Raw genomic sequence first — 91,439 nt, 5'->3', positions numbered from 1 at the left:
TCGGGCTGAAGGGACTGTCCTTATTTCGCTGCTACAGAAGTTTGGCGAAAAGTGCCGGAATATTGCGTTTGCCTACCAGAAAGAGGCAGCCAGAAGCATTTCACTGATGGGGAACGCATTAAAGAAGAGCTGTAGGGAAAGCATTGATGAGTTTGGTCTGTTCTTTTTTTCAGAGGCCGGATGCCAGTGATGTGGGCTGGCTATGGTTGGAAAGGCTCGTTTATGAGAGTTCCCATCGTGGCTATTGGAACGGTCTAGAGCTGAATCCTTTAGGTCAATTGGTTGAACTTTTGGCTTCGAAGTTATCTCTCATGGTCGATCCTCTCGTCTGGATTGATCGTGCACGTGGGCCTTTGTGGCGTGTTGATAGGTTAGGTGCAGTTCTCGCAGTACTTTCGAAAGATGAAACAATCACAGCTGACAACAAAGCTGGTACTCTTAGTAGCTTACTTATCGAAGTGCAGCCTCAATTCGCTGGAGCAGATAGCAAACTTGCAAATTCCGGAGGTGTCTTGGGACTAGCTGGTGCAGCATGCTTGTTTCATGCAACTGATCCAGTTGAGGTAGTCAAACGTCTTTGGGATGAGCTACGCCCATTGCGGGAGCAGGGGTGGGGTTTTCCGAAAGCTAATGATGCCAATCAAGCAGCTGAGCTCATGATTGTTTGGGCAATCGTCACGATGCAACACCTAGAGGGTCAACGAAAAACTGATTTATGGATATGTTTATGCGAGCTCTTGGAAACGGCCATGAAGCAAGATTATCGATGTACAAACAATCCTTTTTGGCCAGAAGCCCTTAAAAGCCTAACTCTTTCTATAAGTGAAATCATGGGCGGTGAGAGAATAAATGATGTCAGTGTTCTTGAGGGTTTCTTGAGGCCATATCTGTACAAAGGGTCGCTATTCTTTGAACTGCACCATGCTCTAGTTAGTGCAGGTATAGCACCAGATATCCTCGAAGGGGCACTTAATAGTCTTAATGTTTCGACAATAGAATTGGCTGACCGATTTTTAGTAGCCAATAAATTGAGAATTGAGAAAGGATATGAAGACTTTCATTTGGTTTCTTATGTTCGAAATATTTTCCACTCAGTATAGCGATTAATAGACGTCCATCTTTAAGTTCAATTCAACCGCGGCGAAAGACATAGCAGTTCAATGAACGGCAGAAAAGATGCATTCAGAATAATATGCTGGTGCACTGCCGCAAGTCCGGTTCCCGCCCGTTTTGCCAGACGGGAACCCTTAGGCAAAGAATTTCGCGCGTCACTAGAACGGCAGCAATGAGAAACAATGGTAACTAGGAGCACTTTTGCTATGGCACTGGCGTTACATTGCTTGAAGCTGTCATCTGCTTTTGGGCTTTCAGATGCATACTTTCTTCCTTTTGTGCCGTCTTCGTTGAGTTCCTGCGTCGCATTATCTCGAAGCCCCATTCCCTATCGATCGCCTCAAACGGTCTCTTCATCTGGCCTGATCTGGACGAAGATCGGCTGTCGCCTCGATTGCCTAGGCCGCAATGGTTCGGAGTGGCTTTCTTCCCCTGTCGGCGAGCCGACATTCCTCGCGAAACAACAAAGCCACTCCTTTCCATCCTCCGCTGTGCTTCGGTCGCAAGGATGCGGCGGCAATCGTCTTCGGCCTTTTGATCGCCATCGAGACCGCATGGTGCGGGATCGGAAACAAAATGGAGATTTAAAATGGCTACCATCGGCACCTTCAAGAAGAACGGCACCAACGAATATACCGGCGAAATCGTCACTCTCAGCGTCCAGGCAAAAGGCGTCCGCATCATCCCCGACATTCGCGCAACTGGCGAAAACGCTCCCAGCCACCGTGTCCTTGTCGGCCGTGCAGAAATCGGTGCTGCCTGGTCCAAACGATCCAGCGAAGGTCGTGACTATCTTGGCCTCAAACTGGATGATCCCAGCTTCACAGCTCCGATCTACGCCAACCTCTTCGATGACGAAGACGGCGAAAGCTACATCCTGATCTGGTCTCGTCCCAATGGGCACCGTGGCGAATGACATCGCAAAGGCTCCGGCAATCGCCGGAGCCATCGTCATGCCTTCTCGAGTTGGTCTCTCACGAGATTAACGCGCGTGCCAATGATTGTCCTGATGGTCTTCAGGATCGGGTGAAACAGGTTTTCGGCTTGCAAGTCATCGAGCAGAGCATCGGCTTCTTCTTCGATCCTGCTGGCCATTGTGGCCAGCTCGGAGCGGAGTACTCTTTGGGCGGCCTTGGTTGGAGCAGCAAGCGCGTACCATTGTTCAAGTGTGATCGTGTCAGCAAGACCCCGGCCGCCGATCTGCATGGCCAGCTTCTTGGTGAGACGCGGATAGGCCGCAGTGCAGACCACGTCATAGAGGGGGGCCAGATCCGGTGTGCTGGCGTGATAGAGCAAAGAGAAATTCTTGGCATGGGCATCTGCGTTGCCGACCATATAATGAAACATCACCATACGCTGGAAGGCGAGCCTGTCAGCTGCAGGACGACGCGTGTGTTTCTGGATTAAACCAGCCGACTTTGCGATCCCCGGTCCACCTTCTTCTTCATATTTGAGTTCGGGTGGCACGCTGAGAGCTTGACAGAAGTCTTCCTGATGCAGTTTGGCGATGGAGCCATCGGCTTCCTGAACGCGGTCATAGCGTTCCACCAGAATGAAGTCGGTGTTTCCTGCTGAGGACTTGAAGACATGCGGTGCCTGAAGCCCGATGCGGTTTGCGAGGCGCATGCAGAAGAGTTCATTCTCAACCGTGCCATCCAGCCCTTCAATGAAGGGCTTGAGGATATGGGTTGTCGGCTTGCCAGCTCTGGGGAGCGAGATTTGACCGTCCATCACGCATACTGCCAGCTTGTCCTGAGCTCCGGCAAGAGACAGGCGCACACCTTCCTCTCCTCCGAGCAAAGGGCGATCCCGCAACAGATCAAGGATCTGGCTCAGGCGCTTCTCGTCCAGCGGTTCAATATCCTGAGAGCTGAAGTCGGGAGGATCTGATCCTTGTGGCAACAGCGAGAGGGCACCTGCGCATTCACCACCGATGATTTCCAGTAGCCCAAAGGCATTTTGCTGCGAGACACCAAGGGCAGATGCCAGCCTCTTGCGCGCACGCTCATCTGGTAGCAGTCCGGAAAAGAAAGGCCGGGCTACCGCATCAGGGTAGGGGGCCTCTTGTAGAGGCAGTGAGACTGAAAGAGCGGCTCCTTTGGAAGACAGGTAGTCAGGATCATAGAAGAAGCAGAGTTGCCCATCATCCATCTGGATTAGGGAGCCTGCCAAACTCTCCCTCAAATAGACATCAAGAGTGCGGCTCATGCGTCATCCTCCCGGTTGTTGACCGTGAAGGTAAGGCCAAGGGTCTGCATGACTGTGAGAGCCAGTCCCACTTGGCAACTCTCCTTGCCATGTTCCAGCTCACGCATAAAGCGTACGCCGACCCCCGATAGGGCTGCCAGTTGTTCTTGTGTCAGCGCCTGCCGTTTGCGCTCGTCTCTAATGAGCGCTCCAAGATCTTGAGAATTATCTATGTTGGCCATGATCATCCCTTTCGGGACGAATTTAGCACAACTCAGTTAAAAATGCACGAAAAAGACCCGAACGGGATGAACGGTGCCATAGGAGTGATGATATGGTTGAAAACATCCCGAACGGGATGATCGATGGGGAGCGTCTCTGTTCGAGCTGTCTCGCAAATATATCAGGAGACGTCTGGCCTGAGCATGCTCTTCAAGGGCACGCCAATCTAGACGTCAATCTGAGGTCATCATTTGATAGATCCTAGCTGCAACTTTGTCAGCAGCAGCAATCAGGACTGCATCCAAGTGATGGATATATCGGCTTGTGACAGTCGCGGCAGAATGGCCAAGCATTGCTGCGATGGTCAATTCAGAATAGCCAAGATCTCCGGCCGTTGAGGCGAAAGAGTGCCTCAAAGTGTGTGGGCTCACGTCTGTGAAACCTGCACGTTTCTTTATACGCATCCAACCACCGGGCAATCCTCCGAAAATCTGACCTGTTCGGGCGGGTGTCAGGACATAAGGCCAGTCTTCTTCGCGTTCAATAGCTTCTATGTGGTCTAGCAAAGCCCGGCCCGCAGGCCGAACGGATGACCCTTCCTTACTGTCTAGTAGCCTTAGGCAGCCTTCATTTGATTGTACTTCATCCCACTTCAGGTTCGTAATCTCACCAGAACGGCAACCACTCAATGCCAGGAGCCAGATGCAGTCGATTAGTTGATGGAGCTCGCCTTCGGCCTTTGCTTCTTCGAGGGCTTTTCCGAGTGATCTATATTCCGACGGTGACAGGCGGCGAGTTCTAATCTTGTCTGCTGGACGCTTGACGCCAATTGATGGGCTGACATCGATTATGCCTTCCGAAACTGCGAAAGCCAGGATGCCTCCGAGCAAGCCGGCTGACCGAGAGGCAGCACCGGGGCCTCCTTTGACAATTGACTTGCCTCGAGGTTTTTGTGTTCTGGCTGTTCGAACTGTTCTCCCTGCTACCACTTCTCGAACGAAGCGATTGATGTCCGGCTTGGTGAGATCGGACACTCTCTTTGAACCGAGTAGGGGAATGATATGGTTGGTTATATGCCCTCGGTCTGTGCTGAGAGTGCTTTCTTTCTTGGGACGATTGCTTTTACCCATGATCAGCCCTTTATCGGCGGCTTCAAGATATGCCTCGCAAAGCTCCTTGACCGTCATGGTTTTTCTTCTTTGAACTGCTCGATCCTCTACAGGGTCCTCTCCTGTTGTCACTTTACCGAGTATCACTATAGCGAGCTTGCGTGCTTCTTCGGCTGTGATGGTTCCGTGGCGCCCTATTGTCATACGCCTGCGACGGTTGTGCGTATTGCGATAGTCGACAAAATAGGTGCGCGTGCCGCTGGGCATGATGAAGACTCCAAATCCTTTGAGATCGCTGCACCAGACGGTGTACTGAGAGGCTTTCGGTTTTGCCGCGTCGACTACGGACTTGGTCAGTCTAGGCATGGGTTCTAACCTCCAAAAAAACTCACCAAAAACTCACCACGAAATGGAAAGCTGTAGCGAAGGCTAGGATATCTTCGGGCTAGTTGAAGTCAATAAAGGTAAAGTCATTTCAGATGGTTAGGCGGCAATTTCGCATTCTTAGGACACTGTGGCGAAGCGTCGAAAACACCCCTTGGGGTTCTTCGGGAGGCAGGGGCCGGAGGTTCGAATCCTCTCACTCCGACCAACCTTTTCAAGGATCGGTCGTTTTATGGGTTCGGTTTTTTATGGGGCCGGTACCTGATCCGGATCGCTAAAACCTCACCAGAAATATTCAAAGCAAAATGACTGCATCTGCGTGCGGCAGGCGCTGCGGGGGACTGTTTTACGCGTAAAACTACAAGCTCGCGAAACGCGCGGGGAGAGGCTTGCGGTTCCTGATGAGTGCGCCAGCATTTCCTTGGCGATTTCATTTTCTGTCAGGGAAGCAGGGTAGCGGGCTGGCCTGTTGGTCCCTTCCTTCAGCAATTTTGCCCGACCCTTGTCCCCTCAGAGGATCGTGATCGAAATCGCGGGATCAGCTCTGCTCGCTCGCAGTCTTTGGTCCTTGTCAAAGGCAGGAGCAATCCAGATTGCCAGGTCCGGCAACCAAACTGGGGGCCAGTCAAACAGGGGGCAGTCAAACAGGGGGCAGTCAAACAGGGGCAGTCAAACAGGGGCAGTCAAACAGGGGGGGGGCGTCAAACGGGCCTGCGTGCAGATACAGCTCTCTGGACAAAGAAGGAAGGAAGCGAGGGGCACCTGTTCGGCAGATAATCACAAAATGACTTTGAGTGGACGCTATTGCCGATAGAAAGGGGCCTGAAAGCATGATTTCAAGGAAAACCTGATCTGACACATCACCGCATCGAACGGCAACTGTCAGATCAAGTCTCAATTTTTCAGATATCTGTTTGCGTCAATCACTACATGCCGCTCAAAAGCCCACCGTCGACATACAGAATCTGGCCATTCACAAAACTTGATGCTTCCGAAGCCAAAAAGACCGCTACGCCTTTGAGTTCATCCATATTACCCCAACGCTTCGCGGGGGTTCGGCTGCAAACCCAATCGTTGAATTCCTTATTCTCGAACAGATCAGTATTCAGCTCAGTTTTGAAGTATCCCGGACCGATACCGTTCACCTGAATTCCATGCCCGGCCAGTTCGCAGCACATACCTTTGGTAAGCATGCGCACAGCGCCTTTGGCAGTGGTGTAGGGAACAATTGTCGGGCGGCCAACCTCGCTGGCAAGTGAACAGATATTGACGATCTTGCCTGATTGGCGTTTGACCATGTTGCGCGAAACGGCTTGAGCTACGAAAAAGACGGCGTTGAGATTGGTTTCCATAACAGCACGCCAGGCTTCTTCGGGAATGTCCACAAATGGGGCGCGACGTTGAATGCCAGCGTTATTGATCAATATGTCGATCGGGCCGATGTCTTTTTCGATTTTCGCAATGCCCTCGGTCACGGCCTTGCCGTCGGTCACGTCAAACGCGACGACATGAGCTTTATATCCCTTTGAAAGGAGGTCCTTTTGCACCTCGGCGAGCTTGTCTGGATTGCGAGAATTCAAAACGACTTCTGCGCCTGCGTCAGCCAAAGCCTCAGCTATGCCCAATCCAATGCCACGGCTTGAGCCTGTAATAAACGCAATCTGACCGGTAAGATCAAACATTTCTGCAATCATGGGATTTTCCTGTTATCTTTCGCTTCTCGAAGAAAGGCGCACCCACCGATTTACCGATGGATGCGCTGTTTTCAGGTCGAAAAAGCAGTTTTGGTTTTTAGGGGCTATTTGGATGCTTTTTCAATTGCGTTGAGCAGACCATCAACGAGTTCGTCGCCAACCGACGCGCGGATTTCATCAACCATCGGAGCCGTGCGGGTACGGAACTCTTCAAGTTCTTCAGGTGTCAACGTAATAACGTCCATGTTTTTGGCCAACTCGGCCTTCTGTTCAGACAAGGCCTTGCCCTGTTCTTCCCATTGCCGGCTCATGGCATCTTTGAGAACACCATCAACAACCGCTTTCAAGTCATCTGGGAGGCTGTTGTACCAGCTGTTATCCATGAGGATCAGGCTGGCAAGCAGAATATGGCTCGTTTCTGTCAGATGACCCTGAACTTCATAGAATTTACTCGAGAGGATATTGATGTATGGGTTTTCCTGCCCATCAACCACACCCTGCTGCAAGGCACCGTAAAGCTCGGTGTAGGCAATCGGAGTGGGCGCTGCACCCAGCAATTTCCAAAGCTTGATGTGAAAAGGGTTCTCCATGACGCGAATGCGCAAGTTTGCCTTTTCAATGTCGGCCACGCTGTGAACGGCCGTATCAGCAGTTGTCAATTGACGGAAACCCGAGTTGAAAACACCTGCAAAACGGAACCCTTTTGGTTCCATGTAGTTTTCAAGTGAGCTGGAGAACTCGCTGTTCAGCAATACGTCTTTCAGCACTCCCTGATCATGCGGGAAAATGTATGGCAAGTCGAACACTGCGAGTTCCGGAACGAAAGGCACGAGCGCAGAAGAACTCATTGTGGTCAGTTGCACGTCGCCAAGGGAAACACTCTCGGCCACTTCACGGTCACCACCAAGTACGCCTCCGCCGAACAGTTTGGCATCAATACGCCCATTACTGCGAGAATCGATCTCGGATTCGATATACTGGAATGCCTTGTAAATTGGGTTCTGAGCATCCGTCAGCTGCATCGCCAACACCATCTGATAGTCAGCAGCCATTGCTGTGGTGCTAGCCAACAAGCCTCCAAACAGGCCCCCTACAATTGTCTTGACAATAGTTCTCATAATTTCCTCCTTTGTGAACTATCTGAATTTTATCCAACCTGTCCTTGTCTCTTAGAAATGCGCAGGCAACCAGGTTGAAATCGCCGGAATATATGTGATGAGTGCGAGAGCGATAAGCAGGAAACACACGGGCTGAACGATGTGGCGCGCAACCTTCATGACAGGGATTCCTGAAATCTCGCTGCCGATATAGAGATTCACACCAACCGGTGGCGTGATGAAACCGATCGCCAGATTGACCACCATAATGAGACCGAAATGGATCGGATCGATGCCATATGGCACCACAAGCGGCAGCAAAATGGGTGTCATGACGATGATTGACGCCAGCTTCTCCATAAACATGCCAATGAAAATGAGCAGTATGTTGATGAGAAGAAGCAGTGCGATGGGGCCAGCCACGACGTTATTGACATAATGGCCGATGAAATCGGCAGCTTGCATAAGCGTCAGGACGCGGCCAAATGCGGTTCCCGCAGCGGCAATAATCAGAATTGGGGCAATTGTCGTTACGGCCGATGAAACAACGCTCGGAATCTCGCTGAACTTGATCTCACCATAGATAACAACCGCTACAAAAAGCCCATAAGCAACGGCAATCGCGGCAGCTTCTGTCGGTGTGAAGACACCCGAATAAATGCCACCAAGAACAATCACTGGCGTGAACAAGGCCCAGACAGAATTCTTGAGGGTCTGCCAAGCGGAAACGTCGCTTCCGGATGTCGTAATATGGTGTTTATGCATCCTCCCGTAGATGTAGGCATAAACAAGCAGGCTGAAGCCGACCACAAAACCGGGGAAGATACCTGCGATAAACAGCTTGCCGACAGAAACGTTTGCAGCTGCGCCGTAAATGATGAGCGGAATGCTCGGCGGAATGATCACACCCAGTGTCCCGGCACAAATAACAAGCGCTGTGGCGAAGGGTTTTTCATAGCCGCGTGAAACCAGAATGGGGATCGACATGGAGCCGATGGCTGCCACAGTGGCAGGAGCGGACCCGGAGATTGCTCCAAAGAAAAGGCAAGCCAGAACGGTTGCCATGGCCAACCCGCCAGTAAAGCGCCCGACCATGACATCAGCCAGATAGAACAACCGCTGCGCCAACCCGCCGCGCGTCATGATTTCGCCAGCGAGAATAAACAGGGGGACCGCCAACAATGGAAAAGAATCCATTGCGGTCAACATGGTCCGGATGATGCTTGATGAGTTTATCGGCTCCCCAAGAACAGGAGCGAGAAAGGCTGCAAGTCCCAATGCCGACACAACGGGCAGCGACAGAAGCAATAGAAACAGCAGCAGACCAAGGGAGAGAGCAATTGACATCAGCTTTTATCCTCGAAATGTCCAGCCTTGAGGTCGGCGCCAGTGATGAGGGTTTCAATGGTGCGCAAGGTGGCAAGCGTCAAACCGATGGGAGCTGCGCTATAGACAATCCACATAGGGATACCCATTGCAGGAGAAACCTGCCCACTGTTTGCGACACGGTGAATGAAATCGATGGAGAAGTAGGTCGAAACCATACAGAAGGCCATGAAGCCGATATGCATGGTCCATCTCAACGCATGCGTGAACCAACCGCGGCTCATGGTCGGAAGGATATCGATGTTGATAAAGCGCGATTCCTTCACCGCCAGACTCGAGCCGACAAATGCCGTCCAAATGAGAAGATAGCGACTGAATTCCTCCGGCCATGGCAAAGGCATGCGCAGAACAAAGCGCATGAATACCTGCAAAATCAGCACGATGGAAAAGAGTGAAAGAAAACTCGCAACCAGTATTCGCTCAAAATTGTTGAACAACCACACAATGGCCGTTCGGGCTTTGGACGATGGATGTGGATCCGTTTCCAAATTAACCTCCCTTTCGATAGCTATCGCGACGTTAACCGGCGGCTTCACCCAGATGATTTGGTTCGAAGCCAATGTGTTACAAAACAGCGACTACATAACTTTAGCTAACAAGTAATTCCATTTAAGATCAGCGAGTTAGCTAGGTATTAAAACGATTTCAGACCATCAGGTAGTCTGGAATTCCAATTCTCAAGTCGACAGCAAAAGCCTATCGGTGGCGTCCCGGCTCGGAACCGCTTCGCTGGCCCCTTTCCTCGTGGTGGCCAGTGCACCTGCTGCCGAGGCAAAGCGCAGAGCGGCTTCCAGTTCCATACCCTCGGCCAGCGCAGCAGCCAGACCGCCATTGAAGCTGTCACCGGCGGCCACCGTATCGATGGCATTCACCCTGAAGGGCTCCAACTGGCCGCTTCGACCGTCCTTGCAGGCATAAACCAGACCCTTGGAGCCCAGCTTGACAATCACGGTCTGCGGTCCGCGCTGACACAGAGCACGCGCCACCTCCAGTGCCTCGTTGAAACTGGTCGGCTTGGTGCCAGAAAGGCCCGCAGCTTCGGTTTCATTGGGCGTGATGATGTCCGCCTCAGCCAACAGCGCATCCATTCCGGTTGATGCGATCGGAGCGGGGTCGAGAATGACCGTGGCACCAGCTGCCCTGGCCTTGCGCATGGCGGCAATGGTGGCATCCTTCGGGGTTTCAAGCTGGAACAGAGCGACCTTGCAGCCATCAAAACACGCGGCGTCCGGTCCGTCTGAGGGCCAGGCCATATTGGCCCCGCCAACAACGGTAATCGTGTTCTGGGACGTGCTGTCGACATGGATAAGGGCGATGCCGGAATCATGCTCCGCCATCGTAACCAGATCGTCGGTATCCACTCCCAACGCGACAAGACTCGCCTTGAGGCTGTCGCCAAAGGCATCTGCCCCGACAGCCGCAACAAAACGCACCTTGCTTTTTGCCAGCCGGGTCGCCGCCACCGCCTGATTGGCCCCTTTTCCTCCAAGGCCTTTCAGGAAACCGGTTGCATGGCTGGTAACGCCCGGCTCGGGCATCTGTTCAACGGATACCGTCAGATCCAGATTGATCGAGCCGAATACCGTGATCGACATGCCTCTATTCTCCCAGAGCTGCGATTTTCTGGCGATAAAGAGCCGTACCCTGTTCGATCCGATCAATAATGGCTCCCAGAGCCCAGAACTTTTCTTCGATGTCGAAAGGAATGACGCGGCTGTGCGTGCTGGAGAAGGTCCCCATGCGCTTATGGTAAAGCTTGGCCATTTTCGGGTAGCCCATCGGCTCGACCGTAGCGGCCAGAACGAGGAAGACCGACAGCTCTTCACACAGCTCGGGATGGTCTGCACCATGATCCATGATCCAGCGATAGAGATCGGGGTGGATATTGGTGAAGACACCGCAGAAGCCAGCAGATCCAGCCTGCATGGCCGGGGTTGCAATGGCTGCGTTGGCGTTACAGATCTTCATCGGAGTGCCCTTGACCAACTGAACACGGCGCTTGACCGTTTCCAGATCGCAGGAGACGTCCTTGACGATCACAAAGCGGCCGGAGTTGGCGCAATAGGTAATCTCGTCGTCGCTCATCAGGCGGCGATAGGGAGCTGGGCATTCATAGAGACCGAGCGGCATGTCAGCTGGCAGAAAGTCCAGCAGCGCATCCAGATTGGCGCGGAAGGCATCGCGGCCTTTCTGATCCGGATCAAGACGGTTGGTCACCAGAACGATGGCGTCAACACCGGTTTCCACCATGGCACCGAGTTCGGTTTTCTGGTCTTCCAGAGAGTCCGAGATGTGACCTGATGCCATGACAGGCACACGGCCGGCAACTTTCTCGACGGTGAAGCGGGCCAGATCTGCGCGTTCTTCGACGCTCAAAAACAGCATTTCAGAAGACTGGCAAACCGCGAAAAGAGCCGTTGCCCCATTCGCCAGATACCATTCGATCAGACGTTCGTAACCGGCCCAGTCGATTTTGTTGTCGTCGGTGAACGGCGTTAGAACAACGGGGATGATGCCAGCGATTTCTTGGGTCATTTTCTTATTCCTTTTTTTGGACTATCACTTGCCGTTCAGATGTTCAGTGTTTCGGGATTGACGACATAGGGGAGAAGCTCTTTGGGATCTCCGTGCAACCAGGCAAGAATGTTGTTGACGCACCGCAAGGTCACGCGCTTTTCAGCCATCTTGTCCATGCCGGATACATGCGGGCTGAGAATGACATTGTCACAGGTGCGCAAGGGGCTGTCGGCTGGCAGAGGTTCGGTTTCGAACACATCAAGACCTGCACCATAGACCTTGCCCGAATTAAGGGCGTCGACGAGTGCGGCTTCATCGATCAGTGGCCCACGGGACGTATTCACCACGATGACGCCATCCTTCATTTTTGCAAAGGTTTCGGCATTCAGCGTATGGCGGGTTTCCGGCGTGGACGGTGCGTGAACCGAAATCAGGTCACTCTCTGCAAGCAGGATGTCGAGGTCGCATTTCTCGACGCCAGCCGCCTCGGCCTGTTCTGCGGTCACATAGGGATCATAAACCAGCACGCGCATGGACTGGCCCTTGAGGCGACGTGCCATGGCACCACCAATCCGACCCAGGCCGATGAGACCGGCTGTCCGTTCCCAGAGACCCGCATGGAAGCCGTCGAACTTCCAGGTACCACCGTGCACCATGGCGTCACGCCGACCAATGCCACAGGCAAGAGACAGGGCCATGGCATGGGCATATTCGGCCACACTCTCGTGATTCTGTCCAAAGGCCATGGCAAGGGGGACACCATGTTCGGTCGCTGCGGGGACGTTGACCTTGTCATAGCCCACACCCCACCGTGCGATCATCTTGAGATCTTTTGCCGCGGCGATCACGTCCGGGGTGTAGGGCTCTCCGCCAGCGATGGTGGCTACGACACCGCTGGAGAGCATTTCCTTGAGGGTCGCTTCGTCCGGAAGACGGCCCGTTTCATTCACGATCACCTCGTAGCCCTTTTCTCTCAAGGGGTCGAACAAGGGGCATTCATTGGTGAACTGTTCGGTCAGAACGAGGATTTTTTGCTTTGTCATGTTACTTGATCATGTTGGGGAAGTGTGGCTTCGAAAATCAAAACTAGGCTGTGGTTCCACCTTCGACGGCTACTTTGGTACTAAGTGTTAATTGATATGTCATTGAACTTTGGCTTATCAACTGATAACATCTATCTAACATGTTATCAATGAATTTTGTCAAGAAACATGTTAGTAGTGACAAAAATAAATGTTAGGAATAAAATTCAAGCGCGCTCAAAAATTTCGTAGGTAAGAGATGGCAGTAACCAAAACGATCAAGTCACCCGATGGTGCAAGACATTCAAAAGTACAAGTTTCCGAGCCCATGCTTAAGCAGGCCGCTTATGACAATATTGTAAAACTGCTCAATGATGGAGCTTTGCGGCCTGGTCAGTTGATATCACAGCGTGAGCTGGTGGAGCTGACAGGGTCAACGCTGGGGTCTGTGCGAGAAGCGATTTCTCGACTGGAGGCTGAAGGCCTCATTCAGTCTCTTCCCAAAAGAGGGCTCATGGTTCCGAGTCTTGATATCGCATTTGTGCGGGATGCCTACCAATTGCGAAGGATACTTGAAGTCAGTGCCATGGAGCAGGCAATCAAAAACATACCCAAAGAAACAATTGAGGGTTGGATAGACTATCACCTGCAATTTCGAGATCAGATTAGCAGCAAGACACCGCAAGAATTGCTCGACTTTATGCAGCAGCTGGATTGGGACATTCATTCCGCTTTCATTCAGGCAATGGGAAACAAGCTCATCGAAAATGTTTACCGGGTTACGTCAACCAAAATCCATATGGTGGTTCAGAGCCGATTGAAGGTAACCATAAGCAACGCCGAACGCATCGTGGGTGAGCATCTTGCAATGCTGAATCCAATGAATGATGGCAATGCCGAAGAAGCAAAAGCTGCTCTTGAAAGGCATATCGATAACTCTCTGACGCTCGCTTTGGGCGGACAGCTTGAGTTGTAGGCATGTAGGAACCTGCGAGACATCCTTGTTATTCTGTTCCAATTTCAAGGATGGACGCCATGATGAAGTCCGGGCGGGACGCTTTTCACGCGCTGCGTAACCTCAAATAGGCAGATGAATTGGGTGGTGCCGTCAAGGCCGGTCCGTCTTTCGGAGCTGGCAGGGCCTGCTTTATCGTTGGAAAAGCGCATATCACCGTTTTGGATAAGCTGGCCATCGTTGATGGCCTTGCGCACCCCAGGTCCCGCCGACCGGCAGCCATGGGAAACGAGCGACAAGGTCCGGTATTGGCGCCAAAGGCATAGCCGTGGACCGATTCGGGTTGCTTGGTGTCTTGAACGCTATCACGGCATCAGGGCATCAAAAATGTCCGCTTCTTGCCGTCGATCCTAACCTCAAGAGAAATGATCTCGATCGCTTGGCGCGTGGGTCGCGATTTTTGCAAATTCATATCAGCGTCTCTGCCGTCGACTATGCCGCGCCGCGCCGCGCTGCGCTGCGCCTGAGCGACCGGTATGGCGAAGCCGACTTTTTCCGCCTGGGTTCTCTGGCGACCGGACGGAATTGGTTGGCAGATCCGGTTGGTAGTCAGAATTGCCGTTTTGAGTTGGTGTGCAGCAACGCCAGATCTCACAGCAAAGACACGTCTCGAAATCGACGCGGCGATTCTGCCTTGTTTGTCTTTCGCAGGTATAACGTTGTATTTCCCCGAATGGCTGCTGCTTTCCTGCGAATTTTTACGACGAAGACAATTCAAGTGGATCTATCTGATTTCGTGGAAAATTGATGAAAATATGCGGATTTTTCATCTGAATGCGCTGTGTCTTGTGATTGTCCACAATGAGAAGAGACGGAATTTTTCAAATAATAACGATGTATCTATATGAAATGGCTGAATATTAAAAATTATACCATATAAGGTTTAACGATAAACCTTGACATTCTGCACATCTCGGGGTCATCTTCCTGACGTCAATCAATCTTGGGAGGTAGCTATGAAGAATAGCGTCAAGGTGACGGTTTCAGCCGCTGTGGTTGCTCTTTTTAGCATGGGGCAGCCGGGTCAAACAGCACAAGCTGTTGATGGGAAAATTACATTCTACACCCATTTCACCCATTTCTTTGAAAGTGGGCATTGGGACAAATGGACCAGCGAATTCGAGGAAAAGTTCCCTGGAACCGAAGTTGAGGTCATTGGTATCACCAATTACCGAAAAGAAATGCCAACGCGCATTTCGTCTGGAGACTACGGGGATGTTCTGAATATTCTGGACAGCATTCCGCCGAATGAATATGTAAATTTCTACGAGTCTCTGAACGATATGGATCTGAATGCGACCCATCAGTTCGTTGAACGATACATCTACGATGGCATTATGTACGGCTTCGTTTACGGCGTGAATGCCGAAGCGGTGGTCTATAACAAGGAAGCTTTCAAGAAAGCGGGCATTTCAGAGATCCCCAAAACGAAAAGTGATTTTCTTGAAGCTTGTGAGAAGTTGAAGGCTGTCGACATCACGCCGCTTGAAATCAATATGGGCGCAGGCTGGCCGATGCAGCAGTGGGACAAAGCCGCTCTGATGTTTGCCAACGATGGCGACTATTACGAGAAAATGCTGACCGATGAGGCGCCGTTTTCCAAAGACAAACCCTATGGCAAAGCCATCGGATTTGTAAAAGAGTTGTTTGACAAAGGGTGCACAGAGCGCGACTACACGTCAAACAACTGGAACCCGTCCAAGGCGATGCTCGGTACCGGCCAGGCTGCGATGTGGTTCCTGGCAAACTGGTCCGTCCCTCAGGCGGTTGAAGCCGGTGAAGCCATGGGCCTTGAAAATGTCTCGAATGACCTGGGAATGTTCCCGCTTCCAATTGATGACAGTGGCAAAGCGCCCATTCTGCTTAATCCGGACTGGGCTTTGGGGGTTTCTGTCAACTCCAAGAACAAGGCAACGGCCAAGGCCTGGATCGATTTCCTGCTGACCCAGACTGATGTTGCAAACATCGCAGGCTTCATTCCCGGCGACACCCGCATCAAGCCGACCATGCCGCAGCTTGTTGAGCTCTATTCCTATGATCCTGTTGAAATCAGGGCGGGGACCCCAAGTTCCAAGTTCAAGCAGGCAATGAGTGACGCCCGGCTTGACTTCATGACAGGCACCTACATTCGGGACGTTATCCTCGCTCCCGATTACGAAAAGGCCATCGCCGATATTAACCGGCGCTGGGCTGAGGCTATCAAGCACTAATACCGCAGGCAGCACCCGTTCTCTGCATTCTATCGCCCCCTTGGGAACGGGTGCTTGTCGGTAAGCTCTCCACATGAACAAAATACGGAGCCGAGGATGCTGATCGCTTCAGCAAAGAACCAACGACGTCTTGTGATTATTGGATTCCTGATCCTGCCCCTCACTTTGCTGACGTTATTTTCCATTTATCCATTCTTTCAGTTGATCTGGTTTTCACTGACGGACTGGAACGGGCTGTCTCCTGACAAGGCCTTTGTCGGCTTGCAGAATTACAGTCGAATTCTGTTCGATGATCAGGAGCTTCTGACGCCACTTATAAATTCGGTCTACTATTTTATCGGCTCGATCATACAGTTGGCTCTTGCAACCTATTTCGCTGTCATTCTGAACCGGGGGATGCCTGGCTCCAACCTGTTTCGCATGCTGCTCTTCATGCCATTTGTGTTGAACTCAGTCGCGGTTTCCATGGTCTTTCGCTATTTTCTGCAAATCGATGGAGGGCTGGATTCCCTGCTGCATCTTGTCGGGCTCGATATGCTCAAGCAGGAGTGGGTCCAGAATCCTGCAATCGTGAAATGGTCACTGGTGTTTGCATCTGTCTGGCGATATCTCGGCTTTCAGCTTCTGATCACCTATGGCGCCTTGCAGTCGGTTCCTACCGATCAATATGAGGCCGCCCAGATCGAAGGGGCAGGCGAGTGGCACCAGTTCCTCTATATCACTCTGCCGTCGATCGCTCCGGTTCTCGGTCTTCAGCTTATTCTCTCGACTGTCGGCTCTCTGGAGGTTTTCGAAGTTCCCTTCCTTATCACGCAAGGGGCGAACGGGACCAAAACCTTCGTTATGGCAACAATCGAAGAAGCCTTTGAATTCCGGCGGGTTGGTGTGGCCTCGGCAATGGCCGTCATTCTGCTTTGCTTCGTGATGATCTCCATTATTGCCCAGAGAACCTTGTTTGATCGCGAGGGAGAAAAATGACCATGACTACGCCTATCCCGTCTCTGGGCTCTCGTCCGAAAAGACGCCGCCTGTCACCACAGAAACAATTCTGGAATGGCTTCCACTATACCATTCTCATCCTCGCTTCCTTGTCTGTTGTCGCGCCATTGCTGCTGGCCTTTAACAGCTCTTTCAAGACGCCTCTGGAACTGCTGCGAGGCAGTAGAACCGATCTGCCAAACAGCATGGCGAATCTGAAAAACTATCTGGATTTCTTTGAAAAGCAGCCCGTCGGTCTATCCTTCTACAACACGTTGTTCGTGATCCTGTTGTCGCTCATCATCATCACGCTGGTTGGCACCATGGCGGCCTATGTCATTAGCCGCTTCCGCTTTCCCGGGCGTAATCTGATCATGATTGCCTATGTCACGGTGATGGCTGTGCCTCCCATTACGACACAGGTGTCGCTCTATCAGGTGATGCTGACATTGGGGCTGGTCAATACCAAATGGGCGCTTATCTTGCTCTATTCGGGGGCGGACATCGTTTCCCTTTACATCTTCATCGTCTATCTGAACTCAATCAGTGTCGAGATCGATGAAAGTGCCCGGATTGAAGGGGCAAGCTATTTCCAGATCTACTGGAAAGTGATCCTCCCGCTTATGACACCGGCCATTTCGACGGTGGTCATATTGCGCACGATCTATATCTACAATGATTTCGTGATGCCGTATCTCTACACGCCTCGTCCAGGGCAATCCACGGTCTCGATGTTGCTGTTCAAGGCGTCCGATGCCCTTGCATCCAGCACCGAGCCTGTATTGATGGCCGGCATCGTCATAGTGATCGCCCCGGCGATCGTTGCTTTCCTCTTCCTCCAGCGCCAGATCGTCTCCGGGGTAACCCGAGGGGCCGTAAAGGGGTGACGTCATGCAGTCATTTGTCGTTTTCTCGGTCAATATGATCTGGCGCCTTTTTCTGATCAATCTGACCTTCTTTTCTCTCTCGATTTTGGGATTGGGTCTGTTGGGGATCTTTCCAGCTTTCGTTGCATCATTGTGGGCGAGCGCGAGAATCCGCCAATTGGAGTTGAAAGATCTTCTGCTGGGGATGGCGGGCCAATACCGTTCCGAATTCATCCGATCTAATCTGCTAGGACTGCTGTGTGGGGGCATGGTCCTGTTCTGCGGCTATTTTGGATTGAATTCGGACGGTATTGTAGCGGTCTTTGCCCTGTTGGCTACGATCCTTGCCGTCTCTGTTTTGCTTGCCGGTCTCAACGGGATCGCCATCATGTCGGGCAGCTTTTCCGATGCACTCTATAATTGTCGGCATTTTTTCTTGCGGTATTCATCACGCTTTGTGCTGATCGCGACAGCAATTCTACCCTTGCTGTGGGTGTGCCATCAACAGCCCCTGCTGGGCGCATATTTCGGAGTGTCTGGCTTCGCCCTGATTAATAATTGGCTGGTTCAGTCGGTGATCATAAGAAATCTGCCAAATCCTTCTCTCCTTTCCATGCATTCCCAAGAGGTCCGGTTATGAATAACGGTCTGCAAATTCAAAATGTCAGCAAGTCTTTCGGGGCTCATCAAGTGCTGAAAAATATCGATCTGGAAATCAAGGCCGGCGAATTTCTGGTTTTGCTTGGTGAATCTGGATGTGGGAAGTCAACATTGTTGCGGTTGATTTCCGGACTGGAAATTGACCACGACGGTTCAATCCTCATTGAAGGCAAGGATGTGACTGCACTTGATCCCAAGGACCGCAACATCGCAATGGTGTTTCAATCCTATGCGCTTTATCCGCATATGAGCGTATTCGATAATATCGCATTTGGCATGCGTATCAGAAAGGCAGACAAGGACAGGATCAAAAGGGAAGTCAATCGCGTCGCGGAAGTGCTTAAACTGACCGACTATCTCAAGCGCAAACCGGGGCAATTGTCGGGTGGTCAAAGACAGAGAGTCGCCATCGGGCGCGCCATGGTGCGGCATCCACAATTGTTTTTGTTTGACGAACCACTATCCAATCTGGACGCCAAGCTGAGAGGCGAAATGCGCACCGAATTGAAACGTATTCACAAAACACTCAATGCGACCATAGCCTATGTCACCCATGATCAGGTCGAAGCCATGACACTGGCCGACAAGATTGTCCTTCTCAATGGTGGCAAGGTGGAACAGTTTGGTACCCCTGAAGAGCTGTATATGCATCCAGATACACTGTTTGCCGCCCGTTTTATCGGTTCTCAGGACATCAACATGATCCACGTGGAGATAGCGGCCGGTGACAATGGATTGTGGGGCAGGCTTGGTGATGTGTCCCTGCCTCTCCCCCCGTCTTCAGTCCGACACTTCGTTTCGCATGGCGAGCCTGCAATTCTGGCTGTTCGCCCCGAGGCATTGCGCCTTGGTGACCATGCTGATGGTTATGTTACCCGCGGTCACACCGTAGAGCTTTGCGAGCCGATGGGGGCCGAAACACACATTGTTCTGGACTTCCATGGAACCCCGGTCCGGCTCAGGGCAAATGGTCTGGTCAAGCTACAACCCGGCGAGCTGCAATCCATAACCTGGGACCTTTCATGCGCGCATTTGTTTTCAATTGACGATGGGCGGCACCTCTAGCCGGTGCCGTTGAGGTCATCGGCCAGCGCTTTGCCTATCAAAGCCTGTGCCGAAAGCTGACAATGGCTCATTTCTGGACTTACAACTTCTCGCGACACGAGAAGGGGCGAACACTTTCGCCCGTGAACGGGTGGATATTTTCACCGGCAATGAAGAGACACGAGCGATCAAGGAAATGTCATGATGGATTTTACAAAAGAGCAAAATAATGATTGCCAACGTCTCAGTGGCGAGTGGACTGCGAGATGCTTGAAGAATGGCGCGGAATTTCCCTTTCCGGTTCCGGGAGATGTCCATTCCGCTCTATTGGCATCAGATCAGATTTCCGATCCCTATTGGCGCGAAACGGAAACCAGTCTTGACTGGATTCACGAAAATGAGTGGCAGATAAAACGCCGTTTTGAGACGCAAAGGAAAAAGGGAAAGCGTGCATACCTGACACTGGAAAGCGTCGACTGTTTTGCAATTGTCAGACTGAATGGGATCGAAGTCGGGATGTGCCAAAGTCAGTTTGTCCGGTATGATTTCGATGTAACGGAAGCTCTTCTTGATGGCGAAAACGAGCTCGAAGTGCATTTCTTGTCAAATTCGAAAATTGCCAAGGAAAAGCACGACTCCTTTGAGTTCGAAGTGCCCTATTTGGCGTTCAATAATCGTTTGCCTCACTATAATTTTCTTCGTAAAACCCAGTGCCATGCCGGGTGGGACTGGAATATCGCACTATCGCCTGTTGGGCTTTATGGCGATGTCATTTTGCGTCAGTGCCAGGCAAGCCGCCTTGATGACATCTCCATGCGCCAACGGCACGAAGATGGTGTTGTCCATATAGACATAACAGCTTTCTGCGAGATACTGGAGCCGGGAAGCGTCAGGATTGTTGCGCGGACCGGTGAGCATGCCGTGTCCGACGAAAGACAGCTTTGGCCCGGCGAGCAGAGGTTGACCCTGACCCTGACAATACCAAACCCGAGGCTTTGGTGGCCTGCCGGACACGGCGAACAGGCGCTTTATGATCTCACTGTCGAAGTCGGTGAGGACGTCAGGCATTTCCGCATTGGGCTCAAGAAAGTCGAGTTGATCAGGGATCGCGATGACATTGGACGCCGTTTTGCCTTTCGGGTGAATGATCGCGAAATCTTCATGCGTGGTGCCAACTGGATTCCCGCAGATGCATTGCCGAGCAGGGCAACGCCGGACGTGGTTCGTGACCGCCTGACTTCCGCAGTCGAAGCCAATATGAACATGTTACGGATCTGGGGTGGCGGGCAGTATGAGCCTGACTGGTTTTACGAGTTATGCTCCGAATTGGGGCTGCTCGTTTGGCAGGATTTCATGTTTGCCTGCAATCTCTACCCTTCGTCAGATCGCCAATGGCTTGGTCTGGTGAGACAGGAAGCAAGGCAACAGGTCCGCAGGCTTTCGTCACATGCTTGCATGGCACTCTGGTGTGGTGACAACGAACTGGTCGGCGCACTTGGCTGGTATCCGGAGAGCAAGCAGAATAGGGATCGCTATCTTGCCATGTATGAGCGCATGAATTTTGCCCTTCAGGAGATTGTCGAAGAGGAAAATCTGGATATTGCATTTTGGCCATCCTCTCCATCAATCGGGCCGCTGAATTTTGGGGACAGCTGGCACGATGACACGTCCGGGGACATGCATTTCTGGGATGTTTGGCATTCGGCCAAGGATTTCGAACATTACAGAACGGTCCGGCCTCGCTTCTGTTCTGAATTCGGATTTCAGTCATTCCCCTCCATGCGGGTGATTGAGAGCTTTACCGAGCCACGCGACAGAAATGTCTCATCGCGGGTCATGGATGTGCATCAGCGCAATGACGGCGGGAATAGCCGGATTGTTGAAACAATCTCCCGATATTTCCGGTTTCCGGACAGCTTTGAGGATCTGGTCTATCTTAGCCAGATCAGTCAGGCGATGGCGATGAAAACGGCAATCGAATTCTGGCGCTCAAACAAGCCACGTTGCATGGGGACACTCTATTGGCAGCTTAACGACACATGGCCGGTTGCCAGCTGGTCCGGGCTCGAATATGGCGGCGGCTGGAAGCTCATGCATTATATGGCAAGGCAATTCTATTCCCCCGTCCTTCTGACGGCCCAACCGGATATGAAGACGGGCGACGTTATTGTTTATGCCGTGAATGATACGGAAAACCCGGTTCTGGTATCGGCGGAATTTCGCTACGTCTCTGTTTCAGGAGAGGTCAGAACGCCATTTTCCCTGTCTCTTGAAGTGCCAACGGATCGCGCCATCGAAGCGGTGCGGTTTCCTCTGGCTGATTTCGGCGAGTCTGTCTTTCTTGCGTTCAATTGGACCTGTGCGAGGCAGGATTTCTCCGGAGAGAATTTCTTTTTGCCAAAGGCGCCTCGTGATTATGACTGGCAAGATCCCGAAATCGAAGTGGAGCATTTGCGTTCAGAAGAGGACGGCGAGATTGTCAGATTGACCTGTAAAAAGCCTGCGCTATACACTAGCTACGATCTTGGCAGCGATGATATCTATTCCGACAACTGCTTCACCATGATTCCGGGGCAGACAAAGGACTTGTGTATTCGACGAAAGCGATTGTCTCATCTGGGACCGCAGACGCCGGAATTGCAATATTTAAAAGGCTGAACATGGCGCGTCGAAAGACTGAAGGAAAGTCCACGGTAACACTCAAGACCATTGCTGATGCGGTTGGCGTTTCGGTAACGACCGTTGCAAGGGCGCTTAAGGATGGGGACAAGATCAGTCCGGAGATGATCGACAAGGTGCGCCAGACCGCAGACGCCTTGGGCTATGTGCGGAATATGGACGGGGTCAAGCTCCGCACCGGAAAAACTTTCGTGGTGATGGCCTTTTTGTCGGCCTCTCCCGAAGAGGAAATAGGGGATTCCGGCTCAGTCGGAATCCTGAATGGCATTCACAAAAGATTTGCAGATACCGATTATGCCGTGAGAGCCGTTCCTGTCACGATTGGCGAGAGCTGCCTTGATCTCATCCAGAATGTTGTTCAGGGCAGAAACGCCGATGGCATCATCTTCGATCATACAGAGCCGCAAGATGACAGAATAAAATACTTGCTGGAACAAGATACGCCGTTCGTGGCTTTTGGCCGGGCGGAGCTATTCTCTCAATTCCCCTATTTTGATATCGACAATGAATTCGCTGCCTATCAGGGCACCAAGGCATTGCTTGATCACGGATATCGGAAAATTGCGCTGATCGACGGGGATGAGCGTTTCATGTTCATTCAGCAGAGGCGGCGTGGATATCAAAAGGCCCTTCAGGAAGCAGGGATAAGCTACAACCGGGATCTTGTTAGAAACATACCGGCTCTGGCTGATGTCGCTCGACGGGAAGCGAAAGTGTTGGCAAAGAGCGGCGCGGATGCTTTCGTTTGTGTCAATGAACTGGTTTTCCTCGGAGCAAGAGCCGGTGTACGGGATGCTCTGGGCCTCGAGGCCTTGAAAACAGGCTATGCCATACGCTCCGGAACCAATCTTGGCGACTATCTCGATGATCAGCTTTTCTCGTCCTATTACTCAAGACAGCAAGCTGGGTGGAACCTGGCCGACACCTTAATTCGACGTATGGACGGTGCCCCGATTTCAGACTGTCAAATCGTCGAGCAAACAGAGCTGAGACTCCCCACAAGCCTCCTGGATAAATCGCAGAAAACCCGGCTTTGAAGCCAGCTGATGAGTTTTCCGTTTAGCGAACTGCCGAATTGATGACCTTTCCGGTCAGTACAGGAGTTGCGGCTGTTGCAGTGTTTGCTGCACTTGGTCACCGTCTCCATCCATAAGCTGAAGCAGATTCTTGCCCATCATATAGCCTTCTTCTTCAATGTCTTCACCGATACGGTCTATAGAAGGGTCAATCAGCTTGAGAGCCGGTGAGTTTGATTTCACGACGACCTGATAGTCTCGTCCAAGCAGCTTGCCATAGTCGTTCATCCCGCTGCGAAATGCCAGAAATGACAATTCTCCGGGGCAGATAATGCCGTCAGGCATGTCTTTCATTTTGGCAATCTGGTTGCCCCATTTAGTCAAATCATCAATCGGTGAATCCAGCGTCACGGTGTTTGGCAGACTGTAGGAGACGCCATTTTCGCGAACGGCTCTGGCAAACCCATAATGCATGTGCTGGTAGAATGTGAATTCACTGGCTGGAAGAAGAATCGTCAAATGCTTGCAGCCCTTGTCAATCAGGCGCCTGGCGGCCTGATAGGCAAAAAACTCGTTGTCGTAATCCACGAAGCTGTGCTTGAAGGCAAATTCGGTTCGGCCATGGGTTACAAAGGGGAATTTCTGTTCGAAGAGAAATTTCACCCGCTCGTCGAACAAGCGGGTGCGACTGAACAAGAGACCGTCAGCCAAACCATTCCGGACAATCTGGAAAACCGAGTCTTCGGATTGAGGATCAGAACTGAAATGAGGCGTCATCGTCAGATTGTATCCAGACCCATTCAGGGCTTTCACGATGCCGGAAATCATTGAGTTTCCAAACCCCAGTATTTCATCATGCGGATCGAGGATGAGACTGACGATCTTTGTTTTGCCCGTTCTAAGCCGTTGCGCGGCTCGGTCAGGTATATAACCAATTTCCGCAGCGACTTGAGCCACACGCTTGCGCGTAACTTCTGCAATCTTGGGATCATCCCTTAGCGCTTTGGATACGGTCGTTATTGCAAAGCCAGTTAACTGCGCAATTGTTTGCTGTGTGGGTCTGCTTTTCGGTGTCATGGGTGCTCTTCAGATTGTCCCGGCAATGGTTGCCGAACAATCTAGAGCTGTTTGCAAATCGAGTGAAGTGATGAATTGCTTCAAAATAGATGGAAGATGACCTTTGGGCAGCCAAACAGCCAAAATAAAAAGCTCACGCGCCTTGCCAGAGACGCATGAGCCGACGCATGAGCTGACATGCGGGCTGAAAACCGCATGTTTGAATAGCTAAAATCTATAGATACTGATCATAGTCCGATACCAGCAAATGAAGTGGAGCCTCATCCTCTTCAATCGTAGAGAAGCGGCCAATATCCATTTCAAACCAGTTATCTATGCGATCGTCATTCACGGTTGACACTTCGCCGATGAGAACATCGTCCTCTTCTCCCCAGAAGGCATGCCATATGCCCGGCATCAAGGTGATGCTTTCGCCCGGTTCAAGGCGAACATGGCTTCCAGCAGAAAGGGTTACCATGCGCCCATCAATGGGCACCACGACATCCGCTTCCCGGTCGATTTTGCCCTCATGATCAGGCGCAAAAAGCTCCAGCACCATTTTGCTGCCACCGCGATTGATTATGTCTTCTGCTTTCAGGAAATGGCGATGCATTGGCGCGATCTGATTTTTGCGGCTAATCATGATTTTCTCTGCATACAGCATGCCTTTGCCTTTGATCAGATCTCCGGCGATGCCATTGCGCACGGTGAAGAGAAACAATCCAAGCTCATCAAACCGGTTTTCACCATAGTCGGTGATGTCCCAACCCATGTTCCTCTCGTGGTAAAGGCTGTTCTGTGTTGCCTTCAATTCCTCGGGAGTGAGGTAGGCAAAGGGCGGCAAGACATATCCGAAAGAGCGAATAAAGGCGTCGCCCTCTTTCAGAATTTCATTTACGTAGGATCGCTTCATGGTTTCATCTTCCAGACATGGGGGTTGAAAAAGCCGTTCCGTGACTTGCTCCGTCAGCGACATGGCTTGATTGATGTTCTTGTGGCTGAAAATTACAACGATGTAATTTTCTTGAAAATTATCACATAATATGTAATTTGTACAATTATTTCGTTGTATATTTTGCGGCGAGCCATTCTCTGTCGGCTGTGATGATGTGCCGGGCCTTCTGGTCGCATCCTGCAATGGTGATGACCGGTTCGTTAAGGGGAGGTTGGCGATGACAAAAGGCGAGGGAAAATGAAACCAAAGGCGAAAATTCTGTGTTGTGGCGAAGCTTTGATCGATATGATTCCAATAAGAAATGACCAACATGGTCTGGCTTATCTGCCGTGCAGTGGTGGGGCCGTTTTCAATACGGCTATTGGATTGGGGCGACTGGGGTGTGACACCGCATTTCTTTCCGGCCTGTCAGACGATTTGTTCGGAAACCAGTTGGTGAAGAGCCTTGAGGAAAGTGGTGTTTCGTCAGACCTGTCACCGCGCTGTCATCGACCGACCACATTGGCATTCGTGGAACTCTCGAATGGTCAGGCGCGCTATGCATTCTATGATGAGAACACCGCAGGGCGGATGTTCGGCCCCGATGACGTTCCTGCAATTCCATCTGATATCGATGTGCTGTTCTTCGGCGGAATCAGCCTGTGTGTGGAGCCCTGTGCTTGCACCTATGAAATGCTCGCTCAGCGAGAGGCTTCTACCCGCGTCGTGATGCTCGATCCGAATATACGCCCACAGTTCGTCAAAAACGAGGGTGAGTATCGTCAGCGCATCGAAACCATGCTCGAACTGAGCGACATCGTGAAAGTGTCTGACGAGGATTTGGCCTGGTTATGTGGAGCACAGAACGGCATTGGCGACGGCTTGGAAGAGCAAGCGAATTTTCTGCTTGAAAAGGGCCCTTCGATTATCTGGGTGACCCTTGGTTCAAAAGGGGCCGCGGCTTTCACTCGGGCAGGCCTTTCACTTCAGGTCACAGCTCCGAAAACGTGTGTGGTGGACACGGTTGGCGCGGGTGACAGCTTCAATGCAGCCATTTTGGCCAAACTTGCAGAATTGGATTGGCTGGAAAAACGCAAACTCCGCAGCATAGGGGAGAGCGCACTGCGAGAGGTTTCCTCATTCGCAACGCAGGTGGCGGCGATAACGGTGTCCCGTCAGGGTGCCAACCCTCCATGGAGAGACGAATTGTCTGTGTGATGCGCCGCAAATTTGCACGTTCTCGCCAATGTCACGCGCGCCGAAAAGGGATATGCGGGAGCGCCCTCCGGATAGGGAGGACGCTCCCTTTTCACACCCTTGACGCTGGTCGCTTTGACGCAAGGAAAATGGTGTGTTCGTCAATTTGAATCGGATCCGGCATGGGCACACCCTATCTGATTCAGGATGAACCGGATCCCCTATCATCTGTCAGCGCGCCGTCATCCCTTGACAATCAACAAAACCACTCCTTTCCATCTCCCGCAGCCTTTCGGTCGCACGGAGGCTGTGGCAATCGTTTTTGGCTCTTTGATCGCCACCGGAACGAAAATGGAGATCTGAAAAGGCGTCAGTCCTGTTTCATCGCGTTGCGCTGATCATGCATCTTGCGGATCTCATCTGGCCATTCGCTCTTGATGTAGGAGAGCGTGGCAATGATTTCCTCATCACTGAGAATATCCTTGTAGACCGGCATGTCGGTCTTGTAGTCCGGCATGTTGGCGAACGCAGCAAGACCATATTTGGTGATCCCGAACAACACCGCATCAGGATGGTGCCATGTGTGGCCGGTCTCATTATGCGGTGGCGCGGGCAGGCGACCATCTTCGTTTCTATTTTGCCAATCTGGCTGCCCCTCGAGAGTGTCGCCGTGGCAGGCTGCGCACTGCTCCGCATAGATCTGCTGGCCCAGAGTAACGACCGTTATGTCATCGGGGTACAGGAGCCCTGCCGCTTTCCGGTCTCTTGCATAGAGCATCCCGCCAAGACCGAGCGCGAGCAAGCCTGCCAGCACTGTCGAAACCACAATGCCCCTTGTGGGCAAGCGGTTCGGAAGAATTGTCTTTCGTTTCATCACACCACCTCGAACCATGTGGTCATGCCTGCTGCGGCATGTTCGAGCATGTGGCAATGCAAAAGCCACTTGCCGGGATTGTCGGCAACAAAGGCAATTCTGGTTGTCTGGCCGGGATCGATGAGGAAGGTATCTCTCCATGGCTGACTTTCATCGAGCCCGCTCGCCTCTTTCTCCACAATCCGGAAGTGATGACCGTGGACATGCATGGCATGAGGCCAGGCCGTGTCATTGACCATGTCGATGAAGACGGTTTCTCCGCGTTTGGCCGTGAAGAACTGCTGCTCGGGAAGATTGGCAACGCCGTTGAAGGCCCAGAACTGCCTGCTCTGCATCATGCTTTCCCGGCCAAGGGGCTTGCCCTGATAGGTGATGCCGTCAAAGCGCCCCATGGCTCCGCCAGTGATGATGAGCGGATGAACGGTTGCGCTGGCCAGTTCCGGTTCCGCAAGTGCATTGGGCTTGAGCGTCGGTATGCCAGACGAAGGCGACGCAGCACCGGTCCCGCTCACACGAAAATTGAGGAACGGGAACGGCCTGTTGCCGGAAAGCTCCTCAAGAGCGAAATCCTGCCCCGCTTTCGGGATGACCAGCAGATCGACTCGTTGTGCCGAAGCGAGAAGATAGGGCGCATGAGACAGGGCAACGGGCTCGGGTAGGGGCTGACCGTCAAGGGCGAGAATCCTTGCACCGAACCGGCTCGGGTCAAGTTGGAGCGTGCGGGCGTTGCAGACATTGATTAGCCGCAGGCGATAGGCTTCACCGGCCTTCAGTTCAAGCTCCGGCTGGCTCTCTCCATTGACGGTGATCCAGTTGCCGAGCCGGCCGGCATGGCTCCAGTCCATCATGTTGCCCATCGAGCCTTCATCGAACTGGCCGGTGTCTAGCAGGCGCCAGTCGTCGATGACCAGCGTGATGTCATGCTCTGCATCAAAGGTGGGGTAGGGCTCTTCAATGATCAGGGGACCATAAAGCCCGCGTCCGACCTGATTCCAGCTTTTGTTGTGGGCGTGATACCAGTAGGTTCCGGCATCAGGAACGACAAAATCATAGTCGAAGCTTTCGCCGGGTTGAACTGCCTTCTGCGTCAGGCCGGGCACCCCGTCCATGGCGTTGGCGATACGCACGCCGTGCCAATGGATCGAGGATGGCTCGTCCAGCTCATTGATGAAGCGAACCTTCAGGCGCTCGCCCTGTCGGACCCGGATTTCCGGGCCCGGAGCGGTTCCGTTATAGGTCCAGAGCGTCGAGGCCGGGCTGTCCGGATAGAGCGATTGTTCCGCCTTGCCTGCCCGGATTTCCAGATATCCGTCCTTTGCAAGGGCAAATCGATAAGGAGCAAGGACGGTCGCAGCCGCGGCGCCAACGCCAAGTCTGCAAAAATGTCGTCTGTTGAGTTTCATGGCAATTTCCATTGTCTGTCGTTGGCCGGGGGCTGGTTTGGGCACGCGCGTCGGCGGTCGACATATTGTTTGAAAGGGGAGATCAGGCGTCAGGGTTTTCTGGCGCGGAACGAGCGATGGCAGGCCGAGCAGGTCTCGATCATCATTGTGACCAGCCCATCGGCTGGCATCTGGCCAAGCGCATCGGGGCTCGGGCTGCCGTTGCTCATCATGTCTTCCATGTGGCTCTGACCTTCCAGCATCAGGCCATTGTCTGCCGCCAGCTCCAGACCGCTTGCGAGGTCTTTGAGCCGGTGTGCCAACTGAAAAAAGCGGTCCCAGTCAGACCAGATCTCTGCCTTTGCGTGGGTCGGGTCCTGAAGCGATCCTTCCGGGAATTGCTGCGTCATCTTTTTGCCCGCATGGAGCCGGATGATTTTTGCCTGTTCCCGGACAGAGTCGGCATTATAGTCGTCTTCATCTGCCATCATGACCTTCAGATGCCGGACGGCCTCTCCGATTGTCTTCATCGCATGCATGCGTGTCTCAACGATCCCTGTCGCCCCTTGATGGGCGGAAACAGGGAGGGAACCGACGATGGGGGGGACAACCGCCAATGCGGCCGCCACCACAAGATAAGTCTTCATATGCACTCGCCTTTGATTGAAATTGAACTGAAAATGCAAATTCAATCAGGCGAGACGGGGAGGGGGTGGATCCGGAGTAAAGATTTGGGCGATCAGATCGCGGGCCTTGTGCGCGGGGACGCTGTAACCGAGTATGGGGCTGAGAACATCAAAAACGCTGCTCAGAGCCAGCAATTTGGCTCCACAATGCACCTGATGTTCGTCGAGCGTGGCTTGGCAGTTGGGACATGTATGGGGCTCTTGGTGAGAGGCCTGGTCCGAATGATGGTGACCGGACATTGCCTCGGTCACGACTTGCAATTCGGCGGCATGCGTAAATCTCCCGCCCGAATAGACGAGCAGAAGCACACTCAGTGATATGAGCAAGTTTCCTATCCATCCAATTCGAGCGTCCTGACGCTTCATCCCAATGGTCCTGTTCTTGGCGTGTTTCGCATCATGCCACAAAATCATGCCACAAAATCATGCATGACAGAGTCACAAAATCGCGAGCAATCTAAAGCTTCCATCAAGTGGAAGGTCAAGCCATAACATAAACAGCCATTTCTTTCCGCGTCTTGGTATGGACCAAAAGGGCGAGCGCGTTTTTCCAGAGGTCATGGAACAAACTAAACCGGCATCGATACTCATTCGTTGCAACAACGGATTGGAACAGCGAGAGAGGTCGATTTCAAAAAGCAAGGATAGCAGTCTTGCTCGTTCCGAATTGATGCCATTTCAAACAGAAAAACCAGCATAATTAAACGGACCTCACGTCATACCAATACGATCTTTTCGCGGGCAAGGTGTTGTCACGGGCAGAATTTTACCGTCTCAATTTTGATCACTCAAAATCGCTTCTTTTTTGCGCAAACCGGCCAAGTGATTGAAAATTTGACCAAACGAGAATTTTAGCAATGCTAAAAAAATAGTCAGTAACGCGCAAATTTTTAGCAATACTAAAAAAACAATTGACAGATTTTAGCAATAATGCGTCCAATTATAGTATTACTAAAAAAGGACGCAGCCTTGCAAAACAGTGATCGAAGCTCTCAGCAATCCTCAGTCATGCCGTCTCTTGGAGACCGGCTGCGCACGCGCCGCAAGGAATTGAGGCTCACTTTGAAAGATGTTGCCAAGTCGGCAAGCTTCTCTACTGGTTTCATCTCTCAGATTGAGAGAGGCATCACGGTTCCGTCTCTGACGTCGCTGGTTGCGGTCTGTCGTGTTCTCCAGCTTGATGTCGGAGAGTTTTTCCAATCTCCCGATGAAAAGGTCGCCACGGTGACCCGCCACAATGAGCGCACGCGCTATACACTTGATGGATCGCCGGGGCACTCTGTCAGCTATGAGCGCCTGTCAGCTCCGGTGCCGGGCAACATTTTGCGCAGCACCCTTATTCACGAACCTCCCGGTTTCAGAAGCGAGCCGATGTCCCACGAAGGCGAGGAGATCTTCTACATCGTCGAGGGAGAGCTTACGCTGGAAATTGAAGGCGAAACGAACATCCTTGAACAAGGTGATACCGCTCACTTCCTCTCAAATCGCGTTCATTCTACCTGGAACCACACCACAGAACCCACAATCGTTTTCCATACTTGCACCATGGATGTTTTCGGCGATGAAGAAAAGTCGATCACCGAAAATGCCAGTGTGGCGATAGCCAGAGCCAGAAACAGAAAAAGAAAAAAAGACCGCCTCGAACCAACTGAAAAGTAACAAAAAAAGCCAATCCACCGCCAAAAGGGAACCCGTCATGAAAACCTATTTGAAATATTTTGCAGCAGGCCTGATCGCCACCTCGGCATTGGTGTCCAGTCAGGCCATCGCAGGCGCTGTCCTGCGATTGGATGTTTCACCTGTCGGTGAAATCGACCCGGCAAAAGCATCGGACTATGCCGACTCCATGCTGATGTACAACCTGTATGATGCTCTTGTCATTCCAAAGCAGGGTCAGCCCGGCTATGATCCGTTTCTTGCCGAAAGCTGGACGGTTGATGGGGCTGAATACACCTTCAAACTGCGCAAGGATGTCAAATTCCTCTCCGGCAACACCATGAGCGCGGAGGATGTCGTTTTCTCGTTCGACCGCATGATGGCCCTGGGGCAGGGGATGTCTCACCTTTACACCCTGGTTGACAAGGTTGAAGCTGTTGACGCGTCTACTGTGAAATTCTCTCTCAAGGAACCCTATTCGCCCTTCGTCGCTGCGCTGACCCGCCTGCCAATCGTCGACAAGGCAGACGTCATGGCCCATCTTGAAGAGGGTGACGGGGAAATGAAAGACTGGGGTCAGGCCTATCTGTCGGGCCACACCGCAGGCACAGGCGCCTACAAGATCGTTTCTCACAATCCGCAGGAAGAAACGGTCATGGAAAAGAACGCCGACTATTTCCTCGGCATTCCTGAAGTCGCACCGGACACCGTGCGCATGCGTTATGGTCTGGAAGCGGCCACCGTCCGCACCCTGATGGCGCAGGGCGAACACGAAATTTCTTCCCAGTGGTTGCCGCCCGAAGTGCTCAAATCTCTGGCTCAAAGTGGCATGCAACTGCTTACGGAAAAGGCCACGTCAGAATTCTACATCAAGCTGAATACAGCCAAGGCTCCATTTGATGACGTGGAATGCCGTCGCGCCGTTTCATATGCGTTTGACTATGACACGGCCGTCAAGATGGTTTCCATCACCGACGATGTGGCTCAGGGCAGCCCATCCACCGGCGCACTGCCGGTTGGCATGATGGGATCTCTGCCAGCGAGCGAGGAAATCCATCAGGATCTGGCAAAAGCCAAGGAACATCTCGCTCTTTGCAAATACGATCTCAAGAATATGGACATCGAATTGTCCTGGATCGGCGAAGTGCCACTCGAAGAACGGTTCGCTCTGCTGATGCAGGCAAACTTCTCCCAACTGGGTATCAAGGCTACGGTGAAGAAAGTGCCATGGGCCTTGTTTGTTGATCGTGTTTCCAAACCTGAAAATACGCCAAACATCTCGCAGGTCTTCGTGAACACCACCACCGGCGATCCCGACTCGCTGATCTATGCGATGTATGACTCCAAGCATTCCGGCACCTGGATGGCTCCTGAATATCTCAAGGACGAGAAGGTTGACGCGCTTCTTGCAAAAGGCCGTGCGGTTAGTGACGAAGCGGAACGCATCGCGGTTTACGAGGAGCTGAACAACTATCTCAAGGATATCGCTCCAACCATCTATGGCATGGACCAGATCGCGGTCTTCGCGGCAACCAACAAGGTTTCTGTGCCAGCCCTGTCTGATCCAAGCAAAGCCTTTGCCTTGGCGGGCTTCGGCTTCAATTTCCGCCTGATGGAAATGAAAGACTAAGCCCAACCTCCCTCCCGAGCCGCGATTGCGCGGCTCGGGCCCTCTCGCCACAGGAAATAGAGTCATGTCTCCCATCGCCCGGCTTCTTGCGAAGCGGCTCGGTATCTCTTTGATTGTTCTGTTTGGTGTTTCGCTGCTGATTTTCGCCATCGCACGGATTATTCCGGGCGATCCGGCCCGTATCGCGCTAGGCCCCAACGCAACTATTGAAGCGGTCGCAGCCCTGCGCGAAAAACTTCATCTCAATGACGATTTCCTCACTCAATATGGCTATTTTCTGAAAGAGTTGGCTCGTGGCAATCTGGGCATCTCCTTGTATACCAACCGGCCAGTGATGCAGGATATTGCCCAGTTTCTGCCCGCCACTCTCGAACTGGTCATCATCGCCGGGGTCATGATGGTCGGCATTGCGTTGCCACTTGGTATCCTGTCGGCGCGCTATCGCGACAGCTGGATTGACCACACCATCCGCACCGTCACCCTTCTGGGGGTCTCGGCTCCGGGCTTTGTCTGGGCTGTGGCATTGATGCTGGTTTTCGCCTATTTTCTTCCGATCTTCCCGATTGCCGGGCGCATCTCCGAGAGCATGAGCGTCCCTGCGGTCACCGGCTTTCTGCTTATCGACACACTGCTTGCGGGCAAGATGGCAGCCTTTGCGGATGCCTTCTGGCATCTGATCTTGCCCGCCTTTGCGCTTTCTCTGGCCGGGATAGGGCAGGCCGCTCGTCTCATTCGTTCCAATATGGTCGAAACCTACAAGGCGCCCTATATCGAGATGGCGCAGGCCTTCGGGTTTCCCGGCAAGCGCATTGCCAACCGGTTTGCCTTCCGCCCTTCGCTTATCCCTTCCCTGACGATCATTGGTCTGGACTTTGCGGCCATGCTCGGCAACGCCTTCCTGATCGAGACCGTATATGCCTGGCCGGGACTGTCCCGCTATGGTGTTGCCGTCATCCTGCGCAAGGATCTCAATGCCATCATTGGCACGGTATTGGTCATCTCGGCGATGTTCCTGATCGTCAATCTTGTTGTTGATTTGCTCGTCTCGATCGTCAATCCCCGCATTCGCCTCTCCGAGAGGTCCTCATGAAAAAGATATTTGTAACCCTGACGCGCAATCCGCTGTCCCTGACGGGCCTCATTCTGGTCGGGCTGGTCGTTTTTGCGGCCATTTTCGCTGATTTCATCACCCCTTTTCCAGACCATCGCGGTGCTGTGGTTGACTTTCTCAACTTCAACCAGCCGCCATCATGGACCCATCTGTTCGGCACCGATCTCGTGGGGCGCGATCTCTTCACCCGCGTCATTTATGCCTATCGCATCTCGCTCATTCTGGGCATCGTGGTGTTGGTCATTGCAGTTCCGATCGGTGTCTCCATCGGTTTGTTGGCCGGATATCTTGGCGGCAAAACCGAGTTCGTGCTGATGCGGATGACGGACGTTTTCCTCTCAATCCCGCCGCTGGTGCTTGCCATGTCCGTGATGGGACTGCTTGAGCCAACCCTTGCCAACGGCATGATTGCGGTCACCGTCATGTGGTGGCCATGGTATACGCGTCTTGTCTTCAACATCACGCGTGCCGAGAAAGAAGAAGGCTATGTGCTGGCGGCAGAGGTCATCGGTGCATCCAAATTGCACATCATGTTCCGTGAAATCCTGCCCAACTGCGTGCCGTCCATTCTCACCAAGATGACGCTGGATTTCGGCTTTGTCATCCTCATTGCCTCTTCACTGTCCTTCCTCGGTCTTGGTGTTCAGCCGCCAACCCCGGACCTTGGCTCCATGGTTGCCGAAGGAGCCCGCTATCTGCCCGACAGCTGGTGGCTCACGGTCTTCCCCGGCCTTGCCATCCTGATCGCGGTCTTTGGCTTCAACCTGATTGGCGACGCCTTGCGCGAAATTCTGGGAGTGGACCAATGAGCGAACCGATCCTGAAAATTGAAGACCTCAAACTCGGTTTCAAGAGCTGGTCTGGCATGAATGACGTCCTGCATGGAATTTCCCTCCATATTCGTCAGGGTGAACGGGTCGCTCTGGTTGGTGAAAGCGGCTCGGGCAAGTCGGTCACGGCCCGTCTGGTGCTGGGTATGCTACAGGAGCTTAAAAACACGCACGTCTCTGGCCGCATCCTGTTTGAAGGGCAGGACATAAACACCATGCCCGCCAGAACCTGTCACGCCATGCGCGGCACCAAGATGTCGATGATCTTCCAGGATCCGACCTCTTCGCTCAATCCGACCTATCCGATCTCGGTGCAGTTCACCGAGGTCCTGCGCCGCAAGGATCCGGAGATCACCAGGCAAAGGGCAAGAGAGATCGCCATAGCCGCCTTGACGGATGTACATATCAACAATCCCGAGCGGGTTTACGACTCCTATGCCTTCCAGCTTTCCGGCGGCATGAACCAGCGCGTCATGATCGCCATGGCGCTGGTCAACAATCCGACCCTGCTGCTTGCAGATGAACCGGGCACGGCACTGGACGTGACCGTTCAGGCCCAGACATTGAACCTCATGTCCAATCTGGTCGAGAAGCACAACACCGCCGTGTTGTTCATCTCTCACAATCTGGGTGTCGTGCGTGAATTCGCCGACCGGGTGTATGTGATCTACAAAGGCAATCTGGTGGAGCAGGGGCCAACCGAGGCCCTGTTTGAAGACCCTCGCCACCCATACACCCAGGCTCTGTTGTCTGCGGTTCCGCGCATAACCGGCGGCGGCATTCCCGATATTGCCGAAACATCCGAGAGTTTTGGCTTGCCGCTCGTAGCCCATGCGGGCTTTAGCGAGAAGGAGCTTCTGTCATGAGCCTTCTGTCCGTCTACAAGGTTTCCAAACAATTCACGGTCGGAGATAGTGTTGTCCAGGCGCTTGACGACGTCTCTTTTGATGTTCAAGAGGGCGAATGTCTGGCCATCGTTGGCGAAAGCGGCTCCGGCAAGAGCACCATCGCCAACATCATTCTGGGCATCTATTCCGCAACAGAGGGCAGCGTCCTCTACAAAGACAAGGAACTGCCGGACAAGCGCGGCAAGGCGCTGCGTCGCGCCATCCAGCTTGTCCAGCAAAATCCGCTTTCTTCGCTCAATCCTCGCCGCACCATCGGCGCGTCCCTGCGCCTTGCGCTCGATGTTCACGGCATCGGCGAGAAGAAAGATCGCAACGGCATGGTTGAGACATTGCTTGAGGAAGTGGGGTTGCCCTCGGAATTTCGCCATCGCTCGCCCGCCGCTCTTTCGGGTGGTCAGAGACAGCGCGTTGCCATTGCCCGCGCACTGGCCTGCCAGTCACGGCTGGTCGTCCTGGATGAGCCTACCTCGGCGCTTGATGTTCTGGTGCAGGCGCGCGTTCTCAAGTTGCTTGAAGACCTCAAGCAGCGGCGCAACCTGACCTACATCTTCATCACCCACGATCTTTCCGTCGTCCGCAACATAGCCGACCGGGTGGCCGTCTTCGAGAAAGGACAGCTGGTCGAAATCGGTTCGACAACAGATGTGTTCGAAGATCCAAAAAATCCATATACCCGCCGCCTTATGGCTGCCGTGCCCATTGTCGGACGCGACGAACAAGCCCTGCGCGACAAACTTTCGGAGACAATGAAGTAATGACCCTTCTGGAAAATGCAGCTTTCGCCAAGGCAATCGAAAGCGCAGAAAACCAACCTGACACGGCCTACGCGGCGCTGGAAGGCCTGACAAAGGAAACCATCGGTGTGAAGCTGTTCACCGTCATGTTATGCGATACCGTGACCGGCGTGGCGTCCCGCGTTTATTCCAACATGCCGGATGAATATCCCGTGTCGGGCACCAAGCCATACAATCCGACCCATTGGAGCGAAATCACGCTCAATCAGCGCAAATCCTTCGTCGCCAACACGATCGAGGAAATTGCCGACGTCTTTGACGATCATGAACAAATCAAACGCCTGGGCTGTGAGTCCGTGATCAATATTCCCATCATCGTCATGGATCAGGTTGTCGCTACGATCAACTGTCTGCATGACGCAGGCTTCTATACCGAAGAACGCGTGAAGGCTGCCGACGCTCTGAAACTGCCGGGTGCCCTATGTGTTCTGTTGCAGGAAAAATTCGAGAGGATGCAAGCCAATGGATAAGTCCACAATTCGCGTTGCAACCGATGTTGGTGGCACATTCACCGACCTTGTTTGCTTTGAAACCAATTCCGAGACCGGTGATGTCAAGATCGTGACGGCCAAGTCGGACACCACTCCTCCCAATTTCGAGGAAGGTGTCCTCAACGTTCTGAAAAAGGGCAATGTTGATCCTGCCGGTATCGATTTTATGGCCCACGGGACGACCGTGGTGATCAACGCGCTCACGGAACGCAAGGGCGTGAAGGTTGGCCTCATTACCACCAAAGGGTTCCGGGATACGCTGGAACTGGCTCGTGGCAACCGTCCCGACTTCTTCAACCTTCATTACGGCAAGCCCAAACCGTTTGTCGAGCGTCGTTTGCGGCAGGAAATTCCCGGCCGCATGACCTATCAGGGCGAAGAAATGGTCCCTCTGGATCTGTCCGCCCTGCCTTCAATCCTGGATCTGTTCCGCAAGGAAGGTGTCGAAGCGGTTGCCATCAGCTTCTTGCATTCCTACGCCAACCCGAGCCACGAACAGGCGACCATGGCCGAAGTCAAGAAATTGTGGCCGGAAGTCGCTGTCGTCTCCTCCCATCAGATCACTCGCGAATGGCGCGAATATGAACGCACCAACACCGCTGTTCTGTCCGCCTATGTGCAGCCAGCAGCCGAGCGCTATCTTTCTCATCTCAAGGATGGCCTGATCAAACAGGACTTTGATGGCAGCATCTATATCATGCAGTCCAACTGCGGTGTCGATACAATCGAATCTGTCTCCGCAATCCCCATCACCATGGTCGAATCCGGCCCGGCGTCCGGTTTCTGGGGCGCGGCTGAACTTGGCCGTCTGATCGGCGAAAAGGATGTTCTGGCACTCGACATTGGTGGCACCACAGCGAAATGCGCCCTGATTGAAGGCGGTGAAGTCCGAATCATGACCGATTACTGGATCGAGCGTGACAAGTCCTCTGCCGGTTACCCGATCATGGTTCCGGTCGTCGATCTGGTTGAGATCGGCAACGGTGGCGGCTCCATCGCCTGGGTGGATGATTTCGGCAAGCTCCATGTCGGTCCGCAATCCGCTGGCGCCATGCCGGGACCGGCCGCCTATGGCCGTGGTGGCGTTGAAGCCACCACCACCGACGCCAATCTCTGGCTTGGCCGTATCAACAAGGACTATTTCTGTGGCGGCTCGCTCGACGCAGACATGGGCGCGGTCGAAACGGCTCTCGCCAAGGTCGGCGACAAGCTTGGCGTCGACAAGGACGAGGCCGCCCGCGGCATCATCCGCATTGCCAACAACAACATGGTCAATGCGCTCAAGCTGGTCTCTCTGAACCGTGGCCATGATCCCCGTGACTTCACGCTGGTCGCCTTCGGCGGCGGCGGTGCCATGCATGCGGTTGCTCTGGGCAAGGAGCTGGGCGTCAAGAAGGTTGTCATCCCGGCGGGTGCATCGGTCTTTTCGGCCTGGGGCATGATGATGTCCGACCTCAGACGCGACTATTTCGTCACCCATCTGGTGGATCTGGCCAAGAATGCAGCAAATGAAATCGAGCAACTCTTTACGCAAAGCGAAGCGGTTGCCTTGAAGCAGTTCGCTACCGAAGACATCGCGGCGGACCGGGTCAAGTTCCTCCGATACGGAAAATTCCGTTATCAGAATCAGGAGCATACCACCGAAGTTCTGATCGAGGGCGCAATCACAGATGCCTCGATTGCCCAGATCACCGAGAATTTCCACGCCGCTTACGAGCATGAATATACCTACCGCCTGGATGCCCCGGTCGAGCTGGTCGGCATTCATCTGGTCGCGGCCGCAGAGGTTGGCAAGTTGGAAATGGTTGAAAAACCGGTCACCGGTACACCGGCATCAGAAGCCGTCAAGTCCGAGCGTAAGGTGGACTATGCCACGCAAGGGATCTTTGACGCAAAAATCTATGATGGAGACAAGCTCGAACCCGGCATGAGCTTTGTTGGCCCTGCCATCATCGAGGATTCCGGTACCACCGTTGTCGTCGATCCTGAATGCAAGGTCGAGGTCGATGGCTACAGCAACATTCACATTCATCTGCAAGCTTGAGGAGGTTTATCATGTCCCACGATTATGATCCCATTACCCTCGAAATCATCCAGAATTCGCTTCAGGCCACGGCAGATGAAATGTTTGCCGCCATGCGCAAAACCGCGATGAGTTCGATCATCTATGAAGTGCTCGATATGGGCACCGGTATTCTTGATACCAAAGGCCAACTCGCCAGCTCCGGTGCGGGCATTCCCGGTTTCATCGGTGTGCTGGACAAGTCGGTCAAGGTGTTCGTCGAGAAGTTCAACAAGCCCGGCGATGTCAATCCCGGCGATGTCTTCATTACCAACGACCCCTATTATGGCGGTGTGACCCACCTCAACGACCTGATCGTTGCCATGCCGGTATTCGCTGGCGACAAGCTGATTGCATGGACAGCCAACATTGCCCACAATTCCGACGTCGGAGGCATGGCCCCCGGATCGATGTCGGCCGATGCGACGGAAATTTTTCAGGAAGGTCTGCGCCTGCCTGCCGTCAAGCTCATCGACAAGGGTGTGCCTATTCAGTCGGTGTTTGACATCATTACCGTCAACTCGCGCATGCCGGACTTCCTCAAGGGCGATCTCTGGGCGGCGATCGCCTCGGTGCGCATCGGTGCCAAGCGCTTGATTGAACTGGCTGAGAAATATGGCGTTGATACCTTTCAGACCGCCATGGACAATTACATGGAGTTCGGGGAAAAGGTCTCTCTTGCTGCCATGGCAGATCTTCCCAAAGGCACCTTCGAGTTGACGGAAGAGCAGGATGACGGCCGTTTCTTCAACGTCAAGGTCACCATCTCCGACACCGAATTCATCGTCGATCTCAGAGACAACCCGGAACAGACGGCCATGCCCTACAATGCCAGCTTCGATGACACGCTGGTCAGCGCACAGGTCGCCTTCAAATCCCTGACGTCCTCGGAACTGCAAGCCAACGAAGGCACCTTCCGTCCGCTCAAGCTGCTGACGAAAAAGGGCACGATCTTCGACTGCGAAGAACCCGCAGCGGTTGCCTTCTATTACGAAGTCGGCATCCGTGTCTATGATCTCATCTGGCGCTGTCTGGCCCCGCATATTCCGGATCGTCTGCCCGCGGGGCACTTTGCCTCCATCGCAGGAACGTTCGTGGGGGGCATCCATCCCGATACGGGGCGCCAATATACCATCATTGAACCGCAGATCGGCGGTTGGGGCGCTAGCAACGGGCGAGACGGCAACAATGCCATCTTCTCCGGCGTTCATGGAGAAACCTATAACTGTCCGGCAGAGATCTCGGAAGCCCGCAACGGTCTGTTCATCGACCAGATGGCTCTCAATCTCGAGCCGGGTGGCGAAGGGCAGTGGTCTGGCGGTCATGGCATTTGTCTTGACTATCGCATCCGCAAGGACAATTCGTTCCTGACGCTGGGTTATACCCGCTCTCGCATTGGTCCCTGGGCGCTGGAAGGCGGCAATGACGGCTCGACAAACTATGCCATTGTCATCCGCAAGGATGGCAGCTCCGAACGCTTCACCTTCGGTTCGGGCATCCGGGTCGATGAGGATGACGTCATCCGCATCATCACGGCGAGTGGCGGTGGCTATGGCGATCCGAAAAAGCGGGATCCGGAACTGGTTCGAGCCGATGTCCGCAATGGATTGATCACCCCGGAACGTGCCTTGCAAGTGCATGGTGTCGAAGTCGCCGAGGCCTGATCAATGGCAAATGGTGCTCCCAAAATCATGTATCTCAATCCGGTCTCGGAAGACCGGATTGTAGACGAGATTTTTGCCGACATGGTTCGCGAGCACAAGCTCGCGAACACGGAAGTGCATGTGACCGCCTTGCCAAAGGAACAATATGCCTTCTCCCACATTGAATATCGCACCTATGAGGCCCTTGTGCTGCGGGGCATCATTCGTGCGGTTCGGGTGGCCGCCGAGGAAGGCTTCGATGCGCTGGCGATCGGCTGCTTCTATGATACCGGCCTTCTGGATGCGCGCGAAATATCCGGCGACATGATCGTTACCGCGCCATGCATTGCCTCTTGCGAAATTGCAGCTAGTCTAGCCAATCGCTTTGGTGTCATCGTCGGGCGGCAAAAGTGGGTCCATCAGATGCGCTCGACCATTGAAGGCTACGGCTATGGAGCCCGGCTATCCGGTTTCCATGCTGTCGGGCTAGGCGTCAACGATTTCCAGAAGGATCACAAAGAGACGGCCAAACGCCTCAAGGCCGCTGGCAGGGAAGCGGTGGAGGTTGGTCACGCCGAAGCCCTGCTTCTTGGCTGCACCATGGAAGTCGGCTTCTATAAAGAACTCGAAAAAGAGCTTGGTGTCCCCGTCATCGATCCATCTATCGCTGCGCTCAAGCGGGCTGAGTATGCGGCCTTGCTCAAGCATCAATGCGGTTGGAAACCCAGCCGCAAATGGTCCTGTGAGGCCCCAAGCGAGAAAGAACTCAAAAGCTTCAATGCATTTGACTATGACGGCCCCGTTTTTGGCAGCCGCATAGTCGTCCCACCAAGCACCGCCTAGCGAATGGTTGAGCCGGTCAGGAAATCCAATAGATTGTCGGAGCCAGAATATGACAGATCAGACGTCAATGCGCCTCAAAGCCCTGCGCGAAGAAATGAGCAGGGAAAATATTGAACTCATCGCCCTTGCACCCGGCTCTCACATGGATTGGGTCGCTGGCTTTCATCCCCATCCGGACGAGCGCGCCTGCCTGCTTCTCATCGGGCCGGAAAAGGAAGCTTTCCTGATGCCCGGACTGAATGCGGAAGGGTCCAGAGCCTTTACCGGCATTGCCTTCCATTGCTGGTCTGATGAAGATGGCCCGCAAGCGGCCCTGCTGCAAACTCTGGAAGCCATCGGCGTCACCGCGCCCAAGGCCGTGGCACTAGATGAAACCATGCGGGTCGATTTCGCTCTGTTGTTGCTCGACAGTTTACCGGCAGGCACACCGCGCCAGTTCCTCGAGACCACATTGGGCAAGTTGCGCATGCGCAAGGACGCCACCGAATATCAGAAGCTGAAAATGAACGCGCTCATTGCCGATCGCGCCATGCAGAAGGCTTTTGACGTCATCACACCGGGCATGACGGAAAATCAGGTCGCCACCGAGATCAAGAACCACTTTGCTTCAGAGCAGGCAGACCCGCAATTCTGGATCGTCGGAGCCGCAGGCAATGGGGCATTTCCACATCATTCTGCAAGCGAGTCAGTCATTAAGGCGGGCGATGCCATCGTGATTGATATTGGTGGCCGCCGGGACGGCTATCCATCCGATATCACGCGCATGGCCATTGTCGGAGAGGCTCCGGACGGCTATGACGAGGTTCATGCAATCGTTGAGAAGGCGGTGCAAGCCGCCTTGGCAGCGGCCAGACCCGGCGTCATGGCAAAAGACGTCGATGCCGCAGCCCGCAATGTCATAGCGGACGCTGGCTACGGCGATTATTTTGTCCACAGGACCGGGCACGGCCTCGGCATTGATGGCCACGAACCCCCATTCATTACCGCAACCTCTGAAGCGATTCTTGACGAAGGAATGGTTTTCTCAATCGAACCCGGTATCTATCTGCCCGGTCGTTTTGGCATCCGTCTGGAAGAGATCGTGATTCTGCGCGCCGATGGTCCGGAAATCCTGTCCGAACTTCCCCGCGACGTGAAAGCGCTTTGAAACAAACCTGTGAATCCGCATGGCCGAAGGGTGTGACGCCTAAAAAGTCACACCTTCATGCCGGGTAGGGGCAGGGATGGGGCAGGGGATTTGTCTCCTCCTGCTCAGACCAGTCACTCTGCAATCTGGTCTCGGCTCTTTTTCTGAGAGGCCCGTGAAATGCTCGATTGCCGCGGCATAAGGGACGGCATGGCAACCCGAATTCTCTCATCAGGTTGTATTTCTTCTGCCTCCAGCAGCTCCAATGCAGATGATGCAATCTGATCAAACGGCACATGAACCGAGGTCATTGGCGTATAGAGGTGGGAGACGATCGGGATGTCATTGTATCCGACAAGGGAAACATCGCCGGGAACTGACAGTCCGAGCGAATGAATGGCGGCAAAGGCCCCGATTGCGATATTGTCGTTTACTGCGAAAATGGCGGTGGGCGGTTCCGATCTCGACATCAATTCCGTTGCTGCGTCGCGACCGGACTCAATCCCGAATGTTGAAGGAACAATCAGACTTTCATCAACCGTCAGACCGGCTTCTGCCATTGCTTTTCGAAACCCTTTCGTGCGCTCGCATGCAGTCGAGGCAAATGAGGGCCCTGCTATGACGCCGATCCGGCGATGGTTAAGATCGATCAGATGCCGGGTGGCAAGATAGCCTCCCAATTCATCATTGCCAATCGATGACAGGCTCGCCCCGTCTGTTCGCAGGGCGAGGACATATTTGACACCGCGCTCTGCCAGTTCCTTGATAAAGGGATCGTCATTGCGTGCTGTTGCCAGCACCAGAGCTTCCACACCACGCCCTATAAGTCCATCGGCGGCGCGCCGCTCGGCCTCCGGTGTTTCATCCGTCGTGGCCACGATGACGACCTTGCCGGACTTTGCGGCTGCCCGTTGCAGGGCTTCATAAAGCATCGCCATCACCGTGTCTGTCAGCCGGGGAACGATGAGCCCGATCATGCTCGTACTGCCCCGGCGCAAATTGGCCGCCGAGATATCCCTGACATAACCAAGCTCCTTGGCGATTCTCCGAACCCGCTGAGCCACTTCGCTATTGGAGCGTGGCAGGCGTTCATCAAGAAGCCTGGAAACACTGGATTTGGACACACCCGCAGCGCGGGCTACATCCAGAATTGTGACGCGAGAAGACCGATTGCTAGGGGTGGGATTCTTCACCACGGGAGACCTCTGACTGAATGACCTGAAAATCTGTTATGCAAATTCTTATCACTATGGTCTTGACAATTGCAAGCAGAAATGGGAACGTTCCCGATATCGTTCCCAAATTTACGAAAAGTGATACATGAGGAGACAGAAATGCAGCCGATGGATCTAAGAGGCCTGAACCCGGCCCCGGTTACCGCATTCAACAAGGATGGTTCGCTGGATATTGAGGCCAACCGTCGTGTGGCCAAATGGTTGGCTTCCATCGAAGGCGTAAAAAGCCTTGTTATTCTGGGGCATGCCGGTGAGGGTACGTTCCTGAGTGAAGAAGAGCGCCTCGAAATGATTCGCCTTTACGCAGATGCTGTCGATGGTGCCATTCCGATCATCACGGGCATCATTGGCGAAGGCACCAAAGTGGCAGCCGAAGAAGCGAAAAAATGCAAGGACGCAGGTGCCACCGGCGCGCTTGTCTATCCAAACCATGGCTGGCTTCGCTTCGGTTTTCAGAAAGGGGCTCCGCAGGATCGCTACAAGGCGATTTGGGAGAATTCGGGACTTCAGTGTATTCTGTTCCAATATCCCGATGTCACTCATGCCAACTATGATCTTGATACCCAATTGGATATCGCCGCTCAGGAAGGTGTGGTCGCGACCAAGAATGGCGTGCGCAACATGAAACGTTGGTATGTTGAAATTCCTGCTCTCAAGGAAGCCAACCCGGACCTTCAGGTTCTCAGCTGCCATGATGAATGGCTGTTGCCAACCATGTTTGACGTCGATGGCCTGCTTGTGGGCTATGGCAACGTCGCCCCAGAGTTGCTTGTCAAACTGATCAAAGCGGGTAAGGCTCAGGACTATCCTGCTGCGCGCAAGGTCTTCGAACAGCTGATGCCGATCACCCGCACCGTTTATCACCGTGGTTCACATATGGAAGGAACTGTCGCGCTGAAAATCGCACTGATGGGACGCGGTGTTCTTGATCATGCAACCGTGCGTGAACCGCTCAAACCTCTTGGCAAGCAAGCTGAAGAGGAAATCTTTGCAGCGCTCAAAGCGTCTGGAATCGATCCCGTCGATTCAAAACTGCTTTCAACACTTTAGAACACATCGCCCCCATGCCGGTCATGGGGGCAGTTTGTTAGGGAGGAATTCTAAATGTTCGGAAAATTCTCAAGGATTACGACGTCCGCAATCGCAGCCGCAGCGCTATTTGGGGTTGGATGCACATCAGTCTCGGCAGAAGAGCTTCGGATTGGCGCCATGCGGGAAGGCTCCGCGTGGTATGTGTTTGCCGCCACTCTGGAACAGATGATCGAGTCCCTGGATGGCACAGAGATCGAAGTGATCGCCCGTGGCGGAGGGGTAGCCAATCCCATGGTTGTCCAGGCTGGCAAGGCTGACATCGCCCTGTCCAATGTGGCAAGCGCAATCTGGGCCTATGAAGGCTCCGATGTCTATGGTGGCAAAAAGGCAACGGACATCCGGGCTCTCGTGGGTGGCCTCAACGACGTCTATGTCGGAGCAATCGCCCGCAAGGCTTTTCTCGACAAGGTCGGCACTTCAGACATGAAAGAGATTTTCACTTCCGGCAAGCCGGTCCGTGTCCTGATGAAGCCGGTTGGGTCGAGCGCGGTGCCCGTCGCACACATGGTTTTCGAGTCCCTTGGCACCAGTGTCGAGAAAATCAAGGATGACGGGGGAGATGTCATTCAGGTCGGAGCCGGGCAGATTGCCGATGAAATGCGTAACGGCAAGGCAGACATCTATTTCGACACGATATTGAAGGGGCACCCGACAATCACCGAGGTTTCCTTGACGGCAGATGTCAAATTCCTCGATTTGCCGCCGGAGTCTCAGAAATTCATCGAAAGCCACGGATTGAAAGCCGGTGGTTTCGGACCATGGTTCGATGGTCAGGATGGCAAGACCATTGGGGCCAATATCGGCACGGTTCTGATCGCCAATGCATCGTTGAGCGATGACATGGCATACAAGATCACCAAGACCCTCATCGAGAATGCCGATTTGCTCAAACAGTCACATGGGGCTTGGAAGAATTTTGACCCCTCCAAAGCGTGGCTGCCCGAGAATACGGGTATTCCGCTTCATCCCGGTGCTGAGCGCTATTATCGCGAAACTGGCCTGATGAAATAGGTCTCACCAACTGCGTTCAGGTGTCGGCCGAAGCCAGAACCGAGGCTGACCCTGAACATGACGTGTATATTTCCGGAGGAAACCATGTCCGCTATGACTGCTGACCGCAGTGGGGGCATCACGCGAAAAGTGGCGTTTGTGATTGGTCTGCTTTTCGTGGCCTTTCAGGTCTGGGTTCTTTATGACCCGCAACAACCGCTTTTCTCGCGCCCATTCCACCTGTCTTTCGCCTTGATGCTTCTGTTTCTGTACAAGCCGCTGGAAGCGGACTGGCTTCCCCGCTGGGTGAGGCTGGCAATAGACGGGTTTGCCCTGCTCGCCATATTGGGGGTGAGCGCCTATTATATCTTTGAGTATGACAGGCTGACGACCAGAATGGAGAATGTTTCTCCCATATTCACGCTCGATATTGTCGCTGGCTCGGCTCTTGTCCTGCTGTTGCTGGAAGGTGCGCGACGTGCTGTCGGCATGATCCTGGTCTATGTGCTGATCGCCTTCATCCTCTATGCCCTGTTCGGCGGCTATCTGCCGGGATGGATCGGTTTCAGGGGCTTCATGATGGATGAAGCCATCGAAATTGTCTCCATGACCACCGCAGGCGTGCTCGGGATCACCACATCCACATCGGTCAGCTTCATTTTCTATTTCATCCTGTTTGGAGCGTTCTATAGCGCGGTGGGCGGTGGTCAGCTGTTCATTGATCTTGCCATTCGCGTTGCAGGACGCGCCACCGGAGGCACGGCCAAGGCCGCCATTCTCGGCTCGAGTCTGATGGGATCGATCTCGGGAAGCGCTGTGGCAAACGTGGTGTCGACTGGCGTCTTCACCATTCCATTGATGAAGCGGACCGGCTTTGCCGACTATCGCGCCGCTGGCGTGGAAGCGATCGCCTCGACCGGTGGTCAATTGATGCCCCCGGTGATGGGTGTCGCAGCCTTCGTCATGGCCGAAATGCTCGGGATGCCATATCCCAGCCTTGCACTTGCAGGCCTTATTCCTGCCCTCGCTTTCTATTTCTCGCTGCTTCTGGTGGTCGATCTGACCGCACGCCGCGAAGGCATTCGGGCCCTGACGGAGGAAGAAGTCAGCGCAACTGCACCGATCATGCCCCGTTTGCACCTGATCCTGCCCCCCATTCTTCTGGTGGCCATGCTGGTCGCTGGCTATTCGGCAGCCTATGCAGCCGTGGCGGCCTCTCTGGCCTCTCTGGTTGTTCCCTTTCTCCGGCGGTCAACCTGGATCGGTCGATCTGAATTTGCAGATGCCTTGCGCAACGCCCCCAAACAGGCCGCTGACGTTGCCGTTCCGATTGCTGCCATTGGCATTGTCATCGCCGTTGCCGTTCAATCGAATCTGGCCTTGAAATTTGCCGGCTCGCTGGTCAGCCTTTCGGAAGGCTCAATCTATGCCTCGCTTGCTCTTGCCATGGTCGGATGCATCATCATGGGCATGGGCTTGCCGACAGTTGCCGCCTATATCATCGGTGCGGTGCTGTTCGTGCCAGCAATCCAGAAGCTGGGTATTGAGCCGCTGGCTGCCCACTTTTTCATCTTCTACTATTGTGTGCTGTCCATGGTGACCCCACCGGTTGCGCTTGCGTCCTTTGCGGCTGCGGCCGTCGGCAAGGCGCCTGCGGTGAAAACGGGATTTGCTGCCTTCGGATTGTCTCTGGTCGCCTTTTTCGTACCCTTTGGCTTTGTGTTCGACATGGGCGTCCTTGCACAGGGCAGCTATGGCACAATTGCCGTCAGTGCATTGAGCCTCCTGGCGGGAACGGCATTGTGGGCCGTGGCGTTCGGTGGCTGGTGCGTTCGCCCGCTGGCCATACCCTCTCGCCTGATGATTGGGCTGGCAGGCCTGACTGCGGTCATCGCACCGGCAGAATCTCTCTACTGGTACATCGCCATGACTATCGGCTGGGGGATCATCCTTCTGCTGATCCTCATTGCAAAACTGGCCCCCGCAAAGTCCTCAAGGAGCCTCTTTGCCAATCCTCCCAAAGGCGCAGATGGCTTAGCCCCATGAGCCAGAGCGCTTGGCCCGGCGACCTTCGCCGGGCCTTTTTACTCAAACAGGAAAGGGTTTTCCATGTCTGCACTGTGGATTGCAAACATATCCGTGTCTGATCCGGTTCAGTTTGCCGAATATTCAAAGCGCGCCGGACCTGCCATCGCCAAACATGGCGGTGTTTTTCTGGCAAGGGGAGGGGCGCATGTGCAACTGGAAGGCCGGGAATGGCCTCGCAATGTTGTTGTCCGCTTTGAAAGCCTTGAGGCGGCACAAGCCTGCTACCACTCAAGCGACTATCAGGAAGCCATTTCCTATGCCCGCGATGCGTCTCAAAGGCAGCTCGTGATTGTCGAGGAATGCGCCTGACAGGCCGTCTCTCACAAGTCGGTGTCCGATCAGGAAAGGCAAGGACATCCGAGGTCATCGGACACATCCTCCTCATGCGTAATCTGAACGCTTGTTGGCAAAAAAGGCTTTCCAATCGTGGATAACCTTTGGCAGAAGCGCGTTAGGCCCCTGTCTGACCGATAAGGCGCGCTTTTTGGCCCTCTGGTCCCTTGGCCTAATGGCTTTCAAGCTCTCCGGTCCTCCGATCCTCCGGTCCTCTGGCCCTTTGGTTCTTTGCTCTTTGGCTCCCCAACCCTCCGGGCCTCTGAGCTTTGAGTCTCTGGGCCATTGGGCTTTGAGGCTCTGGGTCATTGTGTCTTTGGACTTTGAGCCCTTGGGCCCTTGGGCCTCGGGACCAGTGCTCTTTGGCTCCCCACCCCTCTGGGCCTCTGGGCTTTGAGGCTTTGGGGCCATCGGCTTTTTCTGGTGCTGTGAAGCCTGTTTCGCCTGCTGCATTCTCCCCCCAACCTTCGGCGTTTTTCGTGCCCTCTGGGCGCTTTGGGACACCCTCAGAGCCATTTGTGGCGTCCCCCCTTCTGAGTGGCAAGCCTTTCGTGTCAACAGACGCGCTCTCCTGCGGCAAGAGACGCGATATGGCGCTTGCACGAACTGGGCTTTGGCAAGGGGGGCGGGACTCGAACCTGCTCTGATCAACAGCACGTCTTGTATTGTTTGGGCGCTCTTGTGTCTCAGCGCCCTATGGCAGACTTGATAAGTCCGGTCCTGTCGCAAGGCATTCCTCAGAATTGCAGTGCAGATCTTTCGCAAGTAAAGATTTCCAAACAATAGAAAAACCGCTGATAAAGTTGACATGGCGGTCACTTTTCTGTCCTACTAAAGCCTAAGGGCTTTCACGAAATTATTGATCACAGTTGACAGAAGAGCAATTCCATGGTTCATTAACGCAAGCGCTTGCATAAAGGCAGGTGGCCTCAGGGAAAAACTGGGAGGAAAGCCTAAGGCAAGCGCAGGAGAGGAGTTCCTTATGAAAAAAATCACGGGTTTGCTATTGGCACCGATGCTTCTTGCAGCATCAACTCTTGCCATATCGGCAGCTGAACCAGCAAAAACCGGCGTTATGGTGGTGTCGCCATCGTCGCAGTCGCAACCGACCTATTTGCGTAACTTTAATCCTTTTAACGCCACACCGTTGTTTCCGACAACCAATGGTATCTATGAGCCAATGATGATTGACAACAAGGTGACCGGTGAAACGGTGCCTTGGCTTGCAAGGGCTTTCAAATGGGAAGATGGCGGCAAGAAGCTCGTCTTTACGCTGCAAGACAATGTCAAATGGTCTGATGGCGAACCCATGACCGCATCGGACGTCGTTTTCACCTTCGACCTGCTGGCCAAAACGAACGGCCTACAGGGCGCTGGCCTGCAAGCGGTTGGTAAAAGCGGCTATGTCAAGAGTGTCGAAGCACCAGATGACAAAACGGTCGTTTTCACATTCGATCACGTTCATTCCCCCGGCTTCTATGACATTATCGCCCAGAATATCGTTCCCGAGCATATCTGGAAGGATGTCGAGGATCCCGTCAAATTTACCAATGACAACCCGGTTGGAACAGGTCCTTTCACTGAAGTGACGGCCTTCCAGTCCCAATCCTATCAGGTGGACAAGAACCCGTATTACTGGCAGACGGGCAAGCCTTACTATAATGGCATGCGGATGCCTGCCTTTGGTGGCAACGATGCTGTCTCGGTTGCCTTCGCGAACGGAACGCTCGATTGGGCTGCACAGTTCTTCCCCAACATGCAGAAAGCCATCATCGACAAGAATCCGGAAGACTTGCATTTCTGGTGGCCGACCGTCGGGGCGGACGTTCTGTTCATGCTGAACACCAAGATCACGCCGTTTGACGATGTCGTAGTCCGCAAGGCTGTCTCTTTGGCACTCAATCGCAAGCAAATGATTCAGATCGCCTTGCAGGGGCAGAGTTCGGAATCCGACGTGACCGCCCTCAGCTCCGGCTATTCGGCCTGGAAAGTGAAAGATCCATCCACTCTCGGTGACTGGGTTGACTTTGATCCGGCCCGCGCCAACAAGATGCTCGATGAAGCCGGTTACAAAATGGGACCGGACGGTATTCGTCTCACCCCGGATGGCGAACCCATGGTCTTCGATTTCACCATGGTCAACGGCTTTACCGACTGGATCGCCGTCACGCCTGTCATCAGCCAGAATCTCAAGAAAATCGGTATCAAGCTCGAAGTCGTGATGGCTGATGTTCCTGTCGCCTTTGGCAACTGGATCAATGGGGAATATGACGTGTCCATGTTCTTTGGCATCGACGCATCCTCTCCCTATACCTACTACCGCAATGTGATGTCGGCCAAAACGGTGGCTCCGATCGGAAGCCCGACCGGATTTGCCGAGAATTTCTGGCGTTATTCCAGTGACAAGGCAGACCAGCTGCTTGATGAATTTGCCGGAACCGTCGATCATGACAAGCAGTTTGCAGTGATGCAGGAATTGCAGAAAATCATGGCCGACGAAGCACCCGTCATCCCTATGTGGCATGCACCCATGTTCTATGAATATAACAGTGCACGCTTTACGGGATGGGCTGACGCGGACAATGCCTACACAGCTCCGATGCCTCGTCAGACAACATCTGACCAACTGTTGCTGATGACCACGGTCAAGGCAAAATAAGAACAGTTCCCTGAGCAGTCCCTGCTCACAAAACAGAGCCGGTGCGGGGTGGCCTCCATCCCGCACTCCTTTCTCACGCACATCCACAAGAGACCAAAATGTCCTTCATTCTGAGAAGACTGGGCTTTTATCTGCTTGCATTCTGGGCCGCGCTGACGCTGGACTTCATTCTCCCCAGACTGTTGCCGGGGGATCCGGTTGCCAGCCTGATCGCCGGCATGGGATCGCGACTGAATGCAGCTCAGATCACCGCTCTCCGAGAAGCTCTCGGGTTGATTGATGAGCCTTTGATCATTCAATATTTCACGTATCTGTCCCATGCATTGCGGGGTGATTTCGGGATTTCCTATTCCTCGTTTCCTGCACCGGTGTCGGCGGTGATCGGAACTGGCCTGATGTGGACTGTCCTTTTGGGTCTCTGTGCGCTGATCGTCAGTTTCATTCTTGGACATATCATCGGCATCTTCGCCGCCTGGTGGCGTGGTAGCCTTCTGGACAAGATTGCGCCTGCCTTGCTCAATTTCATAGGGGCCTTTCCTCCCTTCTTCCTTGCTCTTCTTGCTGTCTATGTGCTGGGCCTGACATTACAATGGTTCCCCACAAGCCACGCCTATGAATCCGGGCTCGAGCCGGGCTTGAATTTCGAATTTCTTGCCAGTGTTCTGCATCACATGGTCTTGCCGCTCTTCGTTGTCATTCTGGTGACGATCGGCCCCTGGACCCAGGGGATGCGCAACGTGATGATCGGTGTTCTGGCAGAAGACTACATCACGATGGCCGAAGCCAAAGGGCTGCGCCAAAACCGTATCATGCTCAACTATGCCGCGCGCAACGCCATGCTGCCTAGCGTTACGGGTTTCGGGATCTTCCTTGGCTTCATCCTGTCCGGCCAGGTGCTGATCGAACAGGTCTTTGCCTATCCCGGTTTGGGCTTCTTGCTGGTCCGCGCTGTAGGCTCACGAGATTACCCGCTTGTACAAGGGCTGTTTATCATGATCACCATCGCGGTTCTGGTCGCCAACTTCATGGTCGACATTCTTTACACGCGGCTTGATCCACGCGTTTCCCGAGGGTGATGGAAAGATGAAGACAACAACAAAAAAAGCTTCGGTTCGGCGTCAATGGTATCAGGTGTTGTGGGACAATCCCCAATCGCGTATTGGCATCATAATTCTCGCCATATTCGTCCTCGTTGCGGTGTTTGCCCCATGGATCGGACATGGCGACCCGGCAGACTTCGCCGCCATGCCCAACCTTCCGCCGAATGCGGAAAACTGGCTCGGCACCGATCATATGGGCCGGGATGTCTGGACCCGTACGGTTTGGGGTGCGCGAAACTCGCTGATGATCGGCTTTGGTACGGCCTTGTTGGCGATCACCGTCGCGACGATCATGGGAACGGCTGCCGGATATTTTCGCGGTTGGGTCGATGATCTGCTTACCCTCATCACCAACCTCTTTCTGGTCATGCCGGGCCTGCCTCTCTTGATCCTGCTGGCCGCCTATCTCAAACCTTCAACGGGCACCGTTGTCTGGACCCTTGCCCTGACTGGTTGGGCCTTCAACGCCCGCGTCATTCGCGCCCAGACAATGTCGATCCGCGAGAAGGACTTTGTCGCCGCCAGTATCGTGAGCGGAGAAAGCGGCTTTGCGATCATTCTGCGGGAGATCATTCCCAACATGGTCAACATCATTGTCGGGTCTTTCATCGGGATTGTCTCCTACGGCATTTCGACGGAAACGGCGATGAGCTTCCTCGGGCTTACGGATCTGGAATCTGTCAGTTGGGGCACCAATCTGTTCTGGGCCCAGAATGGCGGAGCCCTGATGTCTGGTGCCTGGTGGGCCTTTGTGCCATCGGGGGTCTGTGTGGCCCTCACGATTTTTGCTCTTTCCTGGATCAACTACGGCATGGATGAAATCACCAATCCGCGGCTGCGTTCGGAACGTCAAATGGCCAAATTCACCAGCAAGCTGAAACAATCCTCGGCCAGGGTCACACCTGTTGACCGGTCTGCAAAACCGGAGGTCGAATAATGACCAAGCCAATTATCGATATCCGCAACCTGCATGTTCAATATCTGACGCCCAACGGACCGGCCGAGGCTGTCAACGATGTATCCTTTGCCATTCAACCCGGCGAGGTGTTTGGTCTGGCCGGTGAATCCGGATGCGGCAAGTCGACCATTGCCGGGGCAATCCTGCGCACCTTGCGGGCGCCTGCCGTGATCACCGGTGGCGAGATCCTTTTTGAAGGTCGGGACATCCTGTCGATGTCCAGCGACCAGATAGAGGAGTTTCGCTGGAAGCATGTCGCAATGGTCTTTCAGGGTGCCATGAACTCACTCAATCCTGTGATCACCATCGGCAGCCAGATCACCGATGCATTGCATCGCCATACGACCATCTCCAAACAGGATGCATGGCAACGGGCAGGTGATCTTCTTGAAACCGTGGGGATCGAGCGGGACAGGGTCACGGCCTATCCGCACGAGCTGTCCGGCGGCATGCGTCAGAGAGCCGTCATCGCTATCGCCATTGCACTCAAGCCGCCGCTCCTGATCATGGATGAACCGACCACAGCGCTCGACGTGGTCGTACAGCGCGACATCCTTCAGCAGATTTCCCAGTTGAAAGAGGTACTCGGGCTGTCAATCCTGTTCATCACCCATGACATGTCTTTGCTGGTCGAATTTTGTGATCGCATTGGCATCATGTATGGCGGACAACTGGTCGAAATGGCACCGGCACAAATGATCTTCAAGACGCCGATCCACCCCTACACACAAGGGTTGCTCAGCTCCTTTGCGCCGCTCAAGGGGCCCAAGGTCAAATTGACCGGGATACCCGGTTCTCCACCGTCCCTGATCAACGCACCCCACACATGTCGGTTCGAGCCCCGTTGCACCGTATGCAACAAGGCACAGTGTCACGACAAGCCACAAATGCGCGAAGTGCTGCCTGATCACTGGGTTGCCACACATGGTGGCATGCCTCTTCCCGAGGGAGCAAAAGTATGAGCGAACATGAGCAAGAAGCCGAACTGCCAATTCTGGAAGTGACGAATCTTTCAAAGCATTTTTCACTCGGAAACTGGTGGAAACCGGCCATATTCAAAGCCGTAAATGATGTTTCCTTCAAGCTCCACAAAGGTGAAGTTCTGTCCGTGGTGGGAGAATCCGGCAGCGGCAAATCGACCCTTGCCCGGCTCATCGCCCGGCTTTCCAACCCCACCGAGGGTCGGATCCTGCTGCATGGCAAGGACATACTGGCTCAGGAGCCGCGCAAGGCCTCGCTTGCCTATCGCCGACAGGTGCAGATGATCTTTCAGGATCCGTTTGGCTCGCTCAGCCCGACCCATCCGATCGGGTATCACATCGAACGCCCGTTGCAGATCCACAAACTGGCACAATCGAAGGATCTTGAACGCGAGGTTGCCACCCTTCTGGAGACGGTCGGTCTGCATCCTCCCGCAGACGTAGCAGAGCGTTACCCCTTCCAGATGTCCGGCGGGCAAAGACAGAGAGTCGCCATCGCCCGTGCTCTTGCGGTGCAGCCAGACATCATTCTGGCCGATGAACCGACCTCGATGCTCGATGTTTCCATTCGCATGGAAGTGCTCAATCTGATCGAGAAGCTCAAGACAGAGCGTGGCATCGGTTTTCTTTATATCACTCACGACCTTGCCAGTGCCCGCTATGTCGGTGATCGCACCATGGTGATGTATGCGGGCAATGTCGTGGAGGAGGGCGAGAGTTGTGCGTTGATGGAGAACCCCGCTCATCCCTACACGCAACTTCTCTTGGCCTCCGTTCCCGATCCCAGTTCCGGCCTCTCCACCGGAGAGACAACTGCCAAGGCAGAGGGAACACGCAAGCCACCCAACAGGGACAAGGGGTGCCCCTTCGCCTCCAGATGCCCGATGCGCATGAGCATCTGCGAGGAGAAAATGCCCAGAAGAACAAGCCTTGCTGCCAACCATTTTGTTCGCTGCCATCTGCACGAAGCAGACCCGCCAAAGCCTGCATAGTCTTGTGACAGCCGATCCGGCTCACGCAGCATATTCAAACAACCAGACATTTATAGGAGGTCACTTTGCAAAAAAGACCGAAACCGAAGGATCGTGCCTTCATTAGCGATGAACCTGTCCGTAACGCCTGTCTTGATGGCAAGGAAGGCTTCATCATCAAGGTTCGCCTGACCAGCTATCGTGCGCTGCCCCTGTCCTGTATCGAGGATATCAGCCTCTCGGTTGATGGCCGTTCAATCAGCAAGGATGACATGACTTTCATTCTGAATGGCGAACGACATGCCCTGTCGGATCTGGCCAAGCTGAGCCACGTCTGGTGGTGGATTCTGGACTATGCCGAACTGTTCGTTGCCTCTGTCGGCGGATTGGCAAGTGGCAATCACGAAATCGAAGGCATGCTTGTCACCGTTGAGCCCTACATCACCGCAGGGCGCTTCTCCTTCTTCAATTCGTCTAAAAAGCAGCTTGCTGTTGCGGAGGTGGTATCATGAGCGTCTCAGACAATTTCAAAATCGGCGTGTCCTTTCACAGCTTCGCTCACGAATATCTCAGTTTCATCTGGTCTTTCGATGAAATGATGGAAAAGGCAGCCCAGTTGGGCGGTGGCATCGAGATTGTCGGGCCGTCCCATCATCGCAGCTTTCCGTTTGTCACGCCAGAATTCGAGCGCACATTCAAGAGCGCAGTGGATCGCTTCGGCCTGACGCCGGTGTCCTATGGCAGCTACGCCGATCCCTTCATGCTTCCGGATCGCAATCTCTCCCCGGATGAACTCTATGACTATACCGTGCCGCAAATCGAAGGGGCTGCAAAGCTTGGCTTCGAGGTCGTGAGGCTGCAACATTTTGCCTCCGTTATTGCTGAACGGCTGGTACCGCTGGCAGAAAAGCTAAAGATCAAAATGGGCTACGAGCTGCATGTGCCTCTGATGATCGAATCCGCCAGAACCCAGGAATTGCTGAAACAGATCGAGACCATCGAGAGCGAGTATCTGGGCGTCATCCCCGATGCTGGCATCTTTGCCCGTTCGGTCTCCTCCCGCCATGTGCAGGAAGGCCGGGACATGGGCGTGCCCGAAAACATCATCAAGGCGGCACTGGACTTGTGGAGCAAGTCGGTTCTCATTGATGAAGCCATCGAGAAAATCACCGCAATGGGGGGCGACAAGCGCGCCATAACCTGGATTGGCGTGATCTGGGATACCTTTGGTTATTCCAACCCCGATGATCTCAAGAGCATCATGAAATATGTCAAGCATTTCCACGGCAAATTCTTCCATATCGTCGACGGCGATGAGCCGGATCTTCGCTATGAAGAGCTTGTTCATGCGCTCATGCGGTATGACTATCGTGGATGGGTGGTCAGTGAGTATGAGGGCAACACCGATGACTCCTTCGCCATCGTGCAAGCGCATCAGGACATGATCAAACGCTACATGGCGAGCTTCAAGGGCTAAGAGGAACATCAATGCTCAAACAGGATGAAATCATATTCCGGGAAGCGATGCATCTGGATGATCCCAATGCCCGCTATCCCGGGTTCAAGCAACAGACCAAAATCCTCGAAAAGGGATATATTCATGAGGAAGGGGCAATGCCCCTCCCTCAAGATATCCTCATGGAGCAGGATGTACCGGTCAAATTGCGGGATGGAACAACCATTTACACGGACATTTTCCGTCCCGTCGATGGCAAGGATCTGCCGGCCATTGTTGCCTGGAGTCCGTATGGCAAACAGGGCGGAACCTCTCGCCTTGATGATATCGAGGGACGCTATGGCATTCCCAAAAGCGCGACCTCCGGGCTTGAAAAATGGGAAGGGCCGGACCCGGCCTACTGGTGCCCGAAAGGCTATGCGATCATCAATCCAGATGCTCGCGGTGCATGGATGTCGGAAGGCGATATCTATTTCTTTGGTCCTCAGGAGGGTCAGGATGGCTATGACCTGATTGAACATGTGGCCGCTCAGCCCTGGTCGAACGGCAAGGTTGGCTTGTCGGGCAACTCCTGGCTGGCGATCGCACAATGGTTCATCGCCGCCGAATGCCCACCCCATCTTGCCGCGATTGCTCCTTGGGAAGGATTGAACAACCCCTATCGCAATGGGCCCTATCGGGGCGGTATTGCCGATTTCGGCTTCATGGATAAGCTGATAAGCGAAATGGGCGGTGCGAACGGGGTTGAAGATCTTGTCGCCATGAGCAAGAGCCATCCCCTTTATGATGACTATTGGAAGAGCAAGGAAGCAAGACTCGATAAGGTGACGATTCCCGCCTATGTCGTCGGCAGTTGGACCAACGGAGCCCACATTCCGGGAACCTATGAGAGCTTTGCCATGCTTGGGTCAGACCGGAAGTGGCTGCGGATCCATAACAGCCATGAATGGCCGGACTATTATTCCGTCCAGCAATCGGCCGATCTCAAGCGCTTCTTTGATCGCTATCTCAAGGATATCGAAAATGGCTGGGAAGATACGCCCAAACTGCGCGTGTCTGTCGTCGATACGCTCAAGGGCGACATTCTTCATCGACCGGAAGCCGATTTCCCATTGCCGCAAACGGACTATCGCAAGCTTCATCTTCACTGTGCTTCAGGCGCGTTGCTTGAAAGTCCGGCGGAAGGAGAAGAATGCGCGGTTTATGACACTGACAAGGAGGGCAAACTGGTCCTGACTTATCAGGTCGATGAGGATATGGAACTGACCGGCTATCTGAGCCTGCATGTCTGGCTAGAGGTCATGGACCATACCGAAGCGGATCTGTTTGCTGTCGTGCAGATGATTGACACGGATGGCGAGGCGGTCGTCTTTTCCGAGTTTGAACCCGGCTTTGCCGGGCCGCACGGTCGCTTGCGCGCTTCCCATCGGGATCTCGATCTCGATCAGTCCACGCCTTATCACCCGGTTCATTTGCATCAACAGGAAAGCAAGCTGGAAAAGGGTGAGCTTGTCGAACTGGATATCGGTCTCACACCAATAGGCATGAGTCTGCACAAGGGCCAGCAATTGCGTTTGACGATTGCCGGTTTCAATCCGGGCATGCTGAAATTCGACTGGGTTGTTCCGCCCGATACCAGGAATTCGGGGCGTCACAAGATCCTCTCGGGAAACGGGCGCGACAGTTATCTGCTGGTGCCGGTTATTCCTCACCCATGACATCCTTTGCATCCGGTTGCGAGACAGCTCGCAACCGGACCGCAAACACAGTAAAAGTGCCATATCGAGCGGGTTTGCAGGAGCGCCAAAGGCGTTTTCCCGTTCAGATCGGACTGATGCGCCACGGTGAAACAGGAGCCGTGCTGTTGGAAAGTCGTCGGCGTTTGCATGAATTGCTCACTTCTTGCGCTTAATACAGTGAAAAACTTGCGAAAATGCAGGAAAGGGCGTATTGGGAAAACAGTCCAGAATGATGTAACTCGATAAAAATGTTTCGATCAGCAATTGAGATTGAAACAAGTCTTCTTCGAAAGCAGTTGTTCTTTGCAAGGCTGGAAAATGCTTGATGTCGTGCAAGCTCTTGCAAGTGCGTGCTTCGTTGACGGTTCAACAAAATGAATAAGAAACCAAGAGCTAGAATGATTGATGTGGCGCGGCTGGCCGGAGTGGCCGAGTCGACGGTCAGCAGGGCCTTTGCCACGCCTGACGTGATTTCCGACGATGTGGTCAAGAAAGTCATGCAGGCCGCCAAGGAACTGAACTACACCGTAAACGCAACCGCTCGCAGTCTGGCGCGCAATCGTGCCGACGCTGTTCTGGTTCTTATTCCCGATATTGGCTCGGCCTATTTCAGTGCCGTGCTCAAGGGTATCGAACAAACCGCCCGCACATTGTCAATGTCTGTTCTGGTCGGTGAAATAGGCTCAAATCCCGACAACATCCTCAGATATGTGGAACAGGTCAACTCCCAGCGGGCAGACGGTGTCATTCTGCTGACGGGGCGCGTTCCGGTGAAAATGGAAATGCTTGGCGCCACCGGCAAGAAGGGCCCCAATTTCCCCTTTATCGTTATCGGAGCTTGCGAGCCGGAAAGCCCGTTGGTCACGATTGGCGTAGACAACGAGCAGGCTGCCTACAAGGCGACGCGCTATCTGGCGACGTTGGGCCATACGAGCATCGCCCATATTTCAGGTCCGGAAAGCTCGGCTGAGGCCCGCGCTCGTTTCGATGGCTATAGCCGAGCCCTCAAGGATGCTGGCATCGAATTGCGTCAGGACTATATTCGCAACGGTGATATGGTGGCTGAAACCGGGCGCACCTTTGGCGTCGATCTTGGCTTGCTGAAAGACAGGCCAACCGCGATCTTCTGCGGTAATGACGAAATGGCCATTGGTGTGATCGCAGGGCTCAGATCCTGTGGTCTGAATGTCCCCAAAGACGTTTCCGTGGTCGGGTTCGACGATTCCTATTTGGCCGAAATGCTCAATCCGCCCCTCACCACCATCCGCCAGCCGAGTTATGAGCTTGGACATCAGGCCATGCTTGCGTTCAATCATCAGCTTTCTTCAAAAGAAGAGCATTTCGAAAGCGTCATTCTGGAAACGCAACTGATCATCAGGGAAAGCTGCATTCCCGTCTCTTGATGATCCTCATATCGGTCAAGTGCCAGTTTTGTGGCTTTGCCATCATTGTATTCGCCATCATTGTATTTGTGGGCGCTCATTGGCCCCAAGGCATCCCCGATGCGCTCTCCTTCCCCAAAATGGGCGATTCCAGCAACTCCAGTGCCGCAGGTCGGCCCGTTTTTCCCATGGGATCCCCAAGCCATCCGTGTTCGGGATGGTTCAGAGGTTTGCCGCCATCCGTGACGCCGATCCTGTTGCAAAGGCATTGGGAAGAAGCCTTGACCCCTTGTTCATCTTTCGCCGCCGAAAGCGTCAGGTTGCTTCCCTGCAAGAAGCCCATGCTTTGCGCTTGCACGCGATTTGCATGAAGGATTGGGGTATGTGGCCGCACACGCTCCTGCGGGACTTATGCGTAGAAAACGGCATGAAAATCGTTTGTCCCGGCATAATTAGCCCTTCTTTAGCGTAAAAGTCATTTTCAACTGAAGAGTGGAGTTGACAGCTTTCGATAATCATGGTTTTCTTATTCATGCAAGCGCTTGCGTAAACAATAGTCTCAAATCATTGCTTAAGATTATTGTATTGAGCAGGGTTGCGTTTGAGAGGAGAATTTAATGAGTATGATCAAAGTCGGGGTTGTTGGATGTGGCGGCATCGCCAATCTGAAGCATTTCAAAGCGCTTGCAAAGCAGAAGCACAGGGTGAAACTGGTCGGATTTTGTGACATCATCCGCGAGCGCGCCCAAAAGGCTTGCGACATGTATGGAGATGAAGGCGCGAAGGTCTGCACAGATTTTCGCGAGCTGACATCCGATCCCAATATTGACGCCATTCATGTCTTGACCCCTAACAACTCGCACGCCGAAATCTCGATTGCTGCGCTGGAAGGTAGCAAGCATGTCATGTGCGAAAAGCCTATGGCAGCGACAGCCGCCGACGCGCAGGCAATGCTTGATGCTGCGGAAAAAAGCGGCAAGAAACTGACGATCGCCTATCAGAACCGGTTCCGGCATGACGTGCAGGATCTATATAAATCCTGCCGCAATGACTATCTCGGTGATGTCTATTTCGCAAAGGCACATGCAACCCGGCGCAAGGCTGTTCCGACCTGGGGCGTTTTCCCGGACAAGGAAAAGCAGGGCGGAGGACCTCTGATCGACATCGGAACCCATGCCCTTGATATTGCCTTGTGGACCATGGACAACTACAAGCCCAAGCTTGTAATGGGCTCGGTCTTTCAGAAATTGAAAGACAATCCTGAAGGCAACATGTTCGGCCCCTGGGACCCGGACACATACGAGGTTGAGGATTCTGCCTTTGGTCTGGTCAAAATGGAAAATGGCGCGACCATTTTCATCGAGGCGTCCTGGGCTCTCAATGTCATGAAATGGCGTGAAGCGCAGGTCACCCTGTGCGGTACAAAAGCGGGTGCCGAACTGGTTGGTGACGGCGTTGCAGGCCCGACATCTCCGGTTGATGGATCTGGCAAGGCGGTCTATTGCACGACGCAAATGGGCGAATTGGTCGATGTCACCCCGTTTGATCCGGGTGGTGGCGACGGCCCGGCAGACTTTGACGAAGACTTGTTCCGGGTCGGAGATGCCGAAGCAACAGCCTGGTTCGATGCGATCATCAATGATACGGCACCGGCGGTTCTGCCTGAACAGGCCTTTATCGTGACCCAGATCCTGGAAGCCATCTACAAATCATCAGAAAGCGGTCAGGCGGTAGAGTTCTAAAGCTTTCTGTTTCATCTGGTCGCGTGTCAGGATCCTCCCCGTGGCATGCGATCAGATCATTCATATTTGACCTTCGTTAAGGCTGCGGGTTTGTATGGTTCCAAATCCATTGGTAGAACAAAATACAAACCTCACCATTTCCGAATTCTCACAGGAGCGAAAAATGAAAAGCTTGAAAGGTCCAGGGTTGTTTCTGGCGCAGTTTGTTGGCGACGAAGCCCCATTCAACAGTTTGGACGGCATTGCAAAATGGGCTGCTGACCTCGGCTACAAGGCCTTGCAAGTGCCAACCCTCGATCCGCGGTTGTTCGATTTGAAAAAAGCGGCCGAGAGCAAAAGCTATTGCGCTGAGATCGCTGGTAAGCTGGCCGACCATGGCCTTGTCATTTCAGAGCTTTCAACCCATTTGCAAGGGCAGCTTGTGGCCGTTCATCCCGCCTATGACGACTTGTTCGACGGCTTCGCTCCAAGCGCTGTGCACGGCAATCGCAAGGCGCGTCAGGAATGGGCCATCGAACAGATGATGCTGGCTGCCAAGGCGAGTGCCAATTTCGGCCTCACGGGTCACGCTTCCTTTTCCGGTGCTCTCGCCTGGCCCTATTTCTACCCTTGGCCGCAGCGCCCGCAGGGCCTTGTCGAGGAAGCTTTTGCAGAGCTTGGCCGTTTGTGGCGTCCAATCCTTGACGCGTTCGATGCGGCAGGTGTGGATGTCTGCTATGAATTGCATCCGGGCGAAGATTTGCATGATGGCGCGACCTTCGAGCGTTTCCTTGACGCAGTGGATGGCCATTCGCGCGCCAATATCCTCTATGACCCGAGCCACATGATCCTGCAACAGCTCGACTATCTGCGCTTCATCGATATCTATCACGATCGCATCCGGGCCTTCCATGTGAAGGATGCCGAATATAATTCCGACGGCAAAAGCGGCGTCTATGGCAGCTATCATTCCTGGCTTGAGCGTCCCGGTCGATTCCGTTCGCTTGGTGATGGACAGGTCGATTTCGGCGGCATTTTCAGCAAGTTGTCGCAATATGACTTCGATGGCTGGGCCGTGCTCGAGTGGGAAGACTGCCTCAAATGCAGCGAAGACGGTGCCCGCGAGGGTGCGATTTTCATCAAGGATCACATGATCCGCGTTACCGACAAGGCCTTTGACGATTTTGCCGACAGTGGTGCGGATTCCGAAACCAACAGACGATTGCTCGGTCTGTCCTGACAGACAGGTGGGCTATGGTGGAGAGGACGATGGCAGACAAAAAATATGACGCAATCGTGGTCGGTTCCGGGGCGACAGGAGGGTTTGCCGCCAAGGAACTGACAGAGCGGGGGCTCAATGTTCTCCTGCTTGAAGCTGGTCCCATTCACTCCCAGGAAGAATTTGAAAAGCTCAAGCATGGGGGTGATGCTCACGGGATCAGTCCTTTCTCCCGAGCCCGGACCTTCCTCTCCGGCAGGCACATACAATCGCAAGCGGCCTTTTTCAATCAGGCCGCTTCTTTCCTCTATGTGAATGACTGGAAGCACCCATACTCGCATCCCTTCAAGGACTTCTATCTCTGGATCAGGGGCAAGCAGCTCGGCGGTCGGTTCCTGACCTGGGGCCGTGTCCTGATGCGCATGTCCGATTTCGACTTCAAGGCCGCCAGCATTGACGGATTGGGTGAGAATTGGCCCATCTGCTACGAGGATCTCAAGCCCTACTACGACCATGTCGAGACCTTTCTGGGGCTCATCGGGGCGGAAAATGGTATCCCCAACCTGCCGGATGGGCGCTATCGCAAGACCGCCAAGCTCAATTCCATGGAGCAGGACTTCAAGACAAAGGTCGAAAATCGCTGGTCTGAGCGCAAGGTCATTCCCTGGCGCTACATGACGGCACAGGCGATCGAGAAATTTGTGCCCACCACGATTCTTGCCGCTCAGGCCACCGGTCGCTTGACCATCAAGGCCGATGCTCCGGCAACGCGAGTAATCGTCGATGAAAAGACCGGCCGGGCGACAGCAGTTGCCTGTGTCGATACCAGAACCAGACGAGAAGAGGTCATCAAGGCGGATCTGGTCTTTTTGTGTGCTTCCACGATTGAAACCATTCGCTTGCTGTTCAATTCGGCCTGCGCGTCTCATCCTGATGGTCTGGGCAACTCCTCGGGGCTTCTGGGCCGGTATTTCATGGACCAGTCACCAAGCCTGATATCGGGCACGGTACCGGGCACCTCCGGTTGGGAGCAGGGCGATGAGGGAACCGGCGACATTCTGGCCCCCAATCCGGGCGGGATCTATATTCCCCGCTTTCAGAATCTCGGAGCCCAGACACATCCCGACTTTGCGCGCGGTTTCAACATTCAGGGAGAAATCGGCCGCATTCCCTCTGAGGGCAATGGTCCGGCGATGTTCGCTTTCATGGGGCAAGGAGAAATGCTGCCCAGATATGAAAACCGGGTGACCTTGCACAACAGGCGCAAGGATGGCTGGGGCGTGCCAATCCCTCATATCCGTTGCGTGCCGTCGGAGAATGAGCTGAACATGCTGCGGACTCAGATGAAGGTGAGCCGCGAGCTGGTCGACGAAAACGGGTTTGATATCGATTTCTCCGCAAGCCTGCTTGGTCTTGATGATCCCAAACATTTGCTGCCCAAAGAGAACTGGCTGACACGAACCATATTCCGGACATTCTACCGTCGCAGTTTTGCGATAGGGGCAGCCATTCACGAATGCGGCGGGGTTCGCATGGGAGAAGATCCGGGCAATTCCCTTCTCAACCCGTTCAACCAGAGCTGGGATGTGAAAAATCTCTATGTCACCGACTCGAGCTGTTTCGTAAGCAATGGCGCGTGCGGGCCGACGCTGACCACCATGGCCCTGACAGTGCGTGCAGTAGAGCATGCTGTGAAAGAGATGGACTGACCGATTTTCCTGTTGCGAAACCGAAAAGCCCGTGTCGGCATGCATGTCGGCACGGGCTTCCTGGTTCTAGGGTTGACAAATCCGGCTCGCTTTGCGGCGCCAGTCCCGGATTGCCGGTCTTGACATCCAGACCATGTCTGGGCTGGTCTGGCTACAGGCAAACCCTCACGATGTCGGGATCGAGGGCAGGTTGAGTTTATGCTCTTTGGCGCATGCGATTGCGCTTTCATAGCCTGCGTCGGCATGGCGCATGACGCCTGTCGCCGGATCGTTCCACAACACTCTTTCGAGCCGTGTGTCCGCATCCTCCGAGCCGTCGCAACAAATGACCATACCGGCATGCTGCGAAAAGCCCATACCGACGCCGCCACCGTGATGGAGCGACACCCAGGTCGCCCCAGAGGCAACATTGAGCATGGCATTGAGCAAAGGCCAGTCGGAAACCGCATCCGAGCCGTCTTTCATGGCTTCGGTTTCTCGGTTGGGCGAAGCGACCGAGCCGCTGTCCAGATGATCGCGGCCAATTACAACAGGCGCTTTGAGCTCGCCAGTACGCACCATTTCATTGAAGGCAAGGCCGAGGCGATGCCTCTGACCAAGACCAACCCAGCAGATGCGGGATGGCAAACCCTGGAACGCGATGCGTTCGCGGGCCATATCCAGCCATTTATGCAGGTGCGGATCGTCCGGGATCAGTTCCTTGACCTTGGCGTCTGTCTTGTAGATATCTTCCGGGTCGCCGGAGAGCGCTGCCCAGCGGAACGGCCCGACACCCTTGCAGAACAGAGGGCGGATATAGGCTGGTACAAAGCCGGGGAAGGCAAAGGCATTCTCAAGGCCTTCATCAAATGCCATCTGGCGGATGTTGTTGCCATAATCAAGGGTCGGAATGCCCATGTCATGGAAAGCCACCATCGCTTCCACATGGTCGCGCATCGAGGCACGCGCAGCCTTTTCGACAGCCTTGGGATCGCTTTCCTGTTTTGCACGCCAGTCTGCAACGTCCCAGCCCTTTGGCAGATAGCCATGCACCGGATCATGGGCAGAGGTTTGGTCGGTGACAATATCGGGTTTGACGCCGCGCTTGACCAGTTCGGGGAAGATGTCTGCGGCATTGCCCAGCAGGCCGACGGACTTGGCTTCGCCTGCGGCGGTCCATTTGTCGATCATGGCAAGGGCTTCATCCAGTGTATGGGCCTTCTCATCGACATAGCGGGTGCGCAGGCGGAAATCGATCCGGCTCTCGTCGCACTCGACCGCAAGGCAACAGGCCCCCGCCATCACCGCAGCAAGAGGCTGAGCCCCGCCCATACCGCCAAGGCCACCGGTGAGAATCCACTTGCCGGAAAGATCGCCGCCATAATGCTGGCGACCCGCCTCGGCGAAGGTTTCATAGGTTCCCTGCACAATGCCTTGCGCGCCGATATAGATCCAGGAACCCGCGGTCATCTGGCCATACATCATCAGGCCCTTTTTATCGAGCTCGTTGAAATGGTCCCAGTTGGCCCAGTGTGGCACGATATTGGAGTTGGCTATGAGAACGCGCGGGGCATCCTTGTGGGTGCGGAAAACACCAACCGGCTTGCCGGACTGAACCAGCAAAGTTTCGGTCTCTTCAAGGCTTTTCAGGGTCTCGACGATCTTGTCGAAATCGGCCCATGTGCGGGCGGCGCGGCCAATTCCGCCATAGACCACAAGCTCATGCGGGCGCTCGGCCACATCCGGATGCAGATTGTTCATCAGCATGCGCATGGGGGCTTCGGTCAGCCATGACTTAGCGCTTAGCTCCGTGCCGGTGGGTGGAAAAATGTCGCGATCATTCTTGCGTGGGTCAACCATGGCTCGCTCCTTCAGGGCAGTGTCTTGGCTACGGCAGACAAAAAGGGCGTCAGCTCGTCAAGATCGGTAAGGATCCCCTTCAGATGCTGGCGCAATATGTCGGCCTTCTGTTCGTCATAATCAAAGGGAGATGCTTCCGCACAAAGGTGAGTGCTCTGGGCCAGTTCCATCTGCACTGCATGGACATGGGCGTCCGGGTTGCCATAATGCCGGGTTGTCCAGCCACCTTTGAAACGTCCATTGAGCACGGCCCGGTAGCCTTCTGCCCCTAATGCACCGGCTATGACGGTTTTCTCGATGCATTTGTTGCAGCTCTTGCCCTCGTTGGTGCCGACATTGAAATCCGGCAGCTTGCCTTCAAACAGATAAGGGATGTGGGAGCGGATTGAGTGGCAATCATAAAGGATGGCAAAGCCATGAAAGGCCTTGACCCGTTCGATCTCCGCGGCCAGCGCAGCGTGATAGGGAGCGTGCCAGGAGAGACGCCGGGCCTCGATCTCCGCAGCATCCGGCTCCATGCCCTCGCGATAGACCGGCTGGCCATCGAAATCGGTGGTCGAGCACAGACCAGTCGTATTCTGTCCCGGATAGAGAGACTCGTCAGACGGTGCGCGGTTGGCGTCGATCACATAGCGGTGGAAATTGGCGCGCACCAGCGTTGCCGCAGGCAATAGCCCCGCATAGAGGCGGTCAACATGCCAATCGGTATCGGCCAGCAATTTGCCGTTGTCATTGAGCTTTTCCCTGATCTCATCAGGAAGATAGGTCCCTACATGGGGGAAGGCCAGAATGATAGCACTTGGCCCTTGTGTCACGTTGACAGGCTGCATCTTCATGCCTCCAGTGCAATGAGAGGATTGGGAGAAATATCGTCGATCAGCGCACGGCTGGATATCAGGCAAGCCGCCTTTTTCAGATCCGGTGCCATGAAGCGATCATCCTCCAGTGGTGGAATGTCCCGGCGCAGTCTGGCAAGTGCGCTCTGCAATGATGGACTTGTTTTCAGCGGGGCACGATAGTCGATGCCCATGGCGGCGCAAAGCAACTCAACACCCAGTATATGGGCAAGATTGTCTGTCATTTGCCGCAATCTTCTGGCCCCGTGAGCCGCCATGGAAACATGGTCTTCCTGATTGGCGCTGGTCGGGGTTGAATCGGTCGAGCAGGGATTGGCCAAATGCTTGTTCTCGCTCATCAAGGCCGCCGTCGTCACCTCCGCAATCATCAGGCCTGAATTCAGGCCGGGATTTTTGGCAAGGAACGGCGGCAGATCAAACGAGAGGGTCGGGTCGACCATCAGTGCAACGCGCCGTTGGGCAATGGCCCCGATTTCCGACAGGGCAAGGGCGATCTGGTCGGCGGCAAAGGCGACGGGCTCGGCGTGAAAGTTGCCACCCGAGACAATGCGGTCCTCGTCGATCAGGACCAGTGGGTTGTCTGTTGCGGCATTGGCCTCGATCTCAAGGGTGCCCGCCGCCATGCGGATAAGGTCCACGCAAGCCCCCACGACCTGAGGCTGACAGCGAATGCAATAGGGATCCTGCACGCGGGTATCGCCATCGCGATGGCTCTCCCGGATCTCGGATCCAGCCATCAGATTACGCATGGCGCGAGCCGTGTCGATCTGGCCGCGGTGCCCGCGCAAGGCGTGAATTTCAGGGAGCAACGGAGCGGTTGAGCCCATGATCGCATCGGTCGAGAGCGATGCCGTCAAAAGACTGGCCTCGGCAAGGCGCATCGCTCCGAACAGTCCCACCAGGGCAAAGGCAGTGGAGACCTGTGTGCCATTAATCAGGCCCAGGCCTTCCTTGGGGCCAAGAGCAACCGGTTCAAGACCCGCTCGGCTCAGCGCTTCGCTGCCTGCAAACCGTTCGCCTTTGTAAAAAGCTTCCCCTTCGCCGATCAACACAGCTGTCATATGGGCAAGCGGGGCTAGGTCGCCAGAGGCTCCAACCGAACCCTGACTCGGTATGACCGGGGTGACGCCTCTTGCAAGACAGGCCTCGATTAATTGCAGAATGTCCCAACGCACGCCAGACGCCCCCCGCGCCAGCGATAGCAGCTTGAGGGTCATGATCAGACGCACGGTCGCCTCATCCAGCTCTTCCCCGACCCCGCAGCAATGGGAGAGGATGAGATTGCGTTGCAGGGTCGCAGTGTCTTCGGGAGCAATCTTGACACTAGCCAGCTTGCCAAACCCTGTATTGACGCCATAAACCGCATCCGTTCCGGACGCTGCGCGCTGGACGCGTCTGGCAGCTTCCTCAATTGCCGGGCGGGCACTGCGATCAATCTCAACCGCCAATCCCTCACGATAGATGGATTCAAGCTCCTTCAAGGTAACCGCACCGGGGGTAAGGGTCACTGTGTGCATGGGATGCCTCCAAAATAACGCTGTGAAAGCGGGTTGAATCCGATTCGATAGACCAGTTCCGCAGGATGGTTGACTGCCCAGACATTGAGGTCAGCACGTAACCCCTCGGCCAGCATGCCGCGGTCCGCAAGGCCGAGCGCCTTGGCGGCGTTGCGTGTGGCCCCGGCCAGCGCTTCGTGAGGCGTCAGCCGGAACAGCGTAGCGGCCATGTTGAGTGTCAGCAGCAAAGAGGTGAGGGGTGACGTGCCCGGATTGCAATCTGTTGCAAGCGCGATGGCAACCCCATGTTTGCGCATGAACTCGATAGGTGGCATCTGCGTTTCGCGCAGGGTGTAGAAGGCACCGGGCAGAAGCACGGCAACCGTGCCCGCCTTTGCCATCGCCATGACGCCCGCTTCATCAAGATGTTCAAGATGATCTGCCGACAGTGCCTTGTAAGAAGCAGCAAGGGCCGCACCGCCCAGATTGGACAATTGCTCGGCGTGAAGCTTTACCGACAGGCCAAGCGCCTTGGCCTTGTCAAACACTTTGGCTATTTCATCAGGTGAAAAGGCTATGCCTTCACAAAAACCGTCAACCGCATCGACCAGCCCTTCGGCGTGAGCTGCTTCAAGCGCTGGCAAACAAACCTCATCGAGATATTTGCCCGCTTCGCCCTTGTAGCTGGCTGGTATGGCATGGGCACCAAGGAAACTTGTCCTCACCGTTATATCGCGGTCTGCTGCGATACGGCGGGCCACCCGGAGTATTTTCAATTCACTCTCGATTTCAAGGCCATAACCGGACTTGATTTCGAGTGTGGACACGCCTTCACCGATCAGCGTATCAACCCGCAGCAAGGCGCTTTTCAGCAAGTCTTCTTCGCTGGCTTTGCGGGTGGCCTGCACAGTGGAATTGATACCGCCACCGGCGCGGGCGATCTCTTCATAGCTCGCCCCTTCGAGGCGCATTTCGAATTCCCGCGCTCGATCGCCGCCAAAGACCACATGGGTGTGACAATCAATGAGGGCCGGGGTCACCAATCCACCGCCAAGATCCGTGACGGTCCAGTCGGCAAAATCCGAAGGCAACGAATCCGCTGTGCCACAATAGGAAATCATCCCGTCCTTGATGGCCAAAGCGCCGCCCTCAATGAGCCCATAGGAGCCACTATCGGGGATCATTGTCGCCAGATTGGCATTTTTCAGCACGAATTGCGTCACAGAGCTGTTCCTGACTTGATTAAATCGCGTTTTATGTGATTAAGTATGCACATAATAATTTTGCTGTCAACGCGACAGAGCCCGTCATGCTGATCAAAAAGACGGCATTGACCAGAGTAAATGAGGCAGGCATTTGATGAAGATCTATGCGGAAAAAGCGCTGGTAATGGATGAGTGGCAACGCGATGTCCTGATCACCGTTGATCAGGATGGACGAATCGAGACCGTGGCAACCAATTGCCCACCCGACTCATCTGGTGGCGACATTGATCATCGCGCCACGGTGCTTCTGCCTGCTCCGAGCAATCTGCATTCCCATGCCTTCCAGCGGGCCATGGCAGGCATGAGTGAGCGACGCGGACCGGAGCCGCTCGACACCTTCTGGACGTGGCGACAGATCATGTATCGCTTTCTCGATATTCTGAGCCCGGACGATATCGAAGCCATTGCCGCTTTCGTTCAAATGGAAATGCTTGAAGCCGGTTACGCCTGCAATGTCGAATTCCACTATGTGCACCATCAGCCGGATGGTGTGCCCTATGATAATTTGGCCGAGCTGTCCCATCGCATCGGCGCGGCAACCGCGCAAAGTGGCATTGGCCTGACGCTTCTCCCGGTGCTTTATCAATATGGCGGTTGCGACAAGCGCCCGCTTGGCAACGGTCAGATCCGTTTTGGCAATGACTTTGATCGCTTCGAGCGACTGCATGAGGGGGCTCACTCACTTCTCGCCCATTTGCCGAAGGATACGAAGCTGGGCGTTGCGCCCCATTCCTTGCGCGCGGTCTCTCAGGAAGCACTGAAAGAAGCCATCACTCTGGCAGGGGATGGCCCGCTTCACATGCATCTGGCCGAACAGGTGAAAGAAGTCGAGGAAGTGGAGGCCGCCTGGGGCAAACGTCCGGTCAATTGGTTGCTTGATAGCCATGAGGTTGATCCGCGCTGGTGCCTCATCCATTGCACCCAGATGACCGATGCCGAAACCGACCGTCTCGCCGCAACGGGAGCCGTTGCTGGCCTTTGCCCGATCACGGAGGCGAGTTTGGGGGACGGCATTTTCAACGGGGTCCGCTATCTTGCTGCTGGTGGCCGGCTCGGGATCGGGTCTGATTCCAACATTCGCATTTCGCTCAGCGAGGAATTGCGCTCCCTTGAATATTCCCAGCGCCTCAGGGACAAATGCCGCGCCAGCGTAGCGACACCGGAGCATTCAACCGCGCGTGTGCTGTTTGATGCCATGCTTGCAGGAGGGGCGCAGGCAGCCGGGCGCGATGCTGGTGCGATCAAGGTGGGCAACTGGGCCGATCTCATGGCGCTTGATGGGGATTTGATGGCGCTTGATGGGGTTCATGGCGATGAAATCCTTGACATTTTCGTCTTTGCCGCCGATGACAGGCTCATTAGCGATGTCTGGTCCGCAGGTCGCCATCTCGTCAAGGATGGTCGGCATGTTGATGGCGGAGCCATCCGTGCGCGTTATGGGACGGTCATGAAGAAACTGAGGCAGTCATTTTGACCAAAAGGGAAGCAAATAGCTGGCGTTTGATCCGCGATGAAATCGTCAGGCGCATCAATGAGCGCGACTGGCAGCCCGGAGACATGATCCCCAACGAGACCGATCTTGCGATCGAGTTTGAATGTGGCCGTACGACAGTCAACCGCGCCTTGCGGGAATTGGCCAGCGAAGGCATTGTCATCCGCAAGCGCAAGGCTGGAACGCGGGTTGCGCTCAATCCTGCCCACAAGGCGGTTTTTTCCATTCCCGTCATTCGCGAGGAAGTGGAATCATCGGGGGCAAGCTATCGCCATTCCCTTTTGACAGCCGAGCAAAGGCACCGCCCGACCTTTCTCGCCGGGGCTTTCCGCGTCGCTGATGACACGCCACTGCTCTACACCGAGACGATCCATTTCTCGGATAACCAACCCTTCATTTTCGAAGAGCGCTATACCAGCCTTGAGGCAGTGCCAACCCTTGGCGACATGGATCATGAGGCGATCAGCGTCAATGAATGGCTGTTGCAGAACGCGCCCTATACTGGCGGTGAAATGAGCTTTTTTGCCCTCAAGTCAGATCAGAAGCTGGCCCATGCTTTTGGTATTGCCGAGGGTGAAGCGCTGTTTGCAACCGAGCGCAGCACATGGTGCGAGGATCAGCATATCACCCATGTCCGCCTTGTTTACAAGCCGGGCTATCGCATGCGAGCCAGCACATAGATCTGACAAGCCTTAATCGATGAATTTCAGCAGCTTGTCGCCTTCCTGCTTCAATTCTTCAAGGCTCGAGAGCCCCATCAGCTGAAGCGTCGTTTCCACCTCGGTCTTGAGCAGCTCAAACAGCTTGCTCACGCCCCGTTCGCCTTCTGCGGTCACTGCCCAAGTGAAGGGGCGACCCATCAACACGAAATCGGCACCGAGCGCTATCGCCTTGACCACATCACTGCCACGACGGAAACCGCTATCGACATAGAATAATTTGTCCGGTCCCAGCGCCTCGCGAATGGCCGGGACGAGCGAAATGGTCGACAGACCATGATCGAGCTGGCGCCCGCCATGGTTCGACAGCACAATGCCGTCGATGTCTTCGCCTGCTGCCATGGCCGCATCCTGCGCATCCGAAATGCCCTTGATGATGAGCTTGCCATCCCAGGCCTTGCGCAAGGCGCGCACCGTGTCCCAGGTGAGAGTCTTGTCAAGTCGGCGAGCCAGCGCTCCGGACTGGGCAAGCGCTCCTTTGCCAAAGCCACTTTGACCCTTGATGATTTCCACTTCCGGGAAGGGCCCCATGGCCATGTCGAGGGTCCAGCCGGGGCGGGTGGCAAATTGCATGGCCAGATGCGGCGTGATGTGCTCGACCGAGCGGAAGCCGTTGCGTACATCCTTCTCGCGCACCGAGGTGATGGCAGTATCGACCGTCAGGAACAGGGTCGTCACCCCGGCCTTGCGGCATTGCTCCAGATAGGAGGCATTCACCTCCGGGTCGATATCAAGATAAAGCTGGAATTGTGGCGCGACGCCCGCCTTTTTGGCGATCGTCTCAGGTCCTGCGATGGAAAAGGTGGATAGCACAAATGGCACGCCTGCCTTGGCTGCGGCCTTGGCAATCGCGATGTCGCCACCACGCCGATAAAGCCCCTGATAGCCGACCGGGCCGGGGCCAAAGGGCAGCGCATGCGCTTCGCCTGCCAAATCGACATGGATGTCCGGGGTCTCGTCAAGCGTTGTCAGAACCCGCTGCCGCAGGGCAATTCTGGCAAAGTCATCGCTGTTGCGTGCCAGTGTGGTCTCCGAAAAGGCCCCGCCATCAACATAGTCGGCGAAAATTTTCGGCAAACGGCGTCGCGCCGCTAAGCGGAAATCATCGACATTGAGATACCGGCGATTAAAATCCATGATGTTGAGTTTCCTGAAATTTGAAACAGCGGACGAGCGCTCGATTAGGGCGCTCAATCCGGGGAGATCGTTGAGAAGAAGGTGGAGAGGATATCCTCTCCATTGATCGGGCGCGAGCCCACGGAAAGGGCAACCCCGAGCCCGATGGCCGAGGAAACCGGGTTATGCAAATCCGCTCCCTCACCGGCATTGAGATTCATCACCAGTGTTGGCGAGAGGAACAGCCCGATCCGGATCACATCCTCCCAGTCGTCAGGCAGCAATCCCGATTTGGCAAGATGGGCAATCCAGGGTTTCCAGAAATGCTCGGCCTTGATCGCCAGCAATTGCTTTCTGACCGGCGAGGGCTGCCAATCGGTATCGATCAGCAGCTGTCCGCCCTCAAGTCGCACGGATGCCGTGAAGCGATCTTTTGCAAGGTCCGCACTGTAAAGCCACAACGGGTGGGCAAAGATATTGTGAAAGGTCGATTTGACCTCCGCCAGAAGCGAGGGCACGTCATTGCCGGCAAAGGCCGGATCGAAAAAGGCAAGCTTGTCTTTGTCTTCTCCGCGCTCATACCAGACATTGGCATTGTGCGCGTCCCCATGGGCGACGATACCGCCTGCATCGGCGAGGGCCGAAGGCGCATAGCGGGCATGGGCGAGCGTGAACATGTCTTCAAGGCTGCGCTGATGGGCAATCCCGTTGATCACCGGTTGCGCGGTTGAAAGATCCTTCCAGTCAAGGCTCACCCCATCAGGGAAAGCAAAGCGCTTGCCGACATAAAAGCGCCGATAGCGTCCGCCGGGAAAGGTGCCGCTTGCCGGGTCAATCAGGCGTTCATGAAACAGCCGATGGATCGGCTCGGCTCGTGATTGCTCGGGGGTAATGGGATGCAAGGAGGCTTTGGCGACGTCGAGCAACTGATCATTGAGCTCCGCCTCTGCTGCCAGAGCGCGCTTGATGGCGCTCACATCGCGGCTGTCATCCAGCCCATAAAGCAGGTCGGAAAAGCGTGGATCAGAGCGCCGCCGATAGACCAGTACCTGCTCGCCGGGAAGCGTCGACATATGGATCGGCTGATCCACCGGCAGACCGGCTCGGGCCAGAATATCAGCCCGATAATATTCACCGCGCATGGCTTCCTCGCCTTCCTCCTGATGGAATTTGAAGAAATAGTCCTCTCCGTTTGCGGAGAAGAAACCATTGAGGGAATTGAGCGAATATTGATCGAGATTGATCTTCAAGCTTTCGACGCTCAACCCGAACAGCTCACCCAGCAACGCCGCAAGCCTGGTTTGAGCTGCGCCAATATCACTTCGGGCTAGCGCCCGGATTTCAGCTGTGCGGGAGGGTTGGCTTGTCATTGTACGGCGTCCTTTAGCCTTGCTGGCATCTCATGATTGTTTTAAGGCCGTCGACTTTGCCATCCAGATGGCGCTGATAGGCATCTGGCACTGCATCAAGCGTGATCTCTTCGGCGATCACAGCGTCCAGCTTGTCCGTAAGGCGCGGCAGCAGATCGACAAGGGTCTCCAACTCACCCCCAAAGGCATGGCAGCCGATGAGGGCGGTTTCTTTCTCCACCAGTTGGATCGGGTTGACCTCAAGCGTGCCATGGCCGATTCCGACCAGCGCGATGGCCCCGCCCGGAGCGATTTTGTCTACGAGACGGCCAATGACAAAGGGTGAACCGGTGGCATCTACCCCATGACGCGGCGCTCTCTCGCCCCAATCGCTCTCAAGATCGAGAATGCGTCCGCCGGTCATCTCGCAAACCAGTTTGGCGCGTGCCTCATTGCGGTCGATGACGGCCACCTTGTGCCCACTTTGCGAGGCGAGCAAGGCGACGAGGCCACCAATCGGGCCGCAACCGGCAACCACGATTTCCGCATTGCAAGGTGCCGCCAGCCGGTTGAGCGTATGAAGCGCCACCGCAATCGGTTCTGCAAGGGCAAGATGACGATCCGGCACGCCGTCCGGAGCCTTCAGCACATTGCGCGCGGGCAGGGTGACCGCTTCGGCAAAGCCGCCATCGATCACCTCGCCGATAAAGCCCAGTTTTTCGCAAACCTGCCCCAGACCATCCTGGCAATTGCGACAGACCCCGCATATGTGGCGACTGTCAACGATCACCTTGTCGCCGACCGCCACATGCGAAACATCATCTCCAATCGCTTCGATGATGCCGGTCAACTCATGACCGGCGACGGACGGAGCGCGGGTGATCCATTCCCCGGTACGGAAATTATGAAGATCCGAGCCGCAAATCCCGGCATAGGTCACCGCAAGGGTGACCTCGTCGACCTTCGGGGGCAGGGGCAAGGCAACATCCTCGACCCTCAGATCTTGCTTGGCATGCAAACGGACAGCTTTCATGATTTGCCCCTAGTCCTTGAAATAGGCCTGCCGCAGCTCGCTGACCGCGTTGGCGTGGGAAGAGAAGCCCTCATAGTCGGCAAGGATCTTGGCATTCTTGGCCAGAGGCGGATAGCCCTTCGGCGTGACATAACCGATTGAGCTGCGACGCATGAAATCGGTCACCGACAATGGACCCCAGGTGTTCGCGCCCATTGATGTTGGCAACACCGCATTCGGGCCGAGAGCGAAGTTGGCAATCGTGACCGGCGTGTGGGTGCCCAAAAGGATTTCAGCCGCCTCGGTGATCATGCCCAGATACTCGAACGGCTTGGTCGACATGATTTCCAGATGTTCCGGGCCATATTCATTGACGAAGGCACAGGCATCATCCATGTCGCGGGCAACGACGATCCCGCCAGATGGGCCCGTCAGCACGGTTTTGGAAAATTCGATCCGCTGTTCGGTCATGTTGGCCCAGTGTTTCGGCAGGGCTGCGAGCGCTTCTTTTGCCACCCGTTCCGACGAGGTGACGAGCCAGGCCGAGCTGTCCGGTCCATGTTCTGCCTCGATCAGCAGATCCATCGCGGCAAGCCCGCCATCGATGGTATCGTCAGCCAGAATGACAACCTCGGAAGGACCAGCCGGAAGACCCGGATCAATGACACCGGCAAGCAGGCGTTTGGCCGCAACCACCCAAGGGCTGCCCGGTCCAACGATTTTCTTGCAAGGCTTGACGGTTTCCGTGCCGAAAGCCGCAGCAGCTACGGCCTGCGCACCACCGGCCTTGTAAACGGTTTCAACCCCGGCCGTGCGAGCGGCAACCAGCGTTGCGGCATCCACTTTGCCATCCGGTCCCGGAGGGGTGAAAATCGCAAGATTTGGCACCTTGGCAACAACGCCCGGCGTCGCGGTCATCATGGTGACAGAGGGGAAGGAGCCCTTGCCGCGTGGCACATAAAGGGCAACCGAGGAAATGGGCGTGAAACGGTCACCGGCAAAGGCACCGGGATGCATTTCCTTGAGCCACATCGGCTCGGGTGCCTGTTCCTCATGAAAACGGCGAATATTGTCGATGCCGAAGCGGATCGCCTCGATCACATCATCCTCGACCAGATCGAAGGCTTCGTCAAAGTCGGCTTCGGTAGCCTTGAGATTATCAACCGTCAGACCCCTGGCCTTGTCGAAGTCAGTGCCGAAGCGCACCAGGGCCGCGTCTCCATCGGCTTTCACCTCTTCGATGATCGGTCCAACCTTCTCCAGGAAGAAGGACAAATCGGTTTCAGAGCGTTTTACCAGATCGGCGCGTTCCTGAGCGGACAACTCGCTCAGTACCTTGTAGGTCACGTCAGTCATGTATCTATCCTTTCAAGCGCCGCGCGGGGGCGCATCGAGATGTCATTTTGATTTGAGAAAAATTTCCAGTCCCACGAGGCGATCAAGCAGCCAGACAGCGATGAGAGCAATCAGCACGAAGACCACCGAAACGGCCGCCAGATCCGGCGTGATGATGGAGCGGATATTGTTGTAGATCTGCACCGGCAGCGTCACCGTGCGCGCATCGGTCAGCAACAGACTGACCAGAAATTCGGTCATCGCCAGAACGAACATCAAAAGACCGCCGGTGATGACACCGGGCATCACGGCAGGCAGGGTGACATACCAGAAGGTTTCCAGCCGACCCGCGCCGCAATTCTCCGCTGCCAGTTCAAGATCCCGGTCGAGCACCGCCGCCGAAGACGAGACCGACCAGATGATGAAGGGGATATTGATCACCGCGCAGGCCACTCCGACCGGCCAGACATTGCCCAATATGCCCCATTCGCCGAAGACCAGCATCATGCCGATGCCCGACCCGATCAACGGCACGGTAAAGGGCAACAGCAGATAGACATTGATCATGTTGGTGAATTTGAGCCGATAGCGCGTTAGCGCCAGCCCGGCGAGCGTGCCGATGGGAAGCGAAACCAGTACGCATACGGTCGAGACGATCAGCGAACGCCAGAGTGCCAGACGCAGATCGCGCGCCATGGCGATCTTTTCATACCATTTGAGGGAAAAGCCTTCGGGGGGGAAGGAAATGATATTGCCGGAGGTCACCGACGCACCAATGACGATGATCGTCGGCAAGGACAGCGTGATGACGGAGATGGCAACCAGCGACCAGAAGATGATTTTTTGCGATCTGGGCATTATTTCTTCGCTCCCATACCAAGCGTGCCCGCGCCAAACACCACGAAGACCAGACCAACCATCAGTGAACCTATGCCCACCAGTACCAGCGCAAGAGCTGACCCCAGCCCCTGATTGGCGGTTCTGAAAAACTGGTCATAGATGGCGTTGGCAATGAAATCCTGACTGCCGCCGCCGAGCATGGCGGGCATGGCGAAATCCGTCAGAGACAGGGTCGCGACAACGAGAGCTGCGCCAATCAGGCCAGGCTTGGCCATCGGCAGGATGACATGCCACAGGGTCTGGCGCCAGTTTGCCCCCAGCGATCCGGCCGCAGTCTCGATTTCCTGCGGAATGGCGGTAAGCGCAGGCGCCAGCAGCAACACTGCAAAGGGCAGCATATATTGTACAAGTCCAAAAATGACCGCAGGGAAATTGAACAGCAGCCTTATTGGCTCAACGCCGACCAGGCCGAGCATGTCATTGACGACCCCCGAATTGCCCAGAATGATCAGCCAGCCATAGGCACGCACCACCTGCCCGATGAAGAAGGGCAGGAACAGGATGATCAGCAAGGTCTTGCGCACCATGGCCGAAGGCGTGCGCACAAGAATATAGCTGTAGGGGAAGGCGAGCAGAAGGGTGAAGACAACGGTCAGGAACGCCCCGAACAGAGAGCGCCAGATGATCCTTGCATAGGTGCTGCTATCCCAGATGGTCTGATAGTTTGCACCCGTATAGTTTTCGGACAACAGATAGGTCGACGTATCAAGCGTGCGAAAGGAGGCATCGCCGATCTGAACAAGACCGATGACCAGAATACCAACCAGCAACAGGGCCGGAGCAAGCAGTAGCCATCCGGTATGACGGCTCATGGATTTGGGCCACATGATATTGGCCCCTTCCTCCAGGCTGTCCATGATCCGCCAGCGCATCGGATAGCGAAAACGGGTTTTGTCAGCAAGGCTATTATTCATGAAAGGCGGTCTCGTGATGCGTGCGCTGTTAGGGGAGATCAGGGTCCGGCGGGCGAGCAGCGTTCAAGGACAGAAAGACAGAAGGATTGTCCGCCGATTCCCATATTGGCTGAGACATGATCTCCGCGAGAAAGCCACGCCTTCAATCCGTTTGGCCTGAAGGCGTGGCCATGAGTGTCATGTCAGGATCAGCCCTGCATGATTTCCTTGAATTTGGAGAACCACTCGCTTTCATTCTCGACCTGAACCTTGTTGGAAACACGGATCAGGTTTTCGAAATCTTCCGGTTTGGTCGGATAGGATGGATCACCGACCAGATCGGCAGGAGGCGTCAGGCCTGGAACGACGCCAGGCAGGCCAAGGCCGTTGCACCAGATCTGCTGAGCGTCCTTGGAAATGGCGAAATTGATATATTGTTTGGCCCAGTAAAGTTCGTTTTCCGGCAGACCTTTTGGAATCCAGAGGCCATCGGTGTCGAACTTGCAGCCTTCCTCAGGAACGGTCCAGGCGATGTCGATGCCGTTTTTCTTGGCGGCCAGAGCGTTGGTGGAGATGGTGCAGGCCGCATCGATTTCACCATTCTGGAACCAGGTGGTGAAGTCCGGATCTTCGCCGAGCAGCGGATCCTGAGCCTTGATCTGCTTCACGAAATCCCAGCAGGCATCCATGTTGCCCGGAATGTCTTCGAGCTTGCCGCCACCGGCAACCTGTGCCGGGAAGTGGAAGCCGATGCCATCGTTATAGAGCGCGATGCGGCCCTTGAATTTCGGATCCAGCAGAGCTTTCCAGGACGTCGGAGCACCGTCAGGGAAGGCTTCCGGACGATAGGCCAGAACATAGACATAGCCGTAGGTGTTGACGATCGGATAGCCGTCAACGCCGACCGGCTTGGCAAGATCCGTGGTATTGGCAAGGTTGGCAAGGCCGGTAAGGTCTTCAGTTACGCCGCGCAGGGCAGACTTGGTGGCGTTGGTGGTGGTGTCCCAGTTGACGTGAATGGGAGGAACGCGCTTCTGAGCGACTGCGGCCCAGACTTTTGGCTGGATTTCGTTGTCCTCTGTCAGGTCATGGCGGACAGCAATGCCTGTCATTTTGGTGAAGGGATCGGAAACACCCGCTTTCAGGGCTTCAACCCATTCGCCGCCCCAAGCGCGAACGATGATTTCAGCTGGTTTTTCCGGCTCGGCAGCCAGAAGGCGACCTGCTGGCATGCTGCTCAGCAAGGCAACGCCACCGCCTGCGACACCGGCGCGCAAAACCGAACGCCGTGATAGACCTTTCTTGAAATTCACCATATTGCTGTTCTCCTGTCGTTGTCTGAACTATGTTGCCGTCTTGTTTTTGTTATTGGGGGTGGCAAGGGAAGACTTTCATGTCCCTGCCATTCCATCCAAAGCTGACCGCTGCGCCCGGCTCGAACAAGTCGAACTCATGCGGATCATGATGATAGATCTGGAACTTGACATCCGGTAGGCGATCACTCGCAACCACATATGTCAGCCTTTCGCCTTCGAAAATCACATCCTCGACCTGACCCTCCAGCATCATGTCCAGAGAGCCGAGTGCATCGGAGCTTGGCGCAATGCGAATTTGCTCGGCCCGAACAGCGCCCCGCGCCGTTTCGCCCGCCTTGACGCCCTTTGTCAGGGTGCCAATCAACATGTCATTGCCAATCTTGATCCCCTCGTTGGTGGCGACGCCATCCATGAAGGTCGAAATGCCGATGAAGCCCGCCACGAACAGATTGTTCGGAGCCCGGTAAAGACCGACCGGCTTGGCATGTTGCTGGATCTTGCCATTATCCATGACGATGATATCGTCGGAAACGACCAGAGCCTCCCTCTGGTCGTGGGTGACATTGATGGTGGTCACGCCCAGTTCCTTCTGGATGCGGCGGAATTCGAGCTGCATTTCCTCGCGCAGCTTTCTGTCAAGCGCCGCGAGCGGCTCATCAAGCAGCAGCAGTTCCGGCTCGAAAACGAGGGCGCGGGCAATGGCAACGCGCTGCTGCTGGCCACCGGACAATTCATGCGGCCTGCGATCGGCATATCCGTCCAGCTTGACCAGATTGAGAAAGGTCTCGACCTTGCCGGGAATATCGGCAGGGTTGACCCGGCGCATCTTGAGCGGAAAGGCGACATTCTCCGCCGCTGTCATATGGGGAAACAGGGCCAGCTTCTGAAACACCATGCCAACCGAGCGCCGATGGGCAGGCGCAGCATCAACCGGCTTCCCGCCTATGGTGATGGTTCCGCTGGTCGGGGTCTGAAAGCCGGCGATCATCCGAAGCAGGGTTGTCTTGCCAGACCCGGACGGGCCGAGAATGGTAAGGAAGCTTCCTTTCTCGACATCAAATGAGGCATTGTCGACAGCAGGGATGGGCGCTCCGAAATCCATGGTGACATTGCGTGCGCTCACGGCAATTTCCGCATCTGTCCCACCGGCAGCCTGCTGTTTTGTTTTATTCATTCCAGAACCTCATTCTTATCATTTCAGCGAGCGAAAAGGCCGTCTCATGCTCCAGACTTTTTGTAATATGTATATACTAATTACTAGCCTGCCGAAACAGAATGGACCTCAGTCCTTGCTCAAATTGCTGCCAAATAGCCGCCATCAATGCCTATAATTTGACCTGTGATGTATTTTGAGGCATCGGAGGCCAAGAATAGCGCAACACCTACCAAATCTTCAAGCTGTCCGAAACGCCCCAATGGGATCTTTTCCTGCATGGATGTGACCCAGTCTTCATTCTGATAGAAAACTTCCGTCATCTCGGTTCGGAAATAACCCGGCGCGATGGCATTGACCCGGATTCCTTCCGGCGCCCATTCGGTCGCGAGTGCACGGGTCATGCCCACAATGCCGGATTTGGAAGAGCCATAGGGTACGGCGGTCGGAATGCCCACGAAAGAGGTGAGCGAGGCCAGATTGATGATTGAGCCGTTTTTACTCGATCCCATCAATTTGGCAGCCGCCTGGGCGGTGAAGAAGGCCCCTTTCAGGTTTGTGTCCAGAATCTTGTCCCAAAGCGCCTCTTCGATATCCTTGGCAGGGCAGACGTCTTCCACACCTGCATTGTTGATCAGGATATCAAGCTCGCCGAGTGATCCGATCTCGTGCCGGATCTGGTCCACATTCTGTTGATCGCAGGCGATGCAGTTGACCTCGCGCCCTTCGGCACTGATCAGGTCTGCGGTCTCGGAAAGGCTGTTTTGTGATCGCGCCGTGATGACAAGATCCGCACCGGCCTTGGCCAGCGCCACTGCCAGAGCTTGTCCGATCCCCCGGCTGGCCCCCGTCACAAGGGCGCGTCTTTGTGCAAGTGAAAAAAGACCATCAATATTGGTTTGGGACAGCTTGTTCATTTTTATCTCCCGTTGTGACAAGAATTCGAAGGTGATTGATCTTTATGTATATACATTATACTGTCGCGAGTATCATAGGTTCCACATTTCGGAAAGGCATTTCCATGGCGTCACAAAGCTTCATCCTAAGGTCGGAATTGTCCTCACTCAAGCCGTATAATGTTGGTTTATCACTGGAAGATGTAGCAGATCGTGCGCAGGGCAAGCCAATTGCCAAACTTGGTTCCAATGAAAACCCCTATGAATTGCCTTCAAGCATAAGAAAAAGCATGGAGAATGCTCTTGTCTCGGCAGCCATGTATCCCGACCCCATAGGCCGGACGCTTGCGCACGTCATTGCGGAAAAATGGAACTGTGCTCCCGGTCAGGTGGTCTTTGGCAATGGATCCGAGGATATACTGAACATTCTGGCACGGGCCATCCTGCGTCCCGGCGATGAGGTGGTCACGCTCTATCCGTCTTTTCCTCTGCATGAGGATTACGCAACAATGATGGGTGCAACCGTCAATGCCATTGATCTCACGGCAAATCATGAAATCGACATCGATGCGCTGATCAAGGCCGTTGCCCGTCCGGTGCGCATGACTGTTTTTGCCAATCCCATGAACCCGACAGGCCTGTGGCTTGATGGCGATCAGCTTCAGGCGGTGCTCGCGGCCCAGCATCCCGACAGCCTGTTATGTCTGGACGAGGCCTATCTCGAATATGCCCTGCATGGCGATGCTGACTTCAGATCGGGAAGCGATTGGCTGCACAGCCATGACAAGCCGCTCATCCTGTTGCGGACCTTCTCCAAAGCCTACGGGCTGGCAGGCCTTCGGGTTGGCTATGGGCTGACCAATAACGCCGATATCCGTCGCGGTCTTGATCTGGTTCGCACGCCGTTCAATGTGAATGCCGCCGCTCAGGCCGGAGCCATCGCCGCTCTGGAGCATGAACAGGACATCCGTCCGGTCCTTGAAACTGTCACCCAGGAGCGGATGCGTGTCACCAAAAGACTCAGGGCCAAAGGCCTTACAGTACTGCCATCGCTTGGCAACTTCCTGTTTGTGGATGTCAAAGCCCCCTCAATCGATATCGCCAGCCAACTGATATCGGAAGGGGTCATCATCAAGCCATGGAAACAGCAAGGTTATGAGAGCTGGATCCGGGCATCGATTGGACTTGAGTCGGAAAATACCCAGTTTCTACAAGCCCTCTCCAAATGCCTCGGCTGCGATTGATCCGGCAAAGGCAGGGCGGTGCGTTTCCCGCTCCTAAAACTGGGCGATCAGCTGGTGGCTGCTGCCGGGATATAACAGACGCGCGCGCGTGACCCAGTTGGCATCGATTTCGGTCTGGCGGTCAATTTGCAGGCAGGCTTCGCTTTTGTCGATTGCCAGCAGGGTTGCTTCTTCTGCGCTGACATTTACCGCACGGATCTCATGCACGGCCTTGGTCCATGGCAGCTCCTTGAGCAACCATCCTCCCGGCGCACTCTTCTCGAAGGTTTCAAAATGTGCACTGGGTACCGTTTCGGGATTGATCAGCCGGGTTTCGAGACAGAAGGGCTTGTCGTCGCAAAAATGCATGCCCTGAATATGGAGGATAGGCAGATCGCTTGCCTCTTCCAGCTTCAGCAGGCGCTTTTCCGCGTCCAGAAGGTGCCGACACTGGCGATCAAGCAATTGCCAATGGTAGCTCTTGTTAAGGGCAAGGACTTCCTGCTCGATATCGACAATCTCCATGACCGCCGATTGCACGCGCGGCTCGGCAACGAACGTTCCCTTTCGCTTGCGGCGATAGACATAACCCTCACGATGCAACTGGGTGAGAACCTTGTTCATCGTCATGCGCGAAACGCCATAATGGGTGGCAAGGTCCGTTTCAATCGGTAACTGGTATCCCGGTTGCCACGTGCCATCGACAATCTTTTCCAGAATGTCTGCCTTTATGCTGACATGGTTGCTTTTTGCTGTTGTCTCAGGCTCCATCAAGCCTCATCCGAATTTGTCTTGCTCAAAAACAAGGCTCGACCAAAGAGCCCGACGGCGTCATGTGAGAGCAAGCGATTACACTCTCAAATGGAAACACAGGATAGAAATACAAACGTCCGTTGTAAAGCGCTGGATGCAAGGCAAGTGTCGGCGCTATGACACAGACGCTGACATGCTGTCGCGAAATGGCCGTTTTCTGCCATGTCTACGCCACCAGGTCGCGTGTAATATAGTGCGGGAAGGTGTCACTATTCTTGCAGTCCGTCCAAATGAGTCGCCCGGATGCTTCAGATCATGACCCCGGTCTATGAAAGCTCGAGATCCGCTTTTGCGCTCTGCGAAAGAACAAGACGGGCATTGACCAGATCGTTGGTCTCGGTCCTTTTGGCAGCCGCTTCCGGATCAAGACCATGCCTCAGCCATCTCTTGTTCAGACGCGCAGTCAGGATGCCTAGCCCCGGATTGATGAAAATGGTCGTCGTGAAATGGTCGGCAAGGCTGTTCCACGGGCTTGATTTCAACAACAGATAATTGCCTTCCACCACGATGACATGCGTGGCGGGAGTGATTTCTATGGCGCCTGCAATGGCAATATCGAGAGTGCGGTCAAAGCTCGGGAAGAAAGTGCACGGGCTCCCTGAGGCAAGGCCCTTGACTGCCTCGCAGAAGCCGACAGCATCGAAGGTCTCCGGAGCGCCTTTTCGGGCAAGCAAACCGCGTTTTTCAAGGATCCGATTGTCCAGATGATACCCATCCATGGGCAACAGGGCCGCCAGAGGCGCATCCCCGTTGCCGTTGGCATTGAGATGGTCCACAACCTTCGCCGCAAGGGTGGATTTTCCCGAGGCCGGGGCCCCGGCAACGCCAACAATGGTCCTTTTTCCGTCGGTCATGCGGTTCATGACCAGATCACAGACTTGAGCCGTCTTTTTCTCAAGATCCTCTTTTTTCATCAAGCTGCCTCTTTATCCGGAGGAGCCATGGCCCCGGTCATCAGGGCCACCGCATCGGACATGGAATAGTCCTTGGGATCGATGATGCAAAGCCGTTTGCCAAGTCTGTGCACATGGATTCTGTCGGCCACTTCGAACACATGGGGCATATTGTGTGAAATCAGAATGATCGGGATGCCCTTTTCCTTGATGGTCTTGATGAGGTCGAGAACCTTGCGGCTTTCCTTGACGCCAAGGGCTGCGGTCGGTTCGTCCAGAATGACGACATTGGTGCCGAAAGCAGCGGCGCGTGCCACTGCCACCCCCTGCCGCTGGCCACCCGAAAGGGTCTCCACCGTTTGGGAGATGTTCTGAATGGTCATCAGGCCCAGCTCGCTGAGCTTGTCTCTTGCGATTGCCTGCATTTTCTTCTTGTCGAGCTGGCGGAAAAGACTGCCCATGATGCCCGGCTTGAGCAACTCGCGCCCCATGAACATATTGTCTGCAATGGACAGGGCAGGGGAAAGGGCGAGGGTCTGGTAGACCGTCTCGATGCCCAGTTCCCGCGCCTGGATGGGCGAGTTGATGGTTACCGGCTTTCCTTCAAGCCGGATTTCACCGCTGTCGGGCCGGAGGGCACCCGACAGCGCCTTGATCAGGGTAGATTTTCCTGCACCATTGTCCCCGATGATGGCTAGGATTTCCCCTGGCAGCAGGTCAAAGTCGCAATCCTCCATGGCGACAACATGACCATATCTCTTGTTCAGTTTGCGTGCGGTCAAAACGGCTTCGGTCATCACAGGCTCACTTTCCGAATGGCTTGGTCAATGGTGACGGCAAAGATGATCAGGGCACCGATCAACAGATAGGTCCACTGTACATCGGCTCCCAGAAGCCTGAGACCAAGGGTGAAAACACCGACGATCAGCGCACCAAACAACGTGCCCGCAACCGAGCCGCGCCCGCCAAACAATGAAATGCCGCCGATCACGACAGCCGTGATACTCTCGATATTGGCCAATTGCCCCGCTTGCGGCGACACCGAGCCGAGACGTCCGATCAGTGCCCAACCGGCCAGCGCACAGATGAAGCCGCCAATCGCATAGACCGAAACCAGAGTGGCCTTGACCTTGACGCCGGACAATTCCGCCGCTTCCGGGTCATCGCCCACCGCATAGACATGCCGTCCCCAGGAGGTCTGGCTGAGAATGTAGGACATGAGCAGAACCAGCAACAAGAGCAGAATGACACCATAGGTGAAGACCGCTCCGCCAAAGGTGATGGTTCTGCCGAAAAATTGCAGGATCGGGGCTTTCTGCGCGATTTCTTCGCTGCGGATTACCACGCTGCCCGAATAGAGAAAATTGGCTGCCAGCACGATTTGCCACATACCCAATGTGACAATGAAAGGCGGCAGCTTGACATAGGCGACCAACAGTCCGTTGGCCGTGCCGAACAACAGGCCACTGCCAAGACCGCACAGCACAGCCAGTTCTGGCGGAATGCCAAGATCAAAGGAAAACTTGCCCATGATGACCGATGCCATGACGGCAATGGCCCCCACGGACAGGTCAATCCCCGCCGTGAGAATGACAAGGGACTGCGCAACGGCAACAATGCCCACAATCGCCACTTGCTGCAAAATCAAGGTCAGCGCGAAGGGCGAGAAAAAGCGATGGCCGTTCAAAATGCCAAAGATGATGATGGCCATGACCAGAACAAACAGCGGGATGGCCGAAGGGGTTGTCTGTAGAAAGCCCAGAAGGCGCGTCATTGCGGATTTATGCCGGTTGGAAAAGTCCGCGACGATCTCCGGCTCCTGCTCGCGCGTTTCACCAGAGCCTGATGCATCATTCATGAGATCACATTCCTAAGGATTGCAAGGGGACGGAACGCCGATGACGGCGTTCCGAATTGGGATCATCACAATGGGCATTAGCCCCAGCAAAGATTCTTGCCTTCTTCGACGGTGAGCTGTTTCAGCCCCTTGACCGGCTTGTCGGTGACAAGGCCAACGCCGGTATCGTAGAAGTCTTTGCCTTCTGTTGCCGCTGGCATTTCACCGGTTTTAACGGCTTTGACAATGGCTTCCACGCCTTTGCCTGCCATATCAAGCGGATATTGCTGCGCGGTTGCACCAATGATGCCTGCGCCAACATTGGCAACGCCCGGGCAGCCGCCGTCGACCGATACGATGATCGCGTCATTCTGCTTGCCAAAGGCTTTCAGAGCTTCATAGGCGCCTGCTGCGGTTGGTTCGTTGATCGTGTAAACGACATTGATGTCAGGATCGATGGCGAGCAGGTTTTCCATGCCCTTGCGGCCGCCTTCTGCGTTGCCGTTGCCGATTTCCTGTCCAACGATGCGGCTATCGGTTTCGTCGCCCCATTTGCTCTTGTCGCCAATATCGATGCCGAAGCCGGTCAGGAAGCCCTGATTGCGCAGAACGCCGACAGATGGCTGGGTGACATTGATGTTGATGAGGCCGATTTTTGCCTTAGCCGGATCATCTATGGTTTTGGCTGCCCATTGCCCGATCAGTTCACCGGCAAGGAAGTTGTCGGTGGCAAAGGTCATGTCGGCAGCGTCCATCGGATCAAGTGGCGTATCAAGAGCGATGACAACAAGGCCCGCGTCCCGTGCCTTCTTGACCGAACCGGTGATCGCCTTGGAATCGGTTGCGACCAGAAGAATACCGCCAGCGCCCGCTGCGATGCAGGTTTCAATGGCCGAGACTTGTGTTTCATGGTCGCCATCATATTTGCCGGCAAAACTGCGCAGCTCGACGCCGAGTTCCTTGGCCTTGGCTTCGGCACCTTCTTTCATTTTAACAAAAAACGGATTGGTTGCATCTTTGGTGATCAGGCACACAGAGGTGTCTGCTGCCGATGCAGCTACGGACATGCCAGCGGAAACCAGCAATGCTGTTGCAAGGGTGGTAAGATATTTCATAGTGAACTCCAGGTTCCAATTGCCTCAACCTTCTGTTGTGTGATCCGTGAATGTCCGGAGCTGCACAACGAAGTCTCCTCCAAGGGCAAAAAGCCTCGATTGGCGTGAGCATGACCAACAGTGTTTATATCGAAGCTTCCCCCAAAGCGGCATGGCTGCCGCCTTCCTATCGGTAACTCTGAATTGAAAAGCTTGTCAATTAATACTTCCTAATGAATTAATAATACGATGGCATAAGGGACAAGGTTTGGTCTTGCGGAACGATTTGCAGATTTCTAGAATGCCGCAAACGCAAATGAGCTTTCGGGACAGAAGCCGGAAGCGTATCAAAATAGTAAAAAGATGAATAATAACAGCCCTCAAGCGCAGCAAAGCAGCTATCAGAAAGGCTCCAATCAGGTCGCCATCAGGAGCTATAACGAGCGGCTTGTTCTCCAGTTGATTCGCGATCACGGGGCTGTGACCAAAGCAGAGGCGACAAGAGCGACCGGGCTGTCACCCAACGCAATTTCCACCATTTTTCGTTCGCTGGAGGCAGATGGCTTCGTGCTTCGCAATGAACCGATCCGGGGTCGGATCGGTCAGCCATCCACCCCGATGAGTATCAATCCTGATGTCAGATATTACGTGTCTCTGGCCATCGGCCGCAAAAGCATGGAACTTGCGGTGATTGATTTCATGGGGCGAATAAAGGCATCCCGCCGCATCATCATCCCATATCCGACACCGCAATTGGCGCTGTCCTTTTTCAATGACAATCTGACGGGCCTTTTGCGATCTGCAAAGCAGAAGCGAAGCACCATTGCAGGCATGGGAGTGACGATGCCGTTCGAGCTTTGGAGCTGGACAAGCGAGTTTGGTGCTCCACCCGAGGAGATGGACGCCTGGCGCGAGTTTGATCTGGTCGCAGCGCTGCAAGAGCTGGTGCCGTGGGAAATCCTGTTCGAGAATGACGCAACGGCAGCCTGTCGCGCCGAGTTGGTCTTTGGCTCGCGAAGCCAGTTTCAGGACTGGATCTATTTCTTTGTCGGCACCTTCATTGGCGGTGGCATTGTTCTCAACGGCAGCGTCTTTTCCGGGCGCAAGGGCAATGCGGGCGGCTTTGGCCCCATGCGCGTGCCAGACAAGGAAGGGGACCGACTGGTTGATCACGCCTCGCTGATCGTGCTCGAACATATGCTCACGACCGAAAAACTCGATATGCCGGATATTCACGATGAGTCCATCGATTGGGAGAGACTTGAACCGGTGCTATCAAACTGGATTGTCAGGGCAGCGCGCAATCTTGCCCATGCAACAGTCTCTGCGTTGGCGGTGATCGACTTCGAAGGGGTCGTTATTGACGGGGCCTTTCCCGAAACGATCAGAACAAGGCTCGTCGAGGAATTCCGCCACCAGATGGATATCATCGATTTGCAAGGGGTGACGATGCCCGACATCGATGCAGGCCATATCGGCCGCAAGGCGCGCGTCCTCGGAGGCGCGGCAAGGCTCATCAACCAGAATCACATGATCGACCAGAATACGCTGCTAAGGTCAGTGTAAGGCATGGGTCGGTTTGTTGCCTGTTTTCAAAGAGAGCATTTAATTCGATATGCAGCTAAAAAATTGCTGTATGATTGCCTCAGAGACAAGTGAAAATGGCAGTTTATTGAATTTTGAAATCGGGAACAGAAACCAGTGGCGGATTTAGTGGAAGTGGATGAAAAGCCAAGTGTGGTTTTCAATTCGAATATATTTATAAATTTTGTTGTAAAATGTGAATTTGATGGTGTCGAAAAAGAAAATGTCATTCTTGAGAATGTAAAAAAATATTTCGCCAAAATGGATGATAGTTTGTTTGAAAAACATCTATCGCCATTTTCCTCTTTTATAGACGATATTACTTTGGCGAACCATAAGGTATCAACTTGTCCAGTCGTCTTGAAATGTGAAGACTATTCAGAAAACTACAGACACGATGTCAGAGTTTCGTTTCCTCAATCAATTTTGTACAAAGCGGAAGATAGAAACGTCCTCTTGAAAAGCCGTTGTCAGGATGGCTGGAACGGAGAGTTTCATTTCGTTGATCTTTTTGCAGTATTTGAATCTGGAAACATCTATTATATTTTGTCAATTTTCCCGAAAGAGGATGAACTTGATAAGTTGAGTGAGTATGAAATCATTCAGCTAATGAAAATACAAAGTAACACTGAAGGTCTTCGGAATAGTGAAAATGGCGTGAAATTTTCTTGTAGCGGCGGAACAGATCTAAATTTTATTGAATTTGTCAATAATAGGTTGAAGAGTTTCTGTAATCGCAGCTATCCATTGTATAATTTCCTGAAAGAAATATATGACGTTGATATAAATAATATTCGTTTTCAGAAGCATAATGTAAGAAATCTAATTCTCGGCATTGAAGACAAAAATATTTTTGATGAACTGAGAAAATATCACGATTGTCGGGAGTGCTCGAGTAAATTTGAATATTTCAAAGCAATATCAGGAATGGTACAGGGGATCATCGACTTTCAATATCAGGACGAACACGAGATTAGCGACTCGCTGGAACCTTCCTGCCCCGTTGAAAGCGAATACCAGATTATTACAAAAAACGCGTTTTTCGTTTTCTCTGCGGATTGGCGGACATTCAAAGAAACCAAATTTCAAATTGGAACCTGCCCCTATTTATTCTTGCCTGCCATGATCTGCATAAATAACGAGGATGTTGTAAACCAAACTGAAGACATAATTCAAGAAATTATTCATGGAAGCAATGTAAATAAAAGAACATCAGAGCCTTTCTTGGAGCTTAACAAGACAGTAAAAAATCGACTCAACAATCCAGTTAAACTTTCCAAAAAAATTGTTATTCCAAATATTTTAAGAAAGACAAAGGCCTTTCATTTGTTGAATGTTGATTATGTTGAGAATATTTTTCGATATAAAAATGAAATAAATTTATATAATAGCGCTCATGATGTCAGAAAAATTTCATATCGGCGTGATTACTATCAGAAATTTCTTGATGGACATAGTGAGTTAATAAAAGAAATTAATGACATAGGTCTTATATTTGATAATAATAAAATCAACAGGATTTTGCTTTTTATTGCTATTCTAAGCATTATATCTATCGTCACAGACGGATATGGTTTGGTCGGCTCAATTTTGAAAGTTCTCCAGTGAAAATCGTTGATATTCGGCATTTTGAAAAAGAATTGGCTATAAATTATATTAAAGAATGCCACGAACTGATTTCAAATAGTCAGCATTTTAATAATGATGAAATTGACAGTCTGGAATATTGGATAACGTCTTATTCTTCAGGGGATCCAACGTGGAATTTAAAGCTGTCAATAGAAGACGATGGAAATATTGTTGGTTTTATCGTGTATCAGAGCTTTTTATGTAACCAGTATATTCTTTTGACCTATGTTTTTGTAAAAAATGTATTCAGAAGAAGTGGGGTTGCTAAAAAAATTTTGAATGTAATAGTTGAAGATATAAAAGAAAAAAATGTTAATTTTGTATTTGCTGAGTCAAATAAAGAATCGAAATTTAGGGTTGCTATAGAGAAACTGGGATTTCATAAACTTGAAATTGACTATGCCCAACCTCCGCTAAAAAAAGGAGGTGACTGGGTTTATGATTTGGATCTTATGGCTATCAATGTCCGAGACGGTTCTTTGCCCAAGATTGAAGTGGTGGAGATGTTTCTGGCAGATTTTTATTCATCGCTCGGGTTCCCTGCACCCACTATGCAAAAGTGAATGGCAAGCAACGAGGCGCGCATTCAAAGACATAGGAATGTCAGAAAAAACTTGAGAGCGAAGGGTCCTCACCTGCGAAATTCCTTGGCAAATACTCCTTGCGCCGTCCTA

General features: G+C 54.1%; 80 protein-coding genes. 45 read left to right on the top strand and 35 right to left on the bottom strand.

The annotated features are described in order from the left end of the window. Positions 1-146 precede the first annotated feature (146 nt). Both ACHZB8_RS13345 and ACHZB8_RS13340 read left to right on the top strand, forming a co-directional pair. The gene (locus tag ACHZB8_RS13345) at positions 147-1,100 is read left to right on the top strand and encodes a hypothetical protein (RefSeq protein ID WP_316861033.1); all 954 of its coding nucleotides are present in this window, start codon (positions 147-149) and stop codon (positions 1,098-1,100) included. A gap of 602 nt (positions 1,101-1,702) precedes the next feature. Beyond that, complete coding sequence (locus ACHZB8_RS13340) at positions 1,703-2,029, top strand: DUF736 domain-containing protein (protein WP_119306975.1); 327 nt, start codon at positions 1,703-1,705, stop codon at positions 2,027-2,029. 35 nt (positions 2,030-2,064) lie between these two features. On the opposite strand, the gene ACHZB8_RS13335 is transcribed toward ACHZB8_RS13340, so the two are convergent. From ACHZB8_RS13335 to ACHZB8_RS13290, 10 genes are all read right to left on the bottom strand, one after another. Continuing rightward, positions 2,065-3,321 carry a type II toxin-antitoxin system HipA family toxin gene (locus tag ACHZB8_RS13335; protein WP_316861031.1) on the bottom strand — a complete coding sequence of 419 codons (1,257 nt, stop codon included), beginning with the start codon at positions 3,319-3,321 and terminating at the stop codon, positions 2,065-2,067. Continuing rightward, positions 3,318-3,542, bottom strand: a complete 225-nt coding sequence (locus ACHZB8_RS13330; RefSeq protein WP_394706196.1) for a transcriptional regulator — start codon at positions 3,540-3,542, stop codon at positions 3,318-3,320. The genes ACHZB8_RS13335 and ACHZB8_RS13330 overlap by 4 nt, the downstream gene beginning before the upstream one ends. Positions 3,543-3,755: 213 nt before the next feature. Further along, entirely contained in the window at positions 3,756-4,997 is a 1,242-nt protein-coding gene (locus ACHZB8_RS13325; RefSeq protein WP_316861027.1) for an integrase arm-type DNA-binding domain-containing protein, read from the bottom strand. A gap of 944 nt (positions 4,998-5,941) precedes the next feature. Then, the gene (locus ACHZB8_RS13320) at positions 5,942-6,709 is read right to left on the bottom strand and encodes a glucose 1-dehydrogenase (RefSeq protein WP_316861026.1); all 768 of its coding nucleotides are present in this window, start codon (positions 6,707-6,709) and stop codon (positions 5,942-5,944) included. A 104-nt stretch (positions 6,710-6,813) separates the two neighbouring features. Further along, positions 6,814-7,827 (bottom strand): TRAP transporter substrate-binding protein, encoded by a 1,014-nt coding sequence (locus ACHZB8_RS13315; protein ID WP_316861024.1) that lies wholly within the window; start codon positions 7,825-7,827, stop codon positions 6,814-6,816. 51 nt (positions 7,828-7,878) lie between these two features. Further along, positions 7,879-9,153, bottom strand: coding sequence for a TRAP transporter large permease (locus ACHZB8_RS13310; protein ID WP_316861023.1), 1,275 nt, complete (start codon positions 9,151-9,153; stop codon positions 7,879-7,881). Next, a complete protein-coding gene (locus ACHZB8_RS13305; protein ID WP_316861021.1) occupies positions 9,153-9,680 on the bottom strand; it encodes a TRAP transporter small permease in 528 nt (175 codons plus the stop codon). The genes ACHZB8_RS13310 and ACHZB8_RS13305 overlap by 1 nt, the downstream gene beginning before the upstream one ends. 189 nt (positions 9,681-9,869) lie before the next feature. After that, complete coding sequence (locus ACHZB8_RS13300) at positions 9,870-10,787, bottom strand: ribokinase (protein ID WP_316861019.1); 918 nt, start codon at positions 10,785-10,787, stop codon at positions 9,870-9,872. A gap of 4 nt (positions 10,788-10,791) precedes the next feature. Then, positions 10,792-11,727, bottom strand: a complete 936-nt coding sequence (locus ACHZB8_RS13295) for a dihydrodipicolinate synthase family protein (protein WP_316861018.1) — start codon at positions 11,725-11,727, stop codon at positions 10,792-10,794. Between the two features lie 35 nt (positions 11,728-11,762). Next, complete coding sequence (locus ACHZB8_RS13290; protein ID WP_316861016.1) at positions 11,763-12,752, bottom strand: phosphoglycerate dehydrogenase; 990 nt, start codon at positions 12,750-12,752, stop codon at positions 11,763-11,765. Between the two features lie 238 nt (positions 12,753-12,990). On the opposite strand from ACHZB8_RS13290, the gene ACHZB8_RS13285 reads away from it, so the two are divergent. The 9 genes from ACHZB8_RS13285 (at position 12,991) to ACHZB8_RS13245 (ending at position 23,220) form a co-directional block, all read left to right on the top strand. Further along, positions 12,991-13,707 (top strand): GntR family transcriptional regulator, encoded by a 717-nt coding sequence (locus tag ACHZB8_RS13285; protein ID WP_316861015.1) that lies wholly within the window; start codon positions 12,991-12,993, stop codon positions 13,705-13,707. Positions 13,708-14,041: 334 nt separating this feature from the next. Further along, complete coding sequence (locus tag ACHZB8_RS13280; RefSeq protein WP_316861013.1) at positions 14,042-14,494, top strand: hypothetical protein; 453 nt, start codon at positions 14,042-14,044, stop codon at positions 14,492-14,494. Positions 14,495-14,702: 208 nt separating this feature from the next. Next, on the top strand, positions 14,703-15,956 hold the full coding sequence (locus ACHZB8_RS13275; RefSeq protein WP_316861011.1) for an extracellular solute-binding protein: 1,254 nt from the start codon (positions 14,703-14,705) through the stop codon (positions 15,954-15,956). A gap of 96 nt (positions 15,957-16,052) precedes the next feature. Then, entirely contained in the window at positions 16,053-16,934 is an 882-nt protein-coding gene (locus tag ACHZB8_RS13270; protein ID WP_316861009.1) for a sugar ABC transporter permease, read from the top strand. Positions 16,935-16,936: 2 nt separating this feature from the next. Continuing rightward, positions 16,937-17,821, top strand: a complete 885-nt coding sequence (locus ACHZB8_RS13265; RefSeq protein WP_316861007.1) for a carbohydrate ABC transporter permease — start codon at positions 16,937-16,939, stop codon at positions 17,819-17,821. Between the two features lie 4 nt (positions 17,822-17,825). Beyond that, a complete protein-coding gene (locus ACHZB8_RS13260) occupies positions 17,826-18,440 on the top strand; it encodes a DUF624 domain-containing protein (RefSeq protein WP_316861005.1) in 615 nt (204 codons plus the stop codon). Next, entirely contained in the window at positions 18,437-19,525 is a 1,089-nt protein-coding gene (locus ACHZB8_RS13255; protein WP_316861004.1) for an ABC transporter ATP-binding protein, read from the top strand. The genes ACHZB8_RS13260 and ACHZB8_RS13255 overlap by 4 nt, the downstream gene beginning before the upstream one ends. A 180-nt stretch (positions 19,526-19,705) precedes the next feature. After that, entirely contained in the window at positions 19,706-22,162 is a 2,457-nt protein-coding gene (locus tag ACHZB8_RS13250) for a glycoside hydrolase family 2 protein (RefSeq protein WP_316861002.1), read from the top strand. Between the two features lie 2 nt (positions 22,163-22,164). Continuing rightward, positions 22,165-23,220, top strand: coding sequence for a LacI family DNA-binding transcriptional regulator (locus ACHZB8_RS13245; protein WP_316861001.1), 1,056 nt, complete (start codon positions 22,165-22,167; stop codon positions 23,218-23,220). A 54-nt stretch (positions 23,221-23,274) separates the two neighbouring features. Here ACHZB8_RS13245 and ACHZB8_RS13240 read toward each other — a convergent pair whose 3' ends face one another. Then, the gene (locus tag ACHZB8_RS13240; protein WP_316861000.1) at positions 23,275-24,276 is read right to left on the bottom strand and encodes a LacI family DNA-binding transcriptional regulator; all 1,002 of its coding nucleotides are present in this window, start codon (positions 24,274-24,276) and stop codon (positions 23,275-23,277) included. 214 nt (positions 24,277-24,490) lie between these two features. Next, the gene (locus ACHZB8_RS13235; protein WP_316860999.1) at positions 24,491-25,168 is read right to left on the bottom strand and encodes a D-lyxose/D-mannose family sugar isomerase; all 678 of its coding nucleotides are present in this window, start codon (positions 25,166-25,168) and stop codon (positions 24,491-24,493) included. A 279-nt stretch (positions 25,169-25,447) separates the two neighbouring features. Here ACHZB8_RS13235 and ACHZB8_RS13230 point away from each other — a divergent pair, with 279 nt between their 5' ends. Continuing rightward, positions 25,448-26,407 carry a carbohydrate kinase gene (locus ACHZB8_RS13230; RefSeq protein ID WP_316860997.1) on the top strand — a complete coding sequence of 320 codons (960 nt, stop codon included), beginning with the start codon at positions 25,448-25,450 and terminating at the stop codon, positions 26,405-26,407. A gap of 349 nt (positions 26,408-26,756) precedes the next feature. Here ACHZB8_RS13230 and ACHZB8_RS13225 read toward each other — a convergent pair whose 3' ends face one another. The 4 genes from ACHZB8_RS13225 to ACHZB8_RS13210 all read right to left on the bottom strand — a co-directional run bounded on the left by ACHZB8_RS13225 (position 26,757) and on the right by ACHZB8_RS13210 (position 29,655). Further along, entirely contained in the window at positions 26,757-27,260 is a 504-nt protein-coding gene (locus tag ACHZB8_RS13225) for a cytochrome c (RefSeq protein WP_316860996.1), read from the bottom strand. Then, positions 27,260-28,663: a multicopper oxidase family protein gene (locus ACHZB8_RS13220; protein WP_316860995.1), complete on the bottom strand. Its 1,404-nt coding sequence runs from the start codon at positions 28,661-28,663 to the stop codon at positions 27,260-27,262. The genes ACHZB8_RS13225 and ACHZB8_RS13220 overlap by 1 nt, the downstream gene beginning before the upstream one ends. An 89-nt stretch (positions 28,664-28,752) precedes the next feature. After that, on the bottom strand, positions 28,753-29,289 hold the full coding sequence (locus ACHZB8_RS13215; protein ID WP_316860993.1) for a cytochrome c: 537 nt from the start codon (positions 29,287-29,289) through the stop codon (positions 28,753-28,755). 45 nt (positions 29,290-29,334) lie between these two features. Continuing rightward, a complete protein-coding gene (locus ACHZB8_RS13210) occupies positions 29,335-29,655 on the bottom strand; it encodes a hypothetical protein (protein ID WP_316860992.1) in 321 nt (106 codons plus the stop codon). A 642-nt stretch (positions 29,656-30,297) separates the two neighbouring features. Between ACHZB8_RS13210 and ACHZB8_RS13205 the strand changes: the two genes are divergently transcribed. From ACHZB8_RS13205 to ACHZB8_RS13155, 11 genes are all read left to right on the top strand, one after another. Further along, on the top strand, positions 30,298-30,987 hold the full coding sequence (locus tag ACHZB8_RS13205) for an XRE family transcriptional regulator (RefSeq protein ID WP_316860990.1): 690 nt from the start codon (positions 30,298-30,300) through the stop codon (positions 30,985-30,987). 37 nt (positions 30,988-31,024) lie between these two features. Next, positions 31,025-32,614 carry an ABC transporter substrate-binding protein gene (locus ACHZB8_RS13200; protein ID WP_316860989.1) on the top strand — a complete coding sequence of 530 codons (1,590 nt, stop codon included), beginning with the start codon at positions 31,025-31,027 and terminating at the stop codon, positions 32,612-32,614. A gap of 64 nt (positions 32,615-32,678) precedes the next feature. Further along, positions 32,679-33,704: an ABC transporter permease gene (locus ACHZB8_RS13195; RefSeq protein ID WP_316860987.1), complete on the top strand. Its 1,026-nt coding sequence runs from the start codon at positions 32,679-32,681 to the stop codon at positions 33,702-33,704. Continuing rightward, complete coding sequence (locus ACHZB8_RS13190; protein ID WP_316860985.1) at positions 33,701-34,534, top strand: ABC transporter permease; 834 nt, start codon at positions 33,701-33,703, stop codon at positions 34,532-34,534. Before ACHZB8_RS13195 ends, ACHZB8_RS13190 begins: the two co-directional genes overlap by 4 nt. Further along, positions 34,531-35,421 (top strand): ABC transporter ATP-binding protein, encoded by an 891-nt coding sequence (locus tag ACHZB8_RS13185; protein WP_316860983.1) that lies wholly within the window; start codon positions 34,531-34,533, stop codon positions 35,419-35,421. The genes ACHZB8_RS13190 and ACHZB8_RS13185 overlap by 4 nt, the downstream gene beginning before the upstream one ends. After that, positions 35,418-36,218, top strand: coding sequence for an ABC transporter ATP-binding protein (locus ACHZB8_RS13180; RefSeq protein ID WP_316860981.1), 801 nt, complete (start codon positions 35,418-35,420; stop codon positions 36,216-36,218). The genes ACHZB8_RS13185 and ACHZB8_RS13180 overlap by 4 nt, the downstream gene beginning before the upstream one ends. Next, positions 36,218-36,727 carry a GAF domain-containing protein gene (locus ACHZB8_RS13175; RefSeq protein WP_316860980.1) on the top strand — a complete coding sequence of 170 codons (510 nt, stop codon included), beginning with the start codon at positions 36,218-36,220 and terminating at the stop codon, positions 36,725-36,727. Before ACHZB8_RS13180 ends, ACHZB8_RS13175 begins: the two co-directional genes overlap by 1 nt. Continuing rightward, entirely contained in the window at positions 36,720-38,792 is a 2,073-nt protein-coding gene (locus ACHZB8_RS13170; protein ID WP_316860977.1) for a hydantoinase/oxoprolinase family protein, read from the top strand. The genes ACHZB8_RS13175 and ACHZB8_RS13170 overlap by 8 nt, the downstream gene beginning before the upstream one ends. An 11-nt stretch (positions 38,793-38,803) precedes the next feature. Further along, the gene (locus ACHZB8_RS13165) at positions 38,804-40,474 is read left to right on the top strand and encodes a hydantoinase B/oxoprolinase family protein (RefSeq protein ID WP_316860976.1); all 1,671 of its coding nucleotides are present in this window, start codon (positions 38,804-38,806) and stop codon (positions 40,472-40,474) included. A gap of 3 nt (positions 40,475-40,477) precedes the next feature. Then, positions 40,478-41,296 carry an aspartate/glutamate racemase family protein gene (locus tag ACHZB8_RS13160; protein WP_316860974.1) on the top strand — a complete coding sequence of 273 codons (819 nt, stop codon included), beginning with the start codon at positions 40,478-40,480 and terminating at the stop codon, positions 41,294-41,296. 49 nt (positions 41,297-41,345) lie between these two features. Then, entirely contained in the window at positions 41,346-42,443 is a 1,098-nt protein-coding gene (locus ACHZB8_RS13155) for a M24 family metallopeptidase (protein WP_316860973.1), read from the top strand. A 113-nt stretch (positions 42,444-42,556) separates the two neighbouring features. On the opposite strand, the gene ACHZB8_RS13150 is transcribed toward ACHZB8_RS13155, so the two are convergent. Beyond that, positions 42,557-43,618, bottom strand: coding sequence for a substrate-binding domain-containing protein (locus ACHZB8_RS13150; RefSeq protein ID WP_316860972.1), 1,062 nt, complete (start codon positions 43,616-43,618; stop codon positions 42,557-42,559). Between the two features lie 138 nt (positions 43,619-43,756). Here ACHZB8_RS13150 and ACHZB8_RS13145 point away from each other — a divergent pair, with 138 nt between their 5' ends. From ACHZB8_RS13145 to ACHZB8_RS13070, 16 genes are all read left to right on the top strand, one after another. After that, the gene (locus ACHZB8_RS13145) at positions 43,757-44,707 is read left to right on the top strand and encodes a dihydrodipicolinate synthase family protein (protein WP_316860971.1); all 951 of its coding nucleotides are present in this window, start codon (positions 43,757-43,759) and stop codon (positions 44,705-44,707) included. A gap of 54 nt (positions 44,708-44,761) precedes the next feature. Further along, entirely contained in the window at positions 44,762-45,760 is a 999-nt protein-coding gene (locus ACHZB8_RS13140; RefSeq protein WP_316860970.1) for a TAXI family TRAP transporter solute-binding subunit, read from the top strand. 84 nt (positions 45,761-45,844) lie between these two features. Beyond that, complete coding sequence (locus ACHZB8_RS13135) at positions 45,845-47,785, top strand: TRAP transporter fused permease subunit (RefSeq protein ID WP_316860968.1); 1,941 nt, start codon at positions 45,845-45,847, stop codon at positions 47,783-47,785. A 63-nt stretch (positions 47,786-47,848) separates the two neighbouring features. Then, positions 47,849-48,136 carry a DUF1330 domain-containing protein gene (locus ACHZB8_RS13130; RefSeq protein WP_316860966.1) on the top strand — a complete coding sequence of 96 codons (288 nt, stop codon included), beginning with the start codon at positions 47,849-47,851 and terminating at the stop codon, positions 48,134-48,136. 1,006 nt (positions 48,137-49,142) lie between these two features. Next, positions 49,143-50,819, top strand: a complete 1,677-nt coding sequence (locus tag ACHZB8_RS13125) for an ABC transporter substrate-binding protein (RefSeq protein ID WP_316860964.1) — start codon at positions 49,143-49,145, stop codon at positions 50,817-50,819. A gap of 98 nt (positions 50,820-50,917) precedes the next feature. Then, complete coding sequence (locus tag ACHZB8_RS13120; RefSeq protein WP_316860962.1) at positions 50,918-51,895, top strand: ABC transporter permease; 978 nt, start codon at positions 50,918-50,920, stop codon at positions 51,893-51,895. 7 nt (positions 51,896-51,902) lie between these two features. Then, positions 51,903-52,856 (top strand): ABC transporter permease, encoded by a 954-nt coding sequence (locus ACHZB8_RS13115; RefSeq protein WP_316860960.1) that lies wholly within the window; start codon positions 51,903-51,905, stop codon positions 52,854-52,856. After that, positions 52,856-53,839, top strand: a complete 984-nt coding sequence (locus tag ACHZB8_RS13110) for an ABC transporter ATP-binding protein (protein WP_316860959.1) — start codon at positions 52,856-52,858, stop codon at positions 53,837-53,839. The genes ACHZB8_RS13115 and ACHZB8_RS13110 overlap by 1 nt, the downstream gene beginning before the upstream one ends. Then, on the top strand, positions 53,836-54,849 hold the full coding sequence (locus tag ACHZB8_RS13105) for an ABC transporter ATP-binding protein (RefSeq protein WP_316860957.1): 1,014 nt from the start codon (positions 53,836-53,838) through the stop codon (positions 54,847-54,849). The genes ACHZB8_RS13110 and ACHZB8_RS13105 overlap by 4 nt, the downstream gene beginning before the upstream one ends. Before the next feature lie 65 nt (positions 54,850-54,914). Next, positions 54,915-55,340: a DUF6379 domain-containing protein gene (locus ACHZB8_RS13100; RefSeq protein WP_316860956.1), complete on the top strand. Its 426-nt coding sequence runs from the start codon at positions 54,915-54,917 to the stop codon at positions 55,338-55,340. Continuing rightward, a complete protein-coding gene (locus ACHZB8_RS13095) occupies positions 55,337-56,305 on the top strand; it encodes a hypothetical protein (protein ID WP_316860954.1) in 969 nt (322 codons plus the stop codon). Before ACHZB8_RS13100 ends, ACHZB8_RS13095 begins: the two co-directional genes overlap by 4 nt. 11 nt (positions 56,306-56,316) lie before the next feature. Beyond that, positions 56,317-58,002 (top strand): CocE/NonD family hydrolase, encoded by a 1,686-nt coding sequence (locus ACHZB8_RS13090; RefSeq protein ID WP_316860952.1) that lies wholly within the window; start codon positions 56,317-56,319, stop codon positions 58,000-58,002. Positions 58,003-58,421: 419 nt separating this feature from the next. Further along, positions 58,422-59,426 carry a LacI family DNA-binding transcriptional regulator gene (locus ACHZB8_RS13085; RefSeq protein WP_316860951.1) on the top strand — a complete coding sequence of 335 codons (1,005 nt, stop codon included), beginning with the start codon at positions 58,422-58,424 and terminating at the stop codon, positions 59,424-59,426. A 596-nt stretch (positions 59,427-60,022) separates the two neighbouring features. Further along, a complete protein-coding gene (locus ACHZB8_RS13080) occupies positions 60,023-61,147 on the top strand; it encodes a Gfo/Idh/MocA family oxidoreductase (RefSeq protein WP_316860950.1) in 1,125 nt (374 codons plus the stop codon). 163 nt (positions 61,148-61,310) lie between these two features. Then, positions 61,311-62,366: a sugar phosphate isomerase/epimerase gene (locus tag ACHZB8_RS13075; protein WP_316860949.1), complete on the top strand. Its 1,056-nt coding sequence runs from the start codon at positions 61,311-61,313 to the stop codon at positions 62,364-62,366. Between the two features lie 29 nt (positions 62,367-62,395). Further along, entirely contained in the window at positions 62,396-64,054 is a 1,659-nt protein-coding gene (locus tag ACHZB8_RS13070; protein ID WP_316860948.1) for a GMC family oxidoreductase, read from the top strand. Positions 64,055-64,219: 165 nt separating this feature from the next. On the opposite strand, the gene hutU is transcribed toward ACHZB8_RS13070, so the two are convergent. From hutU to hutI, 4 genes are read right to left on the bottom strand one after another with little or no spacing between them, the layout of a single operon-like run. Continuing rightward, on the bottom strand, positions 64,220-65,893 hold the full coding sequence (hutU, locus tag ACHZB8_RS13065; protein ID WP_316860946.1) for a urocanate hydratase: 1,674 nt from the start codon (positions 65,891-65,893) through the stop codon (positions 64,220-64,222). A gap of 11 nt (positions 65,894-65,904) precedes the next feature. Further along, positions 65,905-66,723 carry an N-formylglutamate deformylase gene (gene hutG, locus ACHZB8_RS13060; protein ID WP_316860945.1) on the bottom strand — a complete coding sequence of 273 codons (819 nt, stop codon included), beginning with the start codon at positions 66,721-66,723 and terminating at the stop codon, positions 65,905-65,907. Positions 66,724-66,725: 2 nt separating this feature from the next. Continuing rightward, the gene (gene hutH / locus ACHZB8_RS13055; protein ID WP_316860944.1) at positions 66,726-68,267 is read right to left on the bottom strand and encodes a histidine ammonia-lyase; all 1,542 of its coding nucleotides are present in this window, start codon (positions 68,265-68,267) and stop codon (positions 66,726-66,728) included. After that, on the bottom strand, positions 68,255-69,430 hold the full coding sequence (gene hutI, locus ACHZB8_RS13050; RefSeq protein ID WP_316861040.1) for an imidazolonepropionase: 1,176 nt from the start codon (positions 69,428-69,430) through the stop codon (positions 68,255-68,257). The genes hutH and hutI overlap by 13 nt, the downstream gene beginning before the upstream one ends. A gap of 175 nt (positions 69,431-69,605) precedes the next feature. Between hutI and ACHZB8_RS13045 the strand changes: the two genes are divergently transcribed. Then, entirely contained in the window at positions 69,606-70,985 is a 1,380-nt protein-coding gene (locus tag ACHZB8_RS13045) for a formimidoylglutamate deiminase (protein ID WP_394706195.1), read from the top strand. Beyond that, positions 70,982-71,683 (top strand): GntR family transcriptional regulator, encoded by a 702-nt coding sequence (locus ACHZB8_RS13040; RefSeq protein ID WP_316860941.1) that lies wholly within the window; start codon positions 70,982-70,984, stop codon positions 71,681-71,683. Before ACHZB8_RS13045 ends, ACHZB8_RS13040 begins: the two co-directional genes overlap by 4 nt. 12 nt (positions 71,684-71,695) lie before the next feature. Here ACHZB8_RS13040 and ACHZB8_RS13035 read toward each other — a convergent pair whose 3' ends face one another. From ACHZB8_RS13035 to ACHZB8_RS12995, 9 genes are all read right to left on the bottom strand, one after another. Beyond that, entirely contained in the window at positions 71,696-72,859 is a 1,164-nt protein-coding gene (locus tag ACHZB8_RS13035; RefSeq protein ID WP_316860940.1) for an alpha-hydroxy acid oxidase, read from the bottom strand. A gap of 53 nt (positions 72,860-72,912) precedes the next feature. Further along, complete coding sequence (locus ACHZB8_RS13030) at positions 72,913-74,208, bottom strand: hypothetical protein (protein ID WP_316860939.1); 1,296 nt, start codon at positions 74,206-74,208, stop codon at positions 72,913-72,915. A gap of 13 nt (positions 74,209-74,221) precedes the next feature. Beyond that, positions 74,222-75,220: an alcohol dehydrogenase catalytic domain-containing protein gene (locus tag ACHZB8_RS13025; protein ID WP_316860938.1), complete on the bottom strand. Its 999-nt coding sequence runs from the start codon at positions 75,218-75,220 to the stop codon at positions 74,222-74,224. Between the two features lie 9 nt (positions 75,221-75,229). Further along, positions 75,230-76,555 (bottom strand): histidinol dehydrogenase, encoded by a 1,326-nt coding sequence (hisD, locus tag ACHZB8_RS13020; protein ID WP_316860936.1) that lies wholly within the window; start codon positions 76,553-76,555, stop codon positions 75,230-75,232. 42 nt (positions 76,556-76,597) lie between these two features. Further along, positions 76,598-77,392, bottom strand: a complete 795-nt coding sequence (locus tag ACHZB8_RS13015; RefSeq protein ID WP_316860935.1) for an ABC transporter permease — start codon at positions 77,390-77,392, stop codon at positions 76,598-76,600. Further along, the gene (locus ACHZB8_RS13010; RefSeq protein ID WP_316860934.1) at positions 77,392-78,348 is read right to left on the bottom strand and encodes an ABC transporter permease; all 957 of its coding nucleotides are present in this window, start codon (positions 78,346-78,348) and stop codon (positions 77,392-77,394) included. Before ACHZB8_RS13010 ends, ACHZB8_RS13015 begins: the two co-directional genes overlap by 1 nt. Positions 78,349-78,536: 188 nt before the next feature. Further along, a complete protein-coding gene (locus tag ACHZB8_RS13005) occupies positions 78,537-79,643 on the bottom strand; it encodes a PotD/PotF family extracellular solute-binding protein (protein WP_394706194.1) in 1,107 nt (368 codons plus the stop codon). Positions 79,644-79,692: 49 nt separating this feature from the next. After that, the gene (locus ACHZB8_RS13000; protein ID WP_316860933.1) at positions 79,693-80,817 is read right to left on the bottom strand and encodes an ABC transporter ATP-binding protein; all 1,125 of its coding nucleotides are present in this window, start codon (positions 80,815-80,817) and stop codon (positions 79,693-79,695) included. Positions 80,818-80,936: 119 nt separating this feature from the next. Then, a complete protein-coding gene (locus tag ACHZB8_RS12995; protein WP_316860932.1) occupies positions 80,937-81,713 on the bottom strand; it encodes a glucose 1-dehydrogenase in 777 nt (258 codons plus the stop codon). Positions 81,714-81,817: 104 nt separating this feature from the next. On the opposite strand from ACHZB8_RS12995, the gene hisC reads away from it, so the two are divergent. Next, positions 81,818-82,936, top strand: a complete 1,119-nt coding sequence (gene hisC / locus ACHZB8_RS12990) for a histidinol-phosphate transaminase (protein WP_316860931.1) — start codon at positions 81,818-81,820, stop codon at positions 82,934-82,936. Between the two features lie 33 nt (positions 82,937-82,969). Here the strand turns inward: hisC and ACHZB8_RS12985 are convergent, their stop codons facing one another. The 5 genes from ACHZB8_RS12985 to ACHZB8_RS12965 form a co-directional block, all read right to left on the bottom strand. Next, complete coding sequence (locus ACHZB8_RS12985) at positions 82,970-83,686, bottom strand: UTRA domain-containing protein (protein WP_316860930.1); 717 nt, start codon at positions 83,684-83,686, stop codon at positions 82,970-82,972. Positions 83,687-83,994: 308 nt separating this feature from the next. Further along, positions 83,995-84,642: a nucleoside/nucleotide kinase family protein gene (locus ACHZB8_RS12980; RefSeq protein ID WP_316860929.1), complete on the bottom strand. Its 648-nt coding sequence runs from the start codon at positions 84,640-84,642 to the stop codon at positions 83,995-83,997. After that, complete coding sequence (locus tag ACHZB8_RS12975; RefSeq protein WP_394706193.1) at positions 84,642-85,418, bottom strand: ATP-binding cassette domain-containing protein; 777 nt, start codon at positions 85,416-85,418, stop codon at positions 84,642-84,644. Before ACHZB8_RS12975 ends, ACHZB8_RS12980 begins: the two co-directional genes overlap by 1 nt. Continuing rightward, complete coding sequence (locus ACHZB8_RS12970) at positions 85,418-86,479, bottom strand: ABC transporter permease (protein WP_316860925.1); 1,062 nt, start codon at positions 86,477-86,479, stop codon at positions 85,418-85,420. Before ACHZB8_RS12970 ends, ACHZB8_RS12975 begins: the two co-directional genes overlap by 1 nt. A 77-nt stretch (positions 86,480-86,556) precedes the next feature. Further along, on the bottom strand, positions 86,557-87,573 hold the full coding sequence (locus ACHZB8_RS12965; protein WP_316860924.1) for a substrate-binding domain-containing protein: 1,017 nt from the start codon (positions 87,571-87,573) through the stop codon (positions 86,557-86,559). Between the two features lie 342 nt (positions 87,574-87,915). Between ACHZB8_RS12965 and ACHZB8_RS12960 the strand changes: the two genes are divergently transcribed. From ACHZB8_RS12960 to ACHZB8_RS12950, 3 genes are all read left to right on the top strand, one after another. Beyond that, positions 87,916-89,118, top strand: a complete 1,203-nt coding sequence (locus ACHZB8_RS12960) for an ROK family transcriptional regulator (RefSeq protein ID WP_316860922.1) — start codon at positions 87,916-87,918, stop codon at positions 89,116-89,118. A 135-nt stretch (positions 89,119-89,253) separates the two neighbouring features. Then, the gene (locus tag ACHZB8_RS12955; protein ID WP_316860921.1) at positions 89,254-90,744 is read left to right on the top strand and encodes a hypothetical protein; all 1,491 of its coding nucleotides are present in this window, start codon (positions 89,254-89,256) and stop codon (positions 90,742-90,744) included. Beyond that, on the top strand, positions 90,741-91,328 hold the full coding sequence (locus ACHZB8_RS12950) for a GNAT family N-acetyltransferase (protein ID WP_316860919.1): 588 nt from the start codon (positions 90,741-90,743) through the stop codon (positions 91,326-91,328). The genes ACHZB8_RS12955 and ACHZB8_RS12950 overlap by 4 nt, the downstream gene beginning before the upstream one ends. Positions 91,329-91,439 lie beyond the last annotated feature (111 nt).

The sequence above is a fragment of the uncultured Cohaesibacter sp. genome, from assembly GCF_963556055.3.
In the GTDB taxonomy this organism is placed as follows: domain Bacteria; phylum Pseudomonadota; class Alphaproteobacteria; order Rhizobiales; family Cohaesibacteraceae; genus Cohaesibacter.
This window is presented reverse-complemented; position numbering and strand designations above follow the sequence as displayed.

What these genes read in the sequence shown, in the direction of transcription:
- ACHZB8_RS13235 (WP_316860999.1), bottom strand. Translation starts at nt 25,168, where the DNA reads ATGAAGCGATCCTACGTAAATGAAATTCTGAAAGAGGGCGACGCCTTT.
- ACHZB8_RS13085 (WP_316860951.1), top strand. Translation starts at nt 58,422, where the DNA reads ATGATTGATGTGGCGCGGCTGGCCGGAGTGGCCGAGTCGACGGTCAGC.
- ACHZB8_RS12985 (WP_316860930.1), bottom strand. Translation starts at nt 83,686, where the DNA reads ATGGAGCCTGAGACAACAGCAAAAAGCAACCATGTCAGCATAAAGGCA.
- ACHZB8_RS13220 (WP_316860995.1), bottom strand. Translation starts at nt 28,663, where the DNA reads ATGAAACTCAACAGACGACATTTTTGCAGACTTGGCGTTGGCGCCGCG.
- ACHZB8_RS13345 (WP_316861033.1), top strand. Translation starts at nt 147, where the DNA reads ATGAGTTTGGTCTGTTCTTTTTTTCAGAGGCCGGATGCCAGTGATGTG.
- ACHZB8_RS13080 (WP_316860950.1), top strand. Translation starts at nt 60,023, where the DNA reads ATGAGTATGATCAAAGTCGGGGTTGTTGGATGTGGCGGCATCGCCAAT.
- ACHZB8_RS13270 (WP_316861009.1), top strand. Translation starts at nt 16,053, where the DNA reads ATGCTGATCGCTTCAGCAAAGAACCAACGACGTCTTGTGATTATTGGA.
- ACHZB8_RS12995 (WP_316860932.1), bottom strand. Translation starts at nt 81,713, where the DNA reads ATGAACAAGCTGTCCCAAACCAATATTGATGGTCTTTTTTCACTTGCA.
- ACHZB8_RS13180 (WP_316860981.1), top strand. Translation starts at nt 35,418, where the DNA reads ATGAGCCTTCTGTCCGTCTACAAGGTTTCCAAACAATTCACGGTCGGA.
- ACHZB8_RS13240 (WP_316861000.1), bottom strand. Translation starts at nt 24,276, where the DNA reads ATGACACCGAAAAGCAGACCCACACAGCAAACAATTGCGCAGTTAACT.
- ACHZB8_RS13285 (WP_316861015.1), top strand. Translation starts at nt 12,991, where the DNA reads ATGGCAGTAACCAAAACGATCAAGTCACCCGATGGTGCAAGACATTCA.
- ACHZB8_RS13105 (WP_316860957.1), top strand. Translation starts at nt 53,836, where the DNA reads ATGAGCGAACATGAGCAAGAAGCCGAACTGCCAATTCTGGAAGTGACG.
- ACHZB8_RS13170 (WP_316860977.1), top strand. Translation starts at nt 36,720, where the DNA reads ATGGATAAGTCCACAATTCGCGTTGCAACCGATGTTGGTGGCACATTC.
- hutI (WP_316861040.1), bottom strand. Translation starts at nt 69,430, where the DNA reads ATGATCCCCGATAGTGGCTCCTATGGGCTCATTGAGGGCGGCGCTTTG.
- ACHZB8_RS13320 (WP_316861026.1), bottom strand. Translation starts at nt 6,709, where the DNA reads ATGATTGCAGAAATGTTTGATCTTACCGGTCAGATTGCGTTTATTACA.
- ACHZB8_RS13225 (WP_316860996.1), bottom strand. Translation starts at nt 27,260, where the DNA reads ATGAAACGAAAGACAATTCTTCCGAACCGCTTGCCCACAAGGGGCATT.
- ACHZB8_RS13200 (WP_316860989.1), top strand. Translation starts at nt 31,025, where the DNA reads ATGAAAACCTATTTGAAATATTTTGCAGCAGGCCTGATCGCCACCTCG.
- ACHZB8_RS13250 (WP_316861002.1), top strand. Translation starts at nt 19,706, where the DNA reads ATGATGGATTTTACAAAAGAGCAAAATAATGATTGCCAACGTCTCAGT.
- ACHZB8_RS13125 (WP_316860964.1), top strand. Translation starts at nt 49,143, where the DNA reads ATGAAAAAAATCACGGGTTTGCTATTGGCACCGATGCTTCTTGCAGCA.
- ACHZB8_RS13025 (WP_316860938.1), bottom strand. Translation starts at nt 75,220, where the DNA reads ATGAAAGCTGTCCGTTTGCATGCCAAGCAAGATCTGAGGGTCGAGGAT.
- ACHZB8_RS13155 (WP_316860973.1), top strand. Translation starts at nt 41,346, where the DNA reads ATGACAGATCAGACGTCAATGCGCCTCAAAGCCCTGCGCGAAGAAATG.
- ACHZB8_RS13145 (WP_316860971.1), top strand. Translation starts at nt 43,757, where the DNA reads ATGCAGCCGATGGATCTAAGAGGCCTGAACCCGGCCCCGGTTACCGCA.
- hutH (WP_316860944.1), bottom strand. Translation starts at nt 68,267, where the DNA reads ATGCACACAGTGACCCTTACCCCCGGTGCGGTTACCTTGAAGGAGCTT.
- ACHZB8_RS13325 (WP_316861027.1), bottom strand. Translation starts at nt 4,997, where the DNA reads ATGCCTAGACTGACCAAGTCCGTAGTCGACGCGGCAAAACCGAAAGCC.
- ACHZB8_RS13185 (WP_316860983.1), top strand. Translation starts at nt 34,531, where the DNA reads ATGAGCGAACCGATCCTGAAAATTGAAGACCTCAAACTCGGTTTCAAG.
- ACHZB8_RS13005 (WP_394706194.1), bottom strand. Translation starts at nt 79,643, where the DNA reads ATGGTGAATTTCAAGAAAGGTCTATCACGGCGTTCGGTTTTGCGCGCC.
- ACHZB8_RS13045 (WP_394706195.1), top strand. Translation starts at nt 69,606, where the DNA reads ATGAAGATCTATGCGGAAAAAGCGCTGGTAATGGATGAGTGGCAACGC.
- ACHZB8_RS13130 (WP_316860966.1), top strand. Translation starts at nt 47,849, where the DNA reads ATGTCTGCACTGTGGATTGCAAACATATCCGTGTCTGATCCGGTTCAG.
- ACHZB8_RS13265 (WP_316861007.1), top strand. Translation starts at nt 16,937, where the DNA reads ATGACTACGCCTATCCCGTCTCTGGGCTCTCGTCCGAAAAGACGCCGC.
- ACHZB8_RS13165 (WP_316860976.1), top strand. Translation starts at nt 38,804, where the DNA reads ATGTCCCACGATTATGATCCCATTACCCTCGAAATCATCCAGAATTCG.
- hutU (WP_316860946.1), bottom strand. Translation starts at nt 65,893, where the DNA reads ATGGTTGACCCACGCAAGAATGATCGCGACATTTTTCCACCCACCGGC.
- ACHZB8_RS13330 (WP_394706196.1), bottom strand. Translation starts at nt 3,542, where the DNA reads ATGGCCAACATAGATAATTCTCAAGATCTTGGAGCGCTCATTAGAGAC.
- ACHZB8_RS13070 (WP_316860948.1), top strand. Translation starts at nt 62,396, where the DNA reads ATGGCAGACAAAAAATATGACGCAATCGTGGTCGGTTCCGGGGCGACA.
- ACHZB8_RS13295 (WP_316861018.1), bottom strand. Translation starts at nt 11,727, where the DNA reads ATGACCCAAGAAATCGCTGGCATCATCCCCGTTGTTCTAACGCCGTTC.
- ACHZB8_RS12980 (WP_316860929.1), bottom strand. Translation starts at nt 84,642, where the DNA reads ATGAAAAAAGAGGATCTTGAGAAAAAGACGGCTCAAGTCTGTGATCTG.
- ACHZB8_RS13215 (WP_316860993.1), bottom strand. Translation starts at nt 29,289, where the DNA reads ATGAAGACTTATCTTGTGGTGGCGGCCGCATTGGCGGTTGTCCCCCCC.
- ACHZB8_RS13260 (WP_316861005.1), top strand. Translation starts at nt 17,826, where the DNA reads ATGCAGTCATTTGTCGTTTTCTCGGTCAATATGATCTGGCGCCTTTTT.
- ACHZB8_RS13010 (WP_316860934.1), bottom strand. Translation starts at nt 78,348, where the DNA reads ATGAATAATAGCCTTGCTGACAAAACCCGTTTTCGCTATCCGATGCGC.
- ACHZB8_RS13335 (WP_316861031.1), bottom strand. Translation starts at nt 3,321, where the DNA reads ATGAGCCGCACTCTTGATGTCTATTTGAGGGAGAGTTTGGCAGGCTCC.
- ACHZB8_RS13030 (WP_316860939.1), bottom strand. Translation starts at nt 74,208, where the DNA reads ATGACAAGCCAACCCTCCCGCACAGCTGAAATCCGGGCGCTAGCCCGA.
- ACHZB8_RS13090 (WP_316860952.1), top strand. Translation starts at nt 56,317, where the DNA reads ATGCTCAAACAGGATGAAATCATATTCCGGGAAGCGATGCATCTGGAT.
- ACHZB8_RS13110 (WP_316860959.1), top strand. Translation starts at nt 52,856, where the DNA reads ATGACCAAGCCAATTATCGATATCCGCAACCTGCATGTTCAATATCTG.
- ACHZB8_RS13140 (WP_316860970.1), top strand. Translation starts at nt 44,762, where the DNA reads ATGTTCGGAAAATTCTCAAGGATTACGACGTCCGCAATCGCAGCCGCA.
- ACHZB8_RS13160 (WP_316860974.1), top strand. Translation starts at nt 40,478, where the DNA reads ATGGCAAATGGTGCTCCCAAAATCATGTATCTCAATCCGGTCTCGGAA.
- ACHZB8_RS13255 (WP_316861004.1), top strand. Translation starts at nt 18,437, where the DNA reads ATGAATAACGGTCTGCAAATTCAAAATGTCAGCAAGTCTTTCGGGGCT.
- ACHZB8_RS13135 (WP_316860968.1), top strand. Translation starts at nt 45,845, where the DNA reads ATGTCCGCTATGACTGCTGACCGCAGTGGGGGCATCACGCGAAAAGTG.
- ACHZB8_RS13190 (WP_316860985.1), top strand. Translation starts at nt 33,701, where the DNA reads ATGAAAAAGATATTTGTAACCCTGACGCGCAATCCGCTGTCCCTGACG.
- ACHZB8_RS13095 (WP_316860954.1), top strand. Translation starts at nt 55,337, where the DNA reads ATGAGCGTCTCAGACAATTTCAAAATCGGCGTGTCCTTTCACAGCTTC.
- ACHZB8_RS13075 (WP_316860949.1), top strand. Translation starts at nt 61,311, where the DNA reads ATGAAAAGCTTGAAAGGTCCAGGGTTGTTTCTGGCGCAGTTTGTTGGC.
- hisD (WP_316860936.1), bottom strand. Translation starts at nt 76,555, where the DNA reads ATGACTGACGTGACCTACAAGGTACTGAGCGAGTTGTCCGCTCAGGAA.
- ACHZB8_RS13230 (WP_316860997.1), top strand. Translation starts at nt 25,448, where the DNA reads ATGAAACCAAAGGCGAAAATTCTGTGTTGTGGCGAAGCTTTGATCGAT.
- ACHZB8_RS13300 (WP_316861019.1), bottom strand. Translation starts at nt 10,787, where the DNA reads ATGTCGATCACGGTATTCGGCTCGATCAATCTGGATCTGACGGTATCC.
- ACHZB8_RS12970 (WP_316860925.1), bottom strand. Translation starts at nt 86,479, where the DNA reads ATGAATGATGCATCAGGCTCTGGTGAAACGCGCGAGCAGGAGCCGGAG.
- ACHZB8_RS13175 (WP_316860980.1), top strand. Translation starts at nt 36,218, where the DNA reads ATGACCCTTCTGGAAAATGCAGCTTTCGCCAAGGCAATCGAAAGCGCA.
- ACHZB8_RS13340 (WP_119306975.1), top strand. Translation starts at nt 1,703, where the DNA reads ATGGCTACCATCGGCACCTTCAAGAAGAACGGCACCAACGAATATACC.
- ACHZB8_RS13290 (WP_316861016.1), bottom strand. Translation starts at nt 12,752, where the DNA reads ATGACAAAGCAAAAAATCCTCGTTCTGACCGAACAGTTCACCAATGAA.
- hutG (WP_316860945.1), bottom strand. Translation starts at nt 66,723, where the DNA reads ATGCAGCCTGTCAACGTGACACAAGGGCCAAGTGCTATCATTCTGGCC.
- ACHZB8_RS13310 (WP_316861023.1), bottom strand. Translation starts at nt 9,153, where the DNA reads ATGTCAATTGCTCTCTCCCTTGGTCTGCTGCTGTTTCTATTGCTTCTG.
- hisC (WP_316860931.1), top strand. Translation starts at nt 81,818, where the DNA reads ATGGCGTCACAAAGCTTCATCCTAAGGTCGGAATTGTCCTCACTCAAG.
- ACHZB8_RS13035 (WP_316860940.1), bottom strand. Translation starts at nt 72,859, where the DNA reads ATGGATTTTAATCGCCGGTATCTCAATGTCGATGATTTCCGCTTAGCG.
- ACHZB8_RS12960 (WP_316860922.1), top strand. Translation starts at nt 87,916, where the DNA reads ATGAATAATAACAGCCCTCAAGCGCAGCAAAGCAGCTATCAGAAAGGC.
- ACHZB8_RS13195 (WP_316860987.1), top strand. Translation starts at nt 32,679, where the DNA reads ATGTCTCCCATCGCCCGGCTTCTTGCGAAGCGGCTCGGTATCTCTTTG.
- ACHZB8_RS13015 (WP_316860935.1), bottom strand. Translation starts at nt 77,392, where the DNA reads ATGCCCAGATCGCAAAAAATCATCTTCTGGTCGCTGGTTGCCATCTCC.
- ACHZB8_RS13245 (WP_316861001.1), top strand. Translation starts at nt 22,165, where the DNA reads ATGGCGCGTCGAAAGACTGAAGGAAAGTCCACGGTAACACTCAAGACC.
- ACHZB8_RS13000 (WP_316860933.1), bottom strand. Translation starts at nt 80,817, where the DNA reads ATGAATAAAACAAAACAGCAGGCTGCCGGTGGGACAGATGCGGAAATT.
- ACHZB8_RS13315 (WP_316861024.1), bottom strand. Translation starts at nt 7,827, where the DNA reads ATGAGAACTATTGTCAAGACAATTGTAGGGGGCCTGTTTGGAGGCTTG.
- ACHZB8_RS13275 (WP_316861011.1), top strand. Translation starts at nt 14,703, where the DNA reads ATGAAGAATAGCGTCAAGGTGACGGTTTCAGCCGCTGTGGTTGCTCTT.
- ACHZB8_RS12975 (WP_394706193.1), bottom strand. Translation starts at nt 85,418, where the DNA reads ATGACCGAAGCCGTTTTGACCGCACGCAAACTGAACAAGAGATATGGT.
- ACHZB8_RS12965 (WP_316860924.1), bottom strand. Translation starts at nt 87,573, where the DNA reads ATGAAATATCTTACCACCCTTGCAACAGCATTGCTGGTTTCCGCTGGC.
- ACHZB8_RS13120 (WP_316860962.1), top strand. Translation starts at nt 50,918, where the DNA reads ATGTCCTTCATTCTGAGAAGACTGGGCTTTTATCTGCTTGCATTCTGG.
- ACHZB8_RS13115 (WP_316860960.1), top strand. Translation starts at nt 51,903, where the DNA reads ATGAAGACAACAACAAAAAAAGCTTCGGTTCGGCGTCAATGGTATCAG.